This window comes from Paraburkholderia caffeinilytica, from assembly GCF_003368325.1.
Classification (GTDB): domain Bacteria; phylum Pseudomonadota; class Gammaproteobacteria; order Burkholderiales; family Burkholderiaceae; genus Paraburkholderia; species Paraburkholderia caffeinilytica.
The window spans coordinates 4,364,364-4,479,706 of record NZ_CP031467.1; the positions used below are offsets into that span (position 1 = coordinate 4,364,364).

Below are 115,343 nucleotides of genomic sequence, written 5' to 3' on the forward strand. Positions count from 1 at the left end.
GTCGAGCTGCACGATGCGGCGAGAGTGAGAAGGCGCTAAGGGCAGTGCGCTGGCAGTCATGAACCGTCCATGGTGTGAAGCGGATGGGCCGGGCGAAGGATCGCGCGAGCCCTCTCAGCGTTCTCAAGTCAGGAACAGGGCTTGAGGGCAAGGGCGCGCTCGCTTCGCGTCGCAACGGAAGTGAATTCGATTCTAGGGAAAAGAAATTGATGAAAAAACGGGAATGAAATGGATAAATGAATCAGATTGCAACAGGGTGTTTCGTTATTCATTCTCAATGGATTTTTATGCTTGTGTCCCGAGCTTGTCGCAATCCGTAAGAAGTGCAGCCGGAATCAGTCTGTGTCGGTAAGGATGGGGCGCAAGCATGCGGCGGGACGCACGCCTCCGCGGTTATTTTCATTTAATCTATTTTTAAATCATTTTCTTTCACAACGCTTAAAGCGCTGAATATTTTTGAATTATTTTCGATTTTCGTCGCGGCATTCTTTCCGCGTAATGTGAGCCGTGTGGACTGCGTGGCCAGGGAGGGTGCGTGCGTCACGCGCCTCGCGTTCGTGTTCGTCCGGACCCGCGTGTGAATGAGGGCGCCGCGTCGAATCTGCTTTCCAGGCCCTGTCTTATACGTCGTGTCTTGCGGGAATCAGTCTCGTGTTCTTACGCCGCTTCTAGCGGCCTCAGCCGTTATCTCACTGGATTTTGCATCCGCGCGGGTCGTTGCCCGTTCGCGGCACGGCCCGGATTGGAGGAATAACTTTGGCCCGTTTCACGTTCAAAACCTGGATTGCTGTGTTCGCCTGTGCGGCCGGAATGACGGCGGCATCGGTCAGCTTCACGGCATCCGCGCAAACCGTGTTGAACGCGAAAAATTCCTGGATCGGCAACACCTTCGGTTTCGGCGACGGCACGTGGGCGCAGATCAATATCACCGCGATTGCGGTCGCGCCCGACGGCAAGGTCTATACGAACGCGCCGTGGGACGAGAGCGGCGCCGAAGCGAGCGTCTACCAGAACGGCAAGATGCTCGGCTTCGCGGGCGGCACGCATGGCTGGGGCAACGGCGGCGGCAGCGCGATCGCGGTGAATCGCAAGTACGCCTTCGTGGCGATCGCCGTCGGCAACGAGAAGGGACGTCTGGTCGAGCAGGGCGTGTGGCCGGAGAAGGGCAAGCAATGGTTCGGCATTTCGCGTCGGCAGATCGCCGATCCGAAACGCGCCGCACCGTTCCAGCCGGCCGCGAAGAGCGCCGATCCGCATGCGCAACTGGCAGCCGGCTTTCTGATGATGAATGAAGTGCCGACCGGCACGAGCGCCGAAATCGGCGGTTTGGCGGCGAACGACACCACGCTCTACGCGGCGAACACAGCGCGCGATCGCATCGAAGTGTACGACGCGGAATCGATGCAGCAGAAATCGACCTGGACCGTGCACGAGCCGGGCCGTATCGCGCTCGCCCCCGACGGCACGCTCTGGGTGTTGAGCGGCACGCGCAACGACAAGGCGCCACAGGTGGAGCACTACACCGCCGCAGGCAAGCGCATCGACGAAACGTTCACGCTGCCCGCCGATACGGTCGCGGTCGATATCGCTTTGGATGCGCAAGGCCGCGTTCTGATCGCGGACAACGGCCCGCGCCAGCAGGTGCTGTTCTTCAGCAAGAGCAATGGCCGTTATGCGGAGTCGGGCTCGCTCGGTGAACGGGGTGGCATTTTCAGCGGCGTCGCCGGCAAGCCGGGACCGCAGCGCTTCAATGGTTTGACGGGTGTGGGCGTGGATGCGCGCGGCAACGTCTACGTGTCGACCAACGGCATCGGACCACGTTACGACCCGATCGGCGCGGGCCTCGGCGCCACGCTCGAAAGCTATGCGCCGGACGGCAAGCAGAACTGGCAGGTGCAGGGCTTGTTGTTCGTGGACGGCGCATGGATCGATCCGTCGCGTCCGGACAGCGTCTATACCGGCAACAAGCGCTTCGAACTCGATCCCTCGAAGCCCGCGGGACAGGACTGGAAATATGCGGGTTTTCTGTCGAACCGTTTCAAGTATCCCGACGACCCCGTCTTTCATACCGATCAATATCCCGGCTTGCCGATCGCTCGCAAGTTGAAGGGGCACACGTTCCTGTACCTGACCGACATGTACGCGGACCACCTGAAGATCTATCGCTTCGACCCGCAGCACGACGGCGAGACGGCGATTCCCTCGGGCTTCATCGCCGGGCGTGAGCGCGCGGTCGCCAAGGTGCCCAATGCGCCGCCGGGCGGCGACTGGATCTGGCGCGACGTGAACGGCGACGGCAAGTTCAACACCGACGAATTCACGCTCAACACGAGCGGCACGAAGCTCGCGGGGGGCTGGGGCTGGTGGGTCGACAACGCCGGCGACATCTGGCGCACCCGCGATAACAAGGGCATTTACCGCTTCCGCTTCGGCGGACTCGATGCGAAGAGCAACCCCATCTACTCGTATTCGAACCTGACGCAGTACCCGGTGCCGCAGCCCTTCACCGAACTGCATCGCGCGATCTACGAGCCCGACACCGACACGATGTATGTGACGGGCTACACGCCCGATACGCCGGTGGATCGCGGCTTCTGGAAAGAAGTGGGGCGTGTGCTGGTGCGCTACGACAAATGGTCGAGCGGCAATCCGGTGCAGCGTTATTCGATCACGCTGCCGTGGACCACGCAAACCAAACCCATCGCCACGATCATCGGCCTCACGGTCGAGGGGCAATACCTCTTCGGCGTCGAGCCTGTCGGTGCGGTGCACGTGTGGGACAAGGACAGCGGCAAGGAGATTGGCGTGATTCGTCCAGGCCCGGAAGTGGGCGGCGCGTCGGGCTGGGTCGACGTGCCTAACGGCATCAGCGCCGCGAAGCGCGGCAATGGCGAGTACCTGGTGTTCGTCGAGGAAGACGCGCGCGGGAAAGTGATGATGTATCGCTGGAAGCCCTAACGCAAAGTAAGGCAACGCAACGCATGGCATGACCGTATTTTTTCACCACTTTTTTCGCCACTTTTTGCGCAATACCAGGCAAACGTAGTCAAATCCAAGGCATCCGATGGACAAAGGCATTCTCAAGAACGTAGCGATCAACTTCTTCGGGCTGGTACTGCCGACCTTCGTCTCGCTCGTGACCGTGCCGTCGTATATCAAGCTGCTCGGCGTCGAGCGCTACGGCGTGATCAGTCTCGTGTGGACCCTGATCGGCTACTTCGGGATTCTCGATCTCGGCATGAGCATGGCCGCGCAGAATCACATCTCGAAGGCGCGCGCCTCGGGCGACAAGGACGAGAGTGCGCGCGTGTTCTGGAGCGCGACGTGGCTCAATCTCGCGACCGGCGTGATCGGCGGCCTGATCATCTATTTCGGCGCGTTTCTGTACACCGCGTACTTCACCAAGGTGTCGCCCGAGTTGCAGCATGAGGTCTACATGGCGCTGCCGTGGCTCGCGGTGGCGATTCCGATTGCCAATGTGTCGTGGGTGTTCGCCGGGGCGATCAACGGCGCGGAGCGCTTCGGCGTCTACAACACCAATCAGACCATCGGCACCTTTCTGTTCCAGTTGCTGCCGCTCGGTGCCGCGCTGTGGCTAGGGGCGACCCTGCAGAACGTGCTCGCCGCAGCGGTGTTCGCGCGGATTCTCGCGGCGATTCTGCTGGGCCGCTCCGCGCTGAAGGTGCTGGACATCCGCAGCGTTCTGCCGCCGCAGCTTGGCGTGGCCAAGGGACTCTTCAACTTCGGCGGCTGGATGCTGATCGCGAGCGTCACCAACATGATCGCCGAATCGCTCGATCGCGTAATGCTCGGCACGAGTCTCGGCGCGCGTTTCGTCACTTACTACACGGTGCCGCAGAACCTCGTGACGCGTCTGAATATCGTGCCGACCGCGCTGGTGCGCACGTTGTTTCCACGGCTCTCGGCCGTGGGCCGCGCGGATGCGGACACCATCACGCGGCAATCGCTCGAATTCCTTAACGGCGTGTTCACGCCGGTCGCGCTGGTCGCGATGCTGGTGCTCGAACCGTTCCTGCATCTGTGGGTCGGCAACGAGATCGCCACCGTGGCCGCGCCGGTGGGCCGGATCATGATCGTCGCCGTGTGGCTCGTCGGCCAGGCGAACGTCACGCGGATTCTGATCCAGTCACAGGTCAATCCGGCCACCGCCGCACGCGTCGGCTTGTTCGAATTGCCCTTGTTTGCAGGGGCATTGTGGCTCGGCATCAGCCATTTCGGTCTGACCGGCGCGGCGATGGCCGTGGCCGGCCGGGCGCTCTTCGACTACGCCGTGCTGCTGCGGCTGTCGGCGATACACGCACGCCAGATCGCGCTCGACATGCTTGCCCACCTTGCTTTTCTGCTGGCCAGCCTGTGGCTCGCCAGCTTCCTGCCGAATCTCGCTATCGCGATCGTCGCCGGCCTGTTGATGGTAGGCGCGAACGTCGCCTGGTCGATCACGATGACACCCGCTTTGCGCGATCTTGCGCGTTCACTGCTGTTGCGACTGAATCCGAGGAAAAGCGCATGAACCACGAAGTCCTTGAAGAAGCCGTGCTGCAACCCGCGACGCGCAGCGCGCTGGCTGAACTCACCACCGTTCCCGGCGTTCAGACGCCGTCGCGCCGCGCGGCCGTGCGTGGCGACAAGACTGTGCGCATCGCGATCGTGCACGACTGGCTCGTCACCTATGCGGGCGCCGAGAAGGTGCTCGAGCAGATCGTCGCGTGCTTTCCGGACGCGGACCTGTTCAGCCTCGTCGATTTTCTCGACGATCGCAGCTTTTTGCGCGGCAAGCCGGTCACGACCTCGTTCATCCAGAAGCTGCCGCGCGCGCGCACCAAATACCGCACGTATCTGCCGCTGATGCCGCTCGCGATCGAGCAGCTCGACGTCTCGGCCTACGACGTGGTGATATCGAGCAGCCACGCCGTCGCGAAAGGAATTCTCACCGGTCCCGACCAGGTGCATATCAGCTATGTGCATTCGCCGATTCGCTATGCGTGGGATCTGCAGCACCAGTACCTGGAGCAGTCGAAGCTGACCGCCGGCCCGAAGTCCGCAATGGCGCGGCTGATTCTGCACTACATCCGCAACTGGGATATCCGCACGTCGAATTCGGTGGACGGCTTCGTTGCGAACTCCGACTTCATCGCGCGGCGGATCAGGAAGGTTTATCAGCGCGAGGCGCAGGTGATCTTTCCGCCTGTCGACGTCGAAGCGTTCGCGCTGTGCACCGACAAGGATGATTTCTATCTGACCGCCTCGCGAATGGTGCCGTACAAGAAGATCGACCTGATCGTCGAAGCGTTCGCGCAGATGCCCGAACGCAAGCTGGTGGTGATCGGCGACGGCCCCGACATGCAGAAGATCCGTGCAAAGGCAGGGCCGAATGTCGAGATCATGGGCTATCAGCCGTTCAAGGTGCTCAAGGAAAAAATGAGCCGCGCGAAAGCTTTCGTGTTCGCCGCGGAAGAAGACTTCGGCATTTCAGTGGTCGAAGCGCAGGCGTGTGGCACGCCGGTGATTGCCTACGGCAAGGGCGGAGCGCTTGAAACGGTGCGCGATCTGACCGAGTCGCGGCCCACCGGCATGTTCTTCGACGAGCAGAACGTCGAGTCGATCATAGCGGCGGTCGAGCGTTTCGACGGCCACATAAAGCGTTTTTCGCCGGCGGATTGCCGCGCGAACGCCGAGCAGTTCTCGGCCGCGAATTTCCGCGAGCGTTTCTTCGCCCACGTTCGGGCTTCGGTGCCCGCATTGCGCTCGGCGACGCTGCCGCCGTACGTCCCCTACAAAGCAGAGCCGGGTGCCGACGCACCGCGCATTCTCGCGGTCGACCAGAGCGGCGTGCTCGGCGGCGCCGAGCTGTCGCTGCTGGAAATCGTCAAGGCGTTGCGCTCGCGCATCGAAGTCGTGCTGTTCGACGACGGCCCATTCCGCACCGCTCTGGCCAAAGCCGGCGTGACGGTCAACGTGCTGGATGCCGGCGCGTTGCGCAATGTGCGCAAGCAGGGCGGTTCGCTGCCGAAGGGCCAGGCGCTCAAGGGTTTGCTGTCGCTCGTGCGTGCCACCGCGAAACGCGCGCGCGACGCCGAGGTGATTTACGCCAACACCCAGCGCGCGATGGTGATCGGCGCGATTGCCGGCAAGCTCGCGAGGCGGCCGGTGGTCTGGCATCTGCGCGATATCGTGAGCCCCGAGCATTTCGGCGGCAAGCAGCTGGCGATCATCAAGTGGTGCGCGCGCCTCGGTCTCACGCACGTGATCGCCAATTCGGCGGCCTCCGCCCGCGCCTTCGCGGAGCTCACGCAGTTCGACAAAAAGCGTATCGACGTGGTGTTCAACGGCATTTCCGCGACACCGTTCGACGCCTTGCGCACGGTCCCGCAAGCGACGCTGCGCCAGCGCCTGAACCTGCCGCAGGATGCGTTCCTGGTCGGCTCGTTCAGCCGCCTCGCGCGCTGGAAGGGCCAACACGTTTTGCTCGAAGCGATGGTCCTCAATCCGCAGATGCATGCGGTGCTGGTGGGTGCGCCGCTGTTCGGCGAGGACGCGTACGAGATCGAACTGCATGCTTTCGTCGCCGCGCACAACCTGGGTGGCCGGGTGCATTTCCTCGGCTTCCAGCACGATATTCCGGCTTGCATGTGCGCGGTCGATGCCGTTGTCCACACGTCGATCACGCCGGAGCCGTTCGGCCGGGTGATCGTCGAGGGGATGCTGGCGCAGCGGCCGGTGGTGGCGGCACGCGCGGGCGGCGTGCTGGAGATCATCGACGATTACGAGAACGGCGTGCTATGCACCCCCGGCGACGCGCATGGTCTCGCCGATACGCTCGCCGAGTTGCGCTCGAACGACGACCTGCGCAACCGGCTGGTCAGGAACGGCTATCAGACGGCGTTGAGCCGCTTCGGGACCGCGACCTATGTGGAAGGTGTCGAGCGGATTCTGAAGCGCGTGGCGGGGCGTTGAGGGGCCTGCGCGGGCGGTTGAGCGGCTGAATTAAGGCGAGGGTAGACAGGAACCCGGTCGGTTCCTATCGTTAGCGTGGCCGAGAGAAAGTCGGTATCGATCCGACCTCGGTACTCTCGGCCGCGCATCTCGTTATCGACGCGACATCACGCTCAAGGCCATCAGCATCTCACATGTACTTCTGCCCCGTTTGCTGGTACAGCGTCCCGTCGCGCTTCTCGTTGTCCAGCATACGCTGCCACGTTCGGGAGGGCGTATCGTAATTCGACGAGATGTCGTTTTGCAGTATGGCGTACGTTTCGTGACCGGTCGCCGGGTCGATCCGCGCTCTCCATACCGGTGTGCCTCCCAGCGTGCGCACCTCAAGCGTATCCGGGCCGCTTGCCACCGCGTAGAAACCATCCTTGAACAGCCATGCAGCGTTATGTCCGGCAAGCCATTTGCGCGCGGCGGCAGCATCGCCCTGTGCGATGTGATCCGGATAAAACATGAAGTTGTCGCCGTCATGCGACTTCACGCCAGGCACGCTGGTGACGAAATGCGAGGTGCCGTCAGGTAGCGCGCTGTCCGGGTTGTCGTAGAACCGATAGAGCTGCTCAGGACTGCCGGCTGTGGAGTTCCTGAACGCGGCAAGAGGGACCGGCGGCTGCACCGTATTTCCGGACGAATCACTGAACGTCCAGCTCTGCCGCTGCAGCAGACCGGACCTCCCTTGGGGCGTCTCGACAAAGGGCGTATAGGCGAAGGCTCCTTCCGTGAGCAATTTGCCGTCTTCAGCGTGAATCAGCGCGCCACTCCTGGGATCATGTACAAATACCCCGTTGAGGCTGTTGCTGCCCGGGTTTGAGCCGATGTAGGCGTTCCCGTTGCCGTCAATGCGCAGCACCTTGTTGTTATCGCTTGCCAGATGGATGCGGCCGTCGTCGTCCATGCGGAATTGATCGCCTCCGCTATTGGCCGCCGACCGGTCAATGGAGGGATAGCCCGCAGTAAAGTTCAGCCGCACCGGATGGCTGGCGCCGTTGTTGCCCCCCCATGCCGGCCAGATGGTCACCGGACCTTGATAGTCGAGGTGATGCGCCTGGTCGTTCACCCTTTGCTGGATATCGGCGTTCGCATGCTGGTAGAACCTCGCCTGCGCCAGCGCGGGATTCTCGTTGGGCCGGTAGAGCGTTTTGCCGTCCTGCTGGAACGGGGTGACGAACGGACGATGGTCGGCGTCTGCCCACGCCGGGTTGTCCGGCGAGAAGCTCGCGAGCTGCGGCCGCTTGCCGGCAGTGCGGGTCTGGTCGTATATGTCGTAGCGGTAGTCCGGGTTGGCGACATACTGCTCCAGCTTACCGTTCCCGTACTTCTGCCAGCCGCGGATCTGCGTGTAGTCGATATGGCCCATCGCGGCGACTTCGCCGTTGTGCGGGTCCAGGGCGTGCTCGCTGCCAAGACTGCCCGGTACGTCGACCATGTTGGGCGATGGGGCGACGTAATAGATGTAGCCTTCCTTCTTGTCTGTCGCATCGATACGCGCTTGCGCCTGATCCCGGGCGGTGAACGTGCCAACGTAGCCGCCGCCGTCCGTCGCGGCCGGGTTGCCTGCCATGATGGCGTCGTGAAGGTCGAGGCTGACGTTGCGCAGCTGGGTGTCTGCGACCGAAAAGCCCTGCTGCTTCCTGAGCTCGTCCGGACTCGTCTGGGACGGGCGGAAGAGCGCGAACGGATGATCCGGGCTGTCGGCGCCGGTGGATCGCTTGAGCTCGGTATGCCGTCCGCCATCCCAGCCCGACGGACCCGGCTGATCGAAGTCGGGCAGCGGAGGTAACTGGGTGGGATCCGTCTGTGAGGGTACGGGAACCCATTCAGGGGCGTAAACATCAAGTCTGGCGTTCAGCATCGCCCGCTCGAACTCCGGATCGAAACCCGGGTAAGGTTGCAACGTGCTCGTATCACCGAAGTAGAACGTCTCTATCCCTTCAATGCCGCCATATGCCTTATAGCCATCCGTGTAGAGCCGATTGACGGCTGTAGCCAGTGCTTCAAAGCCCCGATAGCTGAACGTTCCTTGATTCGAGTCGTAAAGCTGGTACTCATCGTTCCGATAGTCCGCCGACGGGTTCACGTGCTGGATAAGTACCACATGGCCCTTATCCTCATCTAGCTGGAGACCCAGGTACGCGAACCTGTCCTGCAGTGTGCCCACTCCATCTCGACTCGGTTGCGGAGTCGAAAAGTGTTCTCTCAAATCCTCGACGGTGCCTTTGCCATCCCTTGGGCGCCCATCGCCCCGTATTTCGTAGCCCGGCGCATTGCCGGGCGGGCCATATTCGGCTATATCCTGCAGGCAGTGAATGTCCAATAGCGTTGACTCCCGCGTGGCAGGGTCGCGAAGCCGTTGATAAGTAACATTTGTTGCTCCCATCAGGTCGTGCGCTTGACCGTCGAACAATACATGCATATTTGCAAAAGCCAGGCCCACGCAATGGGCGGGCAGTGAGTCCGGCTGCCCGGTCGCTGCTTCGAGCTGGCGAATAGTGATGCCGTCGCTTCTTGCCGCGGAAGTCGCGTAAGCCTGGCGGGTCTGCTCATTCTGTTCGACAGGTGAAGGTGTTTGCCGTTTGACTCGCCCGCCAGCAGGGCTCGCATGGGAGAGGGGGGCTGCAACGCTGGATGTGGGTGCGCGCTGGTACGTGAGCACCTTTGCAGTCGGCGTTCTGGACGTTACGCTCCGAATTCCTGCGGGGTTGTTCCGCTTGTCCCCTCCGGTTGCCGGGCTACCCTGCGGGTCCTGAAATGACGGGCCTTGTGTTCGCTGATTCACGAGCGGGCCACCTGACGTTGCGTTCGACGGCTGCTGGTTCATCTGCTGCCGGGACGCAACGTTATCCCGCTTCACCGCTGCTTCCTGCTGAGTATTTGCGGAATCGCCTTGCCCCGCGCTGGTGTCCGGATCGTTGAAAGGGGTGGGGCCGTAACCTACTAGTGAAACTGTCATCGTTGCACCTCACTGGTTTCTCACAGGATTGCGCCGTCCCCTATGGGGGGCGAGGCAAGTGTGACAATCAAACCAGACGCGGCGAAACGACAGGTAGTGCCGGGATAAGCAAAAAGAGAGACCGCAAAACCTCTCCCTATCGCGACTTAAAACTCGCCGACCACTTCATCGCAGGCAACTCGACCAGCCGGTAGAACACGTAAGCCACCGGCACCGCCACCAGCATGTAACCGAACGACGGCCAGATCGACATCTGCAGCGACGACCGGAACAGCACCGACGACAGCAGCACGAAGATCGGCAGATGGATCAGATACAGCGAAAAGCTGAAATCCCCGAAGCGCGACAGGACGCGCATGCCGGCCGAATCGGCTGTACCACCCTGAGGGCGCTCCAGCGCCTTATACAGGTAGAACGCGAAGCCAAGTGCCCAGAACTGGAAAGCCCCATATTGCCCGTAACGGAACGCCACGCAGCCAAGCGCGACGAATACCACGGCGAGCACATAGAGCCAGACCGGAGAACGGACATCCGGCGCAGTGCGGGCCTTTGCGTCGGCGATCCACGCGCCAAGCATCCACGAAAACCAATAGGACGTGAAGAACTGGATATCGTGGCGCTCGAGCACATAGGCTGAAACCACGTTGATCACCGCGACGATCGCCAGCACGGAAGTCACGCCCAGGCGCCGGCGCAGCGCGAACAGCAGCGGATAGATCGCGTAGAACTGCACTTCGAGCGATAGCGTCCAGAGCGCGCCGTTCGACCCGAACGTCTTGCCGGCCACGCCTTGCAGCGAAAACAGGTTGACGAGGAATGCCTGCAGGCCGATTTCGCGGATCTTGTGATTGACCGGCGGCAACTGCAAGCTGACCCAGTCGAGTGCCAAAGTCAGCACGAGCGCCGCAAGCAGCACCGGATAAATGCGCGCGAAACGGCGCACCCAGAAATTGCCGGTGTCGAGCCGGTAGTCGGGATTTTTTGCGAGGCGCAGCGCGCCGCCGCGATGAATGCAGTAGCCGCTGATCACGAAGAAAATCGGCACCCCCGCCGAGCCCCACGCAATCGGGAAGGTCAGATAGGCGGCAATCGTGCTCAGACCGAATGAGTGGCCGACGCTTTGGTGAAAGGTCTGCATGCCGACCCATTCGACCTGCCGGCAATGAAAATACGCGACCAGCAGCGCGGCGAAGCCGCGCATGGCGTCGATCACATGTTCCTTGCCGGCGCTGTCGGCGCGCGTTTCGCTCTGCGCGCGCGGCGCGGCGGCCGGACGTGACGGGGAAAGGGGCAAGGATGAGCCGGCGGCATCCAGTGCTGAGTCGCTCATGCGCGGTCCTTATTCTGAAAGAAGAAAAGCTTACGCCCGGGCACGCCGTGCGCGCCCGCGGTGCATCACATGCTAGTGCACGGCGGAGGCAAAAAAATCGATAAAAAAAGCGTGGCGAATCGAATTAAATGGCGATTTTGTGACGAATTGTAATTGAGCATAAGCGCTTGCTACATCGAATTATTTGCTGCTTTTGTTGTGCTAATTTAAGACACGGAATCTCTTGACCCGAGGTGAAGTCATGAACCTGCATTTACTCGCCGGCATCGCCGTGCTGCTGATCCTTGTCGCCGCCTCCGCCTACCGGGAGGCGCTGCGCAACGAGCCGATCCGCCGTTTTCGAATGAACCCGAACAAACTGCCCCAACTCGACGAGAACGAATGATCGGTGTCCGAAGTGCTCTGACCCCTGCGAGATTCGGGTCCGGACGCGCTTGAGGCCGTCCGCGACCCGCTTCGCCGGATGCGTAAATTTTTCGGGATTCCCGAAAATAATTCAAGGCGATCACGTAATTGTTTCCTGATGGATGCCGCGATCCGGCATATCGAAAGCGAATCGATTTATTTATTTGAATCGAAAAAATTCACGCGTGAAATGGATTAATTTTTTGTTAGTCTTTTCGGCGACATTGAGTGGCCGCCAGGCCCGCGAACACACTAATTTCTAACCGATGTGGGAATGCCTACCATGCTGAAAGTCACCAAAGCCGTGTTTCCCGTAGCGGGCCTCGGGACACGATTTTTGCCGGCTACCAAAGCAAGCCCCAAGGAGATGCTGCCGATCGTCGACAAGCCGCTGATTCAGTACGCGGTTGAAGAGGCGATTGCCGCCGGCATCACCGAGATGATCTTCGTGACGGGCCGCAGCAAGCGCGCCATCGAAGATCACTTCGACAAGTCTTACGAGATCGAAGCCGAACTCGAGGCGCGCAATAAGCAGAAGCTGCTCGATCTCGTGCGCAGCATCAAGCCGGCCAACGTCGACTGCTTCTATGTGCGTCAGGCTGAAGCGCTCGGTCTGGGGCACGCGGTGCTGTGCGCCGAGAAACTGGTGGGCGAGAGCCCGTTCGCCGTGATCCTGGCTGACGACTTGCTGCATAGCTCGAAGCCGGTGATGAGCCAGCTCGTCGACACCTTCAATCACTATCACAGCTCGGTGATCGGCGTCGAAACCATCGCGCGAGAAGACAGCCGCTCGTACGGTGTCGTGGATGGCCGCGAGTGGGAAGACAACGTGATCAAGCTGTCGGGCATCGTCGAAAAGCCGGCGCCGGACAAGGCGCCGTCGAACCTCGGCGTGGTGGGCCGCTACGTGCTGATGCCGACCATCTTCAAGCATATCCGCGCGCTCAAGCCGGGCGCGGGCGGTGAGCTGCAATTGACCGATGCGGTGCAATCGCTGCTGACGGAAGAGCAGGTGCTCGCGTACCGCTACTTCGGCACGCGCTTCGATTGCGGCAGCAAGCTCGGCTATCTGAAGGCGACGGTGGAATTCGCGCTGCGCCATCCGGAAGTGAAGGCGGAATTCGAGGCGTATCTGCAAACCTATCTGCAGGCGAATCAGGCCGGCGCGTCGGCGCAGTACACGGCTGAAGCGGCTTAAAACGGCTTAAAACTGCTTTAATCGGCTTCAGTGCCCGGAGACCGAGGAGACGAAGGCTTCTTCGGAAGCCTGAAGATTTCAGGCGGTTCTAGTTCAGGCACGAGCGCATGGCGCTAATCGATCGCACGAATGCGTCGTCGATCAGCGCTGCTCGAACGCACTGGCTGGTTTCACCGCCGCAAACGCGTCACGCAGAAGCAACGCGCAGCACTACCGCGCAAATTAAAACGGGCGCCGCATGTTGCGGCGCCCGTCTTTCTTTCCGGCCGGGTTCGCGGCTGGAACTCAGGCGGGCCCGAAAGATCGAGCCTTCGAGCCTGATACCCAAGCCCCGCGCAACAAACGCTTACCGGGCCTTCTTCACTTCCAGCCGGAACTTATGCAGTAACGGTTCCGTATAGCCGCTCGGCTGCTCACGTCCTTCGAAAACCAGCGTCTGCGCGGCCTTGAACGCCAGCGTGTCGAAGCCCGGCGCCATCGGCTGATAGTGCGGATCACCCGCGTTCTGCTCGTCGACCACCTTCGCCATGCGCTTGAAGGTCTCTTCGACCAGCTCGCGCGTCACCACGCCGTGGTGCAGCCAGTTCGCAATGTGCTGGCTGGAGATGCGCAGCGTCGCACGGTCTTCCATCAGGCCGACGTTGTGAATGTCCGGCACCTTCGAGCAGCCCACGCCCTGATCGACCCAGCGCACCACGTAGCCGAGAATGCCTTGCGCGTTGTTCTCGACTTCGCTGCGGATTTCGTCCGCGTTCCACTTCGCCTCGGCGACGACCGGAATCGTCAGCAGCCCGTCGAGCAGTTCGTCACGCACGTTCGCGTAGTCCGTGCGTTCGAGTTCCTGCTGAACCGCTTGCACGTCGACCTGGTGATAGTGCAGCGCGTGCAGCGTCGCGGCGGTCGGCGAGGGCACCCATGCGGTGTTCGCGCCGGCCTTCGGATGCGCGATTTTCTGTTCGAGCATCGCGTGCATCAGATCGGGCATGGCCCACATGCCCTTGCCGATCTGCGAGCGGCCGCGCAGGCCCGCGCTCAAACCGACCAGCACGTTGCTGCGCTCGTACGCGGCGATCCATGCGCTCGACTTCATGTCGCCCTTGCGCATCATCGGGCCGGCTTCCATCGCCGAGTGCATTTCATCGCCGGTGCGGTCGAGGAACCCCGTGTTGATGAACGCGACACGCTCGGACGCCTCGCCGATACAGGCGAGCAGGTTGACGCTGGTGCGGCGCTCCTCGTCCATGATGCCCATCTTGATCGTGTTGCGCGGCAGCTTGAGCAGGTCTTCGACGCGCGCGAACAGTTCGCTCGCGAACGCGACTTCAGCCGGCCCGTGCATTTTCGGCTTCACGATATAGATCGAGCCGGTGCGTGAATTCAGCTTGTGCTTGCGGTCGTGCAGCGCGCACAGCGTGGTGACGACGCCGTCGAGAATACCTTCCGGAATCTCCTGGCCGTCTTTCGTCAGGACGGCCGGATTGGTCATCAGATGGCCGACGTTGCGGACGAACAGCAACGAGCGGCCATGCAACGTGACCTTCGACGAACCGTCCGCGCCGGTGTACTCGCGATCGGCATTCAGACGGCGCGTGAAGGTCTTGCCGCCCTTCGTGACTTCTTCCGTCAGGGTGCCGTTCATCAGGCCGAGCCAGTTGCGATAGAGCTGGACCTTGTCGTCCGCGTCGACGGCGGCAACGGAGTCTTCGCAGTCGATGATCGTGCTCACCGCGGCTTCGACCAGCACGTCCTTCACGTGCGCCGAATCGGTCTTGCCGATCGAATCGTTCGCGTCGATCTGGATTTCGAAGTGCAGGCCGTTGTGCTTCAGGAGCACGGCGGACGGCGCGTTCGCGTCGCCCTGATAGCCGATGAACTGCGCCGGCGTTTTCAGCGCGGTCTTGCCGTTCTTCAGCGTGACGACGAGCGTGCCGCTTTCGACGCCATACAGCGTGGCGTCGGCGTGCGAGCCGCTCGCGAGCGGGGCGGCTTCGTCGAGAAACTTGCGGGCATAAGCGATCACCGCGGCGCCGCGCACCGGGTTGAAGGCCTTCTGCTTTTCGGCGCCGTTGGTCTCGGGGATCGCATCGGTGCCGTACAACGCGTCGTACAGGCTGCCCCAACGTGCGTTGGCCGCGTTTAGCGCATAGCGCTGATTCGACAACGGCACGACGAGCTGCGGGCCGGCCTGTTCGGCGATTTCGGTGTCCACGTGGTCGGTCGTGGCGTTGACGCTTGCGGGCGACGGCACGATGTAGCCGATGCCTTCGAGGAAGGCGCGGTACGCGCGCAGATCGCGCACCGGACCCGGATTGGCGCGATGCCAGGTGTCGAGTTCGGTTTGCAGGCGATCGCGCTCGGCCAGCAGCGCACGGTTTTTCGGCGCCAGCTCGTGCACGAGGGCGTCGAAACCTGACCAGAATGCGGCGCTGTCGATTCCGGTGCCGGGCAGGGCTTCGGTTTCGACGAACTGGTCGAGGTTGGCGGCGACTTGCAGTCCACCGCGCGGGTTCATCTGAGTCATCGACTGCTCCATCCTTGAATGGGACCGATGAGGGGGCATCGGTCCGTGTTGTGCTTCGTTCTTATTGCCGCCGCCTTGAACGGATTCCGAGTGGATCCGGACTTAAGCGGCGATTGCCTGAATACCCGCCTTGGCGATTTGCGCGTCCTGATCCGACTTGACGCCCGACACGCCGACCGCGCCGACCACCTGGCCGTCGACGATCACCGGTACGCCGCCTTCCAGCGTGCCTTGCAGCGGCGCGCTCAGGAAGGCCGTGCGGCCGTTGTTGATCATGTCTTCGTATACCTTGGTTTCACGGCGGCCGATCGCCGAAGTGCGGGCTTTTTCCGTCGCGATGTACGCGCTCGCCGGCGCGCTGCCGTCCAGACGCAGCATGCCGAGCTGATGGCCGCCGTCGTCGACCACCACGATGGCGACGGCCCAATGGTTCTTCTCGGCCTCCGCGCGGGCGGCTTCGAGGATTCGGGTCGTTTCGGCAACAGTCAACACGGGTTTGCTCAGCATAATGAATTTCCTGTTTCGTTTATGGTAGGGATGCTTCTACACGTTCCATGCTGTGACTCGATCCACCAGCTCAATCCGCTGATTCAGTCCACCGGCTCAATCCGCTGTTTCAGTTCGCTGATTCAGTCCGGTAAGGCATGGGCGTGCGCGCTTCGCCTGGGCGATTTTACGTCCAAGCGCGGCCGGAAGAAACGATCGCATTGCCCGCCCGGCTTCAGGCAGCGCGTCGAGTCCTGGCGGATTCGGGATCGCGCGGCGCAAACCGTCGCGACGCAGGCGTTCCGGGGCGTACCGCTCAATGCGCCGCTACAATCGGGCATTAACACAGAAAACGCGTGTTCCCCATACCGCCCATATCATGCCAACCATCAGCGAGCTTTTCGTCTATCCAATCAAATCCTGCGCGGGCATTGCGTTGAACCAGGCACGCCTGCTCGCCACGGGCCTCGAATACGATCGATGCTGGATGGTCACCGACCCGAACGGCGCGATGCTCACGCAGCGCGCGTATCCCCGCATGGCGCTGATCGGAGTCGAGCTCGGCGAACATGAGCTCGTGATCCGCGCGCCGGGCATGAGCGAGTTGCGCACGCCGCTCGACGCTGCCGGCCTCAGCGCACCGCAAAAAGTGCAAACCTCGGTCTGGCGCGACGCGGCCTACGGGCTCGACACCGGCGAAACGAGCGCCGCATGGTTTTCAGGCTTTCTCGGCGTGCCGGCGCGGCTTCTGCGCTTCAATCCCGAACGCGAGCGGATTGTCGATCCGGACTACACCGCCGGCGTCGGCGGCGCCACCACGCATTTCGCCGACGGTTTTCCGCTGCTGGTGATCGGCCAGGCGTCGCTCGACGATCTGAACGTGCGCCTGAACAGCAAGGGCGCGCCGTCGATTCCGATCGACCGGTTTCGCCCCAATGTCGTGCTGACGGGACTCGATGCGTACGAAGAGGACTATGTCGAGAGTTTGAGTGTCGAAAGCGCAGAAGACGAGGGCGTGCAACTGCAACTGGTCAAGCCGTGCTCGCGCTGTCCGATGCCGACCATCGATCAGGCGAAGGGTGCGCCCGACCCCGACTGGCCGAACGAACCCACCGACACCATGACCGCCTACCGGGCGAATCCGCAGCGGGGTGGTGCGGTGACGTTCGGCAACAATGCGCTCGTCGCGCGTGGCGCCGGAGCGTGGCTGCGCGTCGGGCAAGCGGTTGAAGCTGAATTGGGCTTTGGCGATTGACACCGGCCACGCCCGGTTGGCGCGGCGAGGATCAACGGCATCGGCACGGGGTTTGACGTACTGATGGTTGAATCCCGAGCCTGACAACTCGCCAGGCTTTGCTGCCGCCGGCCGTTCTCGCAGCATGCCCGGCCCTGCTCACATCGGCGCGATTCACGCGGCTTGCGCGACCCGGTCGTCCGCGACCCGGGCTTCAGTCTGCATGGCGGCCGGGTTCTCGCGCCATTCTTCGCTGCCCTCGCTCCCGCGTTCGACGCTTTCGCCGATCGCGCTTCCCACCAGAATCACCGCCGGGCTGCCGAAGCCTTCGAGCGCGGCGTCGGCGGCCAGTCGATCGAGACGCGTCAACAGACGCCGCTCGTTGGCTCCGCCCGCCCATTGCACGACGGCGGCCGGGGTGTCGGGCGGCAGGCTCGCCAGCAACGCCGTGGCGAGGCTCTCGATGCGCCGCATCCCCATATAGATCGCCAGCGTGGTGCGGGTCGCGGCCAGTGCGGCCCAGTCCGGCTCGCCGTGATCTTCCGTGTGCGCGGTGATGAAGCTCACGCCGTGACAGTGGCGGCGATGCGTCAGCGAAATGCCGAGGCCCGCGGCCGCCGCAAAGCCGGACGAGATGCCGTTGACGATCTCCACGGGAATGCCCGCGCCGCGCAAGGCGGCCAGTTCTTCGCCGGCGCGGCCGAACAGCAGCGCCTCGCCGCCTTTTACGCGCACCACGTGCAAGCCCTTGAGTGCGTAGCGCTGCATCAGGCGCTCGATGAACGCTTGCGGGGTCGAGCGGCAGCCGCCGCGTTTGCCGACGCGAATCACCCGCGCTTGCGGCGCGAGCGTGACGATCTCGGGATTGGCGAGGTCGTCGAGCAGCACGACGTCGGCGCTCGCCAGCGCTTTGGCGGCTTTGAGCGTGAGCAGGTCGAGGTCGCCCGGACCGGCGCTCAATAAGGTGACCTTGCCCGTGCTCTTGCCGATCGTTGTATTCATCGTGATGTCCTTAGCTTTCTCAATGGCTCACGGTAGCCGTACCGTCAGCGCCAAATAAAAACGGCGTCCGCTCGTGATGCTCACGAGGGGACGCCGTTGTCCGTTTGCTGCTCGTTATCGTTGCGCGAGTTGCGCGAAAAGTACGCGGAGCGAAACACCGCGGTCTGAATCACCGGGGTTTGCACCGGGTATGGCCATGGCCTCTCAGGTTTCGCCTCGGGTCCCGTTCGGGTGTTGCGCCGAATTGCACCCGCTCCCGGCTACTTTGCCGGAAGGCTTTCAGCGCTCATTCAGCACTCACTCTCGCAAGTACCAGGCCACCACGCGACAAGGTGCGCCCGAGCCTTGCCAGGCTTGACCGGCAGTCCGGGAAATGCGGCGGCAGCGCATGCTTCGCAGCGCCCCGATCCGCACGCGCACGGTGCTGCGTCGCACCATCCCTGTGCCTCGCTGCATCAAGACGTGCCGTGCACCGCGCCGGCGGCACGCTCGTGTGATTTGTCGCTGAGCCCCGCGCCACGGCGCTGCCGCGGGAATTTCGCACAATTGGCACGGCCTTTGCGTTAAGCCCTGCCAGCGGATCAACGTGGATCCGTTGCGAGTGCAAAAACAGCGTACTCGCCGCAGCACAGGTCAGGACAACGGCGTCCCCCGAATTCAGTCATCGACTGGGTTCGCGGGACGCCGTTTTTATTTCCGGAATCGCTTTCGCGCGCCAGCCAGCCGGCAGCGATTCCAGCCCAGCACATTGAGGAAGCCGCGGTCATGAAAATCATCGTTATCGGTCACGGAATGGTCGGTCATAAACTGGTCGAATGTCTCGCGCAAGACGCGGCGCACGGCCTCGACATCACCGTGCTGTGCGAGGAATCGCGCCCGGCGTACGACCGCGTGCACCTGTCCGAATTCTTCGCGGGCAAGACGGCGGACGATCTGTCGCTCGTCGAGCCGGGTTTCTTCGAGCGCCAGAACGTCTTGCTGAAGCTCAATGCGAAAGCGGTGGCGATCGATCGCGCCGCGCGCATCGTCACGGTATCGACCGGCGAGACCTTGCCGTACGACAAGCTGGTGTTCGCGACGGGTTCCTACCCGTTCGTGCCGCCCGTGCCTGGGCGTGAGCGCGCCGACTGCTTCGTCTATCGCACCATCGACGACCTCGAAGCGATGCAGGAATGCGGCGCCCGTTCGAAGACCGGTACGGTGGTCGGCGGCGGCCTGCTCGGGCTCGAATGCGCGAAGGCATTGCGCGACATGGGGCTGGAAACGCACGTGGTCGAGTTCGCGCCGCGCCTGATGGCGGTGCAGGTCGACGAAGGCGGCGGCCGCGTGCTGCGCACCCGGATCGAAGAGCTCGGCGTAACCGTGCACACGCAGAAGAACACGTCGGCGATTGTCGATGGCGAGACGGGCACGCATCGCATGCAATTCGCGGACGGCAGCCACCTCGACACCGACATGATCGTTTTCTCCGCCGGCATCCGTCCGCGCGACGATCTTGCCCGCGAGTGCGGGCTGGCGCTCGGCGAACGCGGCGGCATCGTGATCGACAACGCGTGCCGCACCAGCGATCCGCACATCTACGCGATCGGCGAATGCGCGCTGTGGGAGGGCAAGCTGTTTGGCCTCGTGGCGCCCGGCTACGACATGGCGCGCGCCGTGGCGAAACAACTGCACGGCGACTCGGCCGAATTCGCCGGCGCCGACATGAGCACCAAATTGAAGCTGATGGGCGTGGACGTCGCGAGCATCGGCGATGCGCACGGCAACACGCCGGGCAGCCGCACATACCAGTTCAGCGACGAGCGCAAGCAGATCTACAAGAAGCTGGTGGTGTCCGAGTGCGGCAAGTATCTGCTCGGCGGCGTGATGGTCGGCGATGCGAGCGAGTACGGCACCCTGCTGCAGATGATGCTGAACCGGATCGAGTTGCCGGAGTCGCCCGAATTCCTGATCCTGCCATCGTCCGACGGTCAGGCGAAACCGGCGCTCGGCGTCGAGGCATTGCCCGCCGGCGCGCAGATCTGCTCGTGCAACAACGTGTCGAAGGGTGACCTGTGCGCCGCCGTGTGCGCGGGCGCGACCGACATCGGCGCCCTGAAGTGCGCGACCCAGGCCGGCACGTCGTGCGGCGGCTGCGTGCCGCTCGTCACGCAGGTGATGAAGGCCGAGATGAAGAAGCAGGGCCTCGCGGTCAACAACCACGTGTGCGAGCACTTCCCGTATTCGCGGCAGGAGCTGTATCACCTCGTGCGGGTGGAGGGCGTGCGCAGCTTCGGCGAGCTGCTTTCGAAGCACGGACACGGTCTCGGCTGCGATATCTGCAAACCGGCGGTGGCGAGCATTCTCGCCTCGTGCTGGAACGAATTCGTGCTGAAGAAAGAGCACGCGGCGCTGCAGGACACCAACGATTACTACCTCGCCAACATCCAGCGCGACGGCACCTACTCGGTCGTGCCGCGCATGGCAGGCGGCGAAGTGACGCCCGACGGCTTGATCGCAGTCGGCCAGGTAGCGAAGAAATACGGCCTCTACACGAAGATCACCGGCGGTCAGCGAGTCGATCTGTTCGGTGCCCGCGTCGAACAACTGCCGTTCATCTGGGAAGAACTGATCGCCGCCGGTTTCGAATCGGGCCATGCGTACGGCAAATCGCTGCGCACGGTGAAGTCGTGCGTCGGTTCGACGTGGTGCCGCTACGGGGTGGGCGATTCGGTGGGCCTCGCGGTCGAACTCGAAAACCGCTACAAGGGCCTGCGCACGCCGCACAAGATCAAGTTCGGCGTATCCGGCTGCACGCGCGAATGCGCGGAGGCGCAGGGCAAGGACGTCGGCATCATCGCGACGGAGAAGGGCTGGAATCTGTACGTCTGCGGCAATGGCGGGATGAAGCCGCGCCATGCCGAACTGCTCGCCTCGGACCTCGACAAGGAAACGCTGGTGCGCTACATCGACCGCTTCCTGATGTTCTACGTGCGCACGGCAGACCGTCTGCAACGCACCAGCGTATGGCGCGACAACCTCGAAGGCGGTCTCCAGTATCTGATCGACGTGGTCGTCAACGATCGTCTCGGCGTGGTCGCGGAGCTCGAGGTGGAAATGCAGCACGTGGTCGACACCTACGAATGCGAATGGAAGCGGGCCGTCACCGATCCCGAAACGCGCAAGCGCTTCCGTCACTTCGTCAACAGCGGCGAGTCGGACAGCAATGTCGCCTTCGTCGAGGAACGCGGCCAGATCCGGCCCGCGACGCTCGACGAGCGGCGCTCGAAGCTCGCTTCGATTCCTGTCGTTGTCGAAACCGTCTGACTCTTTTCGAACGACGTCGCTCTCCATGTCCTCCAATAACGCGAAAACCGTATGTCCGTACTGCGGCGTTGGCTGCGGAATGGTGCTGCACGTCGAGGACGGCCAGGTCGTGAAGATTTCCGGCGACAAGGAGCATCCGTCGAACTTCGGACGGCTGTGCACCAAGGGGCAGTCGGCGCACGTGGCGTTGCGCAAGTCGGGCCGCCTCGAAGACGCGTTCGTGCGCCGCGCGCGCGACCAGGACCCCGCGCCGCTGCCGATGGCGCAGGCGATCAGCACCGCGGCGGCGCGTTTGCGGGGCCTGCTCGACGAACATGGACCGGATGCGCTGTCGTTCTACGTGTCGGGACAGATGTCGATCGAGGCGCAGTACCTCGTCAACAAGCTCGCCAAGGGTTTTGTCGGCACCAACAACATCGAATCGAATTCGCGCCTGTGCATGGCGAGCGCGGGCAGCGGCTACAAGCTCTCGCTCGGCGCGGACGGCCCGCCGGGATCGTACGAAGACATCGACCATGCCGATCTGTTCTTCGTGATCGGCGCGAACATGGCCGACTGTCATCCGATTCTGTTCCTGCGCATGATGGACCGCGTGAAGGCGGGTGCGAAACTGATCGTGGTCGATCCGCGCCGCACGACCACGGCCGACAAGGCCGATCTCTTCATGCAGATCAAGCCGGGTACCGATCTCGCGTTGCTGAACGGCTTGCTGCATCTGCTGCACGAAAACGGTCACACGGACGCGGCGTTTATCGCTGAGTTCACGGAAGGCTGGGACGCCATGCCCGCGTTCCTCTCGGACTACACACCGGAGAAAGTGTCGGCGATCACGGGTCTTTCCGTAGAAAGCATCCGCGAGGCGGCGCGGATGATCGGCGCGGCGCCGGAGTGGATGAGCTGCTGGACCATGGGCCTGAATCAGAGCACGCACGGCACGTGGCACACCAATGCGATCTGCAATCTGCATCTGGCGACGGGCAGGATCTGCCGCCGCGGCAGCGGCCCGTTCTCGCTGACGGGTCAGCCCAACGCGATGGGCGGCCGTGAAATGGGCTACATGGGACCCGGTTTGCCGGGGCAGCGTTCGGTTCTGGTCGACGCGGATCGCGCGTTTATCGAAGACCTGTGGGGCATTCCGGAAGGCACGCTGAAAACCGAAGTCGGCAACGGCACGATCGATATGTTCACTCGCATGGCCGCGGGCGAGATTAAGGCGTGCTGGATCATCTGCACCAATCCGGTGGCAAGCGTCGCGAATCGTCAGACGGCGATCGACGGTTTGCGCGCCGCGGAACTCGTGATTTCGCAGGACGCCTTCCTCGACACCGAGACCAATCGTTACGCCGATGTGCTGTTGCCGGGCGCATTGTGGGCCGAAGCCGAAGGCGTGATGATCAACTCCGAGCGCAACCTGACGCTGATGCAAAAGGGCATCGAGCCGCCGGGCGCCGCGCTGCCGGATTGGCAGATCATCGCGCGCGTCGCATGTGAAATGGGTTTCGCCGATGCGTTCACCTATGCAAGCGCCGAAGAGGTTTTCGCGGAAATCACGCGTGCGTCGAACCCGAAAACGGGCTACGACCTGCGCGGCGCGAGCCATCGCCGTTTGAAGGAAACACCGTTGCAATGGCCGCTTTCTTCGGACACCGCCGCCGATCGCAATCCGGTTCGCTACCTCAACGACGGCGTCAGCCAGACGCTGAAGAGTCTGCCCGACGGCAGCCGTCCGCGCCTCGTGTTTCCGACTGCAAGCGGCAAAGCCGTGTTCTTTACCCGCGCCTTTGCAGCCCCGGCCGAATTGCCTGACCGTGAATTTCCGATCGTGTTGAATACGGGCCGCTTGCAGCATCAATGGCACACCATGACCAAGACCGGCAAGGTCGCGATGCTCAACAAGCTGAATCCTGGACCGTTTGTCGAGATTCATCCCGAAGATGCCGCCACGCTCGGCATCAAGGCCAAAGATCCGGTTGAAATCCGTTCGCGCCGTGGGCGTGCCGTGTTGCCGGCGGTCGTCACGGAACGCGTGCAACCAGGCAACTGCTTCGCGCCGATGCATTGGAACGACGTCTTCGGCGACGACCTGTGCATCAACGCCGTGACGAGCGACGCCATCGATCCGGTCTCGCAGCAACCTGAACTTAAATTCTGCGCCGTTGCGCTCAGCCCGGTCGCGGCCGACGCATTCGAACCGGTTTCGAATGCGGATGACGAGACGCTCACCGACGCGCCCATCGTGACAGCCGGCGCTGCGCCGGCAAACGCCCTATCGGCGAACGCCGAGGATCTGGACATGCCCCGTATCGATGCACTCACCCGCCTGTTGCAGCTTCCGCCGACACCCGCGCCGTCGCTGACCGATACCGAGCGCGCGTATCTGGCCGGTTTCGTCAGCGGCCTGCGTTCGACTGAAGCGCAGGGCGTCGGCAGCGTGCCGGTCCTCCCGGCCGGCGCGCCGGTTGATCCGGCGAACCGCTTGTACGTGGATGGCTTGCTGGCCGGACTTTATAGCCGCAGCGGAACCCAGGCAGCCGTGCCGGCAATTTCGCTTGCCGCGTCGCATGCCGACCCGGCACAGGCGTCCGGTGTGCGCATCTTGCGTGTGCGACCCAAAGTGACTTTGCTGTGGGCCTCGCAAACCGGCAACACCGAATCGCTGACCGAGCGTTATGCCACGCGTCTGATGGAGTCGGGCTTCGAAATCCGCACGTCGTGCATGGCGGACTATCAGGCCTCGGCGCTCGCGAAAGCGCAATACGTGCTGCTGATGTCGAGCACTTTCGGCGACGGCGATCCGCCCGACAACGCGCAAAGTTTCTGGTCTCAACTGGCCGGCGACGCAGCGCCTCGTCTCGAAGGCCTGCGCTATGCCGTGCTTGCGCTCGGCGATCGCAACTACGATCAATTTTGCGGTCACGGCCGCCGTCTGGATGAACGTCTTGCCGCTCAAGGCGCACTGCGTTTGATGGATCGCGTCGATTGCGACAGCGAGTATCAGGAGAATGCCGACGCGTGGCTCGAAAGCATCATCGTGCGCATCAAGGAGGAAGATGCGGCGCTGCATGCGGTGCCCGCGGGCGGCATGATCAACGCGGTGGTGCCTGGCGCCGTGCCCACCAAGACGCGTCCGGCCGCATCGCGCCTCGTCACGAACCTGAAGTTGAACAAGCAGGGCGCCGCGAAAGATACGCGCTACTTTTCGCTGAGCACGGGCGACTCGGGCCTCGAATACGAAGCCGGCGATGCGCTGGGCGTATGGCCGAGCAATTGTCCCGAGCTGGTCGAGGAATTGATCAGCCTGAGCGGTGTGAGTGCGGACGCCACGGTGAACGTTTCCGGCGTGGGCGACATGCGCCTTGCCGACGCACTCGGCAAGCACTACGAGATCGCGCGGCCGAGCCCCGACTCGCTCGCCTTTATCGCGGCGCGGAGCAGCAACGGCGCATTGCGCGACCTGTTGACGCCGGCGCGCAAATCCGATCTCAAGCAATGGCTATGGGGCCAGCAACTCGCCGACGTGCTCCACGAATTTCCCGTGAACCTGACGGCCGCCGAATTGACGGGCATGCTCAAGCGTCTGCAGCCGCGTTTGTATTCGATTGCATCGAGCCCGAAAGCACATCCGGGAGAAGTTCATCTGACAGTTGCCGCGGTGCGCTACAACAATGGCCGCCGCCATCGCAAGGGCGTGTCGTCGACGTTTCTCGCCGACCGCGCCGGCGACGCGAATGTGCCTGTATTCGTGCAGAAATCCGCACACTTTCGGCCTCCTCATGTTTCGGATACGCCGATCATCATGGTCGGCCCCGGCACCGGCGTTGCACCGTTCCGCGGCTTTCTGCACGAGCGGCGTGCACGTGGCGACAAAGGACGCAACTGGCTGTTCTTCGGTGAACAACATGCGGCCACGGATTTCTACTATCGCGACGAACTGGAAGCGATGCGCGACAGCGGTGTGCTGACCCGGCTCGATGTCGCTTTCTCGCGCGATCAAACGGAGAAAGTGTATGTGCAGGACCGCATGCGCGAGCAGGGTGCACAACTGTGGGCATGGCTCGAAGAAGGTGCGCATTTCTACGTCTGCGGCGACGCGAACCGGATGGCCAAAGACGTCGACGCGACGCTCAAGCATGTGGTCGCTGAGCACGGCGGTATGAGTGAGGAAAAGGCCGCCGATTATGTGGGCCGTTTAGCGCAGGAAAAGCGCTACGTACGCGACGTTTATTGATTTTTAAGGCGGCCGGCTCAGACGCGCCATCACGGTTCCAGAGAGTACGCAGTCAAGCATCAGAAAAAGAATCCGGATGGCATGGAGATTGCATATCAAGTCCGGTATTCAACATCGTGATCATTCCGGTGCGCGGTGCCTCAGCGCTGTGTACCAGGTAAGCGAACAACCCGTAAATATGAGGATGTCTAATGAAAAATGTGATGAGCTCCCTTAAGAGTGGGGACTGGCGCGCGCTGGTGGCGTGTTTCCTCTATTTCGACACCGGCTTCACTGTCTGGGTGTTATACGGGCCGCTCGCGCCGTTCATCAGCAAGAGCATTGCGATGACGCCTGCGCAGCAAGGCTTGCTGGTTGCCGTGCCGGTGCTGTCGGCGGCGATCCTGCGCGTGACGCTCGGTAACCTCTATCAATCGGCGCATGGCAAGCGCATCGCGTTGATGGGCGTATTGCTGTCGGCGGTGCCGACCATCGTGCTGCCGCTGTTGCCGTTCGTGCCGTCGTACACCTTGCTGCTGGTGCTCGGCGTGTTCCTCGGCGTGGGTGGCGCGAGCTTCGCGGTGGCGCTGCCGATGGCCGGCAGCAACTATCCGCCGAAGGTGCAGGGCCTGGTGCTGGGTCTTGCCGCAGCCGGCAACATCGGCGCGGTGCTCGACGGCTTCCTGTTCCCGCAACTGGCGACGCACTACGGCTGGCAAATGGCCACGGCCGGTGCACTGCCGTTGCTCGCGATTGCCGCGATCACCCTGTATTTCTGGGCCAACGATTCCGGCATCAAATCCGGCAGCGTGCTGCGCGCGTTCGGCAGTTTCGCGGCGACGCTCGCGGGGTTGATCGTGCTCGTGCTGCTGGTCGAAGCGGGCATGTTCGGTTCCGGCAAGACCGGTGTGCTGCTGTTGCCGGTGATCGGTGCGCTGCTGGCGATTGCCGTGCTGCCCAAGCGTTATCGCTCGGTGCTGTCGGAGCGCGACACGTGGGCGATCATGCTGGTGTACAGCATCACGTTCGGGGGCTTTGTCGGCATGTCGTCGTATGTTTCGCTGCTGCTGACCAACCTGTATCAGCTGTCGAAGATCGACGCGGGCCTGTTCATGGCGCTGCTGGCCGCAACCGGCGCGATCGTGCGGCCGCTCGGCGGCCTGATCGCCGACAAGGTGTCGGGCGTGCGCGCGCTGACCTTCCTGCTCGCGGTCATTTCGCTGTGCGACTTCGTTTTTGCTGCAGCAATGCCGTCGATGGTGGGCGGGATTGTGCTGCTACTGTGCCTGTACGTGGCCTTCGGCCTGGGTAATGGCGCGACCTTCCAGCTGGTGCCGCATCGCTGGGCCGGCCGCACCGGCTTGATGTCGGGTATCGTCGGCGCGGCGGGCGGTATCGGCGGATTCTATCTGCCGGTCGTGATGGGCATCGCGAAAGAGAGCACGGGCAGCTATCAGATGGGCTTCGCGACCTTCGGCGCGCTGGCGGCTTGCGCGTTCCTCGCGATCGTCGCACTGCGCCGTCCGTGGATGGCGTGGTCGATGCACGGCAACGTGATGCACGCGCACGCAACGGAGTAAGGCAATTCGGCATCCGCGCCCATGCATGTCTGCCGATGGCGGTCGCACGGCGCGGATGCCGGCTGGCACGAAGGGGTCAATCGAATCATAAGAAGATGACATGAGCATCACGAAAGAACGGGTTCAGACGCCGCCGTCCGAAGCGGATGTCTCCAGCGAGGTATTGAGCTCGTTGATCAACATGGCGGGTCGCCAACGGATGCTGTCGCAACGCATCGTGTTGCAGTCGATGTTGGCGTTTCAACAGTTTGACGGGGCGATCGCTATCGCGCGGGAAACCTTACGGACCTTTTCGGACAGCCACACGACACTGGTGCAAGGCCGCGACGGTCTGCCGGGGCTATTTTCGCCGGCGTTGCAGGAAGCTTTTCACGGCAGTGGCAACGTCGCGAAGAAGATCACGGACTTTATCGCGCTGGCCTCGGCGGCGTTGGAGACGATCGAGCGCGCCTCGTCGCGCGCCAACGAAGCCCTGAACGCGCTGATCGGCGCCGTCGATCCGCTGCTGACGCATCTGCACGCCGTGACCGCGGTCTACGAGCAGGAAAGCCGGCGCATTGCGCGGGCGCAAAAGAAAGGCCAGCAGGATCTCATCGAGCGGATCAAGGCGATCGCCAAGGAAGCGCATATCGTTTCGTTCAACGGACAGATCGTGGCGAGCCGCTCGAATGTGACCGGCCGGGAGTTCGCCGTGATAGCGGGCGTGATGACCTCCATCACCAAGGAACTCGAGGCGGTGGTGGGCGCGTTCGTGAAGAAAACTTCAGCGGGGTAGGCGAACGCCTGCTGAGATCTGTTTCGCTGTCTTCGAATGCGGAACGTGAACATCAAGAAAGTTTGAACAGCCACGGCGCTGGAGCCGCCAATAGTGCGGCCCCAGCGCGCCAGTCCCCTAAACCTCAGAACTTGTGGCGCAGCGCGAGTCGCACGGCGACCTGATTCCCCGTCGACGACGGCGCCTGCACGCCCGGAATAAACGCGTTGTCGAGAATCGAGTTAGTCGAGTCGCCGGCAACCTTCTGATATTCGCCCTGCACGTATACGTCCGTGCGTTTGGACAGGTTGTAGTCCGCCATCAAGCCGACCGAGTGAATCTTCGGTTTCACGCTGCCGGTCGACGCATCGTAGTTCTCCATCGTGTACACATACTGCGCGCCGATAAAGAAGGCCGGCGTGAACTGGTATTTGCCGTTCACTTCGAAGTTCTGGTACTTCAGCGTATTCAACCTGACGCCGGACGCCGCCAGCGGGATGCCGATATAGCCGTTGCCGGTCGGGTCCTTATAGTTGGAATTGGTATAGGCAAAACCGGCGGTCGCCGCGCCGAACGTGTAGTTGATGCCGCCGCCGAACACCCGCATGCGCCCGGCGATGAAGCTCGCGTCGTTCGCGGTGATCGCGCCCGTCGAACCCGCGCCCGGATTGTTCGCCTGCAGGTACGCGGCTGCGATGAGCAGCCCGCCGTTCGCATACTGGCCGCCGAAGCTATAGGCGCGGTTGTTCGCGAAGTTCGTGTCGTTGCTGAAGCTGTAGACGCCGCCGAACTGGAAGCCCGCGATTTCCGGGCTCGCATACTTCACGCTGTTGCCGAGACGGAACGAGTTGTCCGTGTTGTCGTTGTCGTACGGGTGCGCGAACAGGTAGCCGGCCCAGTTGCCATTGGCGGTGGTTTGCGCGAGGTAGTCGACCACCGAGTCGTACTGGCGCCCGAGCGTGACCGTGCCGAACCGGTTGTCGCTCAAGCCCACATAGGCCTGCCGGCCGAACAGGCGGCCTCCCTGGCCGAGCCGCCCCGAATTCACGTCGAAGCCGTTTTCCAGCTGGAACACCGCCTTCATGCCGCCGCCCAGATCTTCCGAGCCCTTCATGCCCCAGCGGCTGCCTTGCGCATAGCCGCTCGCCATTTCCCAGACCGCGCCATGCCCGGCGTTGTTGGTGTAGTCGATGCCTTCATCGAGCACGCCGTACAGAGTCACGCTGCTTTGCGCGAAGACGGACGAGGCCGCCAGCGAGGCGAGCGCGGTGAAGGCGGCGGTGGCGATGACATTCTTTTTCATTGTGAGCTCCAGACATTGGTAATGAGCAGCCCAATGGTTCGAAACGGGGTTCGACCGCCTGCAAGGGCCGCTGCTTTTGGCAAAGCCCGGATTCTGCTATTCGAGACGGGAATCGCGTATGAGGCACATCCCTGGATAAACGTGATTTTTTCGAATGTTTATCCCGCGAATTATTCGCTTGTGGGGCGCCGTGCCCCGGAGAAAAATTCCGTTCATTCGCCTTTGGCATGAAGGCGATAACCGAAGGCAACGCGCCACCGCACCCGCTTTTTCAGGAGACGACATGCGACTCGATCGGAATTTTGCTAACGGCTGCTTTATCGACGCGGCAAGCGACGAGCTCATCGCCGTCACCAACCCCGCCACCGAAGCCGTGATAGCCCACGTCACGGGCGCCACCGAAGCCGAGGCCATTGCCGCGGTCGACGCCGCAGCGGCCGCCCAGAAGGGCTGGCGCAAGCTGCCTGCGGCGGAGCGCGCGGTCTATCTGCACAAGCTCGCCGACGCGCTCACCGAATGCGCGCCCGCCATTGGCGCGGCGCTCGCGCTGGAGTCGGGCAAGAGCGTCGCCGACGCCACCCATGAAGCGATCTACGCCGGCCAGATCACCCGCTACCACGCCGAATGGGCGCGCCGCATCGAAGGCGAGGTGATCCCGAGCGACACACCCGACGAAAACCTCGTGCTGCATCGCGAGCCGATTGGCGTGGTCGCATGCCTGATCCCGTTCAACTACCCGGTCTATACGTTCATGCGCAAGGTGGCGCCGGCGCTGATCGCCGGCAATACCGTGGTCGTGCGCCCCAGCAACAACACGCCGACCTCCGCGTTCGAGATCGCCAAGGCCGTTGAGAAGGCAGGGTTGCCGGCCGGCGTCGTGAACATCCTCGCGATGAATCATGCAACCGCCGAGGCGCTCTGCACGCATCCGAAGGTCGGCATGATCACGCTGACCGGCAGCGTCGGCGCGGGCCGCAAGGTGCTCGAATACTGCAAGGCGAACATCGCCAAGCCGTCGCTCGAACTGGGCGGCAAGACGCCGGCGATCATCGAGGCGGATGCCGATCTCGAGAAGGCCGCGCGCGATCTGGTCGCCTCCAAGACCACTCACTGCGGGCAGCTTTGCACGGCGATCGAACGCGTCTATGTGCAGGAAAGCGTGCATGACCGTTTCGTCGCGCTGCTGAAGAAGCACATGAGCGCAGTGGAAAGCGGCGATCGCGGCGAACAGCCGTCGCTGATGGGGCCGCTCGTCAATGAGGCATCGCGGCAGTCGATTCACGGCATGGTCGAGCGCGCGATTGCCGCGGGCGCCACGCTCGAAACGGGTGGCAGGCTGCCGCAAGGCAAGGGTTTCTTCTATCCGGCCACGCTGTTGTCGAACTGCCGTCAGGACATGGAAATCATCCAGGAAGAGACCTTCGGTCCGATCATGCCGGTCGTCAAATACCGCACGCTCGACCAGGCACTGGAGATGGCCAACGACCATCAGTTCGGTTTGTCGTCGGTGCTCTATACCGAGAACTACCGTAGCGCGATGAAGATCGCCAACGGTATCGAGGCCGGCGAGTTGTATGTAAACCGCACGCCGGCCGATCCGTATCAAGGTTTCCATGCAGGCTGGAAACGTTCGGGTCTCGGCGGCGACGACGGCAAACACGGCATGCTCGAATTCACGCAGACCCGTCTCGTGGTCATGAAGTACTGACGCCGATATTGATGCAGAAACCGGCGCGTGCCGCGCGATTCGGAGCAGGCGGCACGCGTTGATTTGAAACCCGTAGAAACGCAGCAAATCCGCTGCACCTATAAAAATATTTGAAGACCCGGCGGCCCGATGAACCGGCGTTGTGTCTTCCAGGAGCGCTCACGTGTCATCTCAACCCGTTCAAACTACCGCTTCGCTCGAGTCGAGCGCCGCGGAATCCGCACTGCAAGCCAACCGGGCCCAACGCTACATCCAGCTCATGTTGCTGGTCGTGGCAGCCGGCGCGATCTACCCGATTCTGTATCTGCGGCAGGTCTATCAGCCGACCATGCTCGAAGTGTTTCACATCACCGATAGTCAGCTCGGCTATCTGTATTCGTCGCTCGGCACGATCTTTCTGCTGAGCTACTTGCCTAGCGGTTGGCTTGCCGACCGGATCGCACCACGTCTCCTGATCTGTTTTTCGCTGATCGCAACCGGCGTGCTCGGCCTGTGGTATTCGACCGCGCCGTCGTTCCAGATGCTGATGCTGATTTTCGGCGGCTGGGGTTTGACGACCGGCTTGACCTTCTGGGCCGCCGTGATCAAGCGTGTGACGATGATTGCCGGCACGCACGAGCAGGGACGTTTCTTTGGTTTGCTCGACGGCGGACGCGGCTTGATCGAAGCCATGCTCGCGACCGTCGCGATCACGCTGTTCGCGTGGTTTACGCAGACCAGGGGCGAACCCGTGGCGGCGGGCTTCAAGCTGGTCGTCTACATGTACGCTTTCCTGTGCATCGCACTTGGCGTGGTGCTTGCGCTCGTTAAAGATCCGCAAGGCGCTAAAGACGCCGCCGCCAACCGCGCCACGAAGAAACGCAGCAACGTGCTGGTCGATCTGAAAACGCTCGCGTCGATTCCCGAGTTGTGGCTGGTCGCGGCTATCGTGTTTTGCGGTTACCAGGTGTTCTGGGCTACTTACAGCTTCTCCGCTTATCTGCACGAAGGCGAAATTGGCTTGACGGTGGTGATGGCCGGCACGATCACGACGCTCAAGCTGTGGATGCGGCCGATCGGCGGCATCGGCGGCGGCTTTCTCGGCGACCGTTATTCGAAGGTCTCGGTGCTGGTGATCGCGCTTTTCCTCGCCGCACTGTCGCTGCTGGGTCTGATGGCGGCACCGCGTATTTCGAGTCACGTGCTGCTGGTGTTTCTCGTGCTGTTCATCGGCATTCTGACTTACGCGATTCGCGGGCTGTACTGGTCGCTGCTGGATCGCTGCAATATCCCGGTCGAAACGATGGGCCTCGCCATCGGCCTGATCTCCGTACTCGGTTATTCGCCCGACGTGTTCCTGCCGTTGATCAACGGTTATCTGACGCAGAACTTCCCGGGCGTCTTCGGATATCAGCTTTACTTCGGCTATGTGGCCGGAATGGCGGCGCTCGGCGGTGTTGCTGGGCTTGCGCTGAGAAACATGCATGGGTTCGGAGTAAGCGCTAAAGCGCCAACTCCGACCGACATAGAAAAGGGGTCGCGTAAATGAAAGTTGTTTCGCTCGAAACGCATATCGTCGCCGTACCGCCGCCGCACGTGGGCGGCATGTACTGGATCTTCGTCAAGCTCAAGACCGATTGCGGTATTGAAGGCGTCGGTGAAATCTATTCGGCGACGTTTCATCCGAAGGCGATGACCCACGTCATCGACGATGTATTCGGCCGCTACCTGCTCGATAAGGATCCGCACCACATCGAGCGGCTCTGGCGCGAAGCGTATTCGAGCGGTTTCACGCAACGCCCCGATCTGACGATGATGGGCGTGGTCAGCGGGCTCGAAATGGCGTGCTGGGACATTATCGGCAAGGCAGCGAACAAGCCGGTGTACGAACTGCTCGGCGGTATGGTGAACCAGCGTCTGCGCTCGTACACCTACCTGTATCCGAAGAACAGCCGCGGCGAATACGACTACGACGATCCCGATCTCGCCGCCGAATGCGCCGCTGAAAATGTGAAGCGCGGCTTCACCGCGGTGAAGTTCGATCCGGCAGGGCCGTACACGGCTTATTCGGGCCACCAGTTGTCGATGGAAGTGCTCGACCGCTGCGAGACGTTTTGCCGCCGCGTGCGGGAAGCCGTCGGCAGCAAGGCCGATCTGCTGTTCGGCACGCATGGGCAGATGGTGCCTTCGTCGGCGATCCGGCTGGCCAAACGTCTCGAGAAGTACGATCCGCTGTGGTTCGAAGAACCGGTGCCGCCGGGACAGGAAGGCGCAATGGCGCAAGTCGCGCAGCACACGAGCATTCCGATTGCCGCGGGCGAACGCCTGACCACCAAGTATGAATTCTTCAAGCTGCTCGAAGCGGGTGCGGCGTCGATTCTGCAACTGAACGTGGCGCGTGTGGGCGGCCTGCTCGAAGCGAAAAAAGTCGCAGCGATCGCCGAGGTCTATTACGCGCAGATCGCGCCGCATCTGTACAACGGTCCGATCGGCGCGGCTGCCAGCATTCAGCTCGCAGCCTGCACGCCGAACTTTCTGATTCAGGAAAGCATCGGCACGTGGGACGGTTTTCATGCGGCCGTGTTGAAGAAGCCGATTCAATGGGAGGACGGCTACATCATTCCTTCGCAGGAACCGGGCTTGGGCGTGGAGCTGAACATGGACGTCGTCAGAGAGCACACGCCGTACACCGGCGAGCGTCTGCATCTGCAAATGGCCGCGCAACCCGCCGACGTAAAAGACCTCGCGCCGGCCAAGGGTTGAGTCCGGCTTGAACCTGCCGCGTCGACCTGCGGGTTTTACGCTGCGGGCTTTGGCCTGCGAGTTTTAACCGGCAGGTTTTAACTGGTTTTACGCATTCAATAGATTGAGCGCCCTCAGGCGACATAGAGCATGAACTACGATTACATCATCGTCGGCGCGGGTTCGGCGGGCTGCATTCTCGCCAATCGCCTGTCGGCGTCGGGCCAATATTCGGTGCTGCTGCTCGAAGCGGGCGGCAAGGACAGCTCGTTCTGGTTCAAGATCCCGGTGGGTTTCACCAAGACGTACTACAACGAAACCTATAACTGGATGTACTACAGCGAGCCCGAAAAGGAGCTCGACAACCGGCCGATCTATTGCCCACGCGGCAAGGTGCAGGGCGGTTCCGGCTCGATCAACGCGATGATCTACGTGCGCGGCCAGCCGCATGATTTCGACGACTGGGCCGCGGCGGGCAACCCGGGCTGGGCGTTTCGCGACGTGCTGCCGTATTTCCGCAAGCTCGAATCGCACCCGCTCGGCAACACGGAATATCACGGCGCGGACGGGCCGATCCGCATCTCGCCGATGAAAGACGCAGTCCATCCGATATGCCACGTATTCCTGAAAGGCTGCGACCAGGCCGGCTACAAGCGTAGCGACGACTTCAATGGCGAACGATTCGAAGGTGCGGGCATTTACGACGTGAATACGCGCAACGGGCAGCGTTCGTCGAGCAGCTTCGAATATCTGCATCCGGTGCTGACGCGCAAGAACCTGACGGTCGAGCGTGACGTGCTGGCAAGCCGCGTGCTATTCGACGGCAACCAGCGGGCCATTGGCGTGAGCGTGACGCAGAACGGCGCCACGCGGCAGTTCATGGCTAACCGCGAGGTGATCCTGTCGGCGGGCGCGGTCGATACGCCGAAGCTGCTGCAACTCTCGGGCGTAGGCGATAGCGCCTTGCTGGCGAAGCATCGCATCGCGATGGTCAAGGAACTGCCCGCTGTGGGGCAGAATCTGCAGGACCATCTGTGTGTGAGCTTCTACTATCGCGCGAACGTGAAGACGCTGAACGACGAAATGCGCCCGTTGCTCGGCAAGCTCAAACTCGGCCTCCAGTATCTGCTGACGCGCAAGGGACCGCTTGCGATGAGCGTGAATCAGTCGGGCGGGTTCTTCAAGGGCAATGATCGGCAAGCGCAGCCGAACCTGCAGTTGTACTTCAATCCGCTGTCGTACCGGATTCCGAAGAGCAACAAGGCGAATCTCGAACCCGAGCCGTATTCGGGCTTCCTGCTGGCATTCAACCCATGCCGGCCGACGAGCCGCGGGTCGATCGAGATCGCGTCGAACCGAGCGGAAGAGGCCGCGAAAATCCGCATCAACGCGCTCACCACGGAGAAGGACATCGACGAAGTGATTCAGGGTTGCGAACTGGTGCGCAAGGTGATGGCATCGCCGGCGTTGAAAGACATCACGGTCGAGGAAATCTCGCCGGGGCCACAGGTGAATACGCGCGAAAGTTTCCTGCAGTATTTCCGTGAGCAATCGGGCTCGATCTATCACCTGTGCGGCTCGTGCGCGATGGGCGACGACCCGCGCACTTCCGTGGTCGATGCGCGTTTGCGGGTGCATGGGATTGCGGGCTTGCGCGTGGTCGATGCGTCGATCTTCCCGAACATCACATCGGGCAACATCAATGCGCCGACCATGATGGTGGCGGAGAAGGGCGCGGAGATGATTCTCATGGACGCCGCCGTCGAAACGGCCTTTAAACCCGACGCGGCGGAGCTGGCTGCCGCCGCCTGACCGCTGGAAAGTCACCGTTAGCGGTGTAGAGAAAAACGCGCCGATACGATGCAATCGGCGCGTTTTTTTTGCGCCATGCTGGGCGGAACCGGGATGGCTCAAATAGACCGGAGTCGCCTGGGCGTCCGCACTCAGACGATTTTTATCTGCATCAATCCGCTGCGCCCGGTTGTGCCGACTCCGACGAATCGAGTGCGCGCTCGGTCAGCCAGATTTCCTGCTGCAGCCATTCGCGGAATAGCGCGACGTGTGGCAACTCGTCCTGCCCTGCGCGCGTAACGAGCCAATACGACTGGTGGCCGTCGACGTGCACGTTCAGCACTTGTACCAACTGCCCCTCAGCCAGCTCGCGCCCGATCATGTGACGATCGGCGATGGTCACGCCGAGCCCGTCGATAGCGGCCTGGATCGCGTGATCGAGCAGATCGAATTCGTAGCCGCCACGGGTGTCGACGTTCTCGATGCCGGCGGCTTTCAGCCAATGCTGCCAGGTCAGATAACGCTGATCGGCGCTCGCGAGCACATGCAGCAGCGTGAACTGATTCAGATCGATAGCGGCGCGGCCTGCCTCGCGTGCGAGCAACGCGGGCGCACAGACGGCGATGTGCCGTTCGTTCATCAGCAGACGGTTGTCGACGCCTTCCCACTCGCCGTTGCCAAAGCGGATCGCGCAGTCGAGCACGCCCGATTCGGCGAGATTGTCGTCGACGCGGGTCGACAGGCTGAGTTCGAGGTGCGGATGCGCGTCGCGCAGACGTCCGAGACGCGGCATCAGCCAGCGGCTCGTGAAGGTGGGAGGCGCATTGATACGCAGACGATTGCGATGGGTTTTCTCCTGCAGGCCGCGCACTGTGAGTTCGATCCGGTCGAACGATTGTTGCAGGGCTTGCAGGAGGATGCGGCCGGCGGCAGAGAGCTCGAGATGGTGATGGTGACGCTGGAGCAGCGTCTCGCCGAGTTGCGCTTCCAGTTGCCGGACTTGCCGGCTGACCGCGCTTTGCGTCACGTTCAGCAGTTCCGCTGCGCGCGTGAAGCTGCCCGTGCGGCCGGCGACTTCGAAGGCTTTCAGCGCGTTCAGCGCGGGCATTTTGCGTTTCAAGATCGGGAACCGAGGGGTAGGCTGGAGCGCGGCGGCGCGGGTGCCCGCTATTTTACTGGGTTGCCCTCGCGGCGTTTAGTCAACGCCGCATCCCGACTCACTCAAAGCGTCGCGCGAAAAGAACTAGTCCGCCACGCGTTTGTCCGCAAGCGCGCTCTGGCAGTCCGCCAGAACCTGCTTCACCAGCCGTGCCTGAGGGTCGAGCTCGTCCGTATCGAGAATCTCTTCGACCGCATCCCGCGCCCAATCGGCCTCGACAAATTTCGCATGCCGCTGCGCGATCTCCAGGGCGGTTGCCGACAGCCTGGCGATACTCAGCCAGTCTGCTTCCCGGGACCGATGATCGAGCCACTTATGGGCGGCCTGCACGTGAAACGCCGCGTCAGGCCAGTCCTCATTCAGGTAATACGCGCCCAGGCAGCCGCATGTGAGCCAGCACAACAGCTCCAGACGGTCACGTGGACTCAGATGGTGGCGTACATCACTCATGGCGACGCTCGCTGCTGAAATTTGCGTTCCGGTGAGGACGGCAAGCCGCCCCCCGCTTACGTTACACAATATCACGCAGAATTCACGAGCGGCAATGCCTGACTGACCCTGGCGACTCCGGCACCACAAACACCGCGCGCCGACCGGCAGACGGCCGGTTTCCGTTAGCGCGTAGCGACGATAAACAGCCGAGGGAACGGCAGCAACACGGTGCCGTCAGCCAGGGCCGGATAAGCCCGCGCGATCGCATCCCGGTAGCGTGCCAGGAAGACGCCTTCCTCGCTGTCGTCGAGCTCGGCGAGGAACGGTCTCAGCGCGCTGCCCTTGAACCATTCGACCACGGCGTCCGCGCTGCCCGCGAGCGGGTGATGGTAGACGGTGCGCCACACATCGACCCGCGCGCACAGCGGTTTGAGCAAGGCGTAGTACCAGTCGGCGCCGTAGCGCAGGGTGCGCTCCACGCCCTTCAGCTTGTTGGCCCACGGGCCGTCGGCAGCGACCTCGCGCAGCAGACGGTGCGCGGGTTCGTCGAGGTTGTCCGGCATTCGCACGGCAAGATTGCCGCCCGGCGTCAGTTTGTTCACCAGCGACGGAAACAGCTGCGCGTGATTCGGCACCCACTGCAGCACGGCATTGGCGAGGATCAGGTCGTAAGGGCCCGGGGCATCCCATGTCGCAATGTCGCTTACCTCGAACTGGAATTGCGGCAGGCGCCGGCGGGCCGCCGCGATCATGTCGGCGGAACTGTCCAGGCCGCTGACCGTCGCGCCGGGCAGGCGGGCCGCCAGCGCTTCGGTGGAATTGCCGGGGCCGCAGCCGATGTCCACCGCCACTCGCACATCCGTTGCCGGGACTGCCGCCAGCAGATCCCTGACTGGACGCGTGCGCTCGTTTTCGAACAACACGTACTGTTTGGCCTGCCAATTCGTCGATGACGTCATCTCGTGCTCCTTTGTCCCGATTTATGCCGGGTTGTTCCGGTTGCCGGACCGTTTTCGCTGACATCCGCCCACTGCGCGCGGTGTCAAATCGATCCAATCCGCTCATTCTGTGAGGCGGCGAAGCCGGAGTAAAATGAATTTATCATTCCAATTCCTTCATTTTTCTAATGAAAATCGACACGCTCGGCGTACAGGCGTTCGTCGCGATTGCGGATCGCGGCAGCTTTCAGGGCGCGGCCGATTCGTTGCACGTCACGCAAACGGCGATTACGCAACGTCTGCGCAAGCTCGAAACGTATCTCGGCGTCACGCTGATCGAGCGGACCACCCGTTCCATGGCGCTGACGGAAATAGGGCGCAGTTTTCTGCCCCAGGCGCGCCGTCTGCTGGGCGAGCTTGCGGATGCGCTCGTGGAGATTCGTGAGACGGGGGTCGCCCGTCGCGGCGATGTGTCGATCGCCTGCGTGCCGACCGTGGGCGTGCAGTATCTGCCGCGCATTCTGCAGGCGTATGCCGCGCGCTATCCGCATAACCGCATCAAGATTCTCGATCACGCGTCGTCGGCGGTGGAGGAAGCCGTGCTGCGCCGGGAGGTGGAATTCGGCATCAATATCGCCGGCGAGCATCATCCGGATCTTGCCAGCGTGCCGTTGACGGAGGACCGCTACGTGCTGATTTGCCATGAAGATCATCCTCTGGCGAAACGGCGGCGTATCGCCTGGCGGCAACTGCAATCGTATCCGCTGATTTTCGCCGGCGAGGTCAGCGGTAATCGTGCGTTGCTCGATGTGGCGCTGGAAAAGAACGAACTGGCGCTGCGCTCCTTCTATGAAGTGCAACGCAGTTCGACTGCTGTTGGCCTGGTTGCTCAAGGAGTGGGCGCGGCCGTCGTGCCGGCGCTCGCGATCCAGAAAGGCGCGTATCCGACGGTGCGCACGGTCGAGCTCACGCATCCGGTGGTGTCGCGCACGCTGGTGCTGGTGGCGCGCAAGACCGCTCAGTTGTCGCCGGCGGCGCAGGCGCTCTACGACATGATTCTCGAACAGGCGACGTTGAAAGTTTGATGTTGGCGGTGAGGCGCGGGGCGACAGGCGGCATTGAAAAGGTGACATCGGCGGCGAGAGGCGGGGTGTCAGGCTTGAAGCTTGAAACCTGAACTTGAACCCTGAACCCCCGGTCCGGCGTTTGACACAAATCCCGAGAGCCAACGTCCAACGCAAATCCAGCCGTCAAGTCCAGCCGCTACAAACACTGAGCCCGCAAACACTGCGCCGCATGACTCAGATCGTCCTCGATCGCGCGTCGCACGCCGGCCGCGTCACGCGCCTTCGCTGCATTCAGCAAGTCTTCGTGGGCATCGTTGAGCGTATCGGCAAACCGCGCATCGCCAAACAGGAGATTCGAAATCGGCCCGACCTGCAGCCACACCGTTTCGATCAACTCGAGCAAAAGCGGCGAGCCGGCCGCGCGGTACAGAATCAGATGGAACGCCTCGTTGGCGTCGAGGTAGCCTTTGGCATCGGCGCTCCGCAGGGCCTGGGCCATTTGCGCATTCAGTTTTTCCAGCGTCTCCAGGTCGTGTGCGCTCAGATGCGGCACGCCCAGTTCGGCGGCCTGGCCTTCGAGAATCAGGCGCACGCGCAACACGTCGTCGAATTGTTCTTTCGACAGACGCGGCACCGTCACGCCGCAATTGGGCACGTTCACCAGCGCCGATTCGGCCGCAAGGCGCTGCAAGGCGGAGCGCACCGGCATCTCGCCCACGCCGAGTTCGGCGGCGACGTGACGGATCTTGATGCGCTCGCCCGGCACGAAGCGTCCGATCGTCAGCCACTGCCGCAGCGTTTCGTAGGTCTGATCCTGCAGCGTGTGATGGCGCGAAGTTTTCATAAAGCTCGATACGGGGTCGCAAAAACGGCAAAAAAGGGCTGCGGAAAGGGGCTGCTGGAAAGGCCGCCAGTTTGGCGCCGGCTGTGCCCGTCAAGCGGCGCCACTCGCGATCCAGCGCACTCAGGTCAGTTCGGCAAGGCAGGCGTCGAAGGCGGAAACCAGTCTGTCGACGTCGGCCGCCGACGTCTCGGGGCATACCAGGATCATGTTGTGAAACGGCGTGATCAGCACGCCGCGATTGAGCAGGTAAAGGTGCACGATATGCTCCAGTTCCGGGTCGAGCTGGCGGCCGGCTTCGTCACCGTTGCGCGGCGGTGTCGGCGAAAACTGGAATTCGGTGCGGGCGCCGACGCGCGTCACGCACCACGCGAGGCCATGACGCGCGATCGCACTTTTCAGGCCGGCCTCGATCCGCTCGGCGAGCGCGAACATGTGGTCGTAGGCGGCGTCGGTCATCACCTCGGCGAGCGTCGCGCGGATCGCGCTCATTGCCAGCATGTTCGCCGTGAGGGTCGTGCCGATGCCGGAGTGGCCGGGCGGTGCGCTGCGTTTGGCGTGCTGAGCGCGGGCCGCCAGCCCGGCGCTGAAACCGTACACGGCGCACGGAAAGCCGCCGCCGACCGGTTTGCCGAGGATGAACAGATCGGGTTCGAGTCCGTACGCCGCCGAGTACCCCCCCGGCCCGCAGCTGATGGTGTGGGTTTCGTCGATCGCGAGCAGCGTGCCGTAGCGGCGCATGAGCGCTTGCGCTTGCCGCCAGTAGTCCGGTTCGGGCAACACCATGCCGATGTTGGTCATCGCGGGTTCGGCCAGCACGCAGGCTACTTCGCCGTCTTTCAGCGCATTTTCCAGCGCGTCCAGGTCGTTGAATTCGATCACGCGCGTGGCCTCGAGCAGGTCGTGCACCTGGCCGATCAGGCTGTCGCGCTGTTGCGGCCTGCCGTCGACGAGATCGACGAACACGTCGTCCACCGTGCCGTGATAGCAGCCGTTGAAGATCACGATCTGCTTGCGCCCGGTCGCCGCGCGGCCCCAGCGCAACGCAAAGCGGTTGGCGTCGCTCGCGGTCATCGCGAACTGCCAGTAGGGCAGGCCGAAACGGCGCGCGAGTTCTTCGCCGACCCACGCGGCGTCTTCGCCCGGCAGCATGGTCGTCAAGCCGCGCTCGGCCTGGAGAGCGAGCGCGCGGGCCACGGGCGCGGGCGAATGGCCGAACATCGCGCCCGTGTCGCCGAGGCAGAAGTCCGCGTAGCGATGACCGTCCACGTCGGTAAACGCGGCGCCCCGTGCGTGATCGACATAGAGCGAGAAGGGCGTCGACCAGTCGTTCATCCAGTGCAGCGGCACGCCGAATAACAGATGATGCGCGGCGCGTTCGGATAGGGCGCGCGACTTCGGCATGGCCTCCTCAAACGCGCGGCGTTCGCGTTCGACGAGCGCTTGCGCGCGCGCCCAGTTGATGCCGTGGCGAGTATTCAAAGCCAGCTTCTCCAATGATGTTTCCAGCATGTTTCCAGCGGCCGGCCGCGCTCAGACGAGCAGTTGCAGATGCTCGCGCTCCCACGCGGTAATGCCTTGCGAGAAGGTCTCGAACTCTTTTTCCTTCACCGCGCAATAGGCCTGCACGAAGTTGTCGCCGAGCACGTCCGCGAGTTCGGTGCATTTCAGCAGCGCCTTGAGCGCATCTTCGAGACCGCGCGGCAGTTCGTATTCGAGGTCGTAGGCGCTTTCGATCATCGGCGCCGACGCTTCCTGCTGCTCGACCATGCCGAGATAGCCGCAGGCGAGGGTGGCCGCCATCGCCAGATACGGATTGACGTCGACGCCCGGCACGCGGTTTTCGAGCCGCCGGCCGTCCGGCCCGGAATTCGGCACGCGGATGCCGCAGGTGCGGTTGTCGTAGCCCCAGCGCACGTTGATCGGCGCGGCGGTGAAGCGCGACAGGCGCCGGTAGGAGTTCACGTAGGGCGCGAACATCGGCATGGCTTGCGGCATGTACTTCTGCATGCCGCCGATGTAGTTGAAAAACAGCGGGCTGGCCGAGCCGTCGGGGAGTGAAAAGATGTTCTCGCCGGTTTGACTATCGACGATGCTCTGATGAATATGCATCGCGCTGCCGGGCTCATGCTCCATCGGCTTGGCCATGAAAGTCGCGAAAATGCCGTGACGGTAGGCGGTTTCGCGCACCGCGCGCTTGAACAGGAACACGCGGTCGGCGAGATCGAGCGCGTCGCCGTGAGAAAAATTGATCTCCATTTGCCCCGCGCCCACTTCATGCACGAGCGTTTCGACGCCGAGATGCGTGGTCTCGCAAAAGCGTGACAAGTCCTGAAAGAACGGATCGAACTCGTTGACGGCGTCGATCGAAAACGACTGGCGGCCGGCTTCGCTGCGCCCCGCGCGGCCGAGCGGCGGGCGCAGCGGTTCATGCGGATTCTCGTTCTGCGCGATCAGGTAGAACTCCATCTCCGGCGCGACTACCGGACGCCAGCCTTTTTCCTCGTAGAGCTTCAACACCCGTCGCAGCACCGCGCGCGGCGAAATGCCGATCGGCTTGCCGTCGAGCCCGACGCAATCGTGGATCACCACCGCGACCTGCTCGATAGCCCACGGCACGAGCCGCACCGTGTTCGGATCGGGGACGCAGACCATGTCGGGATCGCTCGGCCCGACAAAGCGCTCGAAATTCGCGAACTCGCCGTTGACGGTGATCATCAGGAGCGCGTTCGACATGTGCATCTTGCCTTCCGAGAGAAACAGGTTCTTCGGCACGATCTTCCCGCGCGCGACGCCCGTCATGTCCGGTATCACGCATTCCACTTCATGAATGCGGTGATGTTCCAGGAATTCGCGCAGGTCATCGCGTAGGTCGCTTTGCAAGGTTGACTCCAGTCGGTTGATGAAGACGGCGCGACGCGCGGCTGCATTTCTTGCGCGACGAGTTGCCTGTTCGGGAAAGCTGGGCATTTTGCATGATGGGATTTGATCAAATCATCGCATGGATTTTTCCTTTTGGGAATTTGATCAAATATCATCGGTCGATCGAGGGAACCTGAGAGCCGCCCATGACCGATGCACCACGTTCGCCACACCCATCGCCGGCCCAATGCGTCGCGACACTGCATACGATTGCCGCCGCCGTCTCCTTGCTGGAGCGGCAGGGCATCGGTGCCGAGGTGCTGCTGGCGGGAAGCGGCGTCGGCGCGGGCGATTTGCGGCAGCCGTCCGGGCTCGTCACGCATGCGCAGGAGCTGATCGTGTTCTCCAACGCGTTGCGTGCCTGCGGCGACACGCGCATCGGCCTCGATATCGGCCGCGCCATGCACATCTCGAGCTACGGCATCCTCGGTTACGCGATGCTGGTGAGCCCCACGCTCGGCGACGCGCTGCAATGCGCCCAGGACTTTCCCTTACTGCTCGGCAGTTACTTCAAGGTTTCGCTGCGCCGCAACGCCGACGTCGCGGCGATCGTCGCGGCCGACTATCACTACCGGCCGGATCTCACCGTGATCAATACGGACATGTGCCTCGCGTCGATGTGGGCGGTGGTCTGCGACGTGCTGTCCGCGCGGCGCGCGCCATCCGCGCTCGAGGTGACGTTCGGCGCGCCCGCCCATGCGGATGCCTACGAAGAGCGGATTGGCCGTCGCGCCACCTTCGACGCTGCCGAAAATGCGCTGATTTTTCCGGCCAGCTGGCTTGATGAACCACTACCCCTCGCCGAGCCGGTGAGCTATCTGATGTCGCGTCAACAGTGCGCGCAACTCGAGCGCGAATGGGCCACCGCGGCGGGCAACGACGTCACCGCGCGCAGCCTGCGCCTGCTGTATGCCGACCCATGCCGCTACGGTTCGCTGCGCTCGCTCGCCGACGCGCTGTGCGTGTCGGAACGCACGCTCAGACGGCGGCTGGCGGGCAGCGGCTCCGCCTTCCAGGCGCTGCTCGACCGCGTGCGGCACGATCTCGCGCTCGACTACCTGGTGCGTACGCGGCTGTCGATGTCGGATATCGCCGAGCGGCTCGGCTACAGCGAAACGGCCGGCTTCCGGCACGCGTTTCGGCGCTGGACCGGCCGTTGTCCGAGCGACTATCGCTGCGCATAGCTGACGGTTTTCTGCTGAGCGCATGACGTCGGCGGCGCAGCCACGCGCCGCCGGGTCACGTTCCAGCGTCATGCTGCCCCGGCCAGATTGGCCACATTTATCCCCTCGATGACCGTTTCCCCGTTATCGCTCAGTCGCGCGCCTCGGGCAGAATTTTCCCAGACGAACACAAAGGAGACACGAGATGCGAGCAGTCAGCGTGGCGGCAATCCAGTTGGCCGTGCCGGGGTGGGATCGCGAGGCGAATCTTGCGCAAGCCGAGCGCCTGGTGCGCGAAGCCGCGGCCCAGGGTGCGCAGGTGATCCTGCTGCCCGAGCTTTTCGAATTGCCGTACTTCTGCACCGAACAGGATTCGAAGCACTTCCGCCATGCGCTGCCGTTCGATGGCCATCCCGCCATCGCGCGCTTTAGCCGCGTCGCGGCAGCGTTGAACGTGGTCCTGCCGATCAGCTTCTTCGAAAAGGCCGGCAACGTTTTCTACAACACGGTGGCGATGATCGACGCCGATGGCAGCGTGCTGGGCCGCTACCGCAAAACCCATATCCCCGACGGCCCAGGCTACAGCGAAAAGTATTACTTCACGCCCGGCGACACCGGCTTTCGCGTCTGGCAAACGCGTTACGGCACGCTCGGCGTCGGCATCTGCTGGGACCAGTGGTTTCCGGAGACGGCTCGTGCGATGGCGCTCCTCGGTGCCGAACTGCTGTTCTATCCGACCGCGATCGGCAGCGAACCGCAAGACCCTGCGCTCGACAGCAGCGCACACTGGCAGCGCGTGATGCAGGGCCACGCAGGCGCGAACCTCGTGCCGCTGATCGCCGCGAACCGCACCGGCGGCGAGCAGGGCCGCGACTTTCCGCAGCGCTATTACGGCTCGTCGTTCATCGCCGATCAGTACGGCGAGCGGGTCCAGAAAGCAGGGCGCGACGAGCCCGCGATTCTGCTGCATCGTTTCGATCTGGATGCGGTCGCGGAGACTCGTCAAGCGTGGGGCGTGTTTCGCGACCGGCGTCCGGCCTGCTACGGCATCCTCGCGACCAGCGATGGTGAACACCGTACCGCGGAGGGCGCGTCGTGAACGTCGTATCGACGCGTGCGACCGGGCGCGGCGGATTGAGTGGCGGATTCGAACAGCAAGCATCTTAAGGAGACATTGCATGTTGACTGTGTATAGCGATCGGCACCGGCTGCACCATGGCCATGCTGAATTGATCGACGGCGAAATGAAGCCTTGCTTCGAGATGCCGAGCCGTGCCGATTTCATCCTGGAACGGGTGCGCGAAACGAGGCTCGGCGACGTGATTGCGCCCGCATCGTTCGGACTCGATCCGGTGCACCGTATTCACGACGAAGGCTTCATTGCGTTTCTTGGCAGCGCATGGGACGAATGGAGCGCGCTCGGCCGCAAGCACGACGCGCTGCCGCTCATATGGCCGGTGCGCGGCATGCGCCAGGACCGCGTGCCGGCAGATATCGACGGCAAGCTCGGCTACTACTCGATGGATGCGGGTGTGCCGATCACCGCGGGCACGTGGGCTGCCGTGAGCGATGCCGCGGATGTCGCGCTGACCGGCGCGCGCCACGTGAGGGAGGGCGCACGCGGCGCGTTCTCGCTGTGCCGGCCGCCCGGGCATCACGCCGCGGCGGACTATATGGGCGGCTACTGCTACATCAACAACGCGGCGGTAGCGGCGCAATCGTTCCTCGACGCGGGCGCGAAACGCGTGGCGATTCTCGACGTCGACTATCACCACGGCAATGGTACGCAGAGCATTTTCTATCACCGTTCCGACGTATTGTTCGCGTCGCTGCACGGCGATCCGCGCACCGAGTATCCGTTTTTTCTCGGCCACGCCGACGAAGCCGGCGCGGGTGCGGGCCTCGGCTACAACGCGAACTTTCCGCTGCAACCCGGCACGGCGTGGGCGGACTACACGGTGGCGCTCGACGCGGCGTGCGCGCGTGTCGCCGACTACGCGCCGGATGCGCTGGTGGTGTCGCTCGGTGTCGATACGTTCGAGGAAGACCCGATTTCGCAGTTCAAGCTGCGTAGCGCCGACTATCTGCGCATCGGCGAGGCGATCGGACGCGTGCGAAAACCGACTTTGTTCGTGATGGAAGGCGGCTACGCGGTCGCGGCGATCGGGGTGAACGCGGTGAATGTGCTGACGGGTTTCGAGTCGGTTTGAGCGGCCCTTCGGTGTGACGCCGGGTGGCCCAGCGCGTGACGTGCAAAGTGTCTATGTCCACCAGATCGAGCCACCGATACGCTACGGCTCGAACCGGATTTCCGGTGAATTTATCCACGGCGACCGAACGGACGGACACGATTCCATGCTGCAGATACTGGGCAAAGCCTCATCCATCAACGTGCGCAAAGTACTGTGGGCGTGCGCCGAACTCGGTCTGCCGTTCGAACGGGAGGACTGGGGCTCCGGATTCAAGGCGACCGACTTGCCCGAATTCGTCGCGTTGAATCCCAACGCGATGGTCCCCGTTATCCGGGACGGCGAGTTCGTGCTATGGGAATCCAACTCGATCATCCGTTACCTGGCCGGCCGCCATGCCGGCGAATGGCTCTACCCGGGCGATCCTTGCGAACGCGCGAGGTGCGATCAATGGATCGACTGGCAGGCGAGCGAACTGAACCGGGCATGGAGCTACGCGTTTCTTGCGCTGGTCCGGCGCTCGCCGGTGCATCAGGATCGTCAGCAGATCGACCTGTCGTGCGCGAACTGGGCGCGGCATATTGCAATCGTCGACCGGCAACTGGAGACAACCGGCGCCTTCGTCGCCGGGTCGTCGTTCTCGCTCGCGGACATCCCGATCGCGCTCTCGATCAACCGCTGGCTCGAAACGCCGCTGCCGCACGGCGATTTTCCCGCACTGACGGCTTACATGGAGCGGCTTGCCACGCGCCCGGGCTACGTGGCTCACTGCCGCAACGGCACGCCGTAAGCGCTTTACACGCGGGCGTCAGCCTGGCGCAGCCTGAACAGGCCAACGACACGCGACAGGCCGTGCGCCTGCTCGTTCAGCGTCGCCGAAGCGGCCGTCGATTGCTCCACGAGGGCGGCGTTCTGCTGCGTCGCCTGGTCCATCTCGGCGACGCTGCGATCGATCTGGCTGATACCCGCGCTCTGCTCGTTCATCGCGCCGTCGATTTCACCGATGACGCGATGAACGCGATCGATCCCGGCGACGATTTCCAGCATCGCCGTGCCGGCGGCCTGGACACGCTGCGCGCCCGTGCCCACGCTGGCTTCGGAGGCCTGAATCAGATCCTTGATCTCACGCGCGGCAGTCGCGCAGCGCTGCGCCAGCGTGCGCACTTCGCCCGCCACCACGGCGAATCCGCGGCCGTTCTCGCCGGCCCGCGCCGCTTCGACGGCCGCGTTGAGCGCAAGGATGTTGGTCTGAAACGCGATGCTGTCGATCACGCCGATGATTTCGGTAATGCGCGCGGAGGATCGGGCGATGTCGTCCATCGTGCTGACCGCGCTGGTCACGACTTCACCGCCGCGCGCCGCCGCCTGGCTCGCCGAGGTGGCCAGCCGCGTGGCCTCCATGGCGGATTCGGCCGATTGCCTGACGCTGGCGGTCAATTGCGTGAGGGCCGCCGAGGTGTTCTGCAGATTGGAGGCGGACGTTTCCGTGCGCTGCGACAGATCGCGGTTGCCCATTTCGATTTCGCCGGTCGCGATCTTCATGTTCTCCACGCCGGCACGCACTTCCAGCAGCACCGTGCCGATCTTGTCGACAAACGCGTTGAACGAGGCGGAAATCTGCGCCACTTCGTCGCTGCCGACCACAGGCAGGCGATGCGTGAGATCGCCGCTGCCCGAGCCGATGGTATCCATGGCGTCGCGCACCTGCGACAGGCTGCGGAACGAATGCGAGGTGAAGAACGCGGCAATGCCCACCGCCGCCAGCGTCAGCAGCACCATCGCCACGCCGAGCGCCTGCAGGACGTTGGCCAGACCTGCTGTTGCCTCCGCCTTGTCGAGCGCGATCACCAGATACCAGTCGGTGCCGTGCACCGGCTGCGCCTTGAGCAGCTTGGCACCCCCGCCCAGATCGACTTCCATCGGCGCGCCGGCTTGCGCGAGCGACGCCAGCGCGTCCGGCGTGAGCGCGGCGGAGATGTCGCTTGCCTGCTTGAGAATCAACTTGGCATCGGGATGCGCGATCACCTGGCCGTCGCGCGCCACCACGAAGGCGAGGCTCGAGGGCGTCGGATGCACCGCGGCGACCACGTCGCGCACGCCTTCGAGCGGCACGGCGCCGCTCAGCGCGCCGGTCGCCTGGCCGTTGCGGATCATCGGCGCGGAAAAGGAGACGTAGGGCACGCCCGTCGACGCGTCGCCATACGGCTTCGTGACAATCAGCGTGCCGGCCGCGACGGCCGCCTTGTACCAGGGCCGCGCGGTCGGATCGTAATCTTTGGGCGTGGTATTGCTGGTCGAGAAATAGGTCTTGTCGCTCCACCCGACTGTGGTGATCGGAAAGCCGTCCGCACCGCTCATATGCTTGACGAAGCCTTGCGGATCGCCGTGCTCGACCTCGTCAGCGGTGACCTTCACGGCCTGCGCCTTGGCCGCCACCCACTTGTCGATGGCCAGCGCGTTGGCGCCGGCGATGGCGCTCAGGTTCTGCGCGATGGTCTCCATCGTGTTGGCGCGCACCGTGGTGTAGGCGGTGGCGCCCGAAAGCGCGAGCGCGCCGATGACGGTAGCGGACGAAATGATCAGAATGCGAGTTCGGAGTGACGAAATCATGGTTTCCGTGAAGGATGGAAGGGTGTTGCACGAATCGGAACGCCTGCTGCGACATCTCGGCGCGACCCGAGCCGAATCACGGTTTCAGGTCTACCTTCACGAACTACGGCGGAAAAAAGGAGAACTTGAGGCGGGGCTGGCGGCGTGGATCGCGCTTTCGCGTTCCGGCGACCAGGCAAAGCGCCGCTCAGCCGCGGCGACGTCGACGTCGACGTCGTGAGGCCCATTCGCAGGTGATTGCTTACAAAGATATTTGCGGAATGCTTACGAAATCCCTGGCTGCGGACGCTTCTGCGCGCCGCCTGACTCGCCTACAATGGCCGCTTTTGCGACACGGATTGAAGGTTCGACGATGCGGGTATCGAAATTTGCACTGGCTTTGCTGATGGCCGGTTTTACGCTCAACGCGAGCGCCGAGATGACGGCCGCGCAATACAAGCTGTGGGCGCACGCCGACAACAACTCGGTCTACGCGGCTTACATCACCGGTACGATCAATGCGCTGGGGTGGGCGAACGGGGATCTGGTGTCGAAGAAGCGTCCGCCGCTGTTCTGCCCGCCGCAGAACCTGGCGATCGGCAATCAGAACGTCTATCCGCTGCTGGATCAGTTTTTCGCCAACCATCCGAGCATCTCGGACGACTTCCCGATCGGGCTTGCCATTCTGCGCTCGCTTCAGGCGGCGTTTCCCTGCTGATACGCAGGGCGACCACTGAAAACACTCGCTTTGCGGGGCCGTCATGACCCCGCAAGCAAACATCACATCTGCACGAGGCCGGGGATCTGCACGTCCGGATTGACGTCTGCCTCGTAGTCCACGCCGGCGATCTCGAATCCGAACAGACGCAGGAAGTCGGTCTTGTAGCCGCTGAAGTCGGTGAGCTCGTAAATATTGTCGTTGGTCACCTGAGTCCAGAGTTCCTGGACGCGGGCTTGCACTTCGGGATCGAGTTCCTTGTAGTCCGCGCGCAGACGGCCTTCTTCGTCGATGTGCGGCGTCGTGCCGTACATGCTGTCTTTGTACAGCCCGTAGACTTGCTCGATGCAGCCTTCGTGCGTGCCCTTTGCCTTCATCACCTTGAAGAGCAGCGACAGATACAGCGGCATCATCGGGATTGCGGAACTCGCCTGCGTCACGACCGCTTTGAGCACCGAGACGCGCGCATCGCCGCCCTTGGCCGCGAGTTTCTCGCGAATCCCGAGCACCTTCTGGTCGAGGTCTTTCTTGGCCGCGCCGATCGAGCCGTTCCAGTAGATGTCGTGCGTGATTTTTTCGCCGAGGTAGGTGAACGCGGTCGTCTTCGCGCCGTCGGCCAGCACGCCGGCGTCGAGGAGGGCGTCGATCCACATCTGCCAGTCTTCGCCGCCCATCACCGCGACGGTGTTGTCGATTTCCGCTTGCGTGGCGGGTTCGAGGACGGTTTCCTTGACGACTTCCTTGTCGGTGTCGATGCCGCGCAGGTTGACGGCCTTGCCGACCGGCTTCAGGGTCGAGCTGAATACTTCACCGGTCTTCGGATGCGTGCGCTTGGGCGCGGCGAGACTGTAGACGACCAGGTCCACCTGGCCGAGATCACGCTTGATGACGTCGATGGTGCGTTGCTTGACTTCGTCGGAGAACGCGTCGCCGTTGATGCTGGTCGCGTACAGGCCTTTTTCCCGGGCGAATTTCTCGAAGGCAGCGGTGTTGTACCAGCCCGCGGTGCCGGCTTTGGTCTCGCTGCCGGCGCGCTCGAAAAACACGCCGAGCGTGGCGGCGTCGGCGCCGAACGCGGCGCTGATGCGGGCTGCAAGGCCGTAGCCCGTGGAAGCGCCGATCACGAGCACTTTCTTCGGGCCATTGGCGATGGGGCCGCGTGCCTTGACATATTCGATCTGCTCCTTGACGTTGGCTTCGCAGCCAACCGGATGGGTCGATACACAGATGAAGCCACGCACGCGCGGTTTGATGATCATGAAGCACCTCTTGTCAGAATTGCCGACATTATAGTGGGCTTGGGTTTCTGCCTGTGCGCGGCGCCCGGGTTTGGCCCTCCGCGACGCAAAAATCGGCCTTCGCTGCGCATCTTGGTAGGATTCAGCCTTTCCCAGCCGACGGTAGCAAGTGTGAAGCGTCTGATCACCTCATTCTTACAGACCCTTGAAAAAGGGCTAATCCTGGCGAACCGGCCCATCGTCCGGGGCCTATGGCACCTGCGCCATCCCACGCTGCGCGGCGTGGCGTGGGCCTGCGCCGCGACGCCGGCGCTGCTGGTTCTGTACGTGCTGATCCTGATTCCGTTCACGCCCAGCATCGGCGACATCCGCAAGGCGAAAATCGAGCAGCCCGCGCAGATTCTCTCGGCGGACGGCAAACTGCTGGCCGAATTCAAGCCCTCGAACCGCGAGTGGGTGAAACTCAAGGACATCTCGCCGAATGTGGTGAATGCGCTGATCGCCACGGAAGACCACCGCTTTTACCAGCATTTCGGACTGGATTGGCGCCGCACGGCGTCCGCCGCGCTGCACACGTTTTCCGGCGACCGCCAGGGTGGTTCGACCATTACCCAGCAACTCGCGCGCAATCTCTATCCCGACGAGATCGGCCGCGCCCCCACGCTGACCCGCAAGATCAAGGAGGCGATCACCGCCTTCAAGATCGAGGCGCTCTACACCAAGGACGAAATCCTCGAGACTTACCTCAACACGGTGCCGTTCCTCTACAACGCCTACGGCATCGAGATGGCGGCGCGAACCTATTTCGACAAATCGGCCAGCGACCTGAATGTGCTGGAGAGCGCGACGCTCACCGGCATGCTCAAGGGCAATAGCTACTACAACCCGGTGCTCAACCCGGAACGCGCCTTGCAGCGGCGCAACACGGTGCTGGCGCAAATGGTCAAGTACGGCAAGCTCACGCCCGCGGCCTATGCGACGCTCGAGCGCCGTCCCTTGCGCATCGATTTCGAGCGGCAAACCGAGCCGCCCGGACCCGCACCGCACTTCGCGCAGCAACTGCGCAAGTGGCTCGCGGCATGGGCCGATCGCAACGACTACAACCTCTATTCCGACGGACTGGTGGTGCGCACCACCATCGATTCACGCTTGCAGGCCATGGCCACTCAAGCCGTGACCTTGCAGGGCAACCAGTTGCAGGGCATCGCGAATTCGGCGTGGGGCACGCGCGCGGGTTGTGCGAACGGCCGCGACCTGCTGCAGACTTTCCTGCGCGAAACGCCCGACTATCGCGCCGCGAAAGACGCAGGCCTGTCCGACGACGACGCGATGAAGCGCGTCTCGTCCGATCGCGACCTGGTGAAGTCGGTGTGCGAGTCCAAGACCCGGGTGCAGGCGGACTTCCTCGCCATGGATCCGCGCAACGGCCAGATCAAGGCATGGGTCGGCAGCCGCGACTTCAGCGAGGACCCGTTCGACCACGTCCAGCAGGCGCGCCGCCAGCCGGGTTCGACCTTCAAGCCGTTCGTCTATGCCGCGGCCTTCGAAGACGGCGCCAAGCCCACCGACACGTTTATCGACAAGCCCGTCGAGATTCCGCTGGCGGGCGGCGAAGTCTGGCGTCCGAGCGACGAGGATGAGCCGAGCGAGCGCGCGATCAGCTTGCGCGACGGCCTCGCGTATTCCCGCAACCGGATTACCGCCCAGTTGATGGAAACGGTCGGTCCGAACAAGGTGGCGAGACTGGCGCGCGCGATGGGCGTGCGCGACAGCCAACTCGATCCGGTGCCGTCGCTCGCGCTCGGCACGAGTCCGGTCACGTTGAAGGAAATGGTGTCGGCCTACGGCACGATCGCCAACCTTGGCGGTTACGTGGAACCGGTGATGGTCACGCGTATCGAAGACCGCAACGGCGAAGTGCTGGCCGAATTCGCGCCGGCGTCGCCCAAACAGGAATTGCCGGCCGACGCCGCCCGCACGCTCGTCGATGTGATGCGCGACGTGGTGAGCCGCGGCACGGGGTCGAGCATTCGCAGCCGCTTCGGCGTGCGTGGCGATGTCGCGGGCAAGACGGGCACGACGCAGGGCAACGCCGACGGCTGGTTCATCCTGATCCAGCCGCAACTCGTGGCGGGGGCGTGGGTTGGCTTCAACGACAGCCGGGTGACCTTGCGCAGCGACTATTGGGGGCAGGGGGCGCACAGCGCGTTGCCGATCGTCGGCGACTTTTTCCAGCGTGCGCAACGCTCGAAACTGGTGGATAGCCGCGTGAGGTTCGCAACCGATCAGGCGCCGGGCTGGTTTGCGGAACGCTCGGCCAGGCTGCGCGAGTGGTTCCAGCATCTGTGTGCGGCGTCGTCCGCGAAGACGGAGGCGCCGGTTGTCACGCGCAGTACGACGCGCCATGCGCCTGCTGCTACTGCGTCGGCATCGGCATCGGCATCGGCTGCATCGGCGGCCGCGGCGTCTGCAGGCGTCGCCGATGTCGAACCGCGCACACTGCCGTCGCAGCCGCCGCTCCTTCAGGCGCCGGCTTCGGCGCCCGCACCGGCCAACAGGGCAGTCGACGGCGAGGTGCACGGCAGCGGCGAGCCGGCTCTGGCGCCGACGCCTACACCGGACGATGTGCTGCCGCCGGACGCAGGCGGCGGTACGGCGAACGCGCCCCCGGGCGCGCCGGCAAGCGCAAGCGGATCGCCCTGACGTTCGACCGTGATGCACCGCGTGGCGAGGTCCGCGCGGTGTTCCTTCATCTTCTGCATTGGATTGTCGAGCCCGGCTGCCGCCGCGCTGGCGCCCGCGATTGTTCAGGCGTGTGCAACAGTGTTTTCAGGTGACGAGGCTGATCTGGCGCGCCTGATTGCGCATAATTTCGGCATTGATAAAACGGTAAAGAAATGTAGGTGAATATGGTCAATCACGTCTTAGATCGCGTGCTCGATCAGCAGCGCGCATCCGTCGTGCCGCAGCGTCGAAGCGCATTGTCCAGTCGGGCACGCGCGCTTATCGCGGCCGCAGCCGCGTGCGCCAGCCTGATGGGATGTGCATCGGCGACCGATGTTGTCGCAACCGACAAACCCGGCACTTACACGGTAGCGGCGAGCGCGACCGGCGGGCGGATGGCCTGGGCCCGCGCGCACGAGCACGCGATAAGCGAGGCGCGCGACTATTGCGAGCGTCGCGGCATGCAAAGCAGCGTCAACACCGAAACGGTGAGCGGTGTGGAGATGATGGCCGCGCATGCGTCGTCAGTGAATTTCGAGTGTCATCCGAAGTTCTAGCGATGCAGGGAACACTGACGAAGCCGTCCAGACGCATTGCACGCGGCCCGTGCGACAAGCGCAACAACCGCAACAACCGCAACAACCGCAACAACCGCAACAACCGCGTCTGACGTTATGCGCTCATTGCTTGTCGAACGTCACCAGCTTTTTATCTTTCGTGTCCGCCACGAAAATGGCCAGCAGCTTCGCGGGTTCGGTGTCGCTCGCGTTTTCGCTGACCGTATGATGCGCGCCAGGCTTCTCCGTCCAGGATTCGCCCGCGTGAAAGACGTGCTCCTCGCCATCGTTGATACGACTGCGGATGGCTCCCGACAGGACATAGGCGACCACAAAAGCCTGCCCATGCCGATGCGATGGCGATTTGCCTCCGGGGGCATAGTCGACGACAAGCGCCGTCATCGTTTTGCCCGGAACGTTGGCGATCGCCTCAGTGAACGCGGGCGTAATCGTCTCCCGTGTCGTCTCCCGTGCAGCGGCCGTATCGGCGGCGAACGCGGTTTGGACGAATCCTGCGATGGAAAGACCGGCGAGCGCTACCGTCGCCGTCAGCGTACGAATTTTCATGCGATTACTCCTGGGCGAGTGCCATGACATCGTTGTCCGGTTCCAATGTCGAGGCCGACTTCGATTTCGCGGGGTTGGCCCAGCTCGCGGCCATTGCAGCGAGTTCGGTGCGTGCCCGGTCGAGTGCTTCGATCCGCGCGGCCTGGTCGGAAAACTGCAACGGTTGCGCGTCGACAAAAGACGGTTCCGCGACGCCGAGAAATCCGAAAGCAGCCCTGAGCGCCGGCGTCAGCGCATCCATCGACGCGTAGGGCGAGCCGGCGCGTAAGTCGGCACCGCGACTCGTGATGAAGAGCACCTTCTGCCGCGCAAGCTGGCCTTCTATGCGACCGTCGTCGGTATTCACGTAGGTCAACCCCGTGCGCGTGATGCTGTCGATGAACGCCTTGAACGCGGAAGGCATCGACCAGTTGTACATGGGCATGGCGAAGACCAACGCGTCGGCATCGAGCAGGCGCTTGCACAGTTCATCCGATGAAGCCAACGTCGCTTTCATGGCGGGCGTTCGCTCATGCGGCGGCGTGTAGGTCGCGATGGCGAATGCTTCGTTCACATGCGGCGGCGTATCGACCGCGACGTCGAGGTAATCGACCTCGATATCCAGACCTTCCTCACGCAGGCGCTCCAGAAAATACCGGCTCAACGCCCGCGAGTTGGATCGCTCGCGTTTGGCGCTCGCGTCGACGTGCATGATTTTCATGGCTTCGTTCCTTCAGGGTTATGCGCAAAGGGTTCGCAGGGGCACGGCGGCGGTGTGCTCAGGCCGGCAACTTGCGAAACGCGATCGCGAAGCGGTTCCATGCATTGATGGCGGAGATCAGCAGCGTCAGGTCGACCAGTTCCTCGTCGCTGAAGTGCGGGCGCACGGCTTGCCACACAGCGTCGGGTACGTGCTCGTGCGACACCAGCGTGAGCGCTTCGGTCCATTCGAGCGCCGCGCGTTCACGGTCGGTGAAGAAGGGCGTTTCACGCCATACCACGACGGTGGCCAGGCGCCGCTCGGACTCGCCGCCTTTGCGGGCGTCGGTGGTGTGCATGTCGACGCAGAACGCGCAGCCGTTGATCTGCGAAGCGCGCAGACGGACCAGTTCGGTCAGCGATTTTTCGAGGGCCGATTTGCCGATGCGTTCTTCGACGCCGAGCATCGCCTTGATGGCGGCGGGGTTGGCTTTGTAGAAGTCGAGACGTTGTTCCATGATTCACTCCTTGACGGGTTGGACCCATTCAGTGGGCCGGTGAGTGAAGATTAGACGCTCAACTGGTGTTATCAAATGACCGATTTTGTTTATTTTTAGGTAACCACTTTGCTCGGCCTCCGGACGGTTGAAAATCCGCGGAGGCATTGACCGGCGATTCAAGGGACCACTTGAATCACCAGGCGTAGGTCGCGTTGGCCAGCACGGTTCGCTCGTTGCCGAATACGCAGACCGCGTACGATTGGCAGCCGCTGACGTAGTGACGGTCGAACAGGTTTGCCACGTTCAGCGCGAAACGCCAGTCGCGGGTGCGATAGTGCAGCGCCGCGTCGTACAGCGTATCGCTCGCGATCGTCAGCGAGTTGTCCGGCGCACCCGCCAACGCGCTCTGATAGCGGATCCCCGCGCCGATTCCGAAGCCCGCCAGCGCTCCTGTATGCCATGTCCAGTCGGTCCACAGCGACGCCATCTGGCGCGGGCGCGGAACGTCGACCGGCCAGTTGTTCAGCGACGCGTCGTTCGCTTTCACGTTCTTCACGTCCTGATAGATATACGACGCGATGATCGACAGTTCCCGCGTCACGTTTCCGACCGCGCTGAGTTCGATGCCGCGCGAACGCACCTCGCCCGTCTGCACGAAGGACGTGCCGGTCGGATCGAGATTCGTCGGCGTGGGGGTCACGACGTTCGTCTGATTGATCTGGTAGACGGCCGCGTTCAGCATCAGGTTCTTGCCCGGCGGCTGCCAGCGCAGCCCCGCCTCGATCTGCTTGCCGCGCGTCGGTATGGGCAGGCCGCCGCCGAACATCCTGACGCCGATGACCGGATTGAACGACGTCGAATAGCTGACGTATGGCGACAGTCCATAGTCGCCCTCGTAGGTGAGGCCGATCCGGCCCGAGAACGCGCTGACATCCTGTTTCGTTTGCGTACCGGCCTCGCGGTCGTCTTCGCGCATGTTGACCCAATCCTCGCGGCCACCGAGCGTCAAGGTCCAGCGGTTCCATTTGATCTGGTCCTGCGCGTACAGGCCGAATGTGTTCATCGCCGTGTACAGGTCGGTGTGGCCGAACGATGTCGGACCCGAGAAGATCGCGGTCGTGACCGGCGTGTAGACCGGGTGGTAGAGATCCAGATACGGCGCCTGCGCGAGCCACACGCTGTCGGTTGTGGTCTGCCGGTTGTACTGGAAGCCGAGTAGCAGCGTGTGCTCGAGCGGCCCCGTGCCGAAACGTGCCTCCGCGCTGTTATCGATGTCGAAGCGGCTGTAGTTCAGCTGGAACAAGCCGGCGTCACGCGTGATGTCGGTCGTGCTGCCGGGGGCAAGGCCGACACCGAAGACCGAGGTGTCGTCGAGCGACAGGTGCATCCAGCGCAGATTCTGGCGCAGCGTCCAGATCGAATTCAGCGCGTGAGAAAACTGATAGCCGAGCGAGCCCTGTTTTTTCCGGTAGTTGTTGAACGTCGGGTCCCCCATGTAGATGTCCGGTGACAACGGCCCGTTCGGGTTCGGCAGAACCGTGCCCTGCGCGGGCAGGAAGTTGTATGAAATATCGCTCCGGTCCTGCAGGTAGGTCGCAGTGAGTGTCAGCGACGTGTCGGCGTCCGGCTGCCAGCGGAAGGAGGGCGCCAGCGCGACGCGCTGGTCCGCGTTCGGACCGGTCAGCGCATTGCCGTCGCGTGCGACGCCGACGAAGCGATACGCGTACTTGCCGTCCGCATCGAGCGTGTCGCCGATGTCGACCGTCGTTTCCTTGCGCGCGTAGTTGCCCACCCGCACGCCGATCTCGCGCACGCGCGCGCCGTCGGCCTGCTTCGTCTGCACGTCGACGAGCGCGCCCGGATCGCCGGCTCCGTACAGCACCGATGTCGGCCCACGCAGCACGGTGACGCTGTCGATCATATAAGGATCGACGCGCCAGTTCGCGAGGGTTGTCGTGTTCGGCGCCTGCAATCCGTCAACGAACAACGTGGGCGTAAAACCGCGCAACGCCGCGTACCAGTCGGTACGGCTGTCCGATCCAAACGATGAGAACCCGGGTATGTAGCGCAAAGCCTGGTTGAGGTCGGTCGCGCCGGTCATCTCGATTTGCTGCGCGGTGACAACGTTGACCGTTTGAGGAACCTCGGTGATCGGCGTGTCGGTCTTCGTGCCGGTTGTGGTGCGTTTGCCGACGAGTCCGACTGAGGGCGCGTTCTCCGCGTCTTCCACCGTGATCGCCGGCAGCGTCACGCCGGGCGCCATATCGGCCTCTTCTGCGGTGCCTTTCGCTTGCGTATCGTTCGCTGGGCGCGTCGTCTGCGCGTACGCATGGCCGACAGCCGCTGCGCAAAATATCCCTCTCACGGCGAGCGCGATTGCACTTCGCGCCGTGCCCGTTGACCACACCATCTTGTGTTACTCCATCTTGCCGGCGCCAACAACGCGCCGGCCTCACGTTAAGTTAGCAGCGGCGAGACATCGTCTGTTTCGTGTGGTGCGAGTGCGAGCGCCTCGATGCCCGCGAAATCCAGCGCTTCGACACAAAACCGTATTTCAGCCAGAAATGCCGCGCCTGAAGGGTGAATCCTGATCATGTCTTCGATCCATTGCTCGATGTCGGTCAGGCGTCCGTCCTTCGCAAGAATTGCCAGTTCGCGGCGATCGCTCTCTGGAGGAACGGTAGTGGCCAATCGGTGTTTGCGGCGTGGGCGGAACTGCGCGGAGCCGCTGGAAGAATACGGTACGACGTTCGACGGCGACGCCTGTGCATCGTCAGTCATTGGAATGGCGAGTTCGAAAAAAAATGAGGTGCCACGCTGCGGCGCGCTTGAAAGGCTCAAGTCGCCGCCCATTGTGTTGACAATGCGCTGCGCGATAAAAAGGCCAAGACCCGTGCTGCCGTTCACGGACTGTATCTGGCGAAAAGCCGCAAAGAGTTTCGATTGCTCTTCGATGTCGATACCGATGCCGGTGTCCGCGACTTCAAAACCCATGTGCCAATGATCGTCCTGGCGGCGCGCTCTCACCGTCATCATGACGATGCCGTCGCGGGTGAACTTGGACGCATTGGACAGCAGATTGAGCAGGACCTGTTGCAATCGTCGGCCGTCGATCGTCAGCCGACGAGGCAACGACGTCAGCGCCTGATAGTGGAACTGGTTGTTCAGTTGCGCGCAGAGTGCGATCGCGTAATCGGCAATGTCATCGAGAAGCGCAGGCAGATCGGTGGCGACCGGCACGATATCCAACGGTTGCAGCTCGGCCTTCGCGTACCCGATCAGCTCGTCGATCAGACCGAGTTGATAGTTGACGCTGCGCTCGATTGCATGGATCAGGTTCGCCTCTTTCGAATCCGCCAGATGCAGCAGCAACTTCGCGTAGCTTGAAATCGTTGCAAGCGGCGCACGGAGGTCATGACTGACATAGCCCAGCGTCTCGATCTTTTGCTGGTTTTTCTCTTCGGCATAAAGCAATGCTTCGTTCAGCGCCAATGTGCGCTGCGCGACCTGGTCGCGTAGGCGGTCGCGCTCGGTTCTTTGCCAGTCCGCAAGTTCGACCCTGGCTGCTATTCGCTGTTTGCCGACGTGATTTATCCATGCCGCAAGCACAATGAGATTGGTGGCCAATCCGATGATGGCGACTACCGGATTCGGATGAATGTCGGACTTCAGCCATGCCAGACCGGACGGCAAGGAGCCGAGTGTTTCGAGCATGCGCAATGCAAAGTTGAACAGCGAGAAGACCATGGTGAGCAGCATGATCCGCGCGGTCGGTGTCGACTGACGCGCGAGCCCTGCGGCGACGACCACCGTGACGACACCGAACAGCGCGTTGACATACATGCCGGCTTGCGCGAAAACGAACAGATTGCCGAATGCGGATCCCGCCGCCGCAACGCACTCCAGCAACGCAAAGCCGAACAATACATAGCGGGCGGGCAGGCTCGCCTTTTCGTCGTGTGCGATGCGCAAGATAAAGACGATGAACAGCAGCACGGCAATACATCCGAATACCGTCACACTTCTGGAACTCCACTCCGTGGCGTGCGGCCATAGATAGACTTTTGTATAGCCGCGGTCCGCGGCTTCGAATAGCGCAGTCATGGCGCAAAGAGCTGCGAGGACCAGAAACGAGACGCTGCGGGAAAAATACGCGATAAGCAGCGCGCACCACGCCAATGCCAGCGTTCCGCCAATCAAGCCTGCATCCCAGAGCGCTGCACGTATCTCCAGTGCGTCATAGGCCGCTGCCGAATACAGCCTCGGTTCGAGCGTGAGTGCGGTGTCGCTGGCCACCCGGATGAGGAAAAGAAGCTGTTCGCCGGGCGCGAGCGTGAAATCCACCAGGGGATAGCGGGACGAAGACGACTGGGACGGCAGGTCGGCGGGACCGGTGCCGTCATGTGTCCAGCGGCCGCCACGTCCGATGTAAAAGTCTACGTTCTGCAGACGCGCGTCCGGGAGCGCGAGAACGAGCGGCAGGGCTGTTGAACCACGGCTGCTCACCACCACGCGTAGCCACCATGCCGAGCGGGTGAAACCTGGCTTTAACCTGTCACGCTGCATGGGAAGGAAGCTGCGCGGGTTTCCTGTGGACAGTGCGAGTATGTCGTCCAACCCCATCTTGCCCGAGACGTCTTCGAATACCTGCACCTGGTTCAGGGCGGGAACCCGCTGGCTTTGTTGCCCGGTCGTGTCGAGACCGGCGGCCAATGAGTGAGTTGTCCACCAGCTCAGGCATAAGAACAGCAAGCGGTACCACCTGGCTGTTGTCATGAAGGGGCTACTCTGCATCGACGGTGGGTTCTTCGGTGCCGGCCAGGTCCCGGCAACGCAGTTCCTCACGATAGCTCGAGGGCGTCGTGCCGAATCGCTCGCGAAACGCCGTGGCGAAATTCGCGGCACTGGAAAAACCAATTTCGTCGGCGATGCTGGCGATGCTCAACGGTGTGCTGCTCAACAGCCTTTGCGCAATCCGCAAGCGTTCGTCGCGGAGATACTCGAATACCGTCCGGCCGAGGTTGTCCCGAAACGCGCGCGACAGTCGTTTTTCATTGGTCCCCACGAGGCGGGCGAGTTGTTCGACCGAAGGCGGATTATTCAGGCTTTGTGACAAATGCCGAATGGCCGCGCGAACGATGACGCTGTCGCCCGTGAAGTCTGACGCGGACACCTTTTCTTCGGCAGGCCGATTGCCGCTTGCCCGGGCGAGGTGAACGCGAATCCGTGCAAGTACTTCGGCCGGCTCGAATGGCTTGAGCACGTAGTCGACGCCACCGATTTCCAAACCGTTGAGGCGCTCGTGGAGTTCACCGGCTACGGTAAGAAATATGACGGGAATCGCCGAGGTGCGCGGGTCCGCGGCCAGAAGCCGGCAGGCAGCGAATCCATCCATTCGCGGCATCCGCACGTCCATCAGGATCAGGTCGGGCGAAATCGCCAGTGCGCGCTGATACGCCTGCGAGCCGTCGAACCCGACGCTAATCCGGTATCCCGCGTTGCGCAATACGTCAATTAGCAATCGAAGCTGGTCTGGCTGGTCGTCTACCACAAGAAGATGGGCATCCGTGAGGGCGGTATTTCGGAGCGGCATCGTGTAGGCGAAAAGAGCTGACAGGTAACGTTCTTGGGAGCTAACGGCGGCTGATTACGCGCAACCTGGGAGTTGCACCGTATTGATCGCTCGCCAGCATAAAGCCGCGAAGGCTATCTAATTGTTAATTAAATTTAAATCCAGCGGTTTCCACACGGATAGCAAAAGAATTTTCTCCCGGGCAAAGCATTTCGCCCCCCGGGCAAAACAATTATGCAGTAGCGCTGCCCATAATTCCTCGCGTCCTTACAAAAAATTTCTATTCAATGAATCTGTAGCCGTGGGCGGCAGGGGCTTTAAGTGCGGCGGTCGACGCCTCGCGACGGGAAAACGCTGCCGAACGGCACATCGTGAAAAACCAGACGGCACGGACTCAGATAGAGCGTGACGGAGACCAGATATGAATTCCTTATGAATTATTGATGAATTCTTTTATTGACCACAATATAAGTGAGAGCGGAAAGCAATGAACAAGAGTCGATATAGGTTGGTTTGGAATCGTCGAATTGGTGCGCTGGTGGCAGCGGCCGAGACGCAGCGCGGCGTGCAGGGCGAAGTAGGGCAGGCGGAAATGAGCCATGGCGGCAGTCCCCTGAGGTCGACGGTTGCACTCGCTGTACTCACGGCGCTCACGTTCTCGGCTGGATATGCCCATGCAGATAACCTGGCAGTTGGCGGCGAGGTCGGCGGGACGACTGCAACGATTGGGGGGGCTACGGCTCCGTCCGCGAGTACCGGCGGGACCAATCCCGCTGTAGCCGGTGACGCGAGCAATACGAGTCAGAACACAGCGGTCGGGATCAATGTCACCGCTAATGGTGGAGCCGCAACCGCTCTGGGTGATACGGTAACGGCAAGCGGCCAGAATGCCACGGCGGTTGGCGCAAATTCGGTCGCAACCGGCACCAATGCGGTTGCGTTCGGCGGTGCGTCGAATGCGAGCGGCGCGCAGACGACGGCGATCGGTGCGCAATCGACGGCCAGTGCGTCATTTGCTACCGCGCTGGGAACTGCCAGTACTGCTTCGGGAGCCGGTGCGACCGCACTGGGTTTCCAGGCAAGGGCCACGAACACGGATTCGATTGCGATAGGCGAGGACGCATTGTCATCTGCGGTAAGCGCGATCGCCTTGGGCGGGAAGAGCAGTGCAACGGCGGCTGGATCGGTCGCACTTGGTATTCAGGCGACGGCCAGTGGAACCAACACCATGGCAATCGGTACGGGGAGTTCCGCGGCTGGCTTTGGTGCGATTGCCGAAGGCGCGGGGGCAGTCGCCAACGGCGGAGTCGGGAGTGTCGCAATTGCGATCGGACAAAACGCGATTGCAACGTCATCGGGTACCCCTGCCTCGCCCGTTGCAATCGGCGCGGGAGCGCAGGCGGTTAACGGAGAAGCCGTCGCCATCGGAAACGGTGCTTTTGCGCAAGGTAACGGCTCCATTTCCATGGGCGTGAGCGCCAATGCGGCAGTGGCGGGTACGGTTGCACTGGGCGGTCTCGCGCAAGCAACAGGGGCAAATTCCATTGCGATTGGTAACGCGGCTGTGGCGTCGACTAACGAATCGACAGCGCTGGGTTCCGGCGCCGTCACACGCGCGGCAACGAACGTGAGCAGCGTCACGTTGAACGGCGTGACGTTTGGCGGCTTCGCAGGCGCGACGCCGACCGGCGTCGTGAGTATCGGCGCGGTCGGTCAGGAACACCAGTTGCAAAACGTAGCCGCGGGGCAGATCAGCGCAACGAGCACGGATGCGGTGAACGGCTCGCAACTCTTCTCGATTGCTTCGCAGGTCTCGGCTCTGTCCAGCACGGTCGCTACGGTTACCGCGACCGTCAACACGATTTCGACAAGCGGCTCGAACGGCACGGTTGCTGATCCAACAGATACGGCAGTTGGCAGAAATTCGCTCGTGTCCGTTTCCAACGGAACTGCGGTCGGTAACGGCTCGAACGTTTCAGGCCAGGACGGTACCGCAATCGGCACCAACACAACTGTCACGGCTGCGCGCGCAACCGCCATTGGCACGAATTCCAAAGTCACGGCCACGAACGGAACCGCAGTCGGTGATGGTTCTAACGTCACTGGCACGAACGGAACGGCGATCGGCACGAATTCCCAGGTCACCGCGAATAATGCGGTTGCCTTGGGTGCAAATTCAGTTGCGGACCGGGACAACACGGTTTCGGTCGGTGCGCCGGGTGCTGAGCGTCAGATTACCAACGTGGCGGACGGCACGGCTCCGACTGATGCAGTCAATGTGCGGCAGTTGAATGGCGCAATCAACAGCGTTCGCGACGACATGCAGAAATATCGCCGCGACGCGAGTGCCGGCTCGGCGTCCGCAATCGCCATGGCGAATTTGCCGCAAGCTGTGCTGCCGGGTGAGAAGGTTGTAGCGCTCGCTGCCGGCAACTACGGCGGACAGTCCGCGATGGCTGTGGGTTTGTCGGTCGCGACGCAAAAGTGGATGGTGAAAGGCTCGCTCACCACGGGCGTTTCCGGTCACGGTTCCGTGGGGGCAGGCGCGGGCGTTGGCTATCGCTGGTAAGTCATTTGTCTGTATCCCGCTGCCGTCGCACTTGTGTTGCGGCAGCGGGGAATTTTGCACTACCTTGCGCGACGGGACGTTGCGGTCGAATGTGTCGTCCCGCTCATGGCATTGGCAATATCCGTTTCGGAACCCGTACGGACTGGGGACACGGGGACTACAGGATCGCACGGTCTCTCACGTTCTGGCTTGACCCCCGGTCGTTGACGGAGCCAGAACGTTTGGCGTCGTGTTCGGAATTCACGACGCCTTTTTTTGTTCGCGGGGTCCCCGTCGATGGTCTTGCCAAAACGAGTTTCTGCGCAACCGCCGCACCGTGTGGCTATTCCCTTATGTCGTAGCCCGGAAAAGCTGTATTTCGAAGATCCCATATTGAATCGATGGGACTCCGATTGAAGTCAAATTAGTGACAGACACTGTTGCATGCATTCCCACGGATTGCGTAACGCGCAAATAGAACGCCTCAGCCCGATCTCGCTCGCGCGAGCGCGACCGCGGTCTTTGTTGCATCCACGGGCGAGATTTCACTCGAGAACGTCGCTTGTCAGGTTTAATCGAAGCGTCAGACCGGCGGGTAACGTTTAGCCGTGATCGACCGCGCCTGACGTCTCTGATTTTCCCGATTTCCGCGAAAGAGATTCCCCATTCGGCTCTTTGTCTCCACGGTTGACGAATATACACTCGGCTCGAAGTTACACGAGAACAACGCCGGAGACACACCATGCCACAAGCAACCCACTGCTTCGCCATTCCCGTACCTCGATGAAGCGTACTCAGTGGGCGCGTTCAGCAACCGCCCGGGTCGAGTTGTCGCTAGCGCTTGCAACGCGAAAGCGCGCAGTGTTTCCCGACGACTGACTTGCCCTCCACGCTCTTCGCGAGGATCTGGATGTATGAAGTGGACACTACGCGCATACGTCATAGCCAGATTTCGAGGCATGAGTTTCGTATGGCTAACGAATAAATGATCAGTCTCCAAAGCGGCCGAAAAATCAGGCGCTACCGATAGCAGAAAATGCCAGCATTCGTTTTTCACCGAATAGGTGATTAGTACAGTTGTACTACAAATATATAGGAGATGGGATGAGAAAGGTTATGTTTGGGCTGCTCGCAATGACAGCAACGGCATCTGCAAGTGCGCAAAGCAGTGTCACGTTGTATGGCATCGTAGACAACGGCCTCCAATACGAAACTGGTATGCCGAAGGGACACGTGTTTGGCGCGCAAAGCGGAGGATGGGCCCAGTCGCGATTTGGCCTTAAAGGTGCCGAAGATATCGGAGGCGGCACACAGGCCATTTTTCACCTTGAATCTCGCCTCAACACACAAAACGGCAGCCTGGCCAACGGCAGTTTCTTCGAGGGGCAGGCGACCGTCGGTTTGAAAAACGACAAGTGGGGCCAACTGAAATTCGGCAATATGGGTTCGGCGGAAATCAGCCAGTATTCGGGCGATGTCGACCCGCAGCAGACCAAGAAGTATGCGATCGGTACGCTGGTGCGTGGTCGGATTTTTTCGCAGGCAGGTAACGGCGTCGAGTATCTGTCGCCGACGCTCGGGGGATTTACGCTGCAGGGGCAATACGATCTGACGAACTCGACGAAGTGGAACTCCGGGAATCCGGGAAGTGCGCCGGGTCAGTTAGGCACGTCGAGCGGTCTGGGCAGTGCTCAGGGGCGAACGGACGGCATCAAGCTGTCGTACCAGACTGGCGGCCTTTTCTGGCAGGCGACCTATGACGAGGTCCGCGACCCCAACGGCCAGTTCAGCAACGTGTACCTGGCCTCGCGCTCCATCCTCACAGGCGCGACCTACGAGTTTGGCCCCGTGGTTGCGTATATTGGCTATCAGCACCTCAGCGCACCCAACGCGTCCAATGCCGGATACTTTGGCACGGCCACGCCAACAACGCTGCCGTCGGGCACATCGCTGCCAACAGCAGTCAATCACGAATGGATTGGCGCCATCTGGCAGACCACGCCGGCGCTTTCCCTCACTGGCGCGGTGTATCACGCAAACGCCAATCACGGCAACGGTAACGCGACGCTATACACGCTTGGCACCAACTATTCGCTATCGAAGCGGACGCTGCTCTATACGGAGCTGGGTTACGTTCGGAATAGCTCGACGTCCAATCTTGGGCTCGACAGCGGACTGTATGGCGCGAACAGTAACAACGACCCGGTGAGCAGCGCCGCGTCTAGCACAAACCCGAACTATGGCAAGAGCCAGTTTGGCGTCATCGCGGGTATCGCCCACCAGTTCTAGACGGCGTGGAAGGGTTTGGGAGAAGGGCTCCGGCTTGGCTCGCGCCGACTTGTCGCGGGGCTGTCATGTCGGGTCTGCCTGACGGAGAACGATTTCCGTCAGGCGGTTTGTTTCCGCCGCCAGCGCACTGCCGGCGCCGACATCGTTGTCAACGAAACCGGCTCGCTATGTGCTCAGGAATATTCTCTGGCGTCACGACAACGACCGATGAGGATGGCGATACAGCCGACGCAGGCAGCAGTTTGTGGAAATGCATGATGTGCTGGCACGCAGAGCGCATGTCCTGACGCAAGTCGTGATGGAGAATCGCCTGTACCTTACCTTCGCGCAGAAGACGTACGTTGTCGCGATCCAGGTCGTGGCCGATAAAGCAAACGGGTGATTGCTGTTGCGCTTCGAGCGCTCGAAGAATGGCGACATTTCCGCCTCCCATCGAGTAGACCGCGGCGATGTTGACATGTGTCGCGAGAACCTTTTGGACCTGCGCCTCAGTTTGCGTGTCGAGACCGTGGCCGCCACTGGCGTCGACCAACGTAAGCTGCGGATATCGGATCCTCAAGGCTCGCCGAAAGCTTATTTCGCGTTCCTCCTCACCCCTGAACCGTTCATCGCTCATCGTGATCAGAATGTTGCCAGGCTGTGGGCTTAACCATTGCGCGAGAAGATAGGCGGCGGTGGCGCCGGCGACCCGATTATCCAGCCCTGCATATGCGATGCGTCCGGACAGCGGGATATCGGTGAAGATTGTGGCGACGGGGATACCGCGACGCTGCAATTCGCCAATTGCTTCGGCAATCTCGGGAACATCGCGTGCTTTGAGGAAAATCCCATGGCTTCCTCGACGTCCAATCGAGTGAAGAGCCTCGACGACCTCAGCCGTTGTCATCGTTTCCCGCATCAGAAAACGCGGCCGAAAGACGACCGGGTGCATTCCCGGCAATTCTGCTTCGAGTGCGTCCTTGATCTCATCGGCAAAGCGTGCGGGAGCTTCCACGACCACGTCGATCATGAGCTTTCTCCCGGTGGTGGCCAATTGCAGCTCCTGCTTCTCGAGCTCCTTGATTGCCTGCTCGATGCGCTTGCGCGTATGTTCGCGAACGTGTGCGCGTCCATTGAGCACACGGTCGACTGTGGCTACCCCGACCCCGGCCTGTAGAGCTATCTCCTTGATAAGAAAGCGGTGGGCCATCGCGAATTCCTTAAATTTGATGCGTTTTTGATGTATTAATGATACCTCGTCGGCACTCCATGGCGCTATGCTTGATGTACAGAGGGAGAGAGACATGGGCCGCAGCCAGGATCGCATCGAAAAACGGGGGCGGGATTGGTACCGCGAGCGCGATTGCGCTTTAGATGAATTCGCCGATCTTTTGCAGAGCGATGACAGCCACCCGACGCGCTATGCGGCGGAAATCATGCAGCGGATTCCCGTTTACGACTGTCAGCAACTCAATGGCATTACAGGCGACGCATCCCGGAGAGCGCAGTTGCAAGCGGAATGGGCTCACGTCTTTCGCGATGGCGCGGGGGTGCTGGTGCTACGGCGGGCATTCGCCGATCTGGGACCCGTGGATGAAGCTACGACTGTCTTCGAATCCATTATCCGCAGTGAGCGGGAGCAAGGCCAGCGTGTCGCGGACCATTTCGCCAAGGCGGGCGCGAATGACCGGATCTGGAATGCCCAGGAGAAGCTCTGCCTCCGGGCGCCCGAAGTATTCGCGGAATACTTTTCGAATCCGATGCTGAGGATCGTGTCGGAGGCATGGCTTGGACCGTGCTATCAGATGACGTCGCAGGTCAATGTGGTTCGCCCTGGAGGTGCTGCTCAACAGGCCCATCGCGATTACCACCTCGGTTTCCAGACGGCTGAAAAGGCCGAACGCTATCCCGCGCACGTGCATCAGATGTCGCCCTTCCTCACCCTCCAGGGCGCGGTGGCGCATAGCGACATGCCGGCCGAAAGCGGTCCCACGAAGCTCCTGCCGTATTCGCAGCGATATGCCGAAGGATATCTGGCATGGCGCCGAGCCGATTTCCGGGAATATTTCGAGTCGCATTTCGTACAGCTGCCGCTCGCGAAGGGCGATGCGGTGTTTTTCAATCCCGCGTTGTTCCATGCGGCCGGCGCAAATCGCACTGCAGACGTTCAACGCATGGCGAATCTCCTGCAGGTCTCGTCGGCTTATGGCCGGGCGATGGAGGTGCTCGACCGCAGGAGAATGTGCGAGGCAGTTTATCCGGTATTGCGCGAGCGCCGCGCGTTAGGGTGCATGAGTGGTTCGGAAGCCGCCGCGGCAATCGCTTCCTGCGCTGAGGGATACCCGTTCCCTACGGACCTCGACCGCGATCCGCCGGTCGGCGGGTTGGCGCCGGAAAGCCAGCAGGACCTCATGCAGCGCGCCCTTGACGAGGACTGGGATCCCACCAGATTCACGCTCGCCCTGAACGATCACGCCGCGCGACAACGCTTCGCCTGAATTCCCGCCGGACCTCGGCTCGCAAGCATCGGAATTGATGTTTTTTTGATGGTTTTTTGCCCTTCAGCGATAGAAATACTGCCGTAGTATTGCCCGCTCATGGCGAACAGGCGATTCGCGCGAGATTCTCGAAGTTCGCGCGCCCAGACGCTCTGTCGCGCGACGGTACTTTAGGAAACGTGGAGTAGTGCAAGAAGATGGACCAGTTCAAGGAACTACAGCTCTTCGTCGAAGTTGCCGAGACCGGCAGTATCAGCCGGGCTGCGGAGGCTGTGGATCTTTCCATCTCGGCGGCAAGCCGCTATCTGATCTCGCTGGAGACTCGGCTTGCCGTCCAACTCGTGCGCAGGACGACGCGCAATCTCTGTCTCACACAGGCCGGGGAGGAGTTCCACCGGCGCTGCAAGTCCATCCTGGCAGACCTCGGCGAAGCCGAGTCGGTCATCAAGGATGCGACGGTTCGACCGAGCGGCGTACTTCGTGTCACAGCATCGCTTTCGTTCTGCATGCTGCACATCGCACCTATGCTTCCGGGGTTTACCGCGCGTTATCCGGATATCACGGTAGATGTTGTGGCCGCCAACCGTTACCACGACATCATCGAAAATGGTATCGATGTCGCGATCCGCACCAAGGTTCTCGAGGCGGACAGCAACATAACGGTCAGGCGGCTCGCCGCAACCCGGCGAATACTGTCCGCATCTCCTTCGTATCTCGAAGCACAGGGTTTGCCACGCTTCCCGGCAGAGTTGGTGAAGCACAAGGTATTGAATTACGCACTCGCCGACAATCCGCGTGAGCTCGCATTCTGTCGTACAGGTGAATCGGTTCTCGTCAAGGTCAAGCCTCTTCTTGAATCCAACGACGGCCAGATACTTCGGGTCGCCGCGCTCGACGGCATGGGCATTCTCGTGCAGCCCAAGTACATCGTGTACGACGATCTCAAGGCCGGCCGCCTGGTTCCAGTGCTGGACGACTGGGACTTGCCACGACTGACAATCAACGTTGCTTTCCAGACGCGGGCACATATGCCCGTGAAGGTCCGGTTGTTTATCGATGCACTCGTCGAGCGGTTTCGGCAGAACGAATACGAGCGCCACTGGACCGCGTGACGGCCATGCGCGTAGAGCAATCCTGTCTGCTCTTTCCTACTTTCCCAGTCTGCGCGAAAGAGATTCCCTTTTCAGCTCTGTTTTGCCGGCTTCGGGGAATATAGACTCGTCTCAAAGCTGTACGAGAATATTGAAGGAGACACGCCATGCAACATGCAGCACCCTCGGTTTCGCCATCCTCGTCACCGTATTTCGATGAAGCGCGCTCGGCGGATGTCGTCAACGCTCGCATGGATCAGAATGCCGACGAGCGACTGCGGCAGGTCATGACGATTCTGGTCAGGCATCTGCATGCGGCGGTGAAAGAGATCGAGCCGACGCACGAGGAGTGGTTCGCCGCGATTCGCTTTCTGACTGAAACCGGGCAGATGTGCACTGACTGGCGACAGGAGTACATCTTGCTGTCGGACATCCTCGGTGTCTCGATGCTCGTTGACGCCATCAACCATCGCCGGCCGAGCGGGGCGACACCCAATACGATTCTCGGCCCGTTCTACGTTGCGAATTCGCCCGAGTACGAGAACGGCGCGAACATCTGCCTGGACGGAAAGGGTGAGCCTCTGGTCGTTGCAGGATGTGTGACGGACATCGAGGGCACACCTGTCCCGAACGCGAAGCTGGAGGTCTGGCAGACCAATGACGACGGTTTCTACGACGTCCAGCAAAAGGGGATTCAACCAGAATCGAATCTGCGCGGCGCATTTACCTCGGACGCAGAGGGCCGGTACTGGTTCAAGTCCGTCAAGCCGCGCCACTATCCGATTCCGTCGGACGGGCCGGTCGGAAAACTCCTTGGTGCCATGGGCCGTCACCCGAATCGTGCGGCACATCTGCATTTCATCGTGACCGCGCCGGGCTACGACCCCGTCATTACTCACATCTTCACGCCTGATTGCCCGTACCTCCCCGAGGACGCGGTGTTCGGCGTCAAGCGTGAGCTGATTGCCGAATTCAACAAGATCGACGACCCGGAGGCAGCCAGGCGCGTTGGGTTCTCATCACCGTTTTGGTCAGTGTCGTGGGACTTCACTCTCGCGACGTCCACTAAGCCCACGCGGCAAATTCCGTAATCGTTCGACACGCGGGAGCGCGTGCCATCGACGAAGTGATGAAACTGATTGAGCTAATTGAGCTAATCGAGCTAATTGAGAGAACAAACAGGATCACTGTATATGAGCGCGAAGAACATTGAACTGCTGGCTGCGTACTGGACCCTTGCCGGCGACGTCTATCCGTGTGGACCGGTCGAAATCAGTCCATTCCCGCTGCGAGACCGTTGCGAAGCGGCGTTGCGTGCCGGCTGGAGCGGCGTCGGCCTCATCCTCGATGACCTCGAATACAGCATCGGGAAATATGGGCTCTCCGGCGTCAAGAATATTCTGGACGACACGGGCATGAAGAACTTCGAGCTCGAAATTCTCATGGACTGGTATCTCGATGGCGAGGTGCGCGCCAAATCGGACAGCTTCCGTCGCCGTGTCATCGAACTGGGCGGCGAACTTGGCATGCGAAATCTGAAAATCGGCGCGAACCCCTTCGACGAAAGCCCTGCCAACTTCGCGCGCATGACCGACGAATTCGCGAAACTTTGCGACGACGTGGCGACGGTCGGCGCGACGGTCGCAATCGAATTTATGCCTTTTTCTCCCATCCGGAACATCGGAGAAGCGCTGAAGATTGCCGAAGGCGCCGACCGGCCCAATGGTGGCCTGATGGTTGACCACTGGCACGTAGCACGCGGTGGCAGCCCCTATAGCGAGGTCGCGCGAATCCCGGCGCGCTTCATCAAGGGAGTGGAGCTGGATGACGTAGGCGCGCAGGTCAGAGGAACGCTGTTTGAGGATTCGAGCTTTAACCGGCAGCTGTGCGGCGAAGGGGCGGGCGACTGTCCCGCCTTTATCGATGCCCTGCAACAAGCAGGCTGCACGCTTCCTTACTACGGCGTGGAACTCATTTCCGAGTCGCACCGGAAGTTGCCGCTCGACGAGATGGCAAAGCGCGCCTACGACACAACCATCGCACAGTTCACGCCAAAGAGCGCGGCTTCGGCCTGAGGCTTTCGACCTTAAACCACAAAGTACTTCTGGAGACTTACATGATTCGTATCGCTGTACTCGGCGCTGGCCGGATTGGTCGTATTCACGCGGGCAACGTTGCCGCGAGCCCGAACGCGAAGCTGGTTGTCGTCGCAGATCCGTTCGAGAAGGCTGCCACCTCGCTCGCCGAACGGCTGGGCTGCGACGCGTCGACGGATGCCTCGGCTGTCCTCGATCGCGATGACATCGATGCCGTGGTCATCGGCACGCCGACAGACACTCACATCACATTCATGTTGCAAGCCGTGGCGCGAGGCAAGGCTGTGTTGTGCGAAAAGCCCATCGACCTCGACATGGAGAAATCAATCGCGGCGGCCAGGGAAGTGGAGCGCCTCAACGGCCGTGTCATGCTCGCGTTCAACCGCCGCTTCGACCCGACGTCCCAGGCATTCCGCAAGGCGATCGATGCGGGCGATGTCGGTGAAGTGCGCCAGGTGGTCATCTCCAGTCGCGATCCGGGCATGCCGCCGCGCGATTACGTCGAGCACTCCGGCGGGATCTTTCGCGACATGGTGATTCACGATCTGGATATGGCCCGCTGGCTGCTGGGAGAAGAGCCCGTCGAAGTCATGGCGATGGCGAGCCGGCTTGTCGACCCGTCGCTGGAAGAACTCACCGATTTCGACACGGTCATGGTTCAGCTTCGCACTGCGTCGGGCAAGCAATGCCATATCAACTGCTGCCGCGAGGCTGTGTACGGCTACGACCAGCGCATGGAGGTGTCCGGCTCCAAGGGCATGCTCCTGCAGGAGAACCTTCGGCCTTCGACGATCCGTCGCTGGACGAAGGAGGCAACCGATGTCCGCGAACCCCTTCTCAACTTCTTCCTCGAGCGTTACGAAGCGGCCTACAAGGCTGAGCTCGAAGCGTTCGTCGAGGCATTGCGCACGAACGCACCGCTGCCGACATCGGTGCAGGACGGCCTCAAGGCATTGCATCTGGCCGACTGCGCATTCGAGTCCGCGCTGTCGGGGAAATCGGTCAAGGTGTAACGGGTAACCAGGAGGAGACAAGACATGACGCGAAAGATTGGTGCCAACGAAACGGTTGGCGTGGCGTGCCTCGGCATTACTCACCCGCATACATCCGGTCGGGTCAAGGCAATCCAGCGGCGCTCCGACGCAAAGATGCTCGGTGCGTGGGACACCAGTCCGCTGCTGGAGCCGTTCGTGAATGCACTCGGCCTCGAAGCGCGCACGAAAGAGGACATTCTCGCCGACGACAACGTGCACGTCGTGCTCGTGCACTCGAAGAGCGAGAAGATGGCCGACCTGACCATCGAAGCACTTGAAGCCGGCAAGTCCGTGCTGTGCGAAAAGCCCGCGGGCCGCAGTTCCGCAGACGCCAAACGCATCGTCGAAGCGGTCGAGCGTACCGGCGGCCTCGTGCAGGTCGGCTACTGCTGGCGTTTCGCTCCGTCGGTTGACGCCATGCAGGCGGCGCTGAAGAGCGGCCGCCTCGGGAAGGTGGTCCAGGTGCGTGCGCACGGCGGTTGCTCGCATGACGAGGCGGGAACGGCTCACATGACCCAGCCGGGCGACATTGGCGGCGCTGTCTTTGTCATCGGCTGTCATCTCGTCGACCGCATTCTTCTGCATTTCGGCCTGCCGCGATCCATCAATGCCCGTATCACGAAGTTCCCGAACTTCCACGGCGACGAGTCTCGCGAGGATGCCGCGGGCGCCGTGCTGAACTACGAAGACAAGATCGTCGTCATCGACTTCATGTCGTGGGACGTGCTGCCCTGGACGGAAAGCTGGGATATCACGGCGTATGGCACCGAAGGCATCATGTCTTCCCGTTCGCTGCCGTCGAGTTACAAGATCTACGACGCGGGCAAGGGCGCCTATCCGGAAGGATGGACCGAATGGCAGGAAACGAGCTTCCCCGAAATCTGGGCCACGAAGAAAACCGAATATTCGCCCGACATTGCAGAAATCGGGAACCCGGTCTACTTCGACCGCGAATCGAATGCATTCTTCGACGCGCTTCGCAACGGCACGCCCTCGGTCGTTCCCGCCACCCAGGCGTACAACATCAGCCGCGTCATCGAGGCGATGTTCGCTTCGTCGAAGCAGGCGGGTGCAGAGATCTTTATCGAGTAGCAAGGTGAGCGGCCGGCCTCGTTTCGGGGCTAGCCATTAAGAACTGACTAAGGAAAGTCAGAAGTAAATTATGCAATCCTTATTAGGAGACAAACGATGAACATCGTCAAGAACGTCGCGGCGGCCGTGGCTGCCTCGATTGCACTGTCAGCGATTTCCGTATCCGCTTACGCGCAGGACAAGGGAGTCATTGGGATTTCCCTGCCGGACAAGACGGAATCGCGCTGGATCACCGATGGCAAAAGCATGGTCGACGCGCTGAAGGCGAAGGGCTATTCCGCCGATCTCCAGTACGCCAACTATGACGTGCCGACTCAGGTCAACCAGGTCGAGAACATGCTGGCCAAGGGTGTCAAGGCGCTCGTGATTGCGCCGATCGACGGGAAGACCTTTTCCGACGCTCTGGCACTGGCGCAGAAGAATCATATCAAGGTCATCTCGTACGATCGCCTGATCAGCCAGACAAAAGACGTCGACTACTACGCCACGTTCGACAACTACGGCGTGGGTGTCCTGCAGGGCCAGAGCATCGTTGCCGCCTGGCAGAAGAAGGGCAGCAAGACCCCTTTCAACATTGAGGTCTTCGGCGGCTCGTCGGACGACAACAACGCGCATATGGTCTACGCCGGCGGGATGTCGGTACTCAAGCCGTATATCGACAGCGGGAAGTTCGTGGTTCGCAGCAAGCAGGTGCCGTTCGATAAAGTCGCCACCCGCAACTGGGATGGCGCCACAGCCCAGTCCCGCATGGACAATCTGCTGAGCGCCTTCTACGGCAACAACCGGCTCGATGCCGTGTGGACGCCGAACGACGCCATTGCAATCGGTGTGATTTCTTCGCTCAAGGGTGTCGGCTACGGTTCGGCGCAACAGCCGATGCCGATTGTCACGGGCCAGGATGCGGATCTGCAGAACGTCAAGGGAATCATACGCGGCGACCAGACGACGACCGTGTTCAAGGATACGCGCAAGCTGGCCAGCATCACGGCCGATATCGTGGACGACGCGCTGACCGGAAAGACCGTGCCGGTGAACGACACGAAGAGTTACAACAACGGCGCGAAGATCGTCCCGACCTATCTCGTGAAGCCCATCCTCGTCGACAAGGACAACTGGCAGCCGGAACTCGTCACTAGCGGGTATTACACGCAGGCGCAGTTGAAGTAGTAACGAAGTTCCAGCCTTCGTGGGCGCCGGCGTGCGGTTGTCGCCGGCGCTACACAGACACGTATTGCACGTGACCGATCCGAGGAATACGACGATGGAAACCATTCTGGAGATGAACGAAATTCAGAAAAGCTTTGGCGCCGTCAAAGCCCTGAATAACGTCAATCTTAAAGTCCGTAAAGGCGAGATTCATGCCATATGCGGCGAGAACGGCGCGGGCAAGTCGACGCTGATGAAGATCTTGAGCGGTGTCTATCCGCACGGCTCCTATGCGGGCAAGGTGGTCTACGACGGCGAAGATCGCGCGTTCTCGGACATCGCCGACAGCGAGGAGGTGGGGATCATCATCATCCATCAGGAACTCGCACTCGTCCCCATGCTGTCGATTACGGAAAACATCTTCCTGGGCAACGAACAGTCGAGGCGTGGCGTCATCGACTGGCAGGGCTCGCGGTCCAAGGCGAAGGAACTGCTGGCGAAGGTCGGGCTGACCGACTCCCCCGATACGCCTGTAGGCACGCTCGGTATCGGCAAGCAGCAGCTTGTCGAAATCGCCAAGGCATTGTCGAAAGAGGTCCGTCTGTTGATCCTTGACGAGCCTACGGCAAGCCTCAACGAAAAGGACAGCGACACGCTGCTCAATCTCCTGCTGGAGTTGAAGGCGCGTGGAGTGACGTCCATCATCATTTCGCACAAGCTCAATGAGATTTCACGTGTTGCCGACGGTATAACGGTCATCCGCGACGGCTCGACTGTCGACGCGCTCGACTGCAAGGTCGGGGGTGTGAGCGAAGACCGCATCATCAAGGCGATGGTCGGCCGTGAGATGTCCGACCGTTATCCGAAGCGTGTGCCGAACATCGGCGACGTGATTTTCGAAGTCAGGGACTGGCGGGCGCAGCATCCGACCCAGCGGGAGCGGGCCGTTATCAAGGGTGTCAATCTGAAGGCAAGAAAGGGCGAAATCGTCGGTATTGCCGGCCTTATGGGTTCCGGGCGCACCGAGTTTGCCATGAGCGTCTTTGGTGGAACGTACGGCCAGGACATATCCGGGACCGTGCTTATGCACGGAAAGCCGGTAGACGTCTCGACGGTACAGAAGGCGATCAAGGCAGGCCTCGCGTATGTGACCGAAGACCGCAAAGGAAACGGCCTCGTCCTTGACGACAACATCCAGCGAAACATTACCTTGGCGAACCTCGCCGGCGTGTCGAAACTCGGCGTGATCAACGAACACGAAGAAATGACGGTCGCGGCTGATTTCCTGAAGAAGCTCCGTATCCGCGCCCAGGGGGTAACACATGTCGTCGCCAATCTGTCCGGCGGCAATCAGCAGAAAGTGGTGCTGAGCAAGTGGCTGTTCTCGGGACCGGAAGTGCTCATTCTGGATGAGCCCACGCGCGGGATTGATGTCGGAGCGAAATACGAGATCTACAGCATCATCAATCAGGCGGTTGAAGCGGGTAAGTGCGTGGTCATGATTTCTTCGGAAATGCCGGAGCTTCTTGGCATGTGCGACCGCGTTTATGTCATGAACGAAGGCCGCTTCGTCGGCGAGTTCACCGCGGAGGAAGTCTCGCAGGAGAAGATCATGCGGGCAATCATGCGAAATGGAGGTATGTGAAATGCGTAAGGCACTCTCGCCGGCGGCACCGCAGGACGCCGGAGTTAAAAATAGCGAATTCGTTCAGGTGTTCAAGCGGGCCGCCAGTGAATACGGGTTGTTGGTTTCACTCATCGTCATCATGGCATTCTTTCAGGTGTCGACGAACGGCGTGTTGATGCAGCCGCTCAATCTGACGAATCTCGTGCTTCAGAACAGTTACATCGTCATCATGGCCCTCGGCATGCTGATGGTGATCGTTGCTGGTCACATCGATCTGTCGGTCGGTTCGACCGCGGGGCTGGTGGGCGCACTCGCAGCGGTGCTGATGGTGCAGTTCAATGTCAACTACGTGCTGGCCACCGTCATCTGTATCCTCACCGGCGCGCTGATCGGGGCCATACAAGGTTACTGGATCGCGTTCTGGCGGATGCCGTCGTTCATCGTCACGCTGGCGGGCATGCTGGTATTCCGCGGGCTGACGAACCTCGTGTTGCAGGGGCAGTCCATTGGGCCCTTCCCGGACGCTTTCGCCGCGGTCAGTTCCGGCTTCATTCCCGACGTCTTTCACGGGCAGAATCTGCACGTCACGTCGATCCTGCTTGGAATTCTGGTGGGCGTGCTCTTTTTCGTGATTGAACTTAGGCACCGTGCGAGCGCAACGAAATACGGCATGGGTAGCGGGTCGTTCTCGATGTTCGTCGCGAAGAACGTCGTCCTCACCGGCCTGATTGCTTTCCTCTGCTACATCCTTGCGTCGTATCGCGGCCTGCCGACCGTTCTCGTCATCATGGGCGTGCTGATTGGCGTTTATACGTTCGTCATGAATCGCACCACCGTGGGTCGCCGTATCTACGCGGTGGGCGGCAACGCGAAGGCGGCGAGGCTGTCTGGAGTCAGTGTTCCGGCCATCAGCTTCATGACCTTCGTGAATATGGGCGTTCTGGCGGCATTGGCCGGCCTCATCTTCGCCGCCCGCTTGAATAGCGGCACACCGAAGGCAGGGACGGGCTTTGAACTCGATGTGATCGCTGCATGCTTCATCGGCGGTGCGTCTGCTTCGGGCGGTGTCGGGAAGGTGGTGGGTGCGGTAGTCGGTGCCTTCATCATGGGCGTGATGAATAACGGAATGTCCATTATGGGCATCGGCGTTGACTATCAGCAGGTGATCAAGGGCGTGGTGTTGCTCGCGGCTGTGTTTGTTGACGTGTACAACAAGAACAAGGCCTGAGCTTCGGATGTCAACACGGAATCGACATGATTAAACACATCGTTATGTGGGATGTTCGCGGTGATACACCCGAGCAAAGGAAGGAAACGGCTCGACTGGTGAAAGGCGCCTTCGAAAGTCTGATCGGGAAAATCCCGGGACTAACGAAGCTCGAAGTCGGCATGGACGTGAGCGGGGTCGATTACGCCTGTGACGTTGTGCTCTACACCGAGTTTGAAGATCCGGAATCGCTGGAGGCATACGCGTCTCATCCCGAGCATCTGCGCGTCAAGCAGGTCATTGGGGACAGCCGTATCGCCCGGCATCAGGTCGATTACGTTTGAGCCGGTGAACGATAGAGAATCCTATGTACGAATTTACCTATACGACGCCTGCCTCGCGGGTCGTGTTCGGCGCCGGCAGCATGAAGCTCATCCAGCAGGAAGTCGAGACGCTGGGCGCTCGCAGGGCGCTGGTTCTGTGCACCCCTGAGCAGAGAGCGCAGGCCGAAGTCATATCGTCCCTTCTCGGTCCGTCGAGTGCCGGCGTCTTCGATGGAGCACAGATGCATGTTCCCATCGAAAACGCCCGCCGGGCGCGCGAACATGCAAAGGCAGTGGGCGCGGATTGTGCGGTGGCGATTGGCGGAGGCTCGACGATCGGTCTCGGCAAGGCTATTGCACTCGAATCGTCCCTGCCGATTATCGCGATTCCGACCACCTACGCGGGTTCGGAAATGACGCCGATCTACGGCATAACTGAGAATGGACTCAAGCAGACGGGCCGTGACCCAAAGGTTCTTCCCAAAACGGTCCTTTACGATCCGGAACTGTCGGGTGGATTGCCGGCTCATCTCTCGTTCGTGAGCGGCCTGAATGCAATTGCACACGCGGCAGAGGGCTTGTATGCAAAGGATGGAAACCCGGTCATGTCGTTGATGGCGGAAGAGGGAATCCGCGCGCTCGCCAATGGTCTGCGCGGCGTGAAGAAGAGCAGCAGGGACACGACGGCGCGTAGCGATTGCCTCTATGGCGCGTGGCTTTGCGGGATGGTTCTCGGCAATGTCGGGATGGCGCTCCATCACAAGCTCTGCCACACGCTTGGCGGGACGTTCAACCTTCCGCACGCGGAGACACACGCGATTGTTCTTCCACATGCACTCGCCTACAACAGTATCGCGGCGGCGGAGGCAATGACACGAATTGCGCGTGCACTTGATGCGGAGTCCGCCGCAGATGGTTTGTATGACCTGAGCCACGAGCTTGGTGTGCCTCGAGGTCTGCGTGAGATCGGGCTGCTTGAGAGCGACCTGGATCGTGCGTGCGAGGTCGCGATGTCCAATCCCTACTGGAACCCGCGTCCGGTGGAAGGAACGCCGCTTAGGGCATTGCTCCAGCGCGCGTGGGAGGGAAGCCGGCCGCGTCCTTGATTGGCGCGGCGGGTCGAATCGTGGCCGAAAAAAGACGTCAAACAAAAGAGCGTGGGTGAAAGCCGCGCTAACGCCAATTCGTGCCGATGCCGGCTTTGGCCCGGATCCAGATCGCCGATTGCTTCACTTACTTATGTTTGCTCTGGGCAACTGCGGCTCGCAAGGCCAGCAGATAGCTCTCAACCCCAAAGCCGCAGATTTGCCCATCGACGATCCCGGCGAATACCGAGTGATGCCGGAACGGCTCTCGGGCGTGAATGTTGGACATGTGCAGTTCGACAACCGGGCAGGTGAGAATCGCCAGCGCATCGCGTATACCGTAGCTGTAGTGTGTCCACGCTCCGGCGTTGATCAGCACGGCGCCGCAGCGCTCCTCGAAGGCCTGGTGGATGCGCTCGCACATTGCCCCTTCGCTATTCGTCTGGAACGATTCGACCTGCACGCCAAGCTCGAAGCCGAGAGTCTGTAGCCGGGCATCGATTTCGGCCAGTGTGATCGTTCCGTACTGCACCGGGTCGCGCTTGCCAAACATATTGTGGTTGATACCGTGGAGCATCAGAACCGTTTTCATTTGTCACTCTTCATTTGCCACTCCGTTGTATTTTCAATCGAGCGGCACCGTAAGCCGATCGATCACGGCACGAGTCTGGGGCCGCACGCCGCGCCACCACGCGAACGCTTCCGCCGCTTGCTCCACCAGCATGCCGACACCGTCGGCGACACCCAGCACACCCGCATTGCGCGCGAGTCGCAGGAAGGGCGTCAGCCGCTTGCCGTAGGCGAGTTCGTAAGCCGCGCCTGTGGGACTGAAAACGCTGGGTGGAACCGGCGGAAGCTCGCCGGTGAGGCTGGCCGACGTCGCGTTGACCACCAGGTCGAACTGTCCCATCGCCTCCAGATCGCCGTACCCACAGACGGCCAGCGTCCCGCTCGTGGCAACCTGGTCGACCAGCGCCCGAACCTTCGCGATGTCCCGGTTGACGACGACCAGTTCAGCGGGTCGCGCGGCCAGGAAGGGCAGCAACGCGCCACGCACTGCGCCACCCGCGCCGAGGACCAGCACGCGCTTGCCGGCCATCGGCAGGTTCAGGTTGACTTCGATGTCGCGTAACAGGCCGACGCCATCGAAGTTCTCGGCGATGATCCTGCCGTCCTTAAAGCCCAACGCGTTAGCGGCGCCTGCCAGTGCCGCGCGCTCGCTGCGCTCGTCGGCCATCGCGAACGCCTTCAGCTTGAACGGCGCGGTCACGTTCATGCCTTTGCCGCCCGCTGCGATGAACGCGCGCACGGTATCGGCGAACGCGTCGTGCGGCTCCAGCGGACCCTCGATCGCCGTATAGGACATGTCCTGCTGCGACTCTTTTGCAAAGAGTCCGTGGATCAGCGGAGATTTCGTGTGTCCGATCGGGTTGCCGATCACTGCGTACGGGTCGCTCATCACGGCCTCACTGTTGAATACAACACGCCATCGGTTTGCATCGCGTCGATTTCGGCCGCGCCGAAGCCCAGCGATTGCGCCACTTCCGCGTTGTGCTGACCGAGATCGGGCGCGACCTCACGGATCGTCGTGTCGCAGTCGGAGAAACGAAAGGGCAGGTTTGGCAGGCGCAACTTGCCGTAGCGCGGGTGCGCCTGCTCGACCACCATGCCGCGCGCGACGATCTGCGGATCGGCCAGCACCTCGTCGATGCGCTGCACCTTCGCGCAAGGCACGTCGATGCTGTCCAGCAGCTCAAGCACCTGCGCGACCGGCCGGCTTGCCACCCAGGGCTTCACGACCGACAGAATGTCCAACCGGTTCGTATTGCGTCCCGCGAGTGTGTGAAAGCGTGTGTCGGTTCCGAAACCAGCCGGCCCGCCATGCGCCTCTACCAGGGCGGCGAAGCGCTTCCACGCGTCGTCCACCTGCGCGGCGATCACGAGGTCGCCGTCGGCGGCACGGAACACGCCGTAAAGCGTCGACGTGGGCATGTCGTGACCGGTTTGCTCCGGCACGATGCCTTGCATCGTGTAGCACTGCACCGCGTATTCATGCATCGACACCAGTGTGTCGTACAGCGCCATGTCGATATGCTGGCCCCGGCCGCTCTTCACGCGACCAAGCAGCGCGGCATTGATCGCCGCCACGGCGTGAATGCCGGTGTACATGTCGCCGAGCGAAATGCGCATCAGCGGCGGCGGCTCGCCGGGAGTGCCGATCATCTGCATAATGCCGCTCTTCGCTTCGGCAATCAGGCCGAAACCTGCACGATGCGCGTCCGGCCCGGTATGGCCGTAAGCGGATATCGAGCAGTAGACCAGTTTCGAATTGCGCGCCGACAGTTCGTCATAACCGAGCCCGAGTTTGTCGAGTGCACCCGGCCGGTAGTTCTCGACGAATACGTCTGCGGAGTCGCACAGCCGCTGCATGAATTCCTTGCCGCGCGCATCGCGCATGTTGACGCTGACGCCGCGTTTGCCCATGTTGAGTTGCAGGAAATAGCCGCTCTGCTCGTCGTCGAGCACCGTGGCGTGCTGACGCCCGGCATCGCCGCTGCCGGGCCGTTCGACCTTGATGACTTCGGCGCCGAGCGCCGCGAGACAGCGGCCAACATACGGACCGGCCAGAAAATGGCTGTAGTCGACGACGCGAATACCTTCGAGAGGACGTGCCTGCATCAGAATGCTCCCGGTCGGCGCGGCACCATCAGTCGATGCTCGCCGTGCTGGACGACCTGACCGTCCTGATTGACCAGCTCGGACGGCAGCACGACGATTCCCCACCCGGGACGGCTCTTGCTAGCGCGCATCGCACCCACACGGAATTTCACGTGCAACACATCGTTGACCTTGATCGGCAGGTTGAAGTCCCATGTCCAGCCGAGCGACATGCCCGGGAGGAAACGGTAGTCGCTTTGGGTCTTGAGCCCATCGGCGATCGACAAGCCAAACAGACCGTGCGCGACGATCGAACCGAAGTGGCTAACGTTCGCGTATTCCTCGTCCACATGCACCGGCGTGTGATCGCCGGTGAGGTCGGCGTAGGCCAGAATGCGTTCCTTCGTCACCGTGTAGTGCGGGCTCACGCATTCGTCGCCTTCGCGGGCATCGTCCCAGTACTTATCGACGATCGTCATGTCACACCTCCGCACGCGGATTGATGTCCAGTGCTCGTGCCACGCACGCTGCGGGCCTCGCCTGGATCAGTTCGACGGCGAGGCCGTCCGGCAGCCGCAACCAGTTGCGTCCCTGCGGCATTTCGCTGACGTCATACCGTTGCGCGGCGGCGAGCGCGGCCTCCATGTCTTCGCACATCACGCCCAGGTGGGCGAGGCGGCCTTCAGGCGCGTCATGCTGCGGGTTATGGATGAATTGCAAACCACCGAGCGTCCAGTACTGCCGTGGTTCTTCGACGGTGCCGTCGACCTCGCGCATCGTCATGCCGAGTACGTCTTCGAAAAAGCGGATGTGCCAGTGGATGTCCTTCACCCAGATGGCCACGTGCTCCAGATAGGCTTTACTGCCGTTCATGCGGTTGTCTCCCTGCTTTGTCGGTCATGGCGCGCTCGATGCCCTTGATGCACGCCACCAGCGTCGCGTTGACGGGCGTCGGCACGCCGTGCCGTTGTCCCCAGCGCACGACCGCGCCGTTGATAAAGTCGATTTCGGTGATCGAGCCTTTCTCGAGGCTTTGCAGCATCGAAGTCTTGAAGGTGGCGGATAGTCCTTCGGCGGCGAGTTTCCACGGGCGCTCAGGATCGGTGGTGGAGAGCGTGACGCCCGCCGCCTGGGCGACCGCGATCGCTTCGGCCACCGCGGCGAGCGCCGCCGTCTTCAGAAGCGGCTCGTCGTAAAGCTGCCCGTAGGTCAGGCCGGTAGTGCCCGTCAACGCGCCAGTTGCGACATTGACCAGCAGCTTGTCCCACATCGTGCCGACGATGTTGTCGCTGACCGTCGTGGCCAGCCCGGCGGCATTGAAGATTTCGGCGATTGCCGTCACGCGCGAGGTGATCCGGCCGTCGAGTTCGCCGATGTAAGTCGCCTTGCCGACGACGCCGGACTCGATGTGCCCCGGATTGCGCATCACGCCACCGACGTAGGTCTTGCCGGCCAGCACGCGCTCGCGCCCCACGATGTCCGCGAGCACATCTTCGTGCCCGAGTCCGTTCTGCAACGACAGGACCAGTGTGTCGGGTCCGATCAGGTCGAGTGCGCCGCGCATCGCGGCATCGGTATGAAATGACTTGACCAGCACAACCACCAGATCGACGACGCCGGCCTCGGCGGCGCGCGTCGTGGCCTGAACTTTCACGCGACGTGAGCCACTCGCATCGTCCACTCGCAGACCATCACGCCGCATGGCCTCCACGTGTGCCGCCGAGCGGTTCAACAACCAGACGTCGTTGCCGCCTTCGGTCAGCGCTGCGCCGATAGCGCAGCCCAGAGCACCCGCACCCAGAATCGCAATCTTCACTCTCGTCTCCCTGATCTGGAGAGCAAGATACGATTCGGTGCTCATGTCGGCAATGCAATGGATACAATGACGTCATTGCATTAGACAATATCGCTATGAACCCGGCGGAACTCCCCGATCTGAAGCTATTGCAGCTTTTCGATCTTCTTTACGATGTCCGCAGCGTCACGCGCGTGGCGGAGCAGCTTGGGCAGAGCCAGCCCACGATCAGCATCTGGCTCGGGCGCTTGCGGGAGCATCTGCAGGACCCGCTGTTCATCCGCACACCGGGCGGCATGGCGCCGACGCCGCAAGCCGATGCGCTGATCGGGCCGTGCCGGGAGATTCTTGAATCGCTGCGACGCTTCGCTGCCTGGGAGATCGAGTTCGATCCAGCCACCGCGAAACGGCGGTTCCGCATCTGCATGACCGACGCCAGCCACATCACGCTGCTTCCGCGAATGCTGGCGCATGTGCGCGCGCAAGCGCCGGGCATCCGTCTGGAGGCGGCACGGATCGACGGCAATACCGAACGGGCGCTTGAGTCCGGTGAGGCGGACCTTGCGATCGGTCACGTACCCTGGCTGGGCGGCGGGATTTACCAGCAGCAGTTGTACACGCAGGACTGGGTGTGTCTGATGAACAAGCATCATCCGCGCGTGCGCGGAAAGCTCGGGTTAAAGCAGTACCGCGCGGAAGGGCATGTGGTTATCGCGGCGGGAACCGGAGCGCAACTGCTGGAGCAGGCGCTCGTGCGCGAGCAGGTTGAGCGGGACGTCGTGCTCGAGCTGCCGGGCTTTCTCGGGCTGGGGGCAATCATCCAGACCACCGACCTGATCGCCACGCTGCCGCGGCATATCGGCGCGACGCTGGCGAAGGTGAATGACCTGTCGGTGCATCCGTGTCCGATACCCGTGGAGGGGTTTGCGGTACGACAGCACTGGCACGCCCGCTATCATCACGAAGCAGGAAATCGCTGGCTGCGCGATCTGGTCGCTCAGCTATTCAGCAGTTTGCGGTGAGCTAAGTCTTCCACAACGCGAACTCTCCTTGCGCGAGTTCCTGTTTGAGAAAGTCGACGCAGACGCGCACCTTGGCTGACTGCGCGGAGCGTGCGGCCGACATCGCCCATACGTCGGCCGGCTGCTCCCACGCCGGCAGCACGCGTTCGAGCGCTCCTTCGGCGAGCGCCTGTGCCACGTACGAGTGCCCGACCATCACGATGCCGTGGCCGTCGCGCGCCCAGCGCAGCACGACGTCGCTGTGGTTCGACGCCAGCGATCCCGTGACCTTCACCGTGCTCCAGCCGCCGGGTCCGAGCAGACGCCACACGCCGAATGGCTCGTCGCGCTCGCGGAATACGAGGCAGTCGTGCTGCGCGAGTTCCTCGACACTCTTCGGCCGGCCGCGTGCATCGAGATAGACCGGCGCCGCGCACAGCACGCGCGGACTGACCGCGATGTGATGCGCGATCAGCCCCGGTTCCTGCAACGCGCCGACGCGGACGTCGAGATCGAAACCTTCGTCTACGAGATTGACGCGGCGATCAACCAGCTCCAGCCAGATTTCCAGTTCCGGATAGCGTTTTTTCATCAGCGACACGATTGGCGCGATGTGGCTGCGCCCGAGACGCTGGCTTGCACTGATACGCAATGAACCCTTGGGATTTACCCGCAGATTCGACAGATCGTCGCGCATCGCGTCGACGTCCTGGAGGATCGAGCGCGCCCAGCGATAGACCGTTTCGCCGTCGGACGAGAGCGTCACACGCCGCGTCGTGCGATGCAGCAGCTTCACCCCGAGCGTCTTCTCCAGCAAGGCGATGCGCTTGCTGACGTGGGTCTGCGAATTGCCGAACTCATGCGCCGCGGCAACGAAACTCAGGCGGCGGGCGACTTCGCAAAAGAGCCGGAGATCACCGAGCATCGGTTCATTAAGCATGATCTGGTGATTATGGAGTGCAAGATCGGATAATAATAGTTCGATTCGGTGATAGTAGTCTCTGGTCATGCCTGAAGCACACCGGAGACAAGCATGATCAATGGCAACACCGGGCTCGTCGCCCACATCGGCTATCCGACGCACGCGTTCAAGTCGCCGATGATCTACAACCCTTATTTCGAGCACGCTGGGGTCAATGCCGTCGTGGTGCCGATGGGCTGCAAGCCCGAACATTACCCGGCCTTCCTCAACTCGGTTTTCTCGCTTGAAAACATCCGTGGCGCGCTCATCACCATGCCGCACAAGGTCACGACCGTCGGCCTGCTCGACGACGCCACGCCGGCAGTGAAAATCGCGGGCTCTTGCAACGCGGTGCGGCTCACGGAGGACGGGCGTCTTCTCGGCGATATGTTCGACGGCGAAGGCTTCGTGCGCGGCGTGCGGCGCAAGGGCTGCAAGCTCGAAGGCGCGCGGGTGCTCGTGGTGGGCTGTGGCGGCGTCGGTTCGGCGATCGCTGCTTCGCTGGCCGCGGCCGGCGTCGCGTGGCTCGGCCTCTACGATGCGCGTGCCGAGTCGGCGCAAGGTTTGAAAGAGCGTCTCGCGACCCACTACCCGAGGCTCGAAGTCACGACCGGCAGCAACGACCCGGCAGGCTACGACCTCGTCGTGAACGCGACACCGATGGGCATGAACGACGGCGATCCGTTGCCGGTCGAGGTGGAGCGCATCGCGCCGGACACCTTCGTCGGCGAGGTCGTGATGAAGACCGAGATGACGGCGTTCCTCAAGGCGGTGCAAGCGCGCGGCTGCCGCTTCCAGGTGGGCTCGGACATGCTCTTCGAGCAGATTCCCGCTTACCTCGAATTCTTCGGCTTTCCGACGACCACGCCGGACGTGCTGCGCTCAGTTGCGAAGCTGCAGTACTGAGCCAATCCAATTCAAGTTCAGTGAGACGACATGACGACGACACCCCAATTCGGCTGGTGCGGCCCGCTGCAGAACGCAGCGTTGATCAAAGAAGCAGGGCTTGACTACATTGAAGCGCAGCTCGTGCCGATGAAACTCGAGGACGACGCGTCTTTCGCGAATGCCAAGGCGCTCATCAAGGAACTGCCGTTGCCGGCGCTTGCCTTCAGCTATCTGTTCCCGCACGACGCCCGCATCGTCGGCCCGGAAAAGGACGAGCGGCGCAACCGCGCTTACTTCGATCGGGTGGTGGAACTGCTGACGCTGGCGCGAGCCCGCGTCGTCGTGCTCGGCAGCGGCTGGACGCGCAATATCCCCGAGGGCTGGACGCAGGCTCAGGCAGAGGACGAATTCCTGACAACGCTTGCATGGTGCGCCGACACGCTTGAGGGCAGCGGCACGACGCTCGTGATCGAGCCGCTGAACCGCAAGGAATCGAACCTGGTGAACAGCGTCGCGGACGGTGCGCGGCTCGCAAAGTCGCTCAACCGTCCCGAAGTGCGCGGCCTCGCGGACTTCTATCACATGGACGAAGAAACCGAGTCGCTGGACGCATTGCGCGAGCACGGTGCGTGGCTCGCTCACATCCATCTCGCCGACACTGGCCGGCTGAATCCGGGCACTGGCGCCTATGACTACCCGACTTTCTTCGGACATCTCAAGGCCTGCACCTATCAAGGCCTGCTCAGCGCCGAATGCGGATTTAAAGGCGAGCCACTCGCTTCGATGCGCGAGAGCGCGTCGTTCCTGCGCCAGGCATGGAACGACGCATAACGCCTAAATAAACAACGGATCGATACAGACCCGCCACGGGTTCGTACAAGCGGACCAACCTCATTGGAGGAGACAACCATGAATGTCACTATCTCAGACGTGACGGCGGCTGACCGCGCGGTCGCCAGGTCGACAAAACGCCTGATTCCTTTTTTGCTTTTAATGTATGTACTCGCGTTTCTCGACCGTGCCAACGTCGGCTTTGCGAAGCAGGGATTACACGATGTAGTCGGCATGTCGGACGCGGCCTTTGCGTTCGGCGCCAGCATCTTTTTCATTGCGTATGTGTTACTCGAAATCCCGAGCAATCTCGCGATGCATAAAGTGGGCGCCCGTGCCTGGATGTGCCGCATCATGGTGACGTGGGGCCTCGTGTCGGCCGCGACGATGTTCGTCAAGGGTTCGACGAGCTTTTACGCACTACGCTTCATTCTGGGAGCGTGCGAAGCGGGCTTCTTTCCCGGCGTGATCCTGTACCTGACTTACTGGTTTCCGGACCGCGCCCGGGCGAAGATCATGGGCCTCTTCTACTTCGGCGCGCCGCTCGCATTCGTGTTCGGTTCACCGCTGTCCGGCTACCTGCTGCGCTTCGATGGCGTGCTCGGGCTGCACGGCTATCAGTGGATGTTCATGCTCGAAGGACTTGCGGCGACTGCTGTCGGTGTGTGGGCGTACTTCTATCTGGACGACAGACCGGCCGATGCCAGGTGGCTCGATGACGATGAGAAACACACGCTGGTCGCTGTGCTCGAGGCAGAGCAGTCCGCGAAGGTCTCACACGGACCGCACAGTGTAGGCGCCGCGCTCACGGATCGCACGGTGTTGTACTTCGGCCTCATTTTTTTCCTGATCCAGATGGGCGTATCAGTGGCGGTGTTCTATCTTCCGACGTTCGTTGGGAAGCTGCTCGGCACGGGGCCGAACGCGCTGGTGGGCTTCGTCGTCGCGATTCCGTGGACCTGCGCGCTCATTGCGACGTTCGCCGTGCCGAGACTGGCCGCACGCCGCGAACGGTTGGTGCTCTTCGGCTGCGCGAGTCTCCTGATCGCCGCGATTGCGATGTTTGTCTCGGCGGGCCCATCGCCGCTGATCTCGATGATCGCGTTGTGTTTCGCAGTGGCGGGGCTGTGGGCGGTCCAGCCCATCTTCTGGTCGCTGCTTACCAACTATCTTGGCGGCATGGCGGTCGTATCCGGCGTCGCGATGGTGAACACGATCGGCAACATCGGCAACTTCGTCTCACCGAACGTGAAGGCATGGGCGGACGCGAGCTTCGGTTCGAGCGTGGCGGGGCTAATGCTGCTGAGCGGTGTCGTCGTGCTCGCGGCGCTGCTTTTCATCGGCGCGCGCCGCTCTACACAACCGGCTGTCGCGGAAGCCGTTCACCCCTGAGGCGTAGCAACGCGGTGAGGAGACCTGGGCAAACGCAGCGGCAGCGTGCTCGATCTCACCGTCGTCGATATGACGATGTGTGACGCAGCTCAGCATGTACCGAGACACATCATTGCTGAAGCAAGCCTTGGCTCGTCGGTGTGCGCGATGGTGCGCGCGGGCATGGGTATCGGTCTTGTCAATCCGCCGGCAGCAAGGGATGAGTATCTCAATGGCGGCATCGAGATGTCTCTGCAGGCTCGAACCTGAGTGGCTCAGACACGACGCATCCAGCCGCTATCGGTGCCCACAGCCTTCGCAACTGCCGAGGCTACATGCGCTTCATGGCATGAAGGAGGGATGGACGATAATATGGCATTCCAGTTCGCGTGCTTCAGGGTATCGGGCACGCGGTACAGCCATCGTCCATTTCTCTTTTTACCGCTCATGTCAGACCTCAGAATCGACCGCAATGCCAAGACCCTGCGCGAACTCACGCTGGACAAGCTGCGCGGCGCGATAGTGCAAGGGTATTTCCGGCCAGGCGCGCGGCTCGTCGAACGCACGCTGTGCGACGAACTCGGCGTAAGCCGCACTGTCGTGCGCGAAGTGTTGCGGCATCTGGAGACGGAAGGGCTCGTGGAGATCGTCGCGCGCCAGGGGCCGATCGTCGCCCGGCTCGATCCTGAACAGGTCGGTGAAATCTACGAGCTGCGCGGCCTGCTCGAAGCCAATGCCGCACGCGCGTGCGCCGAGCAATCGACGCCCGAACTCGTGCGGCGCTTGCGCGAGATCCGCGCGGTGATCGAAGAGGCGTTCGAGAAACAGGACCTGCCGCGCGTGCTCGACTACACCGAGCGTTTCTACGAGGCGATGTTCGAGGGCGCGCAAAAGCGCGTATCGCTGGCCGTCGTCAAGACGCTGAACGCGCGGATCAACCGGCTGCGCGCGCTCACTATTGCCACGCCGGGGCGCGGCGGGGAGTCCAATCTCGAGATGAACACGCTGCTCGACGCGATCGAGCGGCGCGACGGCGATGCGGCGTCGCGCGCATCGGCCGCGCACATCAAGCGCACCGCCGAACTGGCGTTGAGCGCGCTCGCGCAGCAAAGCGAGCCGGCCGGCGACGCCTGAGCCGCCGTTCCGCCCGTTCCCACAAAGGCCGCCGGTCATCCCGGCGGCCTTTTGTTTTGCCGGTCTGCCGTCGCCGCCGTCTTTCCTGACAAATCCCGCCGCCGGTATGTTGCGCCGCAAAAGCATGAATCGGCTTGCGCCGTTAGCCGAAAACATGCCTGAAATGCTATGCGCCACATCGTGGTATTCCATAATATTGATTCGCTTGGTGTGGGCCATAAGATGGAATACCATAATCTCAACGAACGACATTCACGGCCTCGGCCCCCGACAGGAGAACGATATGAAGCTGGAAGTGCGCAAGCTGGTCACTTACGTCGAAGAGACTTTCATTGAAGGCGGCAAGGAGGCGGCGCGGCCCCTAAAGCTGTTCGGCGCGGCGGCCGTGTTGCGTAACCCGTGGGCGGGGCGGGGCTTCGTCGAAGACCTGAAGCCCGAAATTCACGCGCTGGCGCCGCAACTCGGCGAAATGCTGACGGCGGAAGTGCTGCGCGTGGCCGGTTCCGGCGATGCGGTCGAAGGCTACGGCAAGGCGGCGATCGTCGGCACATCGGGCGAAATCGAGCACGCGTCGGCGCTGATTCACACGCTGCGCTTCGGCAACCACTACCGCAACGCGGTCGGCGCGAAGAGCTATCTGAGCTTCACGAATCTGCGCGGCGGCCCGAACTGCCCGATCTCGATTCCGCTGATGCACAAGCACGACGAGGGCATGCGCTCGCACTACCTGACCGTGCAGTTTTCGATCGTCGATGCGCCTGGGCCCGACGAACTGGTCATCGCGCTCGGCGCGTCGATCGGCGGCCGTCCGCATCACCGCATCGGCGACCGTTATCAGGACCTGAAGGAGCTCGAGTCCCATGAGGCCTGAACTCGCGTCCGGGTGTGGCGAGGCGCTGGGCACGAGCTACAGCGTCTACGCGCCGCGCTCGGAAGAAGCGCGCGCCACGGTCGTGCTGATCCACGGCGTGGGGATGAACCAGAGCGTCTGGTCGCCGCAGATCGGAGCCTTGAGCACACGCTACCAGGTCATCGTGTACGACATGCTCGGCCACGGCGACAGCGTGCTGCCGAGCGCCGCGCCGACGCTCGACGAATACGCGGCGCAACTGAAGTTGCTGCTCGACGCGATGCGGATCGAACGCGCACACGTGGTCGGACACTCGATGGGCGCGCTCGTCGCACTCGAATTTGCGCTGACGCATCCACAACGCACGTTGAGCGTCGTCGCGTTGAACGCGGTGTACGACCGCACACCGGCGCAGCGCGAAGCCGTGATGACGCGCGCCGCGACGCTCGGCGACGCGCCCCTGGATACGGGGGTCGACGCCACGCTGTCACGCTGGTTCGGCGACCCGGTTCCGGGTCATCTGACCCAGGCGGCGCAAGCCGTGCGCGGGCTGCTGCTGTCCGTCGATCCCGTCGGCTACGCGCGCACCTACCGGCTCTTCGCCAGCTCGGACGATGCGCACGTCGGCCGTCTCGCCAGCCTCGCCGTGCCCGCGCTGTTTCTCACGGGCGAGTGCGATCCGAATTCGAGTCCCGCGATGTCGCGTGCGATGGCGGCGGTCGCCCCGTTCGGCCGCGCGGAGATCATCGCGAACGAGCGGCACATGATGAACGTCACCGATCCCGAGGGCGTCAATGAACGGCTGCTTGGCTTCCTCGCCGAAGCGTCGGCTCAGGAAGCGGCGCATGAATCGATCAACGGAGAACGTCATGACTGAGCAGACCATTGGACAGGCCTTCGACCCGGTCGAATTCCGTCGTGCACTCGGCGCATTCGTGACGGGCGTGACGGTTGTCACGACGATTCAGCCGGACGGCTCGCCGCGCGGTTTCACGGCCAACTCGTTCACGTCGGTGTCGCTCGATCCGCCGCTGATTCTCGTGTGCATCGCGAAGACCGCATCAAGCTATGAAGTGTTTTCGCAGACACGCCACTTCGCCGTGAGCGTGCTGGCCGAGGATCAGAAGGCCGTGTCCGGCGTGTTCGCCTCGAAAGCGGCGGACAAGTTCGCGCAGGTCGCCTGGCAGACGCGCGCCACGGGCGCACCCGTGATGGACGGCGCGGCGGCCACTTTCGATTGCACGACGCACGAAGTCGTCGATGCCGGCGATCACATCATTCTGATCGGGCGCGTAGTCGACTTTCTTCATACCAGCTCGTCGCCGCTTGGTTATTGCCGCGGCGCCTATGTGAACTTCAGTCTGTCGCAGGACGCATTGGCGGCGGCCGGTTCGCGCGCGCAAGTGGGCGCGATTCTCGAACACCGCGACGGACTCGTGCTGCTGGATACGCCGAAGGGCCTGCAGTTGCCGACCGGCATCAAGCTGGAACCCGCGAGCGACGCGGCGAGCCTGCGCGGCGTGCTGGCGAAGCTTGGCCTCGAAGCGCATCTCGACTTTATCTTTGCCGTATTCGAATCGGGCAGCGGGCCGGCGTCGAGTGTACAAATCTACTATCGCGGCCGCGTGATCGACAGCGGCGCGGCGTGGATCGACAGCACGATCCGCATCGTCCCGCTGGCGCAGATTCCGTGGCATGAACTGCGCGACGACGCGGTGCGCTCCATGCTCGAACGTTACGTGCGCGAGCGCAGCGAAGACGCGTTCGGCATCTATGTCGGCGACACGGAAGCCGGCAAGGTGCAGACGCTCGCGCTCGCGCATTGAGTGCATAGCACGGTTCAATCCGCCGACGAATCCAGTCGCGCACCACGCGCGGCCCGCAGCACGGCACCGGAGTCAGTGCCAAGGCACGAACTCCGGTCGACACGGGAGAGGAATCATCATGAAGTTTTCGTTGTTTCTGCATATGGAGCGGTACGACACCACCACGTCGCATCGCGAACTGTTCGACCAGATGACCGAGCTGGTGCAGATCGCCGAGCGCGGTGGTTTCGAAACAGCGTGGATCGGCGAGCATCACGCGATGGAATTCACGATCGCGCCGAATCCTTTCGTCAATCTGTCGTATCTGGCCGCGAAGACGGAACGCATTCGTCTGGGCACGGGCACCGTGATCGCGCCGTTCTGGCATCCGATCGCGCTGGCGGGCGAGGCGGGTATGGTCGACGTCGCGAGCAACGGGCGGCTCGATCTGGGTATCGCACGCGGTGCGTACTCGTTCGAATATGAGCGTCTGTTGCCGGGCCTCGATGCGATGGGCGCCGGTGCGCGCATGCGTGAACTGGTGCCCGCGCTGCGCAAGCTCTTCAAGGGCGATTACGCGCATCAGGGCGAGTTCTGGTCATGGCCCGCGTCGACGCCCGTGCCGCGTCCCATCCAGCAACCGCATCCGCCGATGTGGCTCGCCGCACGCGACCCGAACTCGCATGCGTTCGCCATTGCGAATGGCTGCAACGTGCAAGTCACGTCGCTGGCGCAGGGCGACGCCGAAGTCGTGAGCCTGATGGAGCGCTTCAACGCCGCGTGTGCGGCGCATCCCGAGGTGCCGCGTCCGCAGGTGATGATGCTGATGCACACATTCGTCGGTGCGGATGCCGCCGAAGTGGATGCGGCGGTGGAAGACCTCGCGCGCTTTTATCGCTACTTCAGCAAATGGTTCAAGAACGAGCGGCCGGTCGAGCAGGGCTTCATCGAGCCGCTGACGGATGCCGACGTCGAGATGTTCCCGCAGTACTCGTCCGAAGCGATTCGCAAGAATCTGGTGATCGGCGAGCCGAAGCAGGTGATCGCGCGCCTCAAGGGCTATGAGGAACTCGGCTACGACCAGTACAGCTTCTGGCTCGACAGCCATATGAGCTTCGAGCGCAAGCGCAAGTCGCTGGAGCTGTTCATTTCCGACGTGATGCCTGCATTCGACGCGCGCTGACGCGTACGCCTTTGTTGTTAACTCCACGGAGTGGCTGACATGGTCCAGCGGTTCCAGCAATACATCGACGGTGCGTTCGAAGATCCGCGCGAGCATTTCGACAGCATCGATCCCTCGACGGGCGACGTATGGGCGAGCATGCCTGCCGCCGGCGCGGACGACGTCGACCGTGCGGTGCGTGCGGCGCATCGCGCGCTCAACGATCCCGCATGGGCGAATCTCACGGCAAGCGCGCGCGGCAAGCTGCTCTACCAACTCGCCGATCTCGTCGCGCAACATGCGCCGCGTCTGGCGGAACTCGAAACCCGGGACACGGGCAAGATCATCCGCGAGACGCGCAGCCAGATCGGCTACGTGGCGGAGTACTACCGCTATTACGCGGGCCTCGCGGACAAGATTCAGGGCGCGTGGCTGCCGGTCGACAAACCCGATATGGAAGTCACGCTGCGGCGCGAGCCCGTGGGTGTGGTCGCGGGCATCGTGCCGTGGAATTCGCAGTTGTTTCTGTCGGCGGTGAAGCTCGGTCCCGCGCTCGCCGCGGGTTGCACGATCGTCCTCAAGGCGTCGGAAGAGGGACCTGCACCGTTGCTCGAATTCGCGCGGCTGGTACACGAAGCGGGCTTTCCGAAAGGCGTCGTCAATATCGTGACCGGCTTCGGCAACGATTGCGGGCGCACGCTGACGAGTCATCCGCTGGTGTCGCGCATCGCGTTCACCGGCGGACCGGAAACGGCGCGTCACGTGGTGCGCAATTCGGCGGAGAACCTCGCGGCGATGTCGCTGGAACTCGGCGGTAAGTCGCCCGTGCTGGTGTTCGACGACGCCGATCTCGACAGCGCCTGCAACGCCGTCATCGCGGGCATTTTCGCGGCGACGGGACAAAGCTGCGTCGCCGGTTCGCGTCTCGTCGTGCAACGCGGTATTCACGATGCGCTGATCGAGAAGCTCGTCGCGAAGGCGCAGGCGATTCGCATCGGCAATCCGCAGGACATGGCCACCGAGATGGGACCGCTCGCCACCCGCCGTCAACTTGAACACATCGAGAAAGTGCTGCGCGCGAGCGTCGAAGCGGGTGGACGCATTCTCACCGGCGGCAAGCAACCGGACGGTGCAGGGCAGGGCAACTACTTTTTGCCGACCATCGTCGACTGCGCGAACCCGCAGGTGCCGAGCGTGATGGAAGAACTGTTCGGACCGGTGCTGAGCGTCGTCACGTTCGATACCGAAGCCGATGCCGTCGCGCTCGCCAACGACACACGTTATGGCCTCGCATCCGGCGTGTTCACGCGCGACCTGACGCGCGCGCATCGGCTCACGCGCGCTTTGCGCGCCGGCATCGTATGGGTCAACACGTATCGCGCGGTGTCGCCGATCGTACCGTTCGGCGGCTACGGCCTGTCCGGCCTCGGCCGCGAAGGCGGCATGGAAGCGGTGCTCGAGTACACGCGCACGAAGTCCGTGTGGATCCGGACCTCGGACGAGCCGATCGCCGATCCGTTCGTGATGCGCTAAGCCGTCAACACTCGCAACCGGGAGCACGCATGTTCTACGAAATCCGCACCTATCGCATCAGGACGGGCGCCGTGCCCGCCTATCTGAAACTCGTGGAGGAAGAGGGCATCGAGTTGCAGAAGCGGTATCTGGGTCAACTGGTCGGCTACTTCTTTTCGGAGATCGGACCGCAGAACCAGATCGTGCATATCTGGGCCTATCCGAGTCTCGACGAACGCGAACGACGCCGTGCCGCGCTCGCTGAAGATCGCGCGTGGCAGGTTTTCGCGCCGAAGATTCAGGCGTTGATGGAAGAGATGGAAAACAGAATCATGAAGCCAGCGCGTTTTTCGCCGCTTGCCTGAGAGAGCGTTCGACTGGCCGCCGTATCCGTTGTTTCGATAACCACCCGATACACACGTTTCCCTGGAGATTGACATGAGCAGCAGAAGCATCACGTTTATCGCCCCGCTGATTGCGCTCTGCGCAGCGACGTTTGCGGCGGCGCCGGTCCTTGCCGCGGACCCGATTGTCTTCACGAGCTGGGGCGGCACCACGCAATCGTCGCAACAGAAAAACTGGGCGCAGCCGTTCACGCAGGCGACCGGCGTCAACGTGCTGATGGATGGCCCGACGGACTACGGCAAGCTCAAGGCGATGGTCGACAGCGGCAATGTGAACTGGGATGTTGTCGACGTGGAAGGCGATTTTGCCTACGCCGCGCAGCAGGCAGGGTTGATTGAGCCGATCGACTATTCGGTCGTCAAGAAAGACGACCTGGATCCGCGCTTCGCCACGCCGGATGCGGTGGGCAGCTTCTATTACTCGTTCGTGCTCGGCTACAACAAGGCGAAGTACACGGGCGCGCAGCCAACCACCTGGGCCGATCTGTTCGACACGAAGAAATTCCCCGGCAAGCGCACGTTCTATAAATGGTCGGCACCCGGCGTGCTCGAAATCGCGCTGCTCGCCGACGGCGTGGCGCCCAACAAGCTCTATCCGCTCGACCTCGACCGCGCGTTCAGGAAACTCGACACGATCAAGGGCGATATCGTCTGGTGGAGCGGCGGCGCGCAGTCGCAGCAACTGCTCGCGTCGGGCGAGGCGCCCGTCGGCATGTTCTGGAACGGCCGTTTGCATGCGCTCGAACAGACCGGCGTGCCGGTCGGCATTTCGTGGAACCAGAACCTGACGGCCGCCGACATGCTGGTGATTCCGAAGGGCGCGAAGCACAAGGCCGAGGCAATGAAATACCTCGCCGCCGCCACGAGCGCGCAGGCGCAGGCAAAGTTCGCGACGGATACCGGCTATGCACCGATCAACGTGAAGTCGGCCGCGCTGATGTCGCCCGCCGTTGCCAGGACGCTGCCCGATCAGTACAAGTCCTCGCAGATCGATCTCGACATGAAGTACTGGGCCGAGAACCGCGATGCGATCGCCAAGCGCTGGTATGCGTGGCAGTCGAAATAAGCGTGCGGCACGTGAGCGCTGTGTAGCAATCGGAGTGGATGGGAGACACCATGCCTGATGTTCTGAGTACCGTCGCGCATCCCCCCGCGACGGCCACGCGCCGGCGCCGCGACTGGCGCAGCATCCGCCTGCTCGCGCCCGCGTTGTTGCTGCTGGTGATCTTCTTTCTGTTGCCGGTGCTGTCGCTGCTGTTGCGCAGTGTGCTCGAACCGACGCCGGGGCTGAGCAACTACGCACAACTGCTCGGCTCGACGACCTATCTGCGCGTGTTCGGCAATACGTTTCTGGTCGCGACGGTCGTGACGCTGGCGACCCTCGCGATCGGATTCCCGACCGCATGGCTGCTCGCCATCGCGCCACGCAAGCTGAGTTCGCTGCTGTTCGCGATCCTGCTGCTTTCCATGTGGACCAACCTGCTGGCGCGCACGTTCGCCTGGATGGTACTGCTGCAACAGACCGGGCCGATCAACCGTCTCCTGATGGCGCTCGGCGTGATCAGCGAGCCGCTGACACTCGTCAACAACCTGATCGGCGTGACCATCGGCATGACCTACATCATGCTGCCGTTCCTGGTGATGCCGCTGCACGCGACGCTGCGCAGTATCGATCCGTCGACCTTGCGTGCCGCCGCGATCTGCGGCGCGAGCCGTTGGCAGGCATTCTGGCGCGTGCTGGTGCCGCTTGCGATGCCGGGCATCGCCTCGGGCGCGTTGATGGTGTTCGTGATGGCGCTCGGCTACTTCGTCACGCCCGCACTGCTCGGCGGCGCGCAGTACATGATGCTCGCGGAACTCATCGCCCAGCTCGTGCAGCAACTGCTGAACTGGGGCCTCGCCGGTGCGGCCGCCTTCGTGCTGCTCGCCGTGACGCTCGCGCTGTACACGCTGCAACTGCGCTTCACGGGCAGTGCGCGCGCCAATCCGGGAGGCCGCTGAGATGAAACAAGCCCCACGCTCACTCTGTTCAATGCCTCATGAGGGGGCCGCGGCCTGCCTCAAGGCCGCCCGGCGGGAGGACTGACATGCTGCTCGATTTCGATCGTCTGGGCGCGCTGCGCTATATGTTGCTCGCCGTCGGCGCCGCCGTTGCGCTATTTCTCCTGCTGCCGATCGTGTTCATCGTCGCGCTGTCGTTCGGCGATTCGCAATGGCTGATCTTTCCGCCGCCGGGTTGGACGCTGGAGTGGTACCGCCAGCTTTTCACCGACGCCGGCTGGATCGACTCGCTGCTGACGAGCGCGAAGCTCGCGGCAATCGTCACGGTGCTGTCGGTGCTGATCGGTTTTCTCGCTTCGCTGGCACTCGTGCGCGGCAGGTTTCGCGGACTCAACGCCGTGCAAGCGTTCTTCCTCACGCCGATGGTGCTGCCGGTCGTGGTGCTGGCCGTCGCGCTGTACGCGTTCTTTCTGCGCATTGGCCTGAACGGCACGATGACGGGTTTCGTGATCGGCCATCTGATCATCGCGCTGCCGTTTTCGATCATCTCGATCAGCAACTCGCTGTCGAGCTTCGACACGGCGCTCGAAGATGCGGCGCTGATCTGCGGTGCATCGCCGCTGGAAGTGAAGTTGCGCGTCACGTTGCCCGCGATCCGCCTCGGCCTCTTTGCCGCCGCGATCTTCTCGTTCCTCGCGTCGTGGGACGAAGTGGTGGTGTCGATCTTCATGTCGAGCCCGACCTTGCAGACGCTGCCTGTGCGCATCTGGGCCACGCTGCGGCAAGACCTGACGCCTGTCGTGGCGGCGGCGTCTTCGCTGCTGGTCGGATTGACGACCGTATTGATGCTGGCTGGCGCCTTGCTGCGCCGCGTACGATAACCGGGGTAAATGAGCCATGACTTCTGCATTCCTGCAAATCCAGCGGCTGCGCAAGACCTACGACGACGTCGTCGCCATCGACCAGGTGTCGCTCGATGTCCGCAAGGGCGAGTTCATGACCTTTCTCGGGCCGTCCGGCTCAGGCAAGAGCACCACGCTCTATATCGTCGCGGGCTTCCAGGAACCGAGCGAAGGGCGCGTGCTGCTCGACGGCAAGCCGCTGCTCTCGGTCGCGCCGAACAAGCGCCACATCGGCATGGTGTTTCAGCGCTATACGCTGTTTCCGCACCTGACAGTGGGCGAGAACATCGCCTTTCCGTTGCGCGTGCGCCGCCGTCCTGACGCCGAAGTGAAGGCCAAGGTCGAACAGATGCTCAAGCTCGTGCATCTGTCCGAGTGCCGCGACCGGATGCCCGCGCAATTGTCGGGCGGGCAGCAGCAACGCGTCGCGATTGCCCGCGCGCTCGCCTATGATCCGCCCGTGCTGCTGATGGACGAACCGCTCTCCGCGCTCGACAAGAAACTGCGCGAGGAAATCCAGCTCGAATTGCGCCGCATTCATCAGGAGACGGGCGTCACGATTCTGTATGTGACGCACGATCAGGAGGAGGCGTTGCGGCTGTCGGATCGCATCGCCGTGTTCAACAAAGGGCGTATCGAGCAGGTCGGCACCGGCGAGGAGCTGTATGCAAATCCGGCGTCGCGTTTCGTCGCGAGCTTTATCGGCAACTCGAATTTCCTGCCGGTGCGGGTGACGTCGAACAACGACGGCCGCATGAACGGCGTGTTCCCGAACGGCCATACGGTGAGCTCGGGCAGCTTCAACCCGGTGCTCACGGCGGGCGACGAAGGCACGCTGATGATCCGCCCGGAGCAGATGCGCATTCATGCGCTGCGCAACGCAGACAGCGCGGCGGGTTTGCCCGTCACCGTGCGCGATATCACGTATCTCGGCGACGCGATGCATTACGCCGTCGCGACACCCTGGCAGCAGGAGATTTCGATTCGCATGCCGGCGGGACATCGCCATGACAGTGGGTTGTCGGTCGGCACGCAGGCACTCGTCGATTGGGACACGCGCGATGTGCGGCTGTTCGCTCAGGCATGAGCACGGCGATGCACACCATGAACGACGCTTTGCCTTCGCTGAAAGTCGAACGCCGCACCACGACGTTGCGTGAACTCGCGCTCGAGAAAATACGCACCGCGATTCTGGAGGCGCATTTTCGTCCGGGTGAACGGCTGGTCGAGCGTTCGCTGTGTGAGGAACTGGGTGTGAGCCGGACCGTCGTGCGCGAGGTTTTGCGGCATCTGGAGACGGAAGGGCTGGTCGATTCGATACCGAATCAGGGGCCGATCGTCGCGCGGCTGGATGCCGATACGGCCGCGGAAATCTACCAGATTCGCGCGCTGCTGGAAGGCGATGCAGCGATGGCTTGCGCGCAGCATGCGGACGATGCGGTGATCGCGCTGCTGGCCGGGTACATTGCGAGCATCCAGCAGGCGTTCGAAGTCCACGCACATCAGACGGTACGTGAGCTCACGACCGCGTTTTACGAGGCAATGTTCCGTGGCGGCGGCAAGAACGTGTCGTGGGAAATAGTGCAGACGCTCAATGCGCGGATAAACCGCTTGCGCGCCATGACGATCGCCTCCGACGACCGTGGCCGACAGGCCGTGCAGGAGATGAACTGTATTCTCGATGCGATCCGCGCGCACGACGCGCAGCGGGCGCGCGATGCGGCTATAGCTCATGTGGCCAGGGTCGCGGATATTGCGGCGCAATTGCTGCAGCAGGTTTTGGGGGAGGCATAGGCTGACAGGTGCGGCAGTGCTCGCCATCCGTTAGCGTGACCGGCTCCATGGTCAGCGTCGCCTCACGATCGCGGTGTTTCCGGCTGTGAGCCGGGCGCGCTTCAAACCCGCGCAAGGCCGTCGTGATCGAGAATCCGGATGTCCTTGCCGTGTGTGTCGAGCAACCCGTCGCGCTGGAATCTGGAGAGCATCCGGCTCACGGTTTCGAGTTTGATCCCCAGATAGCTGCCAATTTCCTCGCGTGTCATGCGCAGGTGAAATTCGGCTGGCGAATAGCCGCGCATTCTCAGGCGGTCCGACAGGTTCAGCAGGAATGTCGCCACACGCTGTTCGGCGGACATTGTGCCGAGCAGCATCATCTGCGACGACTCGCGCACGATCTCGCCACCCATCATCCGGTGCACATGCTGTTGGACCGCTTTGACTTCGCGGCACATGGCCTCGAGCAGATGAAACGGAATGATGCAGACCTTGCTGTCCTCGAGCGCCACGGCATCGCAACTATGGTGGCCGGAGCATACGCCGTCCAGACCCAGCGAGTCGCCGGCGAGATGGAAGCCGGTGACATGCTCGCGGCCGTCGCGATGCATGACGACGGTCTTGAATGAGCCTGCGCGCACGGCATAGATGCTCTGGAACGAGTCGTTCGCGCGATAGATCGTCTCGCCCTGTTTGATGGTCCGCGACGGGCAAATCAGCGATTCGATCCCTTGCAATTCCTCGGGTGTCAGGCCTTGCGGCATGCAGATCGAGCGCATCGAGCAGGCCGAGCAACGCCGCACGTCCTTGCGCGGCGCGCCTGCACTCAGCGGCATTTGCGCGGCGGCGGCCGATGCCGGCGGGCGGATCAGCGCGGGCGCGATGACGGAATAGGCGGCGACGTCAGACATGATGTGCTCCTGATTGTAGAAAGGGGCGAGTGCGATGTTCACAGGCAATTCGCTGGATCGTGTTTCGCGCGAGATCGAATTCGCTGGTCTTGTCAAAAAAGTAGTGGGCGCCACTCGTCAGGCATGCGCGCCGGAACCAGGCACCTGAATGATTCGTCAGCACCATGACGATCACATGCGGCTTATTTTGTGCAAGCAAGGCCAACAGTTCCATGCCGGTGCCGCCGCTCAGATGCAGCTCCGTCACGACCAGATCGGCCGCGCTCCTGTCGATGCCCGCGAATGCCGCACCGGGCTCTTCGGCTTCGCCGACGATCTCCACGCCGTCGAGTGCGCCGAACAGCGCGGCCATACGGCGCAACACCAATACGGCATCGTCGACGAGAAAAACACGCAGGGCGGGGCAGGCAGTGTTTGAGTTCATGGCTCGAAGTATCGGCCGCGCTGTCTCAAAATGAAATCGGCGCGGAATGAGCTTCGAGTAGGCGAGTGGGAAGGTTTGTAGGGTATTTCCTACAGCACAATGAAGCAGATCAGGGAGTCCCCGGAATGCGCCGCGTGCAGTCTGTGCGGTCTGTCAGGCGAGGAGATCGTGCGGCCCCGGGATTCGCCAGCGTCCCAGCCCGCCGGCGCAGGGACGCAAATCGGTCTACATGCCGTCTTCTTCGTCGCTGACCAGTTTGTGCCGTATCGCGTAGCGCACCAGCGCGGCTTCGTGAGGCATCTGCATTTTTTCGAGAATGCGTGTTTTGTATGTGCTGACGGTCTTGCTGCTCACGCACAGTTCGGCCGCGATCTCCGTGATCGTCTGACCGGCGGCAAGACGCTTCAGCACGTCGAATTCCCGATCGGACAGACGCTGGTGCGGCAGCTGATCGGCAGGTTCGTTGAGGCTTTGCGCGAACCGTTCGGCCATCGCGAGGCTCACGTAGACACCGCCGGCGGCGACCTTGGTGACGGCCGCCACGAGTTCGGCGCTGGCGCTTTCCTTCGTCAGGTAGCCGGACGCACCGGCCTTGAACGCACGCACCGCATATTGCTGCTCGGCGTGCATGGTCAGTACGAGAATGCGCAGCGCCGGCTTTTCTTCCTTGATCTGCTTGATTAACTCGACACCGTTGCGCCCGGGCATCGACAGGTCGAGCACCAGCACGTCGGCGGGCTGGGCGCGGATCAGCGCGACGGTGCTGGCGCTGTCGCTCGCTTCGCCGGTCACTTCGAAGCCGCTCGCGCTGCGCAGGATGTGGCGCAGTCCGTCGCGCACCAGCGCGTGGTCGTCGGCAATCAGGACGCGGGTCATGTCTGCATTTCCTGAATTTGCACGGTCTCCGCCGGAATAGTGACTGTCAGCACGAAACCTTCACCGTGCCCGCTACGAATCTCGACCGTGCCGCCGAGCATGTGCGCGCGTTCGCGAACGCCAAGCAGGCCGAACGACTTGCCCGCCGGCTCGGCTGCCTGATGCGCGCCTTGGCCATTGTCGGCAATGCGCAGGACGAAGGATCGATTGGCAGCGCGCAGGCTGAGCATGACCAGCGTTGCATCGGCGTGGCGCGCCACATTGGTCAGCGCCTCCTGCACGATCCGGAACAGCGCGGTGGCGCCTGCCGGGCTGAAGCGCGCGTCGCCGGTTTCGATAGCACGCTCCACGTCGATGCCGTAGCGGTTAGTGAAATCGGTCACGAGCCATTCGATCGCGGGAATCAGTCCGAGGTCGTCGAGCATGACCGGCCGCAGATCGGCCGCGATGCGGCGGACCGAGGCCACGGTTGCGTCAATCAGTCTGCGCATGCCTTGCAACTGTTCACGCAGCGGCGCGCCGGTCGGCGCGTCCAACGCCTGTTCGACCGACGAGATGTCCATTTTCAGCGCGGTGAGTTGCTGGCCCAGGTCGTCGTGCAGCTCGCGTGCAATGCGCGTTTTTTCGTCTTCACGAATCTTCTGCAGATTGGCCGACAGTTCGCGCAATTCCTCACGCGCCTGCTGCTGCGCTTGCTCTGCTTTGACGCGTTCTGTAATGTCGCGCAGCATCACCGTGTACAGGCGGGTGTCGCCGTCGCGGATCTGTGAGATCGAGGCTTCGAGCGGGAATTCCTCGCCATTGGCGCGCAGGCCCGAAAGCACGCGCTGCTTGCCCATCCGGCGGTCCGACACGCCGGTTACGCCGAATTGCTCGACATGCCGCGCGTGCGCCGAGCGGAACCGCTCCGGGATGAAGCGGGCGAGCGGCGTGCCAATCGCGTCCATGGCAGAGCAGCCGAAGACCTGTTCCGCCATCGGATTGAAGATGACAATCCGATGCTGTTCGTCGATGGTGATAATCGCTTCCATCGAGGAGCGGATGATCGCCATCATGCGGGTTTCATCCACGCCGGACTGGCTGATCCCGGCGTTTGCCTCGCCACCTGCGCAAGCGCCGGCGCGAACTCCGCGCATGAACACGAACGTGCCTGCCGCCAGAAGAAAGGCGGCGCCGACGCACATGAACGAAGCTGGGTCGAACCAGCGCCGCGCTGCCAGCATGACGGCAAGCGTCGCAACGAACGCTGCCGCAGCCGCGTAGGCGGGCCGTGCCGGCAACGAGCCCAGGCGCTTGCGTAACGCGGTGCGGTGCGGCGTGGACGTCTTACCGCTGACGGGCATGTGCGCCTCTTCCGGGGTAGCTGGCAATGAGGATCGGCGCCGCCTGACAACGTCGGGGCGGCGCCGCGCATGGCGAACACGTCTGCTCCTGGGGGATTCATCGGGGCGGCGTAGCCGCAGGCCGGGGAAACACCGCGCGGACGGCGTGTATTTGCGCTAATTGTCCGTGAAACGACGCAGTCGTGCCAGTGCCGAGGCGCCGCGCGGGCGAACGGCTTGCTCATCCCGTTGGGACGGGTGCCGACGTGCTGGCCCGGTATCGACGCGCCACTCAATGCGACATCAGCACCGGCACGGTCATCGACTTGAGAATCGTGCGCGTGGCGCCTCCCATCACCAGTTCGCGCCAGCGGGCATGGCCATAGCCGCCCATCACCAGCAGATCGGCGCCGCGGTCGGCCACCTGCGAGAGCAGCACCTCGCCGACCGAGCCGCCCGGTCCCGTTTCGATATCGGCGACCTCGACACGCACGCCATGCCGCGCAAGCACGGTAGCGATGTCCGCGCCGGGAATGCGGGCGTGCTCGTCCAGGCCGTTGACGGTGAGGATCGTGGTGCTTTGCGCCGCGCGCATGAACGGCAAGGCGTCGTGCACGGCGCGCGTGGCTTCGCGGCTGCCGTCCCACGCGACCAGAATGCGGCCGCCTGTCGACCTTTCGTTGCTCGCAAAGGGCACCAGCAATACCGGGCGGCCGCTGGTCAGAATCAGGTTTTCCGGGAAAAAATCGCCGACATACGACTCCGGATCTCCCGGGTTGTCCTGGCCGGCTACGATCAGGTCGGCGCAGCGTCCCAAGCGCGGAACGGCGAGACTGGCGGGTTCGTCGATGGCGATCCATTCGCCTTGCACGTCGGCGCGCCGGAGTTCGGCGTGAAACAGCCGTTCGAGCGCCGCACGCCGCTCCGCGCGCCTCGCTTGATGCTCCTGGTAGTACGCCGCGGTCCCGGCCATCACGTAGAGCGAGCGCGGATCCGGGCTGAACACGGCGAACGCGCCGGTCAGATGGGCGCCGAACTGTTTGGCCAGCCGCAGCGCGATTTCGAGCCGCGGATGGGCGTTCGGGCTGGTGTCGAGATGGATCATGACAGTCGCTCCTGGAAGGGACGGTGACGCTCGGATAAGTGAGCTTGAGTCTAGGAACGATGGCGGCGGCCTCGTTGATGTAGATCAACGTCGGCTGTGGCGCCGCACGTGAACGCGGTGTTTGACCTGGGTCATGCCCTAAGGCTCCTTGCCGCCTATGCTCCCTGACATGCGCTGCGGCAGTGCTTGCGCCGATGCGTTTCCTCCGGAGGAGCGAGTCATGTCCGAACCCCGCGTTCTAGTCGTTTTCTTTTCCCGCACCGGCACCACGCACATGCTTGCATCCACGCTTGCCGGGATGCTGTCCGCCGATCTCGAAGAAATCTGCGATTTCACCGAGCGGCGCGGAGCCTCGGGGTATATACGCTGTCTGATCGACTCGTGGCGCAAGCGGCCGGCTGAGATTGTCCCGGCAGGGCGGGATACCGCGCAGTACGACCTTGTCGTGGTGGGCACCCCCGTATGGGCGGGTTCGGTGTCGGCGCCAATCCGCGCGTATCTGCTCGAGAACCAGATGAAGTTCAGGCATGTCGCGTTCTTTTGCACTTGCGGCGGCCTCGGCAGTCAATCCGCCTTTGAGGAAATGCGCATGCTGGCCGGAAGAGCGCCGGTTGCACAATGCAAGGTGAGCGCCGCCGAAGTGCAGCGCGGTGTGGCGGCCGTGTCGCTGGCGCTTTTCGTGAGTACGCTGAAACGTCATCTCGCTCACTATAAGGCGCTGGAATGGGCCTGCTGATCTGCACCGCGTTCAGACCGGCAGCAGCATCATGGCCGCTGCCACGCCCATCACCGCAGCCGCGATTGAACCGAGCGCGAGGAGCGGCCGGCTTGCGGAGCGATGGTAGGGCACGAGGATCTGCAGCAGCAGCGTGGCGAACACGAAGCACACTGTCATCATGTGACGGTCGATGCCGCACGCGTGCCGAACGGCGCGTAAGGCCGCTGGCACACGGCGCGAAATGTGAATTGCCCGTATTTGTCTGTTAGTGGCTGCGCAACGCAGAAGCCGCGCCGTACACCACGCGCGGATCGTGCTGACCTTTGTACACCGCCGGCGCGGAGCGGTTCAGACCGAGCAGCGTGTACACAGCGGTCTGCGCGGAGCGAACCGAATATTCGACGGTGAACACCACGTCGTTCGGCAACTCGCAAAACTGTCCGACGAACGCGAGGTTTGCCCAGCCTTCCGGTATGACGTGCGGCCGGTCGCCGTGCCTGCGCCGCAGGAACTGGCTGGTGATGAAGGGCATCAGGCACGGAATGCAAATCGCGTCGTCGAGAATACGCGATGCTTCAGCCTGAACGTGCAGATGACCGAGAAGCTCCGTCATGATTTCGCGGCCCGTACATTCCGCCATCGGCTTGCCGACGAAATTGCCCGGCCGGTCGACGAAGAGGCCATAGCCCCAGAACACCTCGACGTCCTTCGGCTGGCCGATGAAATGCGGCTGGTGCGGCAACACGATCGAGGCAAGCCAGTTCGATTGCGGGAAGGTGATCAGGCCGCCTTCGCCGGGCACGTTGCCGGTCAGATCGCGGATCTGGCTGAACAGCGTCGGATCATGCAGCGTCGCGGTAAAAGAGAGCCATGTGGATTCGTCGACATGATCGGCAAAAACGGAGGGATGTCCGAATTCGGTTCGGCCTGCCGCGATGGTTTTCCAGAGTGCCCACGCGCCGCTGCTGTCGTCGTGATTGAGCACGGCAGGGCGATTCGTGCCGCCGAGGCTCGAGCCTGCCGTCATCGAGCCGAGCGTGACGATAACCTTGTCCGGTTCACTGACGGTAATCTCGATGCGACGGTTTTCGTGTTCGCAGACAATGCCCGCAACCCGGTTCAATGCGCCGCTTTCGTCAAAGCGCAGATCGACGACCCGCGTGCCGGTGCGAAATCTCACACCGTGTTCGTCGAGCCATTTGCGCAGCGGCCGCACCATCGAATCGTACTGGTTGTAGACCGTGCGCATGATGCCATGCAACTGGTTGAAACCCGGCGTCATATGCGCGAAACGCAGCAGATAGCGCCTGAATTCGGCCGCGCAATGCCAGGGCTGGAAAGCGAACGTCGTGCACCACATGATCCAGAAGTTGGTCTCGAAGAAGTCCGGCTCGAAATGGTCGGAAATCCGGCTGTCGCCGAGCAGCGCTTCCGGTTCCAGAGAAAGACGGCCGAGCGTGAGCAGGTGCGTGTCGGCGAGCCCGTAAGGCGGCGTGTCTTCACGGCGGCCATTGCGCACGAGCCGCGCTTTGGACGAGGTGCGGATCGTCTCGTTCCACTCGAAAATCTCTTTTGTGACGCTGCTGCGGCCGTCGAGCGCAGGAATCGAGTCGAACAGATCGTAAGTGCACAGATACTTGCTCTCTAGCATGCGGCCGCCGCGCACGACATAGCCTTCCTGCGGCGTACCGGCGCCGTCGAGGCTGCCGCCCGGTTTGTCGAGTGCTTCGAGAATCGTGATGCGGCAGCCGGGCATATTGGCGTCGCGAATCAGAAACGCGGCGGCCGCCAGCGACGCTATGCCGCCGCCGACGAGATAGAAATGGCCGGATGCGAGCGCCTCGCCACGCGCCTGATCCGTGACCGGAGGCACGCCAGGGTATGCGGAATTGTTCATGTGATGGTTTCCGTAAGGTGATGGCCGTGGACGTATCGACCATACCCGCACAGAGGGGCGGCTCGTTGAGTTGGATCAATGGGGTGCGACTGGGATCGCCTGTGCAGCACGAGTGATTCACACGCAGGTTTGGCAAGAGCGTAGTACTGGATTCACACGCCCCAGCAGGCGAGCGCGGCCGTTACCGGCACGGTCGCGTTCAAACGGGCGGATGCACAGACTGCGCGCCACTGTCGCGGCGTTGACGCAGGTCAATCGGCGGGGGCGAATAGCACCGATGATGTCCTCATCAGCTTGCTGTCGTTCGATGCTTGAGTTCGTGACTTCAAGTGCCGCGACGACGGAGGGTATGAAAGTCCGCGCGGAGGTGGCATGGGAATCGATATGCAGATCGTGTACTTCGGATTTGCAGGGTCCGCGCAAATCGAAGCTGAAGCTGCCGCGCAGTTCGTGCGCCTCGAACGGTTCGGCAACTCCATTTCTGGTTGCCATCTTGCAGTCGAGGTCATTCACGAGCACCCGTCAAACGTTGTGCGTGGGGAGGTTCCAGTCGCGCCACGCGGAGTGCTGGCGGCGGCGTCGGGCCACATCATGTTCGACGCGCGACTCGATCTGGTGCTGCGCAATGGCGAACTGGTGCCGCTCGAACATCGGCAGAGCCCTGATCCCAACGTCGCGGTGCGCACGGCTTTCGACGCGGCCGAACGTCTACTCGAACGCGGCGGAGCGCGCATCTGATACAGGCCGCACTCACCCGGATATCGCGACGGGCGTCGCCTCAACAAGGATCCGCCCGAGCGTCATATGAGGGGAGGGAGCGCTCGGGTGCGCGCCGGTCAGACGCTCGCACCCGTTTCGTCGATTCCACGGCTCAGTCGAGTTTCAGCACGATGCGGCCATCGACGTTCCCGCTCTTCAGTTCGGCGAAAACATGATTGATGTTGTCGAGCCGATCGAGGTGGATTCGGGCGCGGACACGGCCTTCTGCGGCGAAGTCGAGTGATTCCTGCAAGTCCTTGCGTGTGCCGACAATGGAACCTCGCACGGTAATGCCGTTGAGCACCGTGGAGAAGATCGGCAGCGGGAAGTCACCCGGTGGCAATCCGTTCAGCGCGATGGTGCCGCCACGGCGCACCATGCCCAGTGCCTGAGCGAAAGCGCTGCGTGAGACGGCGGTGACGAGTACGCCGTGCGTTCCGCCGATTTCCTTCTGGATCGCCGCCGCGGCATCGCCTTCCGCGGCGTTGAACGTTAGCGTCGCGCCGAGCTCGCGAGCGAGAGCGAGCTTGTCGGCGGATATGTCGACCGCTACTACGCGCAGGCCCATCGCGATCGCGTATTGAACCGCGACGTGGCCGAGGCCGCCGATCCCCGAAATCGTGATCCATTGACCCGGCCGCGTGTCCGTCATGCGAATGCCTTTGTAGACGGTCACGCCCGCGCAGAGGATCGGCGCGATCTCTTCGAACGCAACAGCCGACGGCAGATGGCCGACATAGTTCGGATCGGCCAGTACGTACTCTGCGTATGCACCGTTGACGGAATAGCCGGTATTGTGCTGCTCGTGACACAGCGTTTCCCAACCGCCAAGGCAATGCTCACAATGACCACAGGCGGTATAAAGCCACGGCACGCCGACGCGATCGCCTTCCTTGACGTGTTTGACGTCCTCGCCGACGGCAGCGACGTAGCCGACGCCTTCGTGGCCCGGAATGAAGGGCAGGGTGGGCTTGACCGGCCAGTCGCCGTCAGCTGCGTGCAGATCCGTGTGACACACGCCGGACGCCTTGACATTGACGAGGATCTGCCCACGCCCGGGCTTCGGGACAGGGATCTCTTCGATACGCAGCGGAGCGCCGAATTCGTGGACGACAGCGGCTTTCATCATTTGGGCCATGGCCTTTCTCCATCGGTTGGGAAGACAAACGGTATGGCGACCATTCGACCGCATACGGCCGATTCCGGGTTGATTTGAGTCAAGCAGCGGGTGCTGTCACCGCGAACGGATCTGTAGTTGCCCGGAACAGCCTTCGGGATGATCCATGTCAATCGATAGGATGCCCTGCGAGCCTAAGCTCAAACCATACGAGCGTTTGCCGGGTTCCGGATACTGACGGCTGAGCCGGGCCGGGCCCGTGAATTCAATGATCCTAACTGTTCAGGAGTCGTACCATGCGCGCATCTGATGTCATGACCGGCAACGTCATCTCGGTCACACCCGACATGACTGTTCGAGAGGTTGCCCGAATTCTCGTCGACAACGGCATCAGCGGCGCGCCGGTGCTGGAGTCAGACGGTCATGTCGCCGGCATGATCAGCGAAGGCGATCTGCTTCGCCGCGCCGAGATCGGCACCGACGAGCGCACGCGAACCTCGTGGCTCGATCTCTGGTCCGCGAGCCATGAAGCGCGGGACTACATCAAGACCCACGCGGTGAAAGTGCGCGACGTAATGACCACCGATGTCGTGACCGTTCAGCCCGACACGCCGCTCGGCGAAGTGGCCGGCATTCTCGAGACGCGGCGCATCAAACGTGTTCCCGTGACGAAAGCGGGGCAACTCGTAGGCATTGTGAGCCGCGCCAATCTCGTCCAGGCGCTGGCAAGCGTGCCGGATGAGCCGGCATCGGATGCGACGCTCTCGGACGCCGAGATCCGCGCGATGTTGATGGGCGAACTGGCTGGCCGTAAGTGGAGCTTCGCCGGCCGCAATATCGTTGTCACGGACGGCGTCGTGCATCTGTGGGGCATTTTCCATTCGCTGGAAGCCGTTGACGCGGTTCGTGTGGCCGCGCAAGGCATACCCGGCGTGAAGCGCGTGGAGGATCACACCGAGCCTTATCCAGTGATGCCCGGCATCTAGCAGACGGTGGCCAGAACGGTTCAGCAGTCGGGATTGCAGGCGCCATGACTCAGTTCATTCCTGGGCAATGGCTCCGTGCGGAAAACGTGGGCTTCGACACACTGTTCGGCATCACTTCAGCCGGGGTACCGGCCGTTGGTCGGCATACGCACCGCGAAAGCGGACATTTGAACGTGGCTAGAAGCGGACATTTCTAAATGGCTAGAACACGACATTTCTATAAAGCTACTACTACACTACACTGTCCCCGCCAAGTTCAAATGTCGGGGTCTGCGCTAAATTGAAATGTCGGGTTTTGCTGTGCTGCTGTGCTTTTTCTTATGTTTTTGGGGTGGGCGGCGCAGCCGCCCACCCCCTGTTCTTCATGTTTTTTGATGCTCACCTCGTGAACGGCCTGCGTGACATCCGCTAGCGTGATCGCCCGCTGTTTCTTCAAGCCCGCAAGCGCCTTCCTTGCCCGGACGTCTTCGCCAAGATGGGTGCGTGAAGGCGAGCCGGAAACGCGCCGGTCATCGCGCTGCGCCTGCACCAGCCGCGCAACCGCCAGTGCCGCGGACAGCCGCTTGTTCTCAACCTCCGCGCCCTGATCAATCTGCGTGATCCGGTCATATTCGCGACAGGGCAACACACGGCCCGCCGCCTGAATCTCTATGGCTCCGTTCCGGTATTCAACGACCTCAACGTATTCATGCATCAGACGCCGGTTTGCCTCGGTGTCCTGCAACAGGTACATCACCCTGTCGTACTGCACTGTCAGCGCATTGGAGACCTTGCGCGCCACGCGATAGGCCAGGATCTGCTTCAGGTCCTCGTCATCACGCAGCGGCCGGTGCGCGTTGTGGTCGCTCTTCGGTGGCTTGCCGAAGCGCCGGTTGAAATCGGCGATGAAGGAGGGCGCATAGGCATTGGCGGCTTCCCGCGTACTGATGTTACGCAACCTCAGTTCCTTGACGAGCCGGTCCTGCAACGTCAGGTTGGCGCGCTCGACACGCCCCTTGGCCTGACTCGTGTTCGCACAGAACGCCTCGATATTGAGCTGATACAGGGCGCGGCCGAACTGTGTGACGCCTTTGCCAGCCGTGCTCGCCCGATCCTTGACGTAGAACACGCTGAACTTGTCGCTATAGAACGCGACGGGCTTGCCGTGTGCTGCCAGATACGTCGACAGGGCCTCAAAATAGCTGAAGGTCGATTCCGTCGCCGTGAAGTGAAGCGTCATCAGCCTGCCAGTCGCATCGTCGATAAACACCAGCAGCGTGCAGGCCGGCGCACGCTCCTCGAACCAGCGGTGATCGCTGCCGTCAATCTGGATCAGTTCACCCAGGCACGCGCGGCGGTTGCGGGGCTGGTACACCTTGGGCGGCCGATCCTTGCGGGGAATCCACAGGCCGGCGGCCATCATCAGCGCGCGCACCGTCTCGACCGACAGACTGATGCCGTGACATTCCCGAAGCTTCTCGCACGCCAGTGTTGGCCCGAAATCGGCATAGCGCTCGCGAATGATGGCCACCGCGCGTCGCGACACACCGTCGGACAATTGATGATTTCCCGGCCGACCACGTTTGCCCGAGACCAGTCCGGCAACTCCTGCGGCCTGATAGCGCTGCACGAGGCGCTCAATCTGACGCACACTTAACGCAAGCCGGTCCGCTGCCTGGCCCGGCTTCAGACGCCGCTCGCAAACGGCCTGCACGACCTTCAACCGGTCCAGCTCGGTCATCGACATGGTGATCGTCCCGGATGCGTTCATGGCCAGCGCTCCTTAAGGAAGGCTGGCACCAGCCTGAACCGCAAACACGACATTTCAATTTAGCGGAAACACGACATCTGAACTTTGGACTAACACACCGTTTGTTGATAATTTATCTTATGTAAAATCGCGTTGCCCACGTTGATCGGGCCCGCGCTTAGCACGCACACGCCGCGGCGGCGCGCAACGCCGGCCCGCCACGTCTGGTCGCCGAAGCGCCCGGTACACGGATCGCACCATGAGACCGTCAGTGTTATCGGCGACGATATGTCGACGATGCGCACGGTGGGATGACTGGTGCCGTCCCAGCGCCGCGACGTGGCACGTTGACGCTTCTTGCCGTCCTGCAACCGAGCCTGTTTCACCGTCGGACCCAGCGCGCCGAATTCCCTGATTCCGCGCACGGTATCGAGCCATGTCGATAGTTTCATCGTCAGGATTCCCATCTAACAAGGGATAAGGGCGACCATCCACACGCCGGGATCGCGTCTGCGCGCAGGCGATGTTGGCCCTTATCGGTCTTTGCGGTCAGCGACCCGCCTTCCCTCGCAGTCACTCGACATTTATCGCGGCGACGGCCCCGCGGTTGCTGCCGGATCCGGCAGCCGTGCGATCACCACCAGTCCTCCGCCCTCTCGCGGCGTGGCGCGGATATCGCCACCGTGAAGAGCCAGTGCGCGACGGGCGATGGTCAGCCCGAGGCCCGTGCCTGACACGGCTCCAATCGTAGCGTCGCGCTGGTGGGGTTCAAACCGGCGGAAGGGCTCAAAGATTTCCTCACAAAATTCTTCGGGCACGCCGGGGCCTCTGTCGCTCACGCTGATTTCGAGCCACCCTGCTCCATCGTCTTCCACTGACGAGGCCCCGGGTAAGCGGACGCGAACCTCCACGGTCGTGTTGGGCATGGAGTATTTGACGGCGTTGCGCACAACATTCTCGAAAGCGCGGTAAAGCGGCTCTCCGGCGACTTCCGCCACGAAGCTGTCCGGCGCATCCAGGGTCACGGTGCAGCCGCGCGCCTTCGCCTCGAACTCGGCGTCCTGCACGATGTCGGCCAGCAGTTCCATCACGTCCACGCGTTCGCGCTCCGGGTTCATCGCGCCCGCCTCCAGTTTGTGCAACGTCAGAAGCTCTTCGATGAACTGATCCAGCCGCTCCGTTTCGCGCGCGATGCGCTCGGCCATCGACGCCGCCGACTGAGGGTCTTGCTGCATGAGACCTATCGCGGCCTGGATACGCGCCAACGGCGAGCGCAGTTCGTGCGACACGTCGTGAAAAAGCTGACGCTGCTGCGTCGCCGCCTGCTGGAGGCGCGCGGCCATTTCATCGAACTCCTGTGCCAGATATGCAAATTCATCGCGACGGGAGCCCATCGCGGGCATCACTCGCACATCGAAGCGCGCGCGCGCCGCGTCGCGGAGCGCCTGGCTGAGATAAAGCACCGGCCTGGAGACATGCCACGCCACCCCGAACGCGATTGGAAGGCTCACGGTGGCGCCTGCCAGCACCGGGATGAGGAAGATCCAGTGGGGTGTAGCGGGTGGTTCGATCCCGCTAACATGCATGTAGAAGCCGGCACATATAAATGCCGCCACCATGCCGAGCCAGCCCGTGAAGAAAATCCGCCAGAACATGCGCCCAAGCCGAAATTGCATGGTTCAGTCCGTCAAAAGCTGGTAGCCCATGCCGCGCACGCTGACGATCCACGGTTGCCCGTCGGGACGTTGGCCGAGCTTCTGGCGGATGCTGCTGATATGCACGTCGATGCGCCGGTCGAAACGCGCAAGCGGCCGACCGAAAGCCTGCTGCGAAATCTCCTCCTTGCTGACCAGCCTGCCGGCGTGCCGCGCCAGGATTTCGACCAGACTGAATTCCGTGCCGGTCAATTCGAGCGGCGCGCCCTGCCAGGTCGCGCGGCGGCTGGAAGTCCACAGCACAAGCTGTCCTGCCTGGACCGGAGCACCGGCGCCCGCGGTTCCCGTGCCGGCCGCACGGCGCAAGATGGCCCGCAGCCGCGCGACCAGTTCGCCCGGCGTGCAAGGCTTCGGAACATAGTCGTCGGCGCCGAGATTGAGGCCTGAAATGCGGTCGATGTCGTCGCCGCGCGCCGTCAGCATCAGCACCGGCACGTGGCTCGTCGCGCGGATGCGGCGCAACGCCTCGATGCCCGACAGGCGCGGCATCATCACATCGAGCACCACGATCGCGAAGCGCCCCGACAGCGCGCGGGCCACGCCGACCTCTCCATCGTGCGCGACGTCGGCGGCAAAGCCTTCGTGGGCGAGGTATTGCACCAGCATACCGGTCAGTTCAGCGTCGTCGTCAACCAGCAGTACCGGCGTCATCAAGGATCGGTCGAGATTCATCATGAAGCCAGTATGGCGCAGGCGGTATCTCCCGAGAAAGCCTTTCGCGCCGAATTTTACGCAACTTAACCCGGCCATACCGCGCTAGATAATGGGCTCCGGACAATAGCGCTCGTCGGTCCTGCAAGGGCCAGGGAGCGTGTATTGAACGAAATTGACCAGCACCGGCGCCGCCGGGCAAGGCTGAGCGCGATAGCGGGCAGCCTTGCGTTGTGCGCATGCGCGCTACAACCCTCTTACGAAACGCCGAAGGTGATCGAAACCACCGGCTGGCAGGCCGAGCTGCCGCACGGCGGCAGTGTTGAGAATCTCGTCGACTGGTGGCGCCGCTTCGACGACCCGGCCGTGGCCGAGCTGGTCCGCACGGCCGAGACCGACAGCCCGACGCTCGCGAAGGCCGTCGCCCGCATCGACGATGCCCGCGCTACGGTCGTGTCCGACAGCTCCGGCGCATGGCCGTCGCTGACCGGCAGCGGATCGGTCACGCGGGCCAAGTCCGCCGTGTCTCTCGGCAACGAGGTTTTCACGAGCCTCGCGACCACGCGCAGCGGCGAGCTGGACGCTTCGTGGGAACTCGACCTGTTCGGCAAGGTGCGCTCGAGCCGTGAATCGGCGAAGGCGCAACTGGCATCCCGTATCGACGACTGGCATGACGCGCGCGTTTCGCTCGCCGCCGAGGTGGCCGACG

97 protein-coding genes (2 of these 97 cut by a window edge) are annotated in these 115,343 nt (G+C 62.4%); 56 read left to right on the forward strand and 41 right to left on the reverse strand.

Annotation, left to right across the window (positions count from 1 at the left end; genetic code table 11):
• Nucleotides 1-60 carry the start of an acyltransferase family protein gene (locus tag DSC91_RS35810; RefSeq protein WP_115783172.1) on the reverse strand. It extends 1,029 nt beyond the left edge of the window, so only the first 60 of its 1,089 coding nucleotides appear in the window; its start codon is at nt 58-60; its stop codon lies beyond the left edge, outside the window.
• Between the two features lie 696 nt (nt 61-756).
• Here DSC91_RS35810 and DSC91_RS35815 point away from each other — a divergent pair.
• The 3 genes from DSC91_RS35815 to DSC91_RS35825 all read left to right on the forward strand — a co-directional run bounded on the left by DSC91_RS35815 (nt 757) and on the right by DSC91_RS35825 (nt 6,975).
• Complete coding sequence (locus tag DSC91_RS35815; protein WP_115783173.1) at nt 757-2,958, forward strand: NHL repeat-containing protein; 2,202 nt, start codon at nt 757-759, stop codon at nt 2,956-2,958.
• Between the two features lie 106 nt (nt 2,959-3,064).
• Nucleotides 3,065-4,531 carry a flippase gene (locus tag DSC91_RS35820; RefSeq protein ID WP_115783174.1) on the forward strand — a complete coding sequence of 489 codons (1,467 nt, stop codon included), beginning with the start codon at nt 3,065-3,067 and terminating at the stop codon, nt 4,529-4,531.
• A complete protein-coding gene (locus DSC91_RS35825) occupies nt 4,528-6,975 on the forward strand; it encodes a glycosyltransferase family 4 protein (RefSeq protein WP_115783175.1) in 2,448 nt (815 codons plus the stop codon). Before DSC91_RS35820 ends, DSC91_RS35825 begins: the two co-directional genes overlap by 4 nt.
• A 169-nt stretch (nt 6,976-7,144) precedes the next feature.
• On the opposite strand, the gene DSC91_RS35830 is transcribed toward DSC91_RS35825, so the two are convergent.
• Nucleotides 7,145-9,961, reverse strand: coding sequence for an enterotoxin A family protein (locus tag DSC91_RS35830; RefSeq protein ID WP_115783176.1), 2,817 nt, complete (start codon nt 9,959-9,961; stop codon nt 7,145-7,147).
• A 136-nt stretch (nt 9,962-10,097) separates the two neighbouring features.
• Nucleotides 10,098-11,291 carry an acyltransferase family protein gene (locus tag DSC91_RS35835; protein ID WP_115783177.1) on the reverse strand — a complete coding sequence of 398 codons (1,194 nt, stop codon included), beginning with the start codon at nt 11,289-11,291 and terminating at the stop codon, nt 10,098-10,100.
• Nucleotides 11,292-11,532: 241 nt separating this feature from the next.
• Here DSC91_RS35835 and DSC91_RS37975 point away from each other — a divergent pair, with 241 nt between their 5' ends.
• Both DSC91_RS37975 and galU read left to right on the forward strand, forming a co-directional pair.
• Nucleotides 11,533-11,676: a hypothetical protein gene (locus DSC91_RS37975; RefSeq protein ID WP_167470542.1), complete on the forward strand. Its 144-nt coding sequence runs from the start codon at nt 11,533-11,535 to the stop codon at nt 11,674-11,676.
• Between the two features lie 303 nt (nt 11,677-11,979).
• Nucleotides 11,980-12,894, forward strand: a complete 915-nt coding sequence (gene galU, locus DSC91_RS35840; RefSeq protein WP_115783641.1) for a UTP--glucose-1-phosphate uridylyltransferase GalU — start codon at nt 11,980-11,982, stop codon at nt 12,892-12,894.
• 346 nt (nt 12,895-13,240) lie between these two features.
• Here galU and DSC91_RS35845 read toward each other — a convergent pair whose 3' ends face one another.
• Nucleotides 13,241-15,415, reverse strand: coding sequence for a malate synthase G (locus DSC91_RS35845; RefSeq protein ID WP_115783178.1), 2,175 nt, complete (start codon nt 15,413-15,415; stop codon nt 13,241-13,243).
• Between the two features lie 102 nt (nt 15,416-15,517).
• Nucleotides 15,518-15,922 (reverse strand): heme-binding protein, encoded by a 405-nt coding sequence (locus tag DSC91_RS35850; protein ID WP_115783179.1) that lies wholly within the window; start codon nt 15,920-15,922, stop codon nt 15,518-15,520.
• Nucleotides 15,923-16,280: 358 nt separating this feature from the next.
• Here DSC91_RS35850 and DSC91_RS35855 point away from each other — a divergent pair, with 358 nt between their 5' ends.
• Complete coding sequence (locus tag DSC91_RS35855) at nt 16,281-17,156, forward strand: MOSC domain-containing protein (RefSeq protein WP_115783180.1); 876 nt, start codon at nt 16,281-16,283, stop codon at nt 17,154-17,156.
• Between the two features lie 153 nt (nt 17,157-17,309).
• Here DSC91_RS35855 and cobA read toward each other — a convergent pair whose 3' ends face one another.
• Entirely contained in the window at nt 17,310-18,137 is an 828-nt protein-coding gene (cobA, locus tag DSC91_RS35860) for a uroporphyrinogen-III C-methyltransferase (protein WP_115783181.1), read from the reverse strand.
• Between the two features lie 765 nt (nt 18,138-18,902).
• Here cobA and nirB point away from each other — a divergent pair.
• From nirB to DSC91_RS35880, 4 genes are all read left to right on the forward strand, one after another.
• Complete coding sequence (gene nirB, locus DSC91_RS35865) at nt 18,903-21,443, forward strand: nitrite reductase large subunit NirB (protein ID WP_115783182.1); 2,541 nt, start codon at nt 18,903-18,905, stop codon at nt 21,441-21,443.
• Between the two features lie 25 nt (nt 21,444-21,468).
• Complete coding sequence (locus tag DSC91_RS35870; protein WP_115783183.1) at nt 21,469-25,671, forward strand: bifunctional nitrate reductase/sulfite reductase flavoprotein subunit alpha; 4,203 nt, start codon at nt 21,469-21,471, stop codon at nt 25,669-25,671.
• Nucleotides 25,672-25,862: 191 nt separating this feature from the next.
• Nucleotides 25,863-27,230, forward strand: coding sequence for an MFS transporter (locus tag DSC91_RS35875; RefSeq protein WP_115783184.1), 1,368 nt, complete (start codon nt 25,863-25,865; stop codon nt 27,228-27,230).
• Nucleotides 27,231-27,330: 100 nt separating this feature from the next.
• Nucleotides 27,331-28,005 (forward strand): type IV pili methyl-accepting chemotaxis transducer N-terminal domain-containing protein, encoded by a 675-nt coding sequence (locus DSC91_RS35880; protein ID WP_115783185.1) that lies wholly within the window; start codon nt 27,331-27,333, stop codon nt 28,003-28,005.
• A 124-nt stretch (nt 28,006-28,129) separates the two neighbouring features.
• On the opposite strand, the gene DSC91_RS35885 is transcribed toward DSC91_RS35880, so the two are convergent.
• Entirely contained in the window at nt 28,130-29,287 is a 1,158-nt protein-coding gene (locus DSC91_RS35885; RefSeq protein WP_115783186.1) for a porin, read from the reverse strand.
• Nucleotides 29,288-29,570: 283 nt separating this feature from the next.
• Between DSC91_RS35885 and aldA the strand changes: the two genes are divergently transcribed.
• The 4 genes from aldA (at nt 29,571) to DSC91_RS35905 (ending at nt 35,528) form a co-directional block, all read left to right on the forward strand.
• A complete protein-coding gene (aldA, locus tag DSC91_RS35890) occupies nt 29,571-30,995 on the forward strand; it encodes an aldehyde dehydrogenase (protein WP_115783187.1) in 1,425 nt (474 codons plus the stop codon).
• 163 nt (nt 30,996-31,158) lie between these two features.
• Entirely contained in the window at nt 31,159-32,523 is a 1,365-nt protein-coding gene (locus DSC91_RS35895; protein ID WP_229758331.1) for an MFS transporter, read from the forward strand.
• Nucleotides 32,520-33,737: a mandelate racemase/muconate lactonizing enzyme family protein gene (locus DSC91_RS35900; protein WP_115783188.1), complete on the forward strand. Its 1,218-nt coding sequence runs from the start codon at nt 32,520-32,522 to the stop codon at nt 33,735-33,737. Before DSC91_RS35895 ends, DSC91_RS35900 begins: the two co-directional genes overlap by 4 nt.
• 129 nt (nt 33,738-33,866) lie before the next feature.
• Entirely contained in the window at nt 33,867-35,528 is a 1,662-nt protein-coding gene (locus DSC91_RS35905) for a GMC family oxidoreductase (RefSeq protein ID WP_115783189.1), read from the forward strand.
• Between the two features lie 151 nt (nt 35,529-35,679).
• Here DSC91_RS35905 and DSC91_RS35910 read toward each other — a convergent pair whose 3' ends face one another.
• From DSC91_RS35910 to tam, 3 genes are all read right to left on the reverse strand, one after another.
• Nucleotides 35,680-36,615: a LysR substrate-binding domain-containing protein gene (locus DSC91_RS35910; RefSeq protein ID WP_115783190.1), complete on the reverse strand. Its 936-nt coding sequence runs from the start codon at nt 36,613-36,615 to the stop codon at nt 35,680-35,682.
• Nucleotides 36,616-36,750: 135 nt separating this feature from the next.
• A complete protein-coding gene (locus DSC91_RS35915; RefSeq protein WP_115783191.1) occupies nt 36,751-37,116 on the reverse strand; it encodes a hypothetical protein in 366 nt (121 codons plus the stop codon).
• 164 nt (nt 37,117-37,280) lie between these two features.
• Nucleotides 37,281-38,057 carry a trans-aconitate 2-methyltransferase gene (gene tam / locus DSC91_RS35920; RefSeq protein ID WP_115783192.1) on the reverse strand — a complete coding sequence of 259 codons (777 nt, stop codon included), beginning with the start codon at nt 38,055-38,057 and terminating at the stop codon, nt 37,281-37,283.
• 167 nt (nt 38,058-38,224) lie between these two features.
• On the opposite strand from tam, the gene DSC91_RS35925 reads away from it, so the two are divergent.
• A complete protein-coding gene (locus tag DSC91_RS35925) occupies nt 38,225-39,121 on the forward strand; it encodes a LysR family transcriptional regulator (protein WP_115783193.1) in 897 nt (298 codons plus the stop codon).
• A gap of 178 nt (nt 39,122-39,299) precedes the next feature.
• On the opposite strand, the gene DSC91_RS35930 is transcribed toward DSC91_RS35925, so the two are convergent.
• From DSC91_RS35930 to DSC91_RS35940, 3 genes are all read right to left on the reverse strand, one after another.
• Complete coding sequence (locus DSC91_RS35930) at nt 39,300-39,947, reverse strand: GntR family transcriptional regulator (RefSeq protein WP_115783194.1); 648 nt, start codon at nt 39,945-39,947, stop codon at nt 39,300-39,302.
• Nucleotides 39,948-40,067: 120 nt separating this feature from the next.
• Entirely contained in the window at nt 40,068-41,426 is a 1,359-nt protein-coding gene (locus DSC91_RS35935) for an aspartate aminotransferase family protein (RefSeq protein ID WP_115783642.1), read from the reverse strand.
• A 51-nt stretch (nt 41,427-41,477) separates the two neighbouring features.
• On the reverse strand, nt 41,478-42,827 hold the full coding sequence (locus tag DSC91_RS35940) for a glutamine synthetase family protein (RefSeq protein WP_115783195.1): 1,350 nt from the start codon (nt 42,825-42,827) through the stop codon (nt 41,478-41,480).
• 185 nt (nt 42,828-43,012) lie between these two features.
• On the opposite strand from DSC91_RS35940, the gene DSC91_RS35945 reads away from it, so the two are divergent.
• The 4 genes from DSC91_RS35945 to DSC91_RS35960 all read left to right on the forward strand — a co-directional run bounded on the left by DSC91_RS35945 (nt 43,013) and on the right by DSC91_RS35960 (nt 47,008).
• The gene (locus DSC91_RS35945) at nt 43,013-44,050 is read left to right on the forward strand and encodes an AraC family transcriptional regulator (protein WP_115783196.1); all 1,038 of its coding nucleotides are present in this window, start codon (nt 43,013-43,015) and stop codon (nt 44,048-44,050) included.
• 184 nt (nt 44,051-44,234) lie between these two features.
• Nucleotides 44,235-45,128 (forward strand): N-carbamoylputrescine amidase, encoded by an 894-nt coding sequence (gene aguB, locus DSC91_RS35950; RefSeq protein WP_115783197.1) that lies wholly within the window; start codon nt 44,235-44,237, stop codon nt 45,126-45,128.
• A gap of 79 nt (nt 45,129-45,207) precedes the next feature.
• Nucleotides 45,208-46,239, forward strand: a complete 1,032-nt coding sequence (locus DSC91_RS35955) for a histone deacetylase family protein (protein ID WP_115783198.1) — start codon at nt 45,208-45,210, stop codon at nt 46,237-46,239.
• A 145-nt stretch (nt 46,240-46,384) separates the two neighbouring features.
• Nucleotides 46,385-47,008, forward strand: a complete 624-nt coding sequence (locus tag DSC91_RS35960) for a glutathione S-transferase family protein (protein ID WP_115783199.1) — start codon at nt 46,385-46,387, stop codon at nt 47,006-47,008.
• Between the two features lie 5 nt (nt 47,009-47,013).
• Here the strand turns inward: DSC91_RS35960 and DSC91_RS35965 are convergent, their stop codons facing one another.
• Nucleotides 47,014-48,828, reverse strand: a complete 1,815-nt coding sequence (locus tag DSC91_RS35965) for a methyl-accepting chemotaxis protein (RefSeq protein ID WP_229758332.1) — start codon at nt 48,826-48,828, stop codon at nt 47,014-47,016.
• A 352-nt stretch (nt 48,829-49,180) separates the two neighbouring features.
• Here DSC91_RS35965 and DSC91_RS35975 point away from each other — a divergent pair, with 352 nt between their 5' ends.
• Nucleotides 49,181-49,525: a hypothetical protein gene (locus tag DSC91_RS35975; protein WP_115783644.1), complete on the forward strand. Its 345-nt coding sequence runs from the start codon at nt 49,181-49,183 to the stop codon at nt 49,523-49,525.
• A 62-nt stretch (nt 49,526-49,587) separates the two neighbouring features.
• On the opposite strand, the gene fabV is transcribed toward DSC91_RS35975, so the two are convergent.
• A complete protein-coding gene (gene fabV, locus DSC91_RS35980) occupies nt 49,588-50,784 on the reverse strand; it encodes an enoyl-ACP reductase FabV (protein WP_115783201.1) in 1,197 nt (398 codons plus the stop codon).
• Between the two features lie 150 nt (nt 50,785-50,934).
• Between fabV and DSC91_RS35985 the strand changes: the two genes are divergently transcribed.
• Entirely contained in the window at nt 50,935-53,466 is a 2,532-nt protein-coding gene (locus DSC91_RS35985) for a penicillin-binding protein 1A (RefSeq protein ID WP_115783202.1), read from the forward strand.
• A 206-nt stretch (nt 53,467-53,672) separates the two neighbouring features.
• Complete coding sequence (locus tag DSC91_RS35990; RefSeq protein ID WP_115783203.1) at nt 53,673-54,044, forward strand: hypothetical protein; 372 nt, start codon at nt 53,673-53,675, stop codon at nt 54,042-54,044.
• A 123-nt stretch (nt 54,045-54,167) separates the two neighbouring features.
• On the opposite strand, the gene DSC91_RS35995 is transcribed toward DSC91_RS35990, so the two are convergent.
• The 6 genes from DSC91_RS35995 to DSC91_RS36020 all read right to left on the reverse strand — a co-directional run bounded on the left by DSC91_RS35995 (nt 54,168) and on the right by DSC91_RS36020 (nt 61,382).
• A complete protein-coding gene (locus DSC91_RS35995) occupies nt 54,168-54,611 on the reverse strand; it encodes a cupin domain-containing protein (RefSeq protein ID WP_115783204.1) in 444 nt (147 codons plus the stop codon).
• A 4-nt stretch (nt 54,612-54,615) separates the two neighbouring features.
• Nucleotides 54,616-55,311 (reverse strand): FMN-dependent NADH-azoreductase, encoded by a 696-nt coding sequence (locus DSC91_RS36000; RefSeq protein WP_115783205.1) that lies wholly within the window; start codon nt 55,309-55,311, stop codon nt 54,616-54,618.
• Nucleotides 55,312-55,369: 58 nt separating this feature from the next.
• Nucleotides 55,370-55,807 (reverse strand): carboxymuconolactone decarboxylase family protein, encoded by a 438-nt coding sequence (locus DSC91_RS36005; RefSeq protein WP_115783206.1) that lies wholly within the window; start codon nt 55,805-55,807, stop codon nt 55,370-55,372.
• 175 nt (nt 55,808-55,982) lie between these two features.
• On the reverse strand, nt 55,983-58,199 hold the full coding sequence (locus DSC91_RS36010; protein WP_115783207.1) for a TonB-dependent siderophore receptor: 2,217 nt from the start codon (nt 58,197-58,199) through the stop codon (nt 55,983-55,985).
• Between the two features lie 47 nt (nt 58,200-58,246).
• The gene (locus DSC91_RS36015) at nt 58,247-60,565 is read right to left on the reverse strand and encodes a sensor histidine kinase (protein ID WP_229758333.1); all 2,319 of its coding nucleotides are present in this window, start codon (nt 60,563-60,565) and stop codon (nt 58,247-58,249) included.
• Nucleotides 60,566-60,572: 7 nt separating this feature from the next.
• Nucleotides 60,573-61,382, reverse strand: a complete 810-nt coding sequence (locus DSC91_RS36020) for a response regulator transcription factor (protein ID WP_115783209.1) — start codon at nt 61,380-61,382, stop codon at nt 60,573-60,575.
• Between the two features lie 466 nt (nt 61,383-61,848).
• Here DSC91_RS36020 and DSC91_RS36025 point away from each other — a divergent pair, with 466 nt between their 5' ends.
• Nucleotides 61,849-63,930 (forward strand): YadA family autotransporter adhesin, encoded by a 2,082-nt coding sequence (locus DSC91_RS36025; protein ID WP_115783210.1) that lies wholly within the window; start codon nt 61,849-61,851, stop codon nt 63,928-63,930.
• 1,083 nt (nt 63,931-65,013) lie between these two features.
• The gene (locus DSC91_RS36030; protein ID WP_115783211.1) at nt 65,014-66,198 is read left to right on the forward strand and encodes a porin; all 1,185 of its coding nucleotides are present in this window, start codon (nt 65,014-65,016) and stop codon (nt 66,196-66,198) included.
• 148 nt (nt 66,199-66,346) lie between these two features.
• Here DSC91_RS36030 and DSC91_RS36035 read toward each other — a convergent pair whose 3' ends face one another.
• Nucleotides 66,347-67,387, reverse strand: coding sequence for a LacI family DNA-binding transcriptional regulator (locus DSC91_RS36035; RefSeq protein ID WP_115783212.1), 1,041 nt, complete (start codon nt 67,385-67,387; stop codon nt 66,347-66,349).
• Between the two features lie 94 nt (nt 67,388-67,481).
• On the opposite strand from DSC91_RS36035, the gene DSC91_RS36040 reads away from it, so the two are divergent.
• The 11 genes from DSC91_RS36040 (at nt 67,482) to DSC91_RS36090 (ending at nt 79,397) form a co-directional block, all read left to right on the forward strand.
• Nucleotides 67,482-68,675 carry a phytanoyl-CoA dioxygenase family protein gene (locus tag DSC91_RS36040; protein ID WP_115783213.1) on the forward strand — a complete coding sequence of 398 codons (1,194 nt, stop codon included), beginning with the start codon at nt 67,482-67,484 and terminating at the stop codon, nt 68,673-68,675.
• Nucleotides 68,676-68,872: 197 nt separating this feature from the next.
• Entirely contained in the window at nt 68,873-69,787 is a 915-nt protein-coding gene (locus DSC91_RS36045) for a LysR family transcriptional regulator (RefSeq protein WP_115783214.1), read from the forward strand.
• A 230-nt stretch (nt 69,788-70,017) separates the two neighbouring features.
• Nucleotides 70,018-70,857, forward strand: coding sequence for an intradiol ring-cleavage dioxygenase (locus tag DSC91_RS36050; RefSeq protein ID WP_229758334.1), 840 nt, complete (start codon nt 70,018-70,020; stop codon nt 70,855-70,857).
• Between the two features lie 102 nt (nt 70,858-70,959).
• A complete protein-coding gene (locus tag DSC91_RS36055; protein WP_115783216.1) occupies nt 70,960-71,841 on the forward strand; it encodes a sugar phosphate isomerase/epimerase family protein in 882 nt (293 codons plus the stop codon).
• Between the two features lie 41 nt (nt 71,842-71,882).
• Nucleotides 71,883-72,875, forward strand: a complete 993-nt coding sequence (iolG, locus tag DSC91_RS36060; protein WP_115783217.1) for an inositol 2-dehydrogenase — start codon at nt 71,883-71,885, stop codon at nt 72,873-72,875.
• A gap of 24 nt (nt 72,876-72,899) precedes the next feature.
• Nucleotides 72,900-73,988: a Gfo/Idh/MocA family protein gene (locus DSC91_RS36065; RefSeq protein ID WP_115783218.1), complete on the forward strand. Its 1,089-nt coding sequence runs from the start codon at nt 72,900-72,902 to the stop codon at nt 73,986-73,988.
• A 96-nt stretch (nt 73,989-74,084) separates the two neighbouring features.
• On the forward strand, nt 74,085-75,155 hold the full coding sequence (gene chvE / locus DSC91_RS36070; protein ID WP_115783219.1) for a multiple monosaccharide ABC transporter substrate-binding protein: 1,071 nt from the start codon (nt 74,085-74,087) through the stop codon (nt 75,153-75,155).
• A gap of 94 nt (nt 75,156-75,249) precedes the next feature.
• The gene (gene mmsA / locus DSC91_RS36075; RefSeq protein ID WP_115783220.1) at nt 75,250-76,779 is read left to right on the forward strand and encodes a multiple monosaccharide ABC transporter ATP-binding protein; all 1,530 of its coding nucleotides are present in this window, start codon (nt 75,250-75,252) and stop codon (nt 76,777-76,779) included.
• A 1-nt stretch (nt 76,780) separates the two neighbouring features.
• Nucleotides 76,781-77,989, forward strand: coding sequence for a multiple monosaccharide ABC transporter permease (gene mmsB, locus DSC91_RS36080; protein WP_115783221.1), 1,209 nt, complete (start codon nt 76,781-76,783; stop codon nt 77,987-77,989).
• A gap of 26 nt (nt 77,990-78,015) precedes the next feature.
• The gene (locus DSC91_RS36085) at nt 78,016-78,312 is read left to right on the forward strand and encodes a Dabb family protein (protein ID WP_115783222.1); all 297 of its coding nucleotides are present in this window, start codon (nt 78,016-78,018) and stop codon (nt 78,310-78,312) included.
• 23 nt (nt 78,313-78,335) lie between these two features.
• On the forward strand, nt 78,336-79,397 hold the full coding sequence (locus DSC91_RS36090) for a maleylacetate reductase (protein ID WP_115783223.1): 1,062 nt from the start codon (nt 78,336-78,338) through the stop codon (nt 79,395-79,397).
• A gap of 127 nt (nt 79,398-79,524) precedes the next feature.
• On the opposite strand, the gene aroQ is transcribed toward DSC91_RS36090, so the two are convergent.
• From aroQ to DSC91_RS36120, 6 genes are read right to left on the reverse strand one after another with little or no spacing between them, the layout of a single operon-like run.
• Nucleotides 79,525-79,968 carry a type II 3-dehydroquinate dehydratase gene (aroQ, locus tag DSC91_RS36095; protein ID WP_115783224.1) on the reverse strand — a complete coding sequence of 148 codons (444 nt, stop codon included), beginning with the start codon at nt 79,966-79,968 and terminating at the stop codon, nt 79,525-79,527.
• Nucleotides 79,969-80,001: 33 nt separating this feature from the next.
• The gene (gene aroE, locus DSC91_RS36100; RefSeq protein WP_115783225.1) at nt 80,002-80,835 is read right to left on the reverse strand and encodes a shikimate dehydrogenase; all 834 of its coding nucleotides are present in this window, start codon (nt 80,833-80,835) and stop codon (nt 80,002-80,004) included.
• Entirely contained in the window at nt 80,835-82,055 is a 1,221-nt protein-coding gene (locus tag DSC91_RS36105; protein WP_115783226.1) for a CaiB/BaiF CoA transferase family protein, read from the reverse strand. The genes aroE and DSC91_RS36105 overlap by 1 nt, the downstream gene beginning before the upstream one ends.
• The gene (locus tag DSC91_RS36110; RefSeq protein WP_115783227.1) at nt 82,055-82,513 is read right to left on the reverse strand and encodes a MaoC family dehydratase; all 459 of its coding nucleotides are present in this window, start codon (nt 82,511-82,513) and stop codon (nt 82,055-82,057) included. The genes DSC91_RS36105 and DSC91_RS36110 overlap by 1 nt, the downstream gene beginning before the upstream one ends.
• A 1-nt stretch (nt 82,514) precedes the next feature.
• Nucleotides 82,515-82,907 (reverse strand): VOC family protein, encoded by a 393-nt coding sequence (locus tag DSC91_RS36115; protein ID WP_115783228.1) that lies wholly within the window; start codon nt 82,905-82,907, stop codon nt 82,515-82,517.
• The gene (locus tag DSC91_RS36120) at nt 82,894-83,850 is read right to left on the reverse strand and encodes a ketopantoate reductase family protein (protein WP_115783645.1); all 957 of its coding nucleotides are present in this window, start codon (nt 83,848-83,850) and stop codon (nt 82,894-82,896) included. The genes DSC91_RS36115 and DSC91_RS36120 overlap by 14 nt, the downstream gene beginning before the upstream one ends.
• 95 nt (nt 83,851-83,945) lie before the next feature.
• Here DSC91_RS36120 and DSC91_RS36125 point away from each other — a divergent pair, with 95 nt between their 5' ends.
• A complete protein-coding gene (locus tag DSC91_RS36125) occupies nt 83,946-84,851 on the forward strand; it encodes a LysR family transcriptional regulator (protein WP_115783229.1) in 906 nt (301 codons plus the stop codon).
• Between the two features lies 1 nt (nt 84,852).
• Here the strand turns inward: DSC91_RS36125 and DSC91_RS36130 are convergent, their stop codons facing one another.
• Nucleotides 84,853-85,770 carry a LysR substrate-binding domain-containing protein gene (locus DSC91_RS36130; protein WP_175172042.1) on the reverse strand — a complete coding sequence of 306 codons (918 nt, stop codon included), beginning with the start codon at nt 85,768-85,770 and terminating at the stop codon, nt 84,853-84,855.
• A gap of 93 nt (nt 85,771-85,863) precedes the next feature.
• Between DSC91_RS36130 and DSC91_RS36135 the strand changes: the two genes are divergently transcribed.
• The 16 genes from DSC91_RS36135 (at nt 85,864) to DSC91_RS36210 (ending at nt 100,445) form a co-directional block, all read left to right on the forward strand.
• On the forward strand, nt 85,864-86,697 hold the full coding sequence (locus DSC91_RS36135) for a shikimate dehydrogenase family protein (RefSeq protein ID WP_115783231.1): 834 nt from the start codon (nt 85,864-85,866) through the stop codon (nt 86,695-86,697).
• A gap of 30 nt (nt 86,698-86,727) precedes the next feature.
• Complete coding sequence (locus DSC91_RS36140; RefSeq protein ID WP_115783232.1) at nt 86,728-87,510, forward strand: sugar phosphate isomerase/epimerase family protein; 783 nt, start codon at nt 86,728-86,730, stop codon at nt 87,508-87,510.
• A gap of 78 nt (nt 87,511-87,588) precedes the next feature.
• Nucleotides 87,589-88,902: an MFS transporter gene (locus DSC91_RS36145; protein ID WP_115783233.1), complete on the forward strand. Its 1,314-nt coding sequence runs from the start codon at nt 87,589-87,591 to the stop codon at nt 88,900-88,902.
• 45 nt (nt 88,903-88,947) lie between these two features.
• Nucleotides 88,948-89,151, forward strand: a complete 204-nt coding sequence (locus DSC91_RS36150; RefSeq protein WP_115783234.1) for a hypothetical protein — start codon at nt 88,948-88,950, stop codon at nt 89,149-89,151.
• A gap of 177 nt (nt 89,152-89,328) precedes the next feature.
• Entirely contained in the window at nt 89,329-90,015 is a 687-nt protein-coding gene (locus DSC91_RS36155; RefSeq protein WP_162831523.1) for a GntR family transcriptional regulator, read from the forward strand.
• 283 nt (nt 90,016-90,298) lie between these two features.
• On the forward strand, nt 90,299-90,886 hold the full coding sequence (locus DSC91_RS36160; RefSeq protein ID WP_115783235.1) for an amino acid synthesis family protein: 588 nt from the start codon (nt 90,299-90,301) through the stop codon (nt 90,884-90,886).
• Complete coding sequence (locus DSC91_RS36165; RefSeq protein WP_115783236.1) at nt 90,876-91,742, forward strand: alpha/beta fold hydrolase; 867 nt, start codon at nt 90,876-90,878, stop codon at nt 91,740-91,742. The genes DSC91_RS36160 and DSC91_RS36165 overlap by 11 nt, the downstream gene beginning before the upstream one ends.
• Nucleotides 91,735-92,691 carry a flavin reductase gene (locus DSC91_RS36170; protein ID WP_115783237.1) on the forward strand — a complete coding sequence of 319 codons (957 nt, stop codon included), beginning with the start codon at nt 91,735-91,737 and terminating at the stop codon, nt 92,689-92,691. Before DSC91_RS36165 ends, DSC91_RS36170 begins: the two co-directional genes overlap by 8 nt.
• A 118-nt stretch (nt 92,692-92,809) precedes the next feature.
• Nucleotides 92,810-93,853, forward strand: coding sequence for an LLM class flavin-dependent oxidoreductase (locus tag DSC91_RS36175; protein WP_115783238.1), 1,044 nt, complete (start codon nt 92,810-92,812; stop codon nt 93,851-93,853).
• A 39-nt stretch (nt 93,854-93,892) separates the two neighbouring features.
• Nucleotides 93,893-95,365 carry an aldehyde dehydrogenase gene (locus DSC91_RS36180; protein WP_115783239.1) on the forward strand — a complete coding sequence of 491 codons (1,473 nt, stop codon included), beginning with the start codon at nt 93,893-93,895 and terminating at the stop codon, nt 95,363-95,365.
• A gap of 29 nt (nt 95,366-95,394) precedes the next feature.
• Complete coding sequence (locus DSC91_RS36185) at nt 95,395-95,709, forward strand: NIPSNAP family protein (protein WP_115783240.1); 315 nt, start codon at nt 95,395-95,397, stop codon at nt 95,707-95,709.
• Between the two features lie 73 nt (nt 95,710-95,782).
• Nucleotides 95,783-96,814 carry an ABC transporter substrate-binding protein gene (locus tag DSC91_RS36190; RefSeq protein WP_115783241.1) on the forward strand — a complete coding sequence of 344 codons (1,032 nt, stop codon included), beginning with the start codon at nt 95,783-95,785 and terminating at the stop codon, nt 96,812-96,814.
• A 50-nt stretch (nt 96,815-96,864) separates the two neighbouring features.
• Nucleotides 96,865-97,749, forward strand: a complete 885-nt coding sequence (locus DSC91_RS36195) for an ABC transporter permease (protein ID WP_115783242.1) — start codon at nt 96,865-96,867, stop codon at nt 97,747-97,749.
• Between the two features lie 86 nt (nt 97,750-97,835).
• Complete coding sequence (locus DSC91_RS36200; protein ID WP_115783243.1) at nt 97,836-98,630, forward strand: ABC transporter permease; 795 nt, start codon at nt 97,836-97,838, stop codon at nt 98,628-98,630.
• A 16-nt stretch (nt 98,631-98,646) separates the two neighbouring features.
• Nucleotides 98,647-99,738, forward strand: coding sequence for an ABC transporter ATP-binding protein (locus DSC91_RS36205; RefSeq protein WP_115783244.1), 1,092 nt, complete (start codon nt 98,647-98,649; stop codon nt 99,736-99,738).
• 17 nt (nt 99,739-99,755) lie between these two features.
• A complete protein-coding gene (locus DSC91_RS36210) occupies nt 99,756-100,445 on the forward strand; it encodes a GntR family transcriptional regulator (RefSeq protein ID WP_115783647.1) in 690 nt (229 codons plus the stop codon).
• 101 nt (nt 100,446-100,546) lie between these two features.
• Here DSC91_RS36210 and fnr read toward each other — a convergent pair whose 3' ends face one another.
• From fnr to DSC91_RS36235, 5 genes are all read right to left on the reverse strand, one after another.
• Nucleotides 100,547-101,335: a fumarate/nitrate reduction transcriptional regulator Fnr gene (fnr, locus tag DSC91_RS36215; RefSeq protein WP_115783245.1), complete on the reverse strand. Its 789-nt coding sequence runs from the start codon at nt 101,333-101,335 to the stop codon at nt 100,547-100,549.
• Entirely contained in the window at nt 101,328-101,759 is a 432-nt protein-coding gene (locus DSC91_RS36220; protein WP_115783246.1) for a response regulator, read from the reverse strand. The genes fnr and DSC91_RS36220 overlap by 8 nt, the downstream gene beginning before the upstream one ends.
• 225 nt (nt 101,760-101,984) lie before the next feature.
• Nucleotides 101,985-102,635, reverse strand: coding sequence for a response regulator (locus DSC91_RS36225; protein WP_115783247.1), 651 nt, complete (start codon nt 102,633-102,635; stop codon nt 101,985-101,987).
• Nucleotides 102,632-103,978: a sensor histidine kinase gene (locus tag DSC91_RS36230; RefSeq protein ID WP_115783248.1), complete on the reverse strand. Its 1,347-nt coding sequence runs from the start codon at nt 103,976-103,978 to the stop codon at nt 102,632-102,634. The genes DSC91_RS36225 and DSC91_RS36230 overlap by 4 nt, the downstream gene beginning before the upstream one ends.
• A gap of 271 nt (nt 103,979-104,249) precedes the next feature.
• Complete coding sequence (locus tag DSC91_RS36235) at nt 104,250-105,062, reverse strand: universal stress protein (RefSeq protein WP_115783249.1); 813 nt, start codon at nt 105,060-105,062, stop codon at nt 104,250-104,252.
• A 220-nt stretch (nt 105,063-105,282) separates the two neighbouring features.
• On the opposite strand from DSC91_RS36235, the gene DSC91_RS36240 reads away from it, so the two are divergent.
• A complete protein-coding gene (locus tag DSC91_RS36240; protein WP_115783250.1) occupies nt 105,283-105,798 on the forward strand; it encodes a flavodoxin family protein in 516 nt (171 codons plus the stop codon).
• A 12-nt stretch (nt 105,799-105,810) separates the two neighbouring features.
• On the opposite strand, the gene DSC91_RS36245 is transcribed toward DSC91_RS36240, so the two are convergent.
• The gene (locus DSC91_RS36245) at nt 105,811-105,960 is read right to left on the reverse strand and encodes a hypothetical protein (RefSeq protein WP_162831426.1); all 150 of its coding nucleotides are present in this window, start codon (nt 105,958-105,960) and stop codon (nt 105,811-105,813) included.
• Nucleotides 105,961-106,045: 85 nt separating this feature from the next.
• On the reverse strand, nt 106,046-107,677 hold the full coding sequence (locus tag DSC91_RS36250; protein ID WP_115783252.1) for an oleate hydratase: 1,632 nt from the start codon (nt 107,675-107,677) through the stop codon (nt 106,046-106,048).
• A gap of 372 nt (nt 107,678-108,049) precedes the next feature.
• On the opposite strand from DSC91_RS36250, the gene DSC91_RS36255 reads away from it, so the two are divergent.
• Nucleotides 108,050-108,415, forward strand: coding sequence for a hypothetical protein (locus tag DSC91_RS36255; RefSeq protein WP_115783253.1), 366 nt, complete (start codon nt 108,050-108,052; stop codon nt 108,413-108,415).
• Between the two features lie 133 nt (nt 108,416-108,548).
• Here DSC91_RS36255 and adhP read toward each other — a convergent pair whose 3' ends face one another.
• Nucleotides 108,549-109,574, reverse strand: coding sequence for an alcohol dehydrogenase AdhP (gene adhP / locus DSC91_RS36260; protein WP_115783254.1), 1,026 nt, complete (start codon nt 109,572-109,574; stop codon nt 108,549-108,551).
• A 275-nt stretch (nt 109,575-109,849) separates the two neighbouring features.
• Here adhP and DSC91_RS36265 point away from each other — a divergent pair, with 275 nt between their 5' ends.
• Nucleotides 109,850-110,539 (forward strand): CBS domain-containing protein, encoded by a 690-nt coding sequence (locus tag DSC91_RS36265; RefSeq protein ID WP_115783255.1) that lies wholly within the window; start codon nt 109,850-109,852, stop codon nt 110,537-110,539.
• A 256-nt stretch (nt 110,540-110,795) separates the two neighbouring features.
• Here the strand turns inward: DSC91_RS36265 and DSC91_RS36270 are convergent, their stop codons facing one another.
• From DSC91_RS36270 to DSC91_RS36285, 4 genes are all read right to left on the reverse strand, one after another.
• Nucleotides 110,796-112,265: an ISNCY family transposase gene (locus DSC91_RS36270; protein ID WP_373291976.1), complete on the reverse strand. Its 1,470-nt coding sequence runs from the start codon at nt 112,263-112,265 to the stop codon at nt 110,796-110,798.
• 113 nt (nt 112,266-112,378) lie between these two features.
• The gene (locus DSC91_RS36275; RefSeq protein WP_115783256.1) at nt 112,379-112,735 is read right to left on the reverse strand and encodes a DUF3331 domain-containing protein; all 357 of its coding nucleotides are present in this window, start codon (nt 112,733-112,735) and stop codon (nt 112,379-112,381) included.
• A gap of 117 nt (nt 112,736-112,852) precedes the next feature.
• On the reverse strand, nt 112,853-113,944 hold the full coding sequence (locus tag DSC91_RS36280) for a HAMP domain-containing sensor histidine kinase (RefSeq protein WP_115783257.1): 1,092 nt from the start codon (nt 113,942-113,944) through the stop codon (nt 112,853-112,855).
• A 3-nt stretch (nt 113,945-113,947) separates the two neighbouring features.
• Complete coding sequence (locus DSC91_RS36285; protein WP_115783648.1) at nt 113,948-114,634, reverse strand: response regulator transcription factor; 687 nt, start codon at nt 114,632-114,634, stop codon at nt 113,948-113,950.
• A 174-nt stretch (nt 114,635-114,808) separates the two neighbouring features.
• Here DSC91_RS36285 and DSC91_RS36290 point away from each other — a divergent pair, with 174 nt between their 5' ends.
• Nucleotides 114,809-115,343 carry the beginning of an efflux transporter outer membrane subunit gene (locus tag DSC91_RS36290; RefSeq protein ID WP_115783649.1) on the forward strand. Its footprint extends 962 nt past the window's final position, so only the first 535 of its 1,497 coding nucleotides appear in the window; it begins with the start codon at nt 114,809-114,811; its stop codon lies beyond the right edge, outside the window.

Coding starts and splice junctions, on each gene's coding strand:
- DSC91_RS35820 (WP_115783174.1), top strand. CDS start 3,065: ATGGACAAAGGCATTCTCAAGAACGTAGCGATCAACTTCTTCGGGCTG.
- DSC91_RS35825 (WP_115783175.1), top strand. CDS start 4,528: ATGAACCACGAAGTCCTTGAAGAAGCCGTGCTGCAACCCGCGACGCGC.
- DSC91_RS35830 (WP_115783176.1), bottom strand. CDS start 9,961: ATGACAGTTTCACTAGTAGGTTACGGCCCCACCCCTTTCAACGATCCG.
- DSC91_RS35835 (WP_115783177.1), bottom strand. CDS start 11,291: ATGAGCGACTCAGCACTGGATGCCGCCGGCTCATCCTTGCCCCTTTCC.
- DSC91_RS37975 (WP_167470542.1), top strand. CDS start 11,533: ATGAACCTGCATTTACTCGCCGGCATCGCCGTGCTGCTGATCCTTGTC.
- galU (WP_115783641.1), top strand. CDS start 11,980: ATGCTGAAAGTCACCAAAGCCGTGTTTCCCGTAGCGGGCCTCGGGACA.
- DSC91_RS35845 (WP_115783178.1), bottom strand. CDS start 15,415: ATGACTCAGATGAACCCGCGCGGTGGACTGCAAGTCGCCGCCAACCTC.
- DSC91_RS35850 (WP_115783179.1), bottom strand. CDS start 15,922: ATGCTGAGCAAACCCGTGTTGACTGTTGCCGAAACGACCCGAATCCTC.
- DSC91_RS35855 (WP_115783180.1), top strand. CDS start 16,281: ATGCCAACCATCAGCGAGCTTTTCGTCTATCCAATCAAATCCTGCGCG.
- cobA (WP_115783181.1), bottom strand. CDS start 18,137: ATGAATACAACGATCGGCAAGAGCACGGGCAAGGTCACCTTATTGAGC.
- nirB (WP_115783182.1), top strand. CDS start 18,903: ATGAAAATCATCGTTATCGGTCACGGAATGGTCGGTCATAAACTGGTC.
- DSC91_RS35870 (WP_115783183.1), top strand. CDS start 21,469: ATGTCCTCCAATAACGCGAAAACCGTATGTCCGTACTGCGGCGTTGGC.
- DSC91_RS35875 (WP_115783184.1), top strand. CDS start 25,863: ATGAAAAATGTGATGAGCTCCCTTAAGAGTGGGGACTGGCGCGCGCTG.
- DSC91_RS35880 (WP_115783185.1), top strand. CDS start 27,331: ATGAGCATCACGAAAGAACGGGTTCAGACGCCGCCGTCCGAAGCGGAT.
- DSC91_RS35885 (WP_115783186.1), bottom strand. CDS start 29,287: ATGAAAAAGAATGTCATCGCCACCGCCGCCTTCACCGCGCTCGCCTCG.
- aldA (WP_115783187.1), top strand. CDS start 29,571: ATGCGACTCGATCGGAATTTTGCTAACGGCTGCTTTATCGACGCGGCA.
- DSC91_RS35900 (WP_115783188.1), top strand. CDS start 32,520: ATGAAAGTTGTTTCGCTCGAAACGCATATCGTCGCCGTACCGCCGCCG.
- DSC91_RS35905 (WP_115783189.1), top strand. CDS start 33,867: ATGAACTACGATTACATCATCGTCGGCGCGGGTTCGGCGGGCTGCATT.
- DSC91_RS35910 (WP_115783190.1), bottom strand. CDS start 36,615: ATGCCCGCGCTGAACGCGCTGAAAGCCTTCGAAGTCGCCGGCCGCACG.
- DSC91_RS35915 (WP_115783191.1), bottom strand. CDS start 37,116: ATGAGTGATGTACGCCACCATCTGAGTCCACGTGACCGTCTGGAGCTG.
- tam (WP_115783192.1), bottom strand. CDS start 38,057: ATGACGTCATCGACGAATTGGCAGGCCAAACAGTACGTGTTGTTCGAA.
- DSC91_RS35925 (WP_115783193.1), top strand. CDS start 38,225: ATGAAAATCGACACGCTCGGCGTACAGGCGTTCGTCGCGATTGCGGAT.
- DSC91_RS35930 (WP_115783194.1), bottom strand. CDS start 39,947: ATGAAAACTTCGCGCCATCACACGCTGCAGGATCAGACCTACGAAACG.
- DSC91_RS35945 (WP_115783196.1), top strand. CDS start 43,013: ATGACCGATGCACCACGTTCGCCACACCCATCGCCGGCCCAATGCGTC.
- aguB (WP_115783197.1), top strand. CDS start 44,235: ATGCGAGCAGTCAGCGTGGCGGCAATCCAGTTGGCCGTGCCGGGGTGG.
- DSC91_RS35955 (WP_115783198.1), top strand. CDS start 45,208: ATGTTGACTGTGTATAGCGATCGGCACCGGCTGCACCATGGCCATGCT.
- DSC91_RS35960 (WP_115783199.1), top strand. CDS start 46,385: ATGCTGCAGATACTGGGCAAAGCCTCATCCATCAACGTGCGCAAAGTA.
- DSC91_RS35965 (WP_229758332.1), bottom strand. CDS start 48,828: ATGATTTCGTCACTCCGAACTCGCATTCTGATCATTTCGTCCGCTACC.
- DSC91_RS35975 (WP_115783644.1), top strand. CDS start 49,181: ATGCGGGTATCGAAATTTGCACTGGCTTTGCTGATGGCCGGTTTTACG.
- fabV (WP_115783201.1), bottom strand. CDS start 50,784: ATGATCATCAAACCGCGCGTGCGTGGCTTCATCTGTGTATCGACCCAT.
- DSC91_RS35990 (WP_115783203.1), top strand. CDS start 53,673: ATGGTCAATCACGTCTTAGATCGCGTGCTCGATCAGCAGCGCGCATCC.
- DSC91_RS35995 (WP_115783204.1), bottom strand. CDS start 54,611: ATGAAAATTCGTACGCTGACGGCGACGGTAGCGCTCGCCGGTCTTTCC.
- DSC91_RS36000 (WP_115783205.1), bottom strand. CDS start 55,311: ATGAAAATCATGCACGTCGACGCGAGCGCCAAACGCGAGCGATCCAAC.
- DSC91_RS36005 (WP_115783206.1), bottom strand. CDS start 55,807: ATGGAACAACGTCTCGACTTCTACAAAGCCAACCCCGCCGCCATCAAG.
- DSC91_RS36010 (WP_115783207.1), bottom strand. CDS start 58,199: ATGGTGTGGTCAACGGGCACGGCGCGAAGTGCAATCGCGCTCGCCGTG.
- DSC91_RS36015 (WP_229758333.1), bottom strand. CDS start 60,565: ATGACAACAGCCAGGTGGTACCGCTTGCTGTTCTTATGCCTGAGCTGG.
- DSC91_RS36020 (WP_115783209.1), bottom strand. CDS start 61,382: ATGCCGCTCCGAAATACCGCCCTCACGGATGCCCATCTTCTTGTGGTA.
- DSC91_RS36025 (WP_115783210.1), top strand. CDS start 61,849: ATGAACAAGAGTCGATATAGGTTGGTTTGGAATCGTCGAATTGGTGCG.
- DSC91_RS36030 (WP_115783211.1), top strand. CDS start 65,014: ATGAGAAAGGTTATGTTTGGGCTGCTCGCAATGACAGCAACGGCATCT.
- DSC91_RS36035 (WP_115783212.1), bottom strand. CDS start 67,387: ATGGCCCACCGCTTTCTTATCAAGGAGATAGCTCTACAGGCCGGGGTC.
- DSC91_RS36040 (WP_115783213.1), top strand. CDS start 67,482: ATGGGCCGCAGCCAGGATCGCATCGAAAAACGGGGGCGGGATTGGTAC.
- DSC91_RS36045 (WP_115783214.1), top strand. CDS start 68,873: ATGGACCAGTTCAAGGAACTACAGCTCTTCGTCGAAGTTGCCGAGACC.
- DSC91_RS36050 (WP_229758334.1), top strand. CDS start 70,018: ATGGATCAGAATGCCGACGAGCGACTGCGGCAGGTCATGACGATTCTG.
- DSC91_RS36055 (WP_115783216.1), top strand. CDS start 70,960: ATGAGCGCGAAGAACATTGAACTGCTGGCTGCGTACTGGACCCTTGCC.
- iolG (WP_115783217.1), top strand. CDS start 71,883: ATGATTCGTATCGCTGTACTCGGCGCTGGCCGGATTGGTCGTATTCAC.
- DSC91_RS36065 (WP_115783218.1), top strand. CDS start 72,900: ATGACGCGAAAGATTGGTGCCAACGAAACGGTTGGCGTGGCGTGCCTC.
- chvE (WP_115783219.1), top strand. CDS start 74,085: ATGAACATCGTCAAGAACGTCGCGGCGGCCGTGGCTGCCTCGATTGCA.
- mmsA (WP_115783220.1), top strand. CDS start 75,250: ATGGAAACCATTCTGGAGATGAACGAAATTCAGAAAAGCTTTGGCGCC.
- mmsB (WP_115783221.1), top strand. CDS start 76,781: ATGCGTAAGGCACTCTCGCCGGCGGCACCGCAGGACGCCGGAGTTAAA.
- DSC91_RS36085 (WP_115783222.1), top strand. CDS start 78,016: ATGATTAAACACATCGTTATGTGGGATGTTCGCGGTGATACACCCGAG.
- DSC91_RS36090 (WP_115783223.1), top strand. CDS start 78,336: ATGTACGAATTTACCTATACGACGCCTGCCTCGCGGGTCGTGTTCGGC.
- aroQ (WP_115783224.1), bottom strand. CDS start 79,968: ATGAAAACGGTTCTGATGCTCCACGGTATCAACCACAATATGTTTGGC.
- aroE (WP_115783225.1), bottom strand. CDS start 80,835: ATGAGCGACCCGTACGCAGTGATCGGCAACCCGATCGGACACACGAAA.
- DSC91_RS36105 (WP_115783226.1), bottom strand. CDS start 82,055: ATGCAGGCACGTCCTCTCGAAGGTATTCGCGTCGTCGACTACAGCCAT.
- DSC91_RS36110 (WP_115783227.1), bottom strand. CDS start 82,513: ATGACGATCGTCGATAAGTACTGGGACGATGCCCGCGAAGGCGACGAA.
- DSC91_RS36115 (WP_115783228.1), bottom strand. CDS start 82,907: ATGAACGGCAGTAAAGCCTATCTGGAGCACGTGGCCATCTGGGTGAAG.
- DSC91_RS36125 (WP_115783229.1), top strand. CDS start 83,946: ATGAACCCGGCGGAACTCCCCGATCTGAAGCTATTGCAGCTTTTCGAT.
- DSC91_RS36130 (WP_175172042.1), bottom strand. CDS start 85,770: ATGCTTAATGAACCGATGCTCGGTGATCTCCGGCTCTTTTGCGAAGTC.
- DSC91_RS36135 (WP_115783231.1), top strand. CDS start 85,864: ATGATCAATGGCAACACCGGGCTCGTCGCCCACATCGGCTATCCGACG.
- DSC91_RS36140 (WP_115783232.1), top strand. CDS start 86,728: ATGACGACGACACCCCAATTCGGCTGGTGCGGCCCGCTGCAGAACGCA.
- DSC91_RS36145 (WP_115783233.1), top strand. CDS start 87,589: ATGAATGTCACTATCTCAGACGTGACGGCGGCTGACCGCGCGGTCGCC.
- DSC91_RS36155 (WP_162831523.1), top strand. CDS start 89,329: ATGTCAGACCTCAGAATCGACCGCAATGCCAAGACCCTGCGCGAACTC.
- DSC91_RS36160 (WP_115783235.1), top strand. CDS start 90,299: ATGAAGCTGGAAGTGCGCAAGCTGGTCACTTACGTCGAAGAGACTTTC.
- DSC91_RS36165 (WP_115783236.1), top strand. CDS start 90,876: ATGAGGCCTGAACTCGCGTCCGGGTGTGGCGAGGCGCTGGGCACGAGC.
- DSC91_RS36170 (WP_115783237.1), top strand. CDS start 91,735: ATGACTGAGCAGACCATTGGACAGGCCTTCGACCCGGTCGAATTCCGT.
- DSC91_RS36175 (WP_115783238.1), top strand. CDS start 92,810: ATGAAGTTTTCGTTGTTTCTGCATATGGAGCGGTACGACACCACCACG.
- DSC91_RS36180 (WP_115783239.1), top strand. CDS start 93,893: ATGGTCCAGCGGTTCCAGCAATACATCGACGGTGCGTTCGAAGATCCG.
- DSC91_RS36185 (WP_115783240.1), top strand. CDS start 95,395: ATGTTCTACGAAATCCGCACCTATCGCATCAGGACGGGCGCCGTGCCC.
- DSC91_RS36190 (WP_115783241.1), top strand. CDS start 95,783: ATGAGCAGCAGAAGCATCACGTTTATCGCCCCGCTGATTGCGCTCTGC.
- DSC91_RS36195 (WP_115783242.1), top strand. CDS start 96,865: ATGCCTGATGTTCTGAGTACCGTCGCGCATCCCCCCGCGACGGCCACG.
- DSC91_RS36200 (WP_115783243.1), top strand. CDS start 97,836: ATGCTGCTCGATTTCGATCGTCTGGGCGCGCTGCGCTATATGTTGCTC.
- DSC91_RS36205 (WP_115783244.1), top strand. CDS start 98,647: ATGACTTCTGCATTCCTGCAAATCCAGCGGCTGCGCAAGACCTACGAC.
- DSC91_RS36210 (WP_115783647.1), top strand. CDS start 99,756: ATGAACGACGCTTTGCCTTCGCTGAAAGTCGAACGCCGCACCACGACG.
- fnr (WP_115783245.1), bottom strand. CDS start 101,335: ATGTCTGACGTCGCCGCCTATTCCGTCATCGCGCCCGCGCTGATCCGC.
- DSC91_RS36220 (WP_115783246.1), bottom strand. CDS start 101,759: ATGAACTCAAACACTGCCTGCCCCGCCCTGCGTGTTTTTCTCGTCGAC.
- DSC91_RS36225 (WP_115783247.1), bottom strand. CDS start 102,635: ATGACCCGCGTCCTGATTGCCGACGACCACGCGCTGGTGCGCGACGGA.
- DSC91_RS36230 (WP_115783248.1), bottom strand. CDS start 103,978: ATGCCCGTCAGCGGTAAGACGTCCACGCCGCACCGCACCGCGTTACGC.
- DSC91_RS36235 (WP_115783249.1), bottom strand. CDS start 105,062: ATGATCCATCTCGACACCAGCCCGAACGCCCATCCGCGGCTCGAAATC.
- DSC91_RS36240 (WP_115783250.1), top strand. CDS start 105,283: ATGTCCGAACCCCGCGTTCTAGTCGTTTTCTTTTCCCGCACCGGCACC.
- DSC91_RS36245 (WP_162831426.1), bottom strand. CDS start 105,960: ATGATGACAGTGTGCTTCGTGTTCGCCACGCTGCTGCTGCAGATCCTC.
- DSC91_RS36250 (WP_115783252.1), bottom strand. CDS start 107,677: ATGAACAATTCCGCATACCCTGGCGTGCCTCCGGTCACGGATCAGGCG.
- DSC91_RS36255 (WP_115783253.1), top strand. CDS start 108,050: ATGGGAATCGATATGCAGATCGTGTACTTCGGATTTGCAGGGTCCGCG.
- adhP (WP_115783254.1), bottom strand. CDS start 109,574: ATGGCCCAAATGATGAAAGCCGCTGTCGTCCACGAATTCGGCGCTCCG.
- DSC91_RS36265 (WP_115783255.1), top strand. CDS start 109,850: ATGCGCGCATCTGATGTCATGACCGGCAACGTCATCTCGGTCACACCC.
- DSC91_RS36270 (WP_373291976.1), bottom strand. CDS start 112,265: ATGTCGATGACCGAGCTGGACCGGTTGAAGGTCGTGCAGGCCGTTTGC.
- DSC91_RS36275 (WP_115783256.1), bottom strand. CDS start 112,735: ATGGGAATCCTGACGATGAAACTATCGACATGGCTCGATACCGTGCGC.
- DSC91_RS36280 (WP_115783257.1), bottom strand. CDS start 113,944: ATGCAATTTCGGCTTGGGCGCATGTTCTGGCGGATTTTCTTCACGGGC.
- DSC91_RS36285 (WP_115783648.1), bottom strand. CDS start 114,634: ATGACGCCGGTACTGCTGGTTGACGACGACGCTGAACTGACCGGTATG.